The sequence below is a fragment of the Streptomyces corchorusii genome (assembly GCF_001514055.1).
Lineage (GTDB): Bacteria > Actinomycetota > Actinomycetes > Streptomycetales > Streptomycetaceae > Streptomyces > Streptomyces olivaceoviridis.
This window is the reverse complement of record NZ_KQ948353.1, coordinates 408882-524224: the sequence shown is the minus strand read 5'-3', so window position 1 is coordinate 524224 and position 115343 is coordinate 408882. Positions and strand designations below refer to the sequence as shown.

At 74.9% G+C, this 115343-nt stretch carries 64 protein-coding genes (1 of these 64 only partly in view); 35 read left to right on the top strand and 29 right to left on the bottom strand.

Annotated elements, in window-relative coordinates; all coding sequences use genetic code 11:
- Positions 1-1765, top strand: partial view of an RICIN domain-containing protein gene (locus AQJ11_RS09345; protein WP_059262546.1) — the 3' portion only. 248 nt of this gene lie to the left of the window's left edge; the window shows 1765 of its 2013 coding nt (coding positions 249-2013); its start codon lies beyond the left edge, outside the window; its stop codon occupies positions 1763-1765.
- Between the two features lie 36 nt (positions 1766-1801).
- On the opposite strand, the gene AQJ11_RS09340 is transcribed toward AQJ11_RS09345, so the two are convergent.
- The 5 genes from AQJ11_RS09340 to AQJ11_RS09320 all read right to left on the bottom strand — a co-directional run bounded on the left by AQJ11_RS09340 (position 1802) and on the right by AQJ11_RS09320 (position 7343).
- The gene (locus AQJ11_RS09340; protein WP_014676638.1) at positions 1802-2290 is read right to left on the bottom strand and encodes a universal stress protein; all 489 of its coding nucleotides are present in this window, start codon (positions 2288-2290) and stop codon (positions 1802-1804) included.
- A gap of 27 nt (positions 2291-2317) precedes the next feature.
- On the bottom strand, positions 2318-3610 hold the full coding sequence (locus tag AQJ11_RS09335; RefSeq protein ID WP_059262545.1) for an SLC13 family permease: 1293 nt from the start codon (positions 3608-3610) through the stop codon (positions 2318-2320).
- 23 nt (positions 3611-3633) lie between these two features.
- Positions 3634-4875, bottom strand: a complete 1242-nt coding sequence (locus AQJ11_RS09330; protein WP_175252335.1) for a polysaccharide deacetylase family protein — start codon at positions 4873-4875, stop codon at positions 3634-3636.
- Positions 4876-5094: 219 nt separating this feature from the next.
- On the bottom strand, positions 5095-5790 hold the full coding sequence (locus AQJ11_RS09325; protein WP_059262544.1) for a DUF4232 domain-containing protein: 696 nt from the start codon (positions 5788-5790) through the stop codon (positions 5095-5097).
- A 161-nt stretch (positions 5791-5951) separates the two neighbouring features.
- Positions 5952-7343 carry a serine/threonine-protein kinase gene (locus tag AQJ11_RS09320; protein ID WP_059262543.1) on the bottom strand — a complete coding sequence of 464 codons (1392 nt, stop codon included), beginning with the start codon at positions 7341-7343 and terminating at the stop codon, positions 5952-5954.
- Positions 7344-7390: 47 nt separating this feature from the next.
- On the opposite strand from AQJ11_RS09320, the gene AQJ11_RS09315 reads away from it, so the two are divergent.
- Positions 7391-7939: an RNA polymerase sigma factor gene (locus AQJ11_RS09315; RefSeq protein ID WP_014676643.1), complete on the top strand. Its 549-nt coding sequence runs from the start codon at positions 7391-7393 to the stop codon at positions 7937-7939.
- 15 nt (positions 7940-7954) lie between these two features.
- Here the strand turns inward: AQJ11_RS09315 and AQJ11_RS09310 are convergent, their stop codons facing one another.
- A complete protein-coding gene (locus tag AQJ11_RS09310; protein ID WP_059262542.1) occupies positions 7955-10336 on the bottom strand; it encodes a SpoIIE family protein phosphatase in 2382 nt (793 codons plus the stop codon).
- A gap of 276 nt (positions 10337-10612) precedes the next feature.
- Between AQJ11_RS09310 and AQJ11_RS09305 the strand changes: the two genes are divergently transcribed.
- From AQJ11_RS09305 to AQJ11_RS09290, 4 genes are all read left to right on the top strand, one after another.
- Entirely contained in the window at positions 10613-13705 is a 3093-nt protein-coding gene (locus AQJ11_RS09305) for a glycoside hydrolase family 2 TIM barrel-domain containing protein (RefSeq protein WP_059262541.1), read from the top strand.
- A 194-nt stretch (positions 13706-13899) separates the two neighbouring features.
- The gene (locus tag AQJ11_RS09300; protein WP_014676647.1) at positions 13900-14139 is read left to right on the top strand and encodes a hypothetical protein; all 240 of its coding nucleotides are present in this window, start codon (positions 13900-13902) and stop codon (positions 14137-14139) included.
- Positions 14140-14142: 3 nt separating this feature from the next.
- Positions 14143-14520, top strand: coding sequence for a toxin Doc (locus AQJ11_RS09295; protein WP_041666033.1), 378 nt, complete (start codon positions 14143-14145; stop codon positions 14518-14520).
- A 334-nt stretch (positions 14521-14854) separates the two neighbouring features.
- On the top strand, positions 14855-16384 hold the full coding sequence (locus tag AQJ11_RS09290; RefSeq protein WP_059262540.1) for an RICIN domain-containing protein: 1530 nt from the start codon (positions 14855-14857) through the stop codon (positions 16382-16384).
- A 194-nt stretch (positions 16385-16578) separates the two neighbouring features.
- Here the strand turns inward: AQJ11_RS09290 and AQJ11_RS09285 are convergent, their stop codons facing one another.
- Positions 16579-17757 carry a lactate 2-monooxygenase gene (locus AQJ11_RS09285; protein WP_014676650.1) on the bottom strand — a complete coding sequence of 393 codons (1179 nt, stop codon included), beginning with the start codon at positions 17755-17757 and terminating at the stop codon, positions 16579-16581.
- Positions 17758-17838: 81 nt separating this feature from the next.
- Complete coding sequence (locus tag AQJ11_RS09280) at positions 17839-19440, bottom strand: purine-cytosine permease family protein (protein WP_059262539.1); 1602 nt, start codon at positions 19438-19440, stop codon at positions 17839-17841.
- A gap of 453 nt (positions 19441-19893) precedes the next feature.
- Here AQJ11_RS09280 and AQJ11_RS09275 point away from each other — a divergent pair, with 453 nt between their 5' ends.
- Entirely contained in the window at positions 19894-20328 is a 435-nt protein-coding gene (locus AQJ11_RS09275) for a protease inhibitor (RefSeq protein WP_059262538.1), read from the top strand.
- 208 nt (positions 20329-20536) lie between these two features.
- Here AQJ11_RS09275 and AQJ11_RS50305 read toward each other — a convergent pair whose 3' ends face one another.
- From AQJ11_RS50305 to AQJ11_RS09255, 5 genes are all read right to left on the bottom strand, one after another.
- Positions 20537-20701 carry a CDGSH iron-sulfur domain-containing protein gene (locus tag AQJ11_RS50305; protein ID WP_103816469.1) on the bottom strand — a complete coding sequence of 55 codons (165 nt, stop codon included), beginning with the start codon at positions 20699-20701 and terminating at the stop codon, positions 20537-20539.
- Between the two features lie 94 nt (positions 20702-20795).
- A complete protein-coding gene (locus AQJ11_RS09265) occupies positions 20796-21425 on the bottom strand; it encodes a HemK2/MTQ2 family protein methyltransferase (RefSeq protein WP_059262750.1) in 630 nt (209 codons plus the stop codon).
- Positions 21426-21470: 45 nt separating this feature from the next.
- Entirely contained in the window at positions 21471-22532 is a 1062-nt protein-coding gene (locus AQJ11_RS09260; RefSeq protein WP_059262537.1) for an iron-containing redox enzyme family protein, read from the bottom strand.
- Between the two features lie 305 nt (positions 22533-22837).
- Complete coding sequence (locus AQJ11_RS49750) at positions 22838-23014, bottom strand: hypothetical protein (RefSeq protein WP_014676657.1); 177 nt, start codon at positions 23012-23014, stop codon at positions 22838-22840.
- A 136-nt stretch (positions 23015-23150) separates the two neighbouring features.
- Entirely contained in the window at positions 23151-24656 is a 1506-nt protein-coding gene (locus tag AQJ11_RS09255; RefSeq protein ID WP_059262536.1) for an MFS transporter, read from the bottom strand.
- A 250-nt stretch (positions 24657-24906) separates the two neighbouring features.
- Here AQJ11_RS09255 and AQJ11_RS09250 point away from each other — a divergent pair, with 250 nt between their 5' ends.
- Genes AQJ11_RS09250 through AQJ11_RS09240 form a run of 3 tightly spaced genes read left to right on the top strand, consistent with a single transcriptional unit; the run spans position 24907 to position 27454 of the window.
- Positions 24907-25746, top strand: coding sequence for an SDR family NAD(P)-dependent oxidoreductase (locus AQJ11_RS09250; protein ID WP_014676659.1), 840 nt, complete (start codon positions 24907-24909; stop codon positions 25744-25746).
- Between the two features lie 6 nt (positions 25747-25752).
- Entirely contained in the window at positions 25753-26679 is a 927-nt protein-coding gene (locus AQJ11_RS09245) for a DMT family transporter (protein WP_059262535.1), read from the top strand.
- 7 nt (positions 26680-26686) lie between these two features.
- A complete protein-coding gene (locus tag AQJ11_RS09240; protein WP_059262534.1) occupies positions 26687-27454 on the top strand; it encodes a polysaccharide deacetylase family protein in 768 nt (255 codons plus the stop codon).
- Positions 27455-27625: 171 nt separating this feature from the next.
- Here the strand turns inward: AQJ11_RS09240 and AQJ11_RS09235 are convergent, their stop codons facing one another.
- On the bottom strand, positions 27626-28744 hold the full coding sequence (locus tag AQJ11_RS09235; RefSeq protein ID WP_059262533.1) for an MGDG synthase family glycosyltransferase: 1119 nt from the start codon (positions 28742-28744) through the stop codon (positions 27626-27628).
- A gap of 193 nt (positions 28745-28937) precedes the next feature.
- Here AQJ11_RS09235 and AQJ11_RS09230 point away from each other — a divergent pair, with 193 nt between their 5' ends.
- Positions 28938-29762 (top strand): ribonuclease BN, encoded by an 825-nt coding sequence (locus AQJ11_RS09230; RefSeq protein WP_175252336.1) that lies wholly within the window; start codon positions 28938-28940, stop codon positions 29760-29762.
- On the opposite strand, the gene AQJ11_RS09225 is transcribed toward AQJ11_RS09230, so the two are convergent.
- The 5 genes from AQJ11_RS09225 to AQJ11_RS09205 all read right to left on the bottom strand — a co-directional run bounded on the left by AQJ11_RS09225 (position 29759) and on the right by AQJ11_RS09205 (position 36881).
- The gene (locus AQJ11_RS09225; RefSeq protein ID WP_059262532.1) at positions 29759-32575 is read right to left on the bottom strand and encodes an NHLP bacteriocin export ABC transporter permease/ATPase subunit; all 2817 of its coding nucleotides are present in this window, start codon (positions 32573-32575) and stop codon (positions 29759-29761) included. The genes AQJ11_RS09230 and AQJ11_RS09225 overlap by 4 nt on opposite strands.
- 1 nt (position 32576) lies before the next feature.
- Entirely contained in the window at positions 32577-34799 is a 2223-nt protein-coding gene (locus tag AQJ11_RS09220; protein ID WP_041665607.1) for an NHLP family bacteriocin export ABC transporter peptidase/permease/ATPase subunit, read from the bottom strand.
- A complete protein-coding gene (locus tag AQJ11_RS09215) occupies positions 34796-35602 on the bottom strand; it encodes an HlyD family efflux transporter periplasmic adaptor subunit (protein ID WP_014676667.1) in 807 nt (268 codons plus the stop codon). Before AQJ11_RS09215 ends, AQJ11_RS09220 begins: the two co-directional genes overlap by 4 nt.
- 102 nt (positions 35603-35704) lie before the next feature.
- Positions 35705-35923, bottom strand: a complete 219-nt coding sequence (locus tag AQJ11_RS09210) for a hypothetical protein (protein ID WP_014676668.1) — start codon at positions 35921-35923, stop codon at positions 35705-35707.
- Positions 35924-36467: 544 nt separating this feature from the next.
- Positions 36468-36881 carry a PaaI family thioesterase gene (locus tag AQJ11_RS09205; RefSeq protein ID WP_014676669.1) on the bottom strand — a complete coding sequence of 138 codons (414 nt, stop codon included), beginning with the start codon at positions 36879-36881 and terminating at the stop codon, positions 36468-36470.
- A gap of 204 nt (positions 36882-37085) precedes the next feature.
- On the opposite strand from AQJ11_RS09205, the gene AQJ11_RS09200 reads away from it, so the two are divergent.
- Positions 37086-38486 (top strand): S1 family peptidase, encoded by a 1401-nt coding sequence (locus AQJ11_RS09200; RefSeq protein WP_059262531.1) that lies wholly within the window; start codon positions 37086-37088, stop codon positions 38484-38486.
- Positions 38487-38547: 61 nt separating this feature from the next.
- Here the strand turns inward: AQJ11_RS09200 and AQJ11_RS09195 are convergent, their stop codons facing one another.
- On the bottom strand, positions 38548-40689 hold the full coding sequence (locus tag AQJ11_RS09195) for a SpoIIE family protein phosphatase (RefSeq protein WP_059262748.1): 2142 nt from the start codon (positions 40687-40689) through the stop codon (positions 38548-38550).
- Between the two features lie 1304 nt (positions 40690-41993).
- Here AQJ11_RS09195 and AQJ11_RS09190 point away from each other — a divergent pair.
- The 11 genes from AQJ11_RS09190 (at position 41994) to rfbB (ending at position 90277) form a co-directional block, all read left to right on the top strand.
- Positions 41994-43202, top strand: coding sequence for a cytochrome P450 (locus AQJ11_RS09190; RefSeq protein ID WP_059262530.1), 1209 nt, complete (start codon positions 41994-41996; stop codon positions 43200-43202).
- 101 nt (positions 43203-43303) lie between these two features.
- Positions 43304-44656, top strand: coding sequence for a serine hydrolase domain-containing protein (locus AQJ11_RS09185; RefSeq protein ID WP_059262529.1), 1353 nt, complete (start codon positions 43304-43306; stop codon positions 44654-44656).
- A 370-nt stretch (positions 44657-45026) separates the two neighbouring features.
- Positions 45027-63755, top strand: a complete 18729-nt coding sequence (locus tag AQJ11_RS09180; protein ID WP_059262528.1) for a non-ribosomal peptide synthetase — start codon at positions 45027-45029, stop codon at positions 63753-63755.
- Positions 63756-63768: 13 nt separating this feature from the next.
- Entirely contained in the window at positions 63769-83808 is a 20040-nt protein-coding gene (locus tag AQJ11_RS09175; protein ID WP_059262746.1) for a non-ribosomal peptide synthetase, read from the top strand.
- Between the two features lie 128 nt (positions 83809-83936).
- A complete protein-coding gene (locus AQJ11_RS09170) occupies positions 83937-84140 on the top strand; it encodes an MbtH family protein (protein ID WP_014676677.1) in 204 nt (67 codons plus the stop codon).
- Positions 84141-84279: 139 nt separating this feature from the next.
- Positions 84280-84876 (top strand): GNAT family N-acetyltransferase, encoded by a 597-nt coding sequence (locus AQJ11_RS09165; RefSeq protein ID WP_059262527.1) that lies wholly within the window; start codon positions 84280-84282, stop codon positions 84874-84876.
- 581 nt (positions 84877-85457) lie between these two features.
- Positions 85458-87905: a SpoIIE family protein phosphatase gene (locus AQJ11_RS09160; protein WP_059262744.1), complete on the top strand. Its 2448-nt coding sequence runs from the start codon at positions 85458-85460 to the stop codon at positions 87903-87905.
- An 81-nt stretch (positions 87906-87986) separates the two neighbouring features.
- Positions 87987-88259 (top strand): hypothetical protein, encoded by a 273-nt coding sequence (locus tag AQJ11_RS09155; protein WP_014676680.1) that lies wholly within the window; start codon positions 87987-87989, stop codon positions 88257-88259.
- 319 nt (positions 88260-88578) lie between these two features.
- On the top strand, positions 88579-88947 hold the full coding sequence (locus AQJ11_RS09150) for a DUF6479 family protein (protein WP_237281039.1): 369 nt from the start codon (positions 88579-88581) through the stop codon (positions 88945-88947).
- Between the two features lie 122 nt (positions 88948-89069).
- Entirely contained in the window at positions 89070-89255 is a 186-nt protein-coding gene (locus AQJ11_RS09145) for a hypothetical protein (RefSeq protein WP_059262526.1), read from the top strand.
- A 50-nt stretch (positions 89256-89305) separates the two neighbouring features.
- On the top strand, positions 89306-90277 hold the full coding sequence (gene rfbB, locus AQJ11_RS09140) for a dTDP-glucose 4,6-dehydratase (RefSeq protein WP_059262525.1): 972 nt from the start codon (positions 89306-89308) through the stop codon (positions 90275-90277).
- A gap of 8 nt (positions 90278-90285) precedes the next feature.
- On the opposite strand, the gene AQJ11_RS09135 is transcribed toward rfbB, so the two are convergent.
- The 3 genes from AQJ11_RS09135 to AQJ11_RS09125 are packed head-to-tail and all read right to left on the bottom strand — an operon-like array spanning position 90286 to position 92706.
- Entirely contained in the window at positions 90286-90870 is a 585-nt protein-coding gene (locus AQJ11_RS09135; protein WP_014676684.1) for an isochorismatase family protein, read from the bottom strand.
- A gap of 7 nt (positions 90871-90877) precedes the next feature.
- Positions 90878-92272 carry an MFS transporter gene (locus AQJ11_RS09130; protein WP_014676685.1) on the bottom strand — a complete coding sequence of 465 codons (1395 nt, stop codon included), beginning with the start codon at positions 92270-92272 and terminating at the stop codon, positions 90878-90880.
- Complete coding sequence (locus AQJ11_RS09125; RefSeq protein ID WP_014676686.1) at positions 92269-92706, bottom strand: MarR family winged helix-turn-helix transcriptional regulator; 438 nt, start codon at positions 92704-92706, stop codon at positions 92269-92271. Before AQJ11_RS09125 ends, AQJ11_RS09130 begins: the two co-directional genes overlap by 4 nt.
- A gap of 145 nt (positions 92707-92851) precedes the next feature.
- On the opposite strand from AQJ11_RS09125, the gene AQJ11_RS09120 reads away from it, so the two are divergent.
- From AQJ11_RS09120 to AQJ11_RS09105, 4 genes are all read left to right on the top strand, one after another.
- Positions 92852-95887 carry an FAD-binding and (Fe-S)-binding domain-containing protein gene (locus tag AQJ11_RS09120; RefSeq protein WP_059262524.1) on the top strand — a complete coding sequence of 1012 codons (3036 nt, stop codon included), beginning with the start codon at positions 92852-92854 and terminating at the stop codon, positions 95885-95887.
- A gap of 62 nt (positions 95888-95949) precedes the next feature.
- Positions 95950-96960, top strand: coding sequence for an SDR family oxidoreductase (locus AQJ11_RS09115; protein ID WP_203349174.1), 1011 nt, complete (start codon positions 95950-95952; stop codon positions 96958-96960).
- 9 nt (positions 96961-96969) lie between these two features.
- Positions 96970-97470: a metallophosphoesterase family protein gene (locus AQJ11_RS09110; protein WP_059262523.1), complete on the top strand. Its 501-nt coding sequence runs from the start codon at positions 96970-96972 to the stop codon at positions 97468-97470.
- Positions 97471-97529: 59 nt separating this feature from the next.
- Entirely contained in the window at positions 97530-98126 is a 597-nt protein-coding gene (locus AQJ11_RS09105; RefSeq protein ID WP_059262522.1) for a GNAT family N-acetyltransferase, read from the top strand.
- Here the strand turns inward: AQJ11_RS09105 and AQJ11_RS09100 are convergent.
- Positions 98123-100924: a helix-turn-helix transcriptional regulator gene (locus AQJ11_RS09100; RefSeq protein ID WP_059262521.1), complete on the bottom strand. Its 2802-nt coding sequence runs from the start codon at positions 100922-100924 to the stop codon at positions 98123-98125. The genes AQJ11_RS09105 and AQJ11_RS09100 overlap by 4 nt on opposite strands.
- An 883-nt stretch (positions 100925-101807) precedes the next feature.
- Here AQJ11_RS09100 and AQJ11_RS09095 point away from each other — a divergent pair.
- The 5 genes from AQJ11_RS09095 (at position 101808) to AQJ11_RS50300 (ending at position 105889) form a co-directional block, all read left to right on the top strand.
- Positions 101808-102779 (top strand): alpha/beta hydrolase, encoded by a 972-nt coding sequence (locus tag AQJ11_RS09095; protein ID WP_059262520.1) that lies wholly within the window; start codon positions 101808-101810, stop codon positions 102777-102779.
- 173 nt (positions 102780-102952) lie between these two features.
- Positions 102953-104272 carry an epoxide hydrolase family protein gene (locus tag AQJ11_RS09090; RefSeq protein WP_059262519.1) on the top strand — a complete coding sequence of 440 codons (1320 nt, stop codon included), beginning with the start codon at positions 102953-102955 and terminating at the stop codon, positions 104270-104272.
- 116 nt (positions 104273-104388) lie between these two features.
- Entirely contained in the window at positions 104389-105138 is a 750-nt protein-coding gene (locus AQJ11_RS09085; RefSeq protein ID WP_059262518.1) for a glucose 1-dehydrogenase, read from the top strand.
- Between the two features lie 107 nt (positions 105139-105245).
- The gene (locus tag AQJ11_RS49150) at positions 105246-105482 is read left to right on the top strand and encodes a hypothetical protein (protein ID WP_059262517.1); all 237 of its coding nucleotides are present in this window, start codon (positions 105246-105248) and stop codon (positions 105480-105482) included.
- 65 nt (positions 105483-105547) lie between these two features.
- On the top strand, positions 105548-105889 hold the full coding sequence (locus AQJ11_RS50300) for a hypothetical protein (protein WP_059262516.1): 342 nt from the start codon (positions 105548-105550) through the stop codon (positions 105887-105889).
- On the opposite strand, the gene AQJ11_RS09070 is transcribed toward AQJ11_RS50300, so the two are convergent.
- Entirely contained in the window at positions 105870-107093 is a 1224-nt protein-coding gene (locus AQJ11_RS09070) for an XdhC family protein (protein ID WP_107120807.1), read from the bottom strand. The two genes, AQJ11_RS50300 and AQJ11_RS09070, sit on opposite strands and share 20 nt — an antisense overlap.
- A gap of 182 nt (positions 107094-107275) precedes the next feature.
- Here AQJ11_RS09070 and AQJ11_RS09065 point away from each other — a divergent pair, with 182 nt between their 5' ends.
- Positions 107276-109294, top strand: a complete 2019-nt coding sequence (locus tag AQJ11_RS09065; protein WP_059262515.1) for an elongation factor G — start codon at positions 107276-107278, stop codon at positions 109292-109294.
- A gap of 271 nt (positions 109295-109565) precedes the next feature.
- On the opposite strand, the gene AQJ11_RS09060 is transcribed toward AQJ11_RS09065, so the two are convergent.
- Entirely contained in the window at positions 109566-110819 is a 1254-nt protein-coding gene (locus AQJ11_RS09060; RefSeq protein ID WP_059262514.1) for a YncE family protein, read from the bottom strand.
- Positions 110820-110959: 140 nt separating this feature from the next.
- Between AQJ11_RS09060 and AQJ11_RS09055 the strand changes: the two genes are divergently transcribed.
- Both AQJ11_RS09055 and AQJ11_RS09050 read left to right on the top strand, forming a co-directional pair.
- The gene (locus AQJ11_RS09055; RefSeq protein ID WP_014676698.1) at positions 110960-111622 is read left to right on the top strand and encodes a TetR/AcrR family transcriptional regulator; all 663 of its coding nucleotides are present in this window, start codon (positions 110960-110962) and stop codon (positions 111620-111622) included.
- A gap of 123 nt (positions 111623-111745) precedes the next feature.
- Entirely contained in the window at positions 111746-112768 is a 1023-nt protein-coding gene (locus AQJ11_RS09050) for an alcohol dehydrogenase (protein ID WP_059262513.1), read from the top strand.
- Between the two features lie 47 nt (positions 112769-112815).
- Here the strand turns inward: AQJ11_RS09050 and AQJ11_RS09045 are convergent, their stop codons facing one another.
- From AQJ11_RS09045 to AQJ11_RS50845, 3 genes are all read right to left on the bottom strand, one after another.
- Complete coding sequence (locus tag AQJ11_RS09045) at positions 112816-114045, bottom strand: glycosyltransferase (protein WP_014676700.1); 1230 nt, start codon at positions 114043-114045, stop codon at positions 112816-112818.
- A 149-nt stretch (positions 114046-114194) separates the two neighbouring features.
- The gene (locus AQJ11_RS09040) at positions 114195-114533 is read right to left on the bottom strand and encodes a hypothetical protein (RefSeq protein ID WP_059262512.1); all 339 of its coding nucleotides are present in this window, start codon (positions 114531-114533) and stop codon (positions 114195-114197) included.
- Positions 114530-115343, bottom strand: an 814-nt coding sequence (locus tag AQJ11_RS50845) for a cytochrome c oxidase subunit I (protein WP_244218163.1), incomplete at its 5' end; no start/stop codon positions are given. The genes AQJ11_RS50845 and AQJ11_RS09040, both read right to left, overlap by 4 nt.

The window sequence follows — 115343 nt, the reverse complement described above, 5'->3', positions numbered from 1 at the left end:
GGTCGCCGTCCGCCGGATCGCGGCCGAGTGGGACACCGACGGCCGCCGGGAACTCCTCCACCCTGCCCTGCGTTCCGGGGACGGCACCGGCGAGCGGGCCTCGGCCCGGCTGCTGCCACCGCCCGGCCGCAGGCTGCTGTCCCGCGCGTTCCAGCGGGTGCCCGAGACCTCCCGCGTCCTGCTGTGGCACACCGAGGTCGAGGCCGAACCCCTGGCCGTGCCCGCCGCGCTGCTCGGCCTGGACGAGGAGGACGCCCGCGTCGAACTCCGCCGGGCCCGCGAGCGGCTGCGCGAGGAGTGCCTCCAGGCGCACCGCGAACTCGCCCCCGAGGACGACTGCCAGCGCTATCTGCGCATGCTCGACGTGACCTTCCGGCGCGGCGGCACCGACATCGACCCCGACCTGCGCCGGCACCTGGCCGGCTGCTCCCACTGCGCCGGGACCGGCGACCAACTCGCCCGCTTCAACGACGGCCTGGCCCTCGCACTCGCCGAGGCGGTCCTCGGCTGGGGCGCCTGCGGCTACCTGGAGTCCCGGGCGGCGGACACGCGGCAGCCGCCGGCACCGGCCGCCGCCGCCGTCGCACCCGCGGGCCCCCGGGCCGGGGAGGAGTTCGCCCCCGCCGAACCCGCCGAACCCTCCGCACCCGGTGAAGGGCCCGCCCCCGGTCGATCGGCCCACCGACGCCCGTCGTCCGGGGGAGCACGGTCCACCGTTGCCGAGGACACGGACGACGTCGACTCCGGTGTGCCGGGTCTGGGGGGCGCCCGCCGGCCGGCGGGGCGCGGTACATCGCGTGTCCGGCGCGCAGGGGGAGCCTCCTCCGCCGCGACCGACGGCGCCGGGCGCGCTGTGCCCGGTGGGTCCGGTGCGAGGGGTGCACGTCGTGCGGTCGGCCCTGGTGTGTCCTTCGTCCGGCGCCGAGGCGCGGCCTCCTCGGCCGTCGCCGAGGGCATCGAGCGTGCCGGATCCGCCCTGTCGGGTGCGCGGAGCGCCCGGCGCCGCACGCGTGCGAACCCCGTCACCGCCCCGGGCGCGGAAGGCGCCGGGCCGGGGCCCGCCTCCCGCCGTTCCGTCCAGCGCGCCGCCCGCCGGGCCCGGCGCCGGAACCTCGCGCTGGCTGTCCTCACCGTCAGCGGTCTGGTCGTCCTGCCCCTGGCGCTGTGGTCGGCGCTCGGCTCCGACGGCGTGCCGGCGCCCGGCGCCGTCGGGACGCCCTCCCGTACGCCGGGCGGTGACGCCGCCTCCCCGGGTCCCTCCTGGGCCGACCGGAACGCCTCGGGCCACGGCACCCTGCGGGGCCGGCTGCGCAACCTCGCCTCCGGCCTGTGCGTCGGGGTCGTCGGCGACAAGGCCGTCCGGGGCGCCGAGACGGAACTCGCCGACTGCTCCGCCGCCCCGACCCAGCAGTGGACGTACGGGACCGACGGTCTGCTGCGCAGCGGCGCCGCCCCCGGTCTGTGCCTGGACTCCCGCCTCGGCTACTCCGTGCGCCTCGCCCCCTGCACGGCAACCGGCGACGCCGCCCGCGACCTCCACTACGACGTCACCCGCCAGGGCGCCCTTCTGCCGCGCTCCGACCAGGGACTGGCCCTCACCCCGGCCGCCACCGACGGCTCCGGCGCCCTCGTGGTCAAGACCCGCGCCGCGGGCACCGCGCAGCGCTGGGCCGTCGACACCGCCCACCCGGACCTGCGGATGGAGAACGTCGACTGGGACGGCGGTAGGACCCCGGTCCCCCTCTCCGCGCCGCACCGGCCGTGACGTAGGGCGGCCCCCCAGGACGCCGGCGCCGCCGGGTCACGGGTGGTGGTGCGGCGGCGGTGGCGGGATCGTGTCCAGCCGCGGGGCCGGTTCCGGCCAGACCAGCAGGACCGGGCAGGGCGCGTGGTCGACGGCGAAGCGTACGGCCGGTCCCAGGCTCTTCGGGCCCAGCCGGGACCGGTCCCCGTCCCGCGCCAGCACGAGCAGCCCGGCCCCCTCGGCGGCGGCCACGACCTCCCGTTCGACCCGGCCCGACCGCTCCTCGCGCACGCAGGGCCGGCCCAGCCGCTCGGCCGCCGCGTCGAGCAGGGCGGTCGCCGACGTGTCACCGAGCGCTTCGAGGCGGTCACCCGGGTCCTGGCTCCGCCGCCCGAGCAGCCCGGCGAAGGCCCCGTGTGCCACCGCCGGCACGTCCGGCCCGCTCACATGGAGCAGCACCACCTCGGCGTCGCCCGGTGCGTGGGCGCGCACCGCGTCCACGCAGGCGGGCCAGGTGCCTTCCACGAGCCAGGCGATCACACGCATTCCTCGGCCTCCTTCGCCCACTACCCGTCACAGGATTTGCAGCGACCCCCACAGTGCCACCACCGCGATGGCGAGGGAGGAGGGCACGGCGAGCAGCCCCAGCCGGGTGAACTCGCGGAGGTCCACGTCGTGCTCGTGCTGGTGGACGATCCGCCGCCACAGCAGCGTGGCCAGCGACCCGGCGTAGGTGAGGTTGGGGCCGATGTTCACGCCGAGCAGCACCGCCAGGACGGCCCCCGGGCCGACGGGTGCCGCCAGCGGCAGCAGGACCAGGACCGCGGGCAGGTTGTTGATCAGGTTGGCCAGCAGGGCGGCCAGCGCGGCGATCCCGAGCAGCGCGGGCAGCCCGGTGCCGCCCGGCATCACCCGCCCGAGCACGTCCGCGAGCCCGTTGTCGACCACCGCCCGCACCACGATGCCCAGCGCCAGCACGAACGCGAGGAAGGCCGGGGCCGCCGCCCGTACGACGGCCGCCGGACCCGCCTTCCGGCGCACCAGCGCCCGCCCGGCCAGCACCAGCGCGCCCGCCGCGGCCACCCAGGCGGGCTCCACGCCGAACGCCGACGCCACCACGAACCCCGCCAGCGTGCAGCCCACGGTCACCAGCGCGAACAGCGGCAGCTCGGGCGTCTCACCGGTGTCCCGGCCCGCCGGGGCCGCCGCCGCCAGGTCCCGGGCGAAGAACCGTCGGAACACCAGGTACTCGACGCCGATCGCGGCCAGCCACGGCAGCGCCATCAGCGCCGCGAACCGGGTGAAGCTCAGCCCGCTCGCCGCGAACGCCAGCAGGTTCGTCAGGTTGGACACCGGCAGCAGCAGAGACGCCGTGTTCGACAGATGCGTACAGGCGTAGACGTGCGGCTTGGGCCGGACGCCCGTCCGCGCGGCCGTGGCGAAGACCACCGGGGTGAGCAGCACGATCGTCGCGTCCAGGCTGAGGACGGCGGTGATGACCGACGCCAGCGCGAACACCGCCGTCAGCAGCCGCACCGGACGGCCCCCCGCCCATCGCGCCGTCCACGCCCCGCAGGCCTGGAACAGCCCCTCCACGTCACAGAAGTGGGCGAGCACCAGCACCGCCGCCAGGAACCCGACCACCGGGCCGAGCCGCTCCACCTCGGCCCGCGCGTGGTCTAGGGAGATGGCGCCGGTCGCGACGGCGATCCCGGCGGCGGGCACGGCCATGACCGCCTCCGGCCATCCGAAGGGTCGTACGACGGCCCAGGCCAGCACGGCGACCAGCAGTACGGCGGACAGGGCCTCGGCGAGCGGGGTGTTCAGGGCGGGTCCTTCCGAAGTGGATCGAGGGTGCCCGCCCATGAAAACAGACGATCGCGGACGGACTACGACGCCCCGGCGCCCGCCGCGCCCAGGAACTCCGCCCAGCCGCCCGCCGGGGACTGTCCGGGCCCGAGCGTGCGCAGCTTGCGCAGCACCGCCGGATCCTGCGCCTCCAGCCAGGCCACCAGCTGCTTGAAGGACACGAACCGCACGTCGTCGTAGGCGGCCATCTTCCCGATCGCCTCCTCGACGGCGTCCATGTAGATGCCGCCGTTCCAGCGTTCGAAGTGGTTGCCGATGAAGAGGGGCGCGCGGTTGGACTCGTAGGCCCGCCGGAAACCGGCCAGGTAGGTGTCGCGGGCCTGGACGCGCCAGGTGTCGTACTGCGCGCGGTCGCCGAGCGGGTTCCCGCCGGACTGGTTGAACATCATGTTGTAGTCCATCGAGAGGACCTGGAAGGAGTGCCCGGCGAACGGTATGGACTGGAGCGGGAAGTCCCAGAGCCTGCCTCCCTGCACCTTGCCCGGCCAGACCTGGAGGCCGCCGGGGGAACTGGCGTCGTACTTCCAGCCGAGCGCGGCGGCGGTGGGCAGCAGCCGGGCCTGGCCCTCCAGACAGGGGGTACGGCCGCCGATCAGCTCCTTGCGGTAGTCGAAGGGCAACGGGTCGAGGTCGGTGAAGCCGGTGTTGGTCTTCCACTTCGTCACGAAGTCCACCGCCTGGTCGATCTCGCTGCGCCACTCGGCCGGGGACCAGTTGCGCACGCCGGTCGCGCCGCAGAAGTGACCGTTGAAGTGGGTGCCGATCTCGTGGCCCTCCAGCCAGGCCGCGCGCACCTGTTGGAGCGTGGCGTGGATGTGCCGGTCGGCGAGGTAGCCGATCGCGGAGGCGCCGACCGGGTGCTGCGGCGGCCGGTACAGGTGCTTCTTGGACTCGGGCAGCGTGTAGATGCCGCTGAGGAAGAACGTCATCCCGGCGCCGTGGTCGGCGGCCACCTTGCGGAACCGGGAGAACAGCTTGTTGCTCAGCTCGCCCGCGCCGTCCCACGAGAACACCACGAACTGCGGGGGCCGCCGGCCCGGACGCAGCCGCTCCGGCTCCGGCTGGTGCGGCTGGGCGCCGGTGTCGGCGGTGGAGCCGTCGCCGATCGGCTTCACCGGCCGGGCCTGCGCGGTGCCCTTCCCGTCCGCCGGGTCTGGCCCGCCGGTCCTCAGGCCGGTGCCGGAGGAGCAGGCGGCCAGTGTTCCGAGGGCGCCCGCCACCGCCCCGGACGCCAGCATCCGCCTGCGTGAGATCCCGCTCATCTTCTCCCCGATTCCCTGGTCACGGCCCCTGGGGGCCACTTCGCTGTGCGGTCGACCGGGTTCGATGACCGGAGGGCGGGAAAAGATCGCGGCCTGCGGCGGCTGTTGCCGTCCTGTGACAGTTGTGGGCGCCGGCATGCCGAACGCGTCCGGCGCCGGCATGACGGACCCCGCTGCCTCGGGGGAGTGACAGCGGGGTCCGCGCGCGGGGGCGTCGGGTCAGGAGGGCCCGGCGCCGGGGGTGAACACCGTCAGACGGACGGTCGAGGAGTTGCCGGAGACCGGCACGGGGCCGCCCTTCCAGACCACCTTCACCTGGTCCCGCTCGTCCGGCGGAGTCACCAGCAGCGCGGCCGGCGTGGCCGTCTTCGCGCCGCTGACCCCCGGGTTGGAGAAGGTCAGCCCCGCCCAGGCGCTCTGCCCGGGCTTGAGCGTGACGGTCACCGGCGTGCCCGGGGACCGCTTCGGGTCCGGACCGAGCTGGTCACCGGAGGCGCCCACGAAGGCCGCGCCCGGATACCCGTGCAGGGTGCAGGTCCGGGCGGAGGCGTTGGTGAGGACCACGGGGAAGTTCTCCTGGCCGGCGCCCGGGTCGTTGCGGCCCACGGAGGCGCGCAGCTCGGAGGTGTGGCAGCGGGTGCTCGTCGCGGCCGGGGCGGTCGTGGCCGTGGCGCCGCCCGGGGACGTGGTCGTCCGGGGCGCGGCCGGCGAGCCGGTGCCGGTGGCGGAGGAGGCCGTGGCGGGCGGCGCCGGGCTCGTCGTGCCGTCCGTCGCGGGGGCGGCCGTACCCGAGACGGTGGCCGGGGCCTCGCCGTGCTCGCTCGTGCCGTCGCCGCAGGCGGTCAGCAGGCCCAGCACGGCGACCGTGCCCACGAGCAGGGCCCCGTGCCGCGCGGACCGGGGGGTGTACACCATGTCGCTCAACACTCCTGGAGGTCACGGCACGCGACGGGAACGCGTGCCTACGGCGCCGGGTGCGCCGTCCTCTCCGTCCGATGCACGGACCGCCGGAAAAGTTCGGGACGCGCCGGGTTCTGTCGTGTTCTCTTCCCCGCGCCCGCTCCCGGCAGGCGCGTTCAGGCCACCCGCAGCGAACGGAGCACGCCGTCGGCGGCGCCGCCGTCACCCCGCTCGCGCACCTGCACGTACACCTGCGACCGCGCCGCCCCGGCGGCCGGGAGCAGCGCGGACTCGGTGATCGAGCCGCCGTCCGGGCAGTCGTTCCAGGCCCGGACCAGCCCGTGCCAGTCGGTGTCCGTGAAGCCGTGGGCGCCCGTGTAGCGGCAGCCGGGGTGCGCGAGCGCCTTCACCTTCGCGGTGACGTCGCCGCGCCCGCCGACCCCGACGAACACCCCGTCCACGGCGGCCTTCGGATCGGACCAGCCGGACAGGTCGTCGGCCACCACGAGACCCGGTTCGTGCCCCGCCGGCAGCCCGAGCGCGTGCGGGTCCCAGCCGGAGTCGCGCAGCTCGCGGCCCCAGCCGGCGGGCACCCGGAGGGTCACCCGCCCGGTGGCGTCCGCGATCCGCACCCCGTCGTCCGTGCCGCCGTCCCGGTGCAGCGCCACGGTCACCGCCACCGCGGCGGCGGTGGCGGCGAGGACCGCGGCCACGGCCAGCGTCACGGTGTTGAGCCGGCCGCGCACCCCGTCCAGGCGCCGCGCGGGCCGCGCCGACGGACCTGCGGCCAGCCGCTCCAGCTCGTGGGCGAACGCCAGGGCGCCCGGCCAGCGCCGCGCCCGGTCCGGCTCCAGCGCGCGCAGCAGCGCCCGCTCCACGTCCGCGCCGAGCTCCGGCCGCAGCCGCCGGGGCGGTATCACCTTCCCCGGCGGGCCCGGGACGGTCCCGGTGAGCAGTTCGTAGCCGACCGCGCCCAGGCTGTAGACGTCCGCCCGCTCGTCGATGCCCTCGCCCGGCTCGGCCTGCTCCGGCGGCTGGTAGCCCGCCGAACCGGCCGCCAGGGTCAGCACCGACGCCTGTGCGAGGCTCTTGGCCAGCCCCAGGTCGGCCAGCAGCACCCGGCGGGTGCCGTCCGGGGCGGTGTGCAACAGCACATTGGTCGGCTTGATGTCGCGGTGGACTATGCCCGCCTCGTGCAGCGCGGCGGCGCCGCGCGCGGCCTCGGCGGTCAGCGCGAGCGCCTCCCGCACCGGCAGCGGGCCGCCCGCCGGCAGATCGGCGAGGGTCCCGCCGGCGGCGTACTCCATCACGAAGTACGGCCTGCCGTCCGGGAGTTCCCCGATGTCGTAGACCTGCACCACCCGGCTGGACCCGGCCCGGCGCAGCAGCCGCGCCTCGGACAGGAAGCGCTCCCTGATGTCGAGCCGGTGCGACCAGTTCTCGGCGAGGACCTTCACCGCCACGGGGGCCTGGAGCTCGGGGTCGTGCGCGAGCCACACCGTGGCGAAGGCGCCGCTGCCCAGCGGCCGTTCGAGGCGGTGGCGGCCGATCCGCTCCAGGGGGTGCATACGACTATCATGCCTGGCCTGAGATCGACTTGGAGGGGGGCCCGTCCGTGCAGGACCAGGCGCCGACGGAAGACCTCGCCCGGCGCGCCGCCGCCGGCGACAGCGGGGCCCTGGACCGGCTGCTGACCGAGATACGGCCCGAGGTCGTGCGCCGCTGCGCGCGCTTCCTGCCCTGCCGGGAGGACGCCGAGGAAGCCGCGCAGGACGTGCTGCTCCAGGTCGCCCGGCACATCACCGGCTTCCAGGGCCGCAGCCGCTTCGGCACCTGGCTGTACACCGTCGTCGCCAACTGCTGCCGGCAGAAGTACCGCGAGCTGAAACGGCGGGCCGCCGAACAGCCCGCGGCCATCGAGCCCGCACACGCCGTCGACCCGCGCACCACCAGCGTCATCGCCGGCTCCCGGGTGGATCTGCTGGAGGCCCTGGAGCGGCTGGAGCGCGAGCATCCGCATCTGGTGGCGCCGCTGGTCTACCGGGACATCTGCCAGCTGGACTACGCCGAGGCCGCCGAGCGCGCGGGCATCCCGCTCGGCACCCTCAAGTCCCGTCTGCACGAGGCCCGCAAACAGGTGCGGCCCTGGCTGGCCGCCTCCTGAGAGGCGGCCCCGCGGCTACCGGTCCTCCTCGTACAGCGGCAGTTCGGCCCAGATCGTCTTGCCCTCCGGGGTGTGCCGGCTGCCCCAGCGCTGGGTGAGCTGGGCGACCAGCAGCAGGCCCCGGCCGCCCTCGTCGAAGGTCTTCGCCCGGCGCAGGTGCGGCGCGGTGTGGCTGGTGTCGGAGACCTCGCAGATCAGCGTGGTCGCGTCGTGGATCAGCCGGAGCCGGATCGGCCGCGCCCCGTACCGGATGGCGTTGGTGACCAGCTCGCTGACCACGAGCTCCGCCGTGAACGTCGCCTCGCTCAGCGACCAGGCGTCCAGCTGGTCCACGACCTGCTTGCGGATCGGCGCGACCAGCGCCGGGTCGGCGGGGATGTCCCAGGTCGCCACCTGCGAGGCGGGCAGCCCCCGGGTGCGGGCCAGCAGCAGCGCCACGTCGTCCGGTGCGGCCCCGCCCGGGAGCAGGGCGTGCAGGACGAAGTCGCACGCCTCGTCGAGGGAGTCCGTGTCCCGCCCCAGCGCCCGGTGCAGCAGCTCGCGGCTGGCGTCCAGGTCCCGTTCCCGGGACTGCACCAGACCGTCCGTGTACAGGGCGAGGACGGTGCCCTCGGGCAGGTCCACCTCGGTGGACTCGAACGGCAGCCCGCCGAGGCCCAGCGGGGGACCGGCGGGCAGGTCGAGCTGCTGGGGCCGGCCGCCCGGCCGCAGCAGCACGGGCGGCGGATGCCCGGCGCGGGCCAGCGCGCAGCGGCGGGACACCGGGTCGTAGACGGCGTACAGGCAGGTCGCGCCGACCTCGCCCGGACTGCCCTCGGCGCCGGCGTCCTCCGACAGCCGCAGCACCAGGTCGTCCAGGTGGGTGAGCAGCTCGTCCGGGGCCAGGTCGATGTCGGCGAGGGTACGCACGGCGGTGCGGAGCCGGCCCATGGTGGCCGAGGCCTGGATGCCGTGCCCGACGACGTCCCCGACGACCATCGCGACCCGCAGCCCGGACAGCGGGATCACATCGAACCAGTCCCCGCCCACGCCGGCGCGCGCGGCCGGCAGATAGCGGGAGGAGGCGTCCAGCGCGGCCGTGCGCGGCAGCGAGCGGGGGAGCAGGCTGCGCTGGAGCGCGAGCGCCGTCTCCCGTTCGCGCGAGTAGCGGCGGGCGTTGTCGATGCAGACGGCCGCCCGCGCGGTGATCTCCTCGGCCAGCAGCACGTCGTCCGCGGTGAAGGGGTCCGGGCGGCGGTGCCGGGTGAGCACCGCGACCCCGAGGGTGAGTCCGCGGGCCTGGATCGGCACCGACATCGAGGAGTGGATGCCGTACCGCCGCACCCGCTCGCCGCGCACCGGGTGCCAGGCCAGCCACTGGTCCAGGTCACCGGCGGACACGGAGGCGGTGATCGTGCGGCCCGCGGTCATCGAGTCGGCCTGGGGGGAGAGGGCCGGGTACTCCTCCGTCGTCCCGGGCCGGACCACCACCTCCGGCAGGTCCGGCAGCACCGACTGGTGGGCGGCGCGGCGCAGCCGCACCGGCGCGGTGATGCGGGCCGGGGGCTCACCGCCGTACTCCTGCGGGTCCAGCAGGTCGATGGTGACGAAGTCGGCGAGCACGGGCACGCACATGTCGGCCAGCTCCTGCGCGGTACGCGTGACGTCGAGCGTGGTCCCGATGCGCACGCTGGCCTCGTTGAGCAGTTGCAGCCGCTGCCGGGCGCGGTGGTTGTCGGTGATGTCGTGCGCGGCCAGGCACACGCCCCGGACCCGGCCGGCCGGGTCCCGGACCGGCGCCATGCTGGCGAGCCAGGCGTGGGCCCGGTCCTCGCCGCCGGTGCGCATGAAGGTCTGCACGTCCAGGGGCCGGCCCGAGGCCAGCACCCGGAGCATGCTCTCCTCCAGCTCCTCGCTCTGCGGTCTGCCGCCGATCTCCGCGAGCCGCAGCCCGCGTACCCGCTCCTCGGGCAGCCCGACGACGCCGGCCATCGCCTCGTTCATCCGGCGCAGCCGCAGCCGGTCGTCGTAGACGGCGACCGGGCACGGCGACTGGATCAGGCCGGCCTCGGTGAGCGGGTCGTCGGCGGCGGGCGGACCGGTGCCGGTGAGCGGGGTGACCACGAGCCAGTCGCCCGGGTGCTCGTCGTGCGGCGGGCGGTGGTGGGCGAGCAGCCACACGAGGACGGTACGGCCGTCCCGGTGGCGCAATCCGACCGTTCCCGCCCAGCGGGGGCCCGTGGGCGGCACCGGGGTGCCGGCGTCGGCCAGCAGCTCGGCGGCGGGGCGGCCCAGGACGGCGTCGGCCGGGTGGCCGAGCAGGCGGCGGGCGCCCTCGTTCCACTCCACCAGCGTTCCGTCGTGGCCGATGACAGCCCGGGCCGTCGCCGCATCGTCGAACGGATAGACCCGGCTCATCGTCGCCGCTCCCAAGCGCACACTCACAGTGAACAGGTGGCACCACTCGTGTACCAGCCTAGTGCTTCGCGCCCGCCCATGAGCCCCGATTCCCGGCCGCCGGGCCGACCCGTCGAACAGGCCGGGGCGCGGTCAAGGGCCGAATCCGGCCGATGCGCCGCCGACGGTACGCGCAGGGTTCCGGACCCTTGACGATCGTGTGTGGTTGGACGTCAGAATCTGTTTGTTCACGATCAGTTGTGAGTAGTTCTGGGCCCGGACGAGGGAGAGCCGCCCATGTCGGTCACGCGCAGATCGGTTCTGGTCGCAGCCACGGCAGCGCCCGCGGCCGGGACGCTCCTGGACGTCTCCACGGCTCCGGCCGCCCTCGCCGCCGGCGCGTCCGCCGCCGGGGGGCGCCACACCGTGCCCCTGCGCGACGGCTGGCGCTTCGCCCTGGCCGACCCGGACGGCACCGACCCCACCGGCGCCTACGCCCGCGCCGCCGACCCGGGCTACGACGACTCGGCCTGGCGCGAGGTCGCCGTCCCCCACGACTGGAGCATCGAGCAGACCCCCACGACCGACCACGGCACCACCAGCGGCACCGGCTTCTTCCCGGGCGGCCTCGGCTGGTACCGGCTCGCCTTCACCCTCCCGCGCGACTGCGCCGGCAAGCGGATCTCGGTCGAGTTCGACGGCGTCTACATGGACGCCCACGTCTACTGCAACGGCACCGAGGTGGGCCGCCACCCCTACGGCTACACCGGCTTCGCCTTCGACCTCACCGACCTCGTCCACACCGACGGCACCACCGCCGACGTGCTCGCGGTCGAGGTCCGCAACCGGCTGCCCAGCAGCCGCTGGTACTCCGGCAGCGGCATCTACCGCGAGGCCCGTCTGGTGATCACCGAGCCGGTGCACGTGGCCCGCTGGGGCACGTACGTCACCACGCCGGAGGTCTTCGCCGACCGGGCGCTGGTCCGGGTGCGGACCACCGTGCGGAACGCCTCCGGCACCGGCGCGGACGTGGAGGTGCGCTCCCGCGTCGTCGCCCCGGACGGCCGGACCGTCGCCCGTGCGGTCAGCACCGCCGCCGTCGCCGACGAGGCCACCGAGACCCACGAACTGACCGTCCCCGAGCCCCTCCTGTGGGACTTCGCGACCCCGGAGCACCGCTACACCCTGCACACCGAGCTGCGCGTCGGGGGCCGCACCACCGACACCTGCCGCACACCCTTCGGCATCCGCACCTTCCGCTTCGACCCCGAGGAGGGCTTCTCCCTCAACGGCGCGTACACGAAGGTCAAGGGAGTCGACCTCCATCACGACCAGGGCGCGCTCGGCGCCGCGATCAGCATCGACGCCGTGCGCCGGCAGATGCGGATCATGAAGTCGATGGGCGTCAACGCCTTCCGCACCTCCCACAACCCGCCCTCGCCGCAGATGATCCAGGTCTGCGAGGAGCTGGGCATCGTGATGATGGTGGAGGCCTTCGACTGCTGGCGCACCGGCAAGACGACGTACGACTACGGCCGGTTCTTCGACGAGTGGTGCGAACGGGACGCCACCGAGATGGTCCTGGCCGCCCGCAACTCGCCCGCCGTGGTGCTGTGGTCCATCGGCAACGAGATCCCCGACTCCACCTCCACCGCCGGGCTCGCCATGGCGGACCGGATCATCGCCGCCGTCAAGGCCGCCGACGACACCCGGCCGCTCGTCATCGGCTCCGACAAGTACCGGCGCGTACCCGCCAAGGGCTCGGCGGCCGACCTGATGCTCGCCAAACTGGACGGCCTCGGCCTCAACTACAACACGGCCAAGTCGGTGGACGCCCTGCACGCGGCCTACCCGCACCTGTTCCTCTTCGAGTCCGAGTCCTCCTCGGAAACCTCGACCCGCGGCACCTACCAGGAGCCGGAGCACCTCAACACGGGCGAGAACCACACACCCGGCAGGCGGGAGGTCTCCTCCTACGACAACAACCTCGCCTCCTGGACGATGAGCGGCGAGTACGGGCACAAGAAGGACCGGGACCGGAAGTGGTTCGCGGGCCAGTTCCTGTGGTCCGGCATCGACTACATCGGCGAACCGACGCCGTACGACGTCTTCCCGGTCAAGGCGTCCTTCTTCGGCGCCGTCGACACCGCCGGATTCCCCAAGGACATGTACCACCTCTTCCGGAGCCAGTGGACGACCGAGCCGATGGTCCACCTGCTGCCCATGACCTGGAACCACGAGGAGGGCGACACCGTCGAGGTGTGGGCGTACGCCAACGTGCCCACCGTCGAGCTGTTCCTCAACGGAGAGTCCCTGGGAGTGCGGGAGTTCGACGTCAAGCGGACCACCGACGGCCGCGGCTACCTGGAGACCACCGAACCCACCGGCGACGACAAGACCTTCACCGACGGCCCCTACCCGGGCAGTTACACCAGCCCCAACGGCAGCGCGGGCAAGCTGCACCTGACCTGGAAGGTGCCGTACCGGCCGGGTGAGCTGAAGGCGGTGGCCCGGCGGGACGGCAAGGCCGTCGCCACCGACGTGCTGCGTACGGCCGGCGCCCCGCACGCCGTACGGCTCACCGCCGACCGCACGTCCCTCGCCGCCGACGGCCGTTCGCCGGCCTTCGTCACCGCCGAGATCGTCGACGCGCACGGCGTGGTCGTGCCCGACGCGGACCACCTCATCGCCTTCGACGTCACCGGCGGCTCCCTGGCCGGCGTCGACAACGGCCGCCAGGAGAGCGCCGAGCGCTACCAGGCGAGCACCCGCACCGCCTTCCACGGCAAGGCCCTCGCCATCGTCCGCTCCGGCACCCGGCCCGGCACCCTGAAGGTCACCGCCCGGGTGGACGGCCTGCGCGCGGGCACGGCCCGCCTGGCCATGAGCCCGGCCCGCTCGGCCGCCACGACCGAACCCGCCGGCTTCCGGCCCGACCACCCGACGCCGCCCGGCTACCCGTACGCCGACGCCGGTTACTCCGGCCGTCCGGACACCCTGCCCGCCGCGATGCTGGACGGCGACCCGGCCACCGGCTGGTCCAACGCCTTCGTCAAGCAGGCCACCGCGCTGCTGCCGGCGTTCAGTGGGGCCCGGCCGAAGGACTGGGTGTCCGTCGACTTCGGGCGCACCCGGACCGTCGACCGGCTCGCGGTCTCCTTCACCGTCGACGCCGGCCACACCCTGCCCGCGCGGGCCGAGGTGACGGTGTGGGACGGCCGCGCCTGGGTCCCGGTGACCGGGACGAAGGTGGAGTGGGCCACCGCCTCCGACAGCCCGACGGCCATCACCTTCGACGCGGTACGCGGCTCCCGGCTGCGGCTGACGCTCACCAGCGCGTACCCGGGCCAGACGAAGGGGGCGGTGCGGATCAGCCGGCTCGACGTGTGACGGGGCGGGCACGGCCCGGGGGCGGTCAGGCGGCGTCGCTGTTCCACCATGAGGAACTCGCCGGGGGCGTGGCTGAACAGGAGCTGCGCCGACCGTTCCCGCCCGGACATGCTCAGCCCTGGCCGGTACCGCACCGAGCCCCCTTTGACCTGGGCGTATTTACGCGTGAGTACCCGCGCGGTACCGTGAGGGGCATGCCAGCTCTCAACGTGGAGTTCAGCGAACGGGAACTAGAGGACCTGCGGCAGATCGCCAAGGAGCGCGGTACGTCGATGAAGGCCCTCGTGCGCGAGGCCGCCGCCGCCGACATCGCCCGGCACCGGGCCCTCCAGGAGGGCGCGGAGGCGTTCCGCCGCTTCTTCGCCGGCCATGCCGAGGAGTTCGCGGCGGCCTTCCCCGACGACGAGCGCCCCGCCAGGGGCGAGGCCGCCTGAGTGATGCCCTCCGTCATCCACATCGACGTCCCGTGGCTGCTCCAGCGGCACGAGGAGGTCTTGCCCGACCAGCCCGCCGTGGACGACTTCTCCGCGCTGGTCGCCGCCGTCGCCCGGCACCGGGTGGACCCGCCCCGGCTCGGCGTGGACTCCGACGCCGCCTGGCGCGCCGCCGCGCTGCTGCACACCCTCGCCGTGCTCAAGCCGCTGCCCGCGGCCAACGCCCGCTTCGCCTGCGCCACCGCCGTGGCCTACATGTTCGTCAGCGGCGTCGGCATCGACCCGCCCTACGGCGCCCTCGTCGACCTGGCCCGCGACCTGATCTCCGGCAAGACCGACGTGTACGGCGCCGCCGACCGGCTCCGCTCCTGGCAGATCTGAGGCGGCCGGACCCGCCCCGCCCCCGGCCGGCGGGGGAAGCCGCCGGGAGCCGCCGGCCGGGAGCGGGCCTTTCCGAGGAGGACCGGCACCCAGTCCACCACCGGGCCGCCCGCCGTGGGAGCGTGCGCGTCCGGCGGGCGCGTGCGCACGCTTCACACGGGGCGCATGAGGAATCCGGCCGCTTCCGCGACAACCGCAGGCCGTGGCCCCGATTCTGACTTTCTTTCAAACCGGCTGATGTCCTCCGTGCGCCTTGTTGCCCCTGTGGCATTTGTGCAAGGGTGCGAACGCGGTGAATTTCCCGCTCGCACACGCGCCAGAAGGAATCCGCTCCGTGCCCACCCCCCACCCCCCTCGTCCTCCCTATCCGCCGTCCGGCGCCGATCCCGGGGAATCCGACGAGTTCCTCGCCGGCCCGCTGCGGGCCGGCTCCGACGCGGAGGCCTCCCGGTCGGCCGCCCTCCTGATGGCCCGGCACTGGCAGCCGGCCCAGGAGTACGCGGTCATCTGCCTGGCCGCCTCCGGACCCCTCGCCCACATGGTCACCGCGACCGCCTTCCACCAGGTCCTCGGCCGGCTGGCGCTCGGCGAACCCGCCGACGCGCTGCGGCCCCGCCTGCTGGTGGCCGTCCGTGACACGGTCCTGAACTGGTCCGGCACCGACCGGATCACCGCCGTGCTCCCCGGACTCGGCAAACCCGCCGGGGGCCGCGGGATGCGGGCCGCGCAACCGCTCGTACCGGAGAACCGCGCCCTCTCCGACCGTTCCTTCCACGGCCTTTCCCGCCTGGAACGGGCCCTGTTGTGGCACGTCGAGGTCGAGGCCGAACCGCTGGACGTGCCCGCCGGACTGCTCGGCGTGGACATCCGCAACGCCGCCGCCGCGCTCGAACAGGCCCGGGAGAAATTCCGCGAGGGCCTGGTACGCGCCCACCGGGAACTCGCGCCCGGCAAGGACTGCCGTTACTACAACCGCCTGCTCGACGTCCCGATCCGCCGGGGCGGCGCGCTGCTGCCCGACGTCCAGGAGCATCTGGCCGGCTGCGCCTACTGCCGGCACGCGGCCGAGCAACTCGGTCACGCCGACGCGGCATTGGGCGTGCTGCTCGCCGAGGCCGTGCTCGGCTGGGGCGCCCGCCGCTACCTCGACTCGCGCCCCGGCCGCCGCCCCGGCCCCGCCCGCGGCGGCTCCCGGCGGTCCGGCGGACGCCGGCGCGGCACAGAGGAGGGCGGAAGGGGGCTGCCGGCCCGGTTCCTCGCCGGGGTGTCCGCGCACCGGGCACCCGGCACCGCCTGGTCGTCCCGGACGCTGCTGACCGGGGTCGGCGTGGCCTCCGCCGGGCTGCTCGCCACCGTCCTCGCGGTCGGCGTGTGGCCGGACGGCGACGACGGCACCGCCCCCGTCGCCTCCAGTGCCGTCCCCGGCGCGTCGGCTCCGTCGGGCACCCCGGGCCTGCCCGCCGCCGGCCGGCCGGGTCCGCTGCGCAACGCCGCCGGCCGGTGCCTGGACGTCAAGGGCACGCCGGAGGCGGGGGCGAGCGCCGTGCTCGCCGAGTGCTCCGGCTCGGCCACGCAGCGGTGGACGTACGAGACCGACGGGCTGCTGCGCAGTGCCGCCGGCACCGGTCTGTGCCTGGACTCGCACGCCGACGCCGGCGTGGTGCTCCTCGGCCGCTGCGCCGGCGCCGGGTCGGAACGGGGCGACGACGTGCGCTACGACCTCACCGCGGAGGGCGAGTTGCTGCCGCGGTGGGACCGGACGCTCGCGCTCGCCGCCGGCGGCGACCGGGCGGGGGCCGACCTGGTCGTCAAGGTCCGGGACGGGTCCGCCGGCCAGCGCTGGATCTCCGGCGGCTCGGCGTAGGGCTGCGGCAGGTCACCACACCGGCTGCCGGCCCGTCGCGGACCGGCAGCCGGCACCGGCATCGGGGCACGCGAGGGCCCGGCGCTCCGGTGCCCGCCGGGATATCGGACCCGCAGCAGTGGATGGGCGGTCCCGTTGGCGACTTCGCCGCCCGTGTCCCGGCCGGGCCGCACGCCGGTACCGGCCCGCGGCCCTCAGGGGGCCGCGCCGCCGTCGGCTTCCAGGTCCGACCGCGTCACCGTACCCGGGCGCGCGTGGCCCGACAGGGCCAGGGTCAGGTCGAACTCCGCGAGGAGGCAGCGGATGACGTGCTCCACGCCCGCCTGGCCGTCCAGGCCGAGGCCGTAGACGTACGGGCGCCCGAGCAGGACCGCCCGTGCGCCCAGGGCCAGGGCCTTGAAGACGTCGTCGCCGGTGCGCACCCCGCTGTCGAACAGCACCGTCAGCCGGTCGCCCACCGCGTCCGCGACCCGGGGCAGCGCGTCGGCCGCCGCGACCGAACCGGCCACCTGCCGGCCGCCGTGGTTGGAGACCACCACACCGTCCATCCCGGCGTCGGCGGCGAGCCGGGCGTCGTCCGGGTGCAGGACGCCCTTGAGGACGATCGGCCCGTCCCAGTGCTCCCGCAGGAAGGCCAGGTCCGGCCAGGTGTGGCTCGCGTCCCCGAACAGGCCGAGGAAGTGCAGCACCGCCGCGTTCGGGTCCTCGTGCACCGGCTTGGCCAGACCCGCCTGGAACGCCGGGTCGGTGAAGTAGTTGGCGGTGCCCACGCCGTGCACGAACGGCAGGTAGGCCTGGTCCAGATCGCGGGGCCGCCAGCCCAGCAGCGGAGTGTCCAGCGTGACGACCAGCACCGAGAAGCCGGCCGCCCGGGCCCGGGCGAGGAAACTCCGGGTCACCTCGCGATCCTTGCCCCAGTACAGCTGGAACCACCGCTCGGCGTCCCCCATCGCCTCGGCGACCTGCTCCATCGGCGTGCTCGACGCCGACGACAGGACGTACGGCACGCCCTGTGCGGCGGCGGCCCGGGCGGCGGCGGTCTCGGCGTCCGGGTGCATGAGCGACAGCACGCCGACGGGAGCGAGGGCGAGCGGTGCCGGCAGGGTCCGCCCGAGCACCTCGGTGGTGAGGTCGCGCTCGTGCACGTCCCGCAGCACGCGCGGCACGATCCGGCGCCGGGCCAGGGCCGCCCGGTTGGCGCGGGCCGTGCCGCCGTCGCCCGCGCTGCCCGCCACATAGCCCACCGGGCCCGGGCCGAGCCGGTGTTCGGCCAGCTCCTCCAGCCGGGTCAGGTCGGTGGGGAGCCGGGGCACGGCCCCGGTCATCCCGTTCAGGTAGATCTCGTACTGGAAGTCCGCCCAGTGCTGTGCCATCCGTCAACTCCCGCGCGTCGTCGGCCGCGTGCGCCCCCGACGATACCGACCGGTACGTCGGAGGCCCGCCACGGGACCGCGTCAGCCGGCCCCGCCCGCCGGCACGGGCGCGGGGGCCTCGACGGCGGCTCCCGGACCGGTGATCGGCGGCACCGGGACCTCGACCGTGCGGACCAGCCGGGCGCCCTCGGGGCCGTACGCGGCACGGGGTTCGGGGAACAGCCACAGCAGCGCCAGGAAGAGCACCGCGGCCGTCGCCAGCGAGAGCGGCAGGCTGATGTCGACGCCGTGCGCCAGATCGCCCAGCGGACCCACGAACTGGCCCGGGATGTTCGTGAACAGCACACCGATGAGCGCCGACACCCACCACGCGGTCATGCCGCGCCAGTTCCAGCCGTGCGCGAACCAGTAACGGCCGCCGCGCTGACGGCGGTTGAAGACCTGGAGCGCGTCCGGGTCGTACCAGCCGCGGCGGGTCCAGAAGCCCAGCATCATCACGACCATCCAGGGCGTGGTGCAGGTGATGATCATGGTGGCGAAGGTGGAGATCGACTGCACCAGGTCCAGGCCGAACCGGCCGACGAAGATGAACGCGATCGACAACACGCCGACCAGCAGCGTCGCCTGGACCCGCGACAGCCTCGGGAACACCGAGGAGAAGTCGAGACCGGTGCCGTACAGCGAGGTCGTGCCCGTGGACATGCCACCGATCAGCGCCAGCAGACACACCGGCAGGAAGAACCAGCTCGGCGAGATCGCCAGCAGCCCGCCCACGAAGTCCGGCGCGGCCGGGTCGACGTACTTCGGCGCCTTCGTCGCCACGATGCTGGCCGTCGCCAGACCGAACACGAACGGCAGCAGCGTCGCGAGCTGGGACAGGAACGCGGCCCCGACCACCCGGCGGCGCGGGGTGGCGGCCGGGATGTAGCGCGACCAGTCGCCGAGGAACGCGCCGAACGACACCGGGTTGGACAGCACGATCAGCGCCGCGCCGATGAAGGACGGCCAGAACATCGACCGCGTCGCCGCGTCCGCCGAGGCGGTGAACACCCCGGCGTACGACGGGTCGAAGTCACCGGCGAACGCGACGGCGCCGAGCAGGAAGAGCACGCTCGCCGAGGTCACCGCGATCTTGTTGATGAACAGCATGAACCGGAAGCCGTAGACGCACACCGCGAGCACCAGACCGGCGAAGAGCGCGTACGCGACGACGTACGACAGGTTGCCGCGCTCCAGGCCGAACAGCCGGTGCGCGCCGCCGACCAGGGCGTCGCCCGAACTCCACACCGACAGCGAGAAGAACGCGACGGCGGTCAGCAGGGACAGGAACGAACCGACCACCCGGCCGTGCACCCCGAGGTGCGCCGAGGACGACACGGCGTTGTTGGTGCCGTTGACCGGGCCGAACACCGCCATCGGGCACAGGATCAGCGCGCCCGCGAGGACACCGAGCACGGTGGCCGCGAGGCCCTGCCAGAAGGAGAGCCCGAACAGGATCGGGAAGGCGCCGAGGACACAGGTGGAGAAGGTGTTGGCGCCGCCGAAGGCGAGCCGGAACAGGTCCAGCGGGGTCGCGGTGCGGTCGGCGTCGGGGATGCGTTCGACACCGTGGGCCTCGACCTCGGTCAGGGCGGATGCCGACGAGGAGGCGGACGCGGCGGGTGGTGCGGGCTGTGCGGACACGGGCGCTCCAGCGGGGACGGCAGCGGGGTGCGCCGACGGTACGGCGGGCGGAACCGTGCGATCCAGAGGACGGTTCATCCAAATTTCGCGCCGCTCATGGATGAATCGCCCATGGGCCGGGCGACGGGAGCACCGGCGTCTGGTGATCACTTCATGAACACGAGGAGTCATGAAGGGGCGTGACGCGGTCGGAGCCGGAATGTTTCAGGACGATTAACGAAGAGCTGTCTTTCGGCCAACTGGCCGCTTCCACAGCGGGGCAACCGCTTGGTTCCGGGGTCACGGCGTTCGAATTCCGTGACTTCACGCCACTGATTCAACACGAAAGGTTACTGAAACCCATGGGTTCGATGTGAGTTTCCGCCAGGGAGTCGGCAGAGTGGCGCTCGCCGCTCCGGCGCCCGACCGGGCCGGAGCCGGCGACCCGACTGTTCGAGCGGAAGGATGCACACAATGCGGAACACCGCGCGCTGGGCAGCGGCCCTCGGCCTCACCGCCGCCGCCGTCTGCGGACCCCTGACCGGGGCCGCCGTCGCCGCACCGGGCGCCGCCCCGGCGTCGCTCTACGCCCCCTCGGCGCTGGTGCTCACCACCGGCCACGGCGACGACGCGGCCACGGCCACCCCGGAGCGCGCCGTCACCCTCACCTGCGCCCCCACCGCCTCCGGCACCCACCCGGCCGCCGCCCAGGCCTGCGCCGAACTGCGCGGCGTCGGCGGCGAACCGGACGCGCTGAAGCCGGCCGACGACGTGATGTGCGCCAAGGTCTACGACCCCGTCGTCGTCACCGTCCAGGGTGTCTGGCAGGGCAAGCGCGTCTCCTACGAGCGCAGCTTCGACAACGCGTGCATGAGGGATGCCGTCGGCGGCGGTCTGTTCGCCTTCTAGGACCGGGATCGCACGGGTACCCGTGACGTCGGATCAGGCCCGCAACTGGGGAGTGCGGCCCCCTGGAGCGGGGAACCTGCGATCTCGCGCCGGGGCCGGCGGGCGGAGTGGGGCCGCCCGCCGGGCCCGGGCACACAGCCGCTCCCCGGGCCGGTCCGTGGGGGACCGCCCGGGGAGCGGCGAGAAACAATCGGTTTCAACGAGCTGTTCAGGCCTTGCGCCGGTGACTCGTGTCGCACCAGGGGTAGCGGCGACTGCGCCGGCAGGTACACAGAGCGACGCGGAAGCGGTCCGAGGAGACCGTGGTCCCGTCCTCCAGCTCGATCTCCACGGGCCCTTCCACGAGGAGGGGCCCGCGCCGCTGCACGGTGATCCGCCGCGCCCGGTCGGCCGGAGCGCCGGCCGCCGGGCCGGCGGGGGCGGTGTCCGCCGTGGAGCCGGCGGAGGCTGCCGCGCGGTCCGCGGCGTCAGCAGGGTCGTTCGGCACGGATGACCACCAGTTCTTCCCTGTCCTCGGCCGGCGCGAGCAGCCCGCTCCGGCGCAGCCAGTCCTCCCGGGAGCGCAGCACCGGGCCGAAGGCGATCCAGCGGCGCCGGACCACCGAGGCCTTCAGGCCCGCCGCCCGCAGCAGCTCCAGGGTGCGGTCGGAGCCGCTCAGCGCCGAGTGCACGATCAGCAGCACCCCTCCCGGGCGCAGCAGCGCCGGCGCGTCCCGGCAGATCCGGTCCAGCAGCAGCCGCCCGTCGCGCCCGGCGTCCCAGGCCCGGGCCCGCCCGTGCGGCCCTCGCCCGGCGTCGGGCGCCGGCACGTAGGGCGGGTTCGCCAGGATGAGGTCGTACGTCCGGTCCCGCACCGGTGCGAAGAGGTTGCCGCGCCGGATGCGTACCGGCAGCCGGGTCAGCCACGCGTTCAGCCGGGCCGTCCACACCGCCCGCCGGGACACGTCCACCGCGGTCACCTCGGCGCCCTGCCGGGCCGCCTCCAGGGCGAGCGCACCGCTCCCGGTGCCGACGTCCAGCACCCGGGCGCCGGGCGGCGGCCCCTCCTCGCGGAGGGCCTCGGCCAGCAGCTCCGTATCGTCCTGCGGGGCGTACACACCCGGAAGCACCAAAGCGATCACATCGCGCGGGTACCCCGGTGCTCAGGATGTATGGGAAACCTCCTGTTCCAGGGGTGTCCGCACGGGGGAGTCCGGGGCTGTGCGCCCGGGGGAGTCCAGGGGGGTCCGCAGGGACGACCGTCCCGCGCGCCAGTTGGCCAGCAGCCGCCGGGCCAGCCGGTCCTCCAGATACTCGGTCGCGTCGATCCCGAAGGCGATGTCCGGCGCCAGCTCCGGTTCCTCGGCGAGCAGTCCACCGATCACCTCGTGCCGGACGACCTGCTCGTGCACCGCGTCCGCCTCCACGTGCTCGTCGTAGAAGAACTCCGCGGCCGGGCCGGCGCCGGTGCGGCGCATCGCCTCGGCCAGCCGGCGGGAGCCGGGCGAGGAGGTGATCTCCACCTCGGCGAAGTGGCCCACCAGCGCGCCGCGCAGGTCGCGGTGCAGGCCGAACAGGGACATCAGGTTGACGACGGCCAGCATCTCGGCCGGGGCCGCGTCCAGGTGGCGGCCGTACGCGGTGTCCAGGCCCAGGTCCGTCATCAGGTCGGCGAACAGGCGCGCGTGCACCCGCTCGGCCCGGCCGCCGCCGAACTCGTCGTACTCCACCGCGGCCATCGCCGCCTTCGCCCGGCCCCACAGCCGCGGCAGCACCCAGGCGTGCGGGTCGGCCTCCTTCAGGTGGTACAGCGAGCGCAGCGCCGCGTACTCCCGCAGCTGCCACAGCTCGCCCTCGGCACACAGGAAGTGGGTGACCCCCGTGCCCTCGGCCGGCTCGACCAGCAGGGCGGCGAGCGCGTCGTCCAGGCTGTCGTGGACCGGGGTGTCGGCGCGCAGCGCGGCACCGAAGCGGTGTTCCAGCACGGCCCGGACCCGCAGCAGCTCCGGGTCCCACTCGGTCTCCGGCGGCACACCGGCGAAGCCGCGGTAGTGCAGTTCGTAGCAGAGGTACAGGGCGAGCTGGAGGTCGTCGCCGTACGGATCGGCGGCCCGGGCGCCCGCGGGGTCGGGAAGCGGGCCCGTGCCGCGCAGGTACGCGGTGACCGCGGCGGAGAGCGGGCCTCGGGGCGGGGGCAGCAGGGGTCCTCGCACGTGGTGGTTCATGCGGTCCGGGTACCCGCCGCGCAGGAATGCACTAGTGATCGACTCCGGGTGTGGTCAGCGGGCCGGCCGTGCACCGGAGGGTGCTGGAGCGGATGGACGCGATGCTCTCCGAGACTGGGATCGAGACCGAGACCGACGACGAGGGCCGCCCGGCCGCCTCCGGCCGGGTCGCCGGTGTGGTCGTCACCGACTGCTCGCACCGCACCGAACCGGCCCTGCCGTGGCCGCGAACCCGTACGGGGTGGCGCGGGCGCCGGCGGAGCGCCCCGTGGGCGCGCCGCCCGGCTGACCTCGGTCGCCCTTCCTCAGTCGCCCTTCGCCTGCTCCTGCGCTGTGGGGCTCGGGGTGATGGTGTCTCCGGCCTCGCCCGAGGCGGACTGGTCCTCGTCGCGCCTCTCGGCCTCCTCGACCTCCCGGAGCACCTCCTCCAGGGCCGTCTCCGGCCGGTCCTCGTGGTCGTCGTGCCCGTTCCCGCCAGGCATGGCGTCTCCTTCCGTCGGCGAGGTGATCTCCCCTGCGGGTTACCCGAGGAAGGCGTCCCAAGCGTGCCCCGGACAGGACGGGGGGCCGCCGTCTCCCTGCGGACGGCGGCCCCCCGGGCCTGGATCGCGACGGCTGTCACATGTGGACGACGGGTGCGGCGCCCGCGTCCTGCCGCGGCACCCCGCGCCGGTAGCAGAGGAAGGCGATGACCGTCCCGGCTCCGAAGAGGACCGCCGACCACCAGAAGGCGGTGGTGTAGCTCTCGATCGTGGCCTGCGCCTGCACCAGCTTGCTGGTGGCGTCCCGGCCGGCCAGGTAGTCGGTGGCCGCGCTCGCCGCGAGGGTGTTCAGCAGGGCCGTGCCGATCGAGCCGCCCACCTGCTGCATGGCGTTGACGGTCGCGGAGGCCACGCCCGCGTCCTCGGCCGCGACCCCGCCGGTGGCGAGCTGCATGGCCGTCGGCATGACGAGGCCGAGGCCCACGCCGATCACGATCAGCTGCGGGAGCACCGCGCCGAGGTAGTGCGAGCCGAGGCCGATGCCGGTCAGCCAGGCCATGCCGGCCGTGGCGACCGCGAAGCCCAGCGGGATGACCACCTTGGGGCCGGTCCGCGGCAGCAGGACGGTGGTGCCCACCTGCGCGGTCACCATCAGCGCGCCGACCATCGGCAGGAACGCCACACCGGTCTTCGTGGGGCTGAAGCCGAGGTTGAGCTGGAGGTAGTAGGTCAGGAAGAGGAACACGCCGAACATGCCGCCGGCGGCGATCAGCACCGCGAGGAAGGAGGCCGCGCGGTCGCGGTCGAGCAGGATGCGCAGCGGCAGCAGCGGGTGCGCGGTCCGGGTCTGCCACCAGGCGAAGGCGGCCAGCAGTATCCCGCCCGCGATCAGGAAGCCCCAGGTCAGCGGCGAGCCCCAGTCGTGGGTCTCGGCGTTGGAGAAGCCGTAGACCAGGGAGAACAGACCGGCGGCGACCAGGATGGTGCCCGGGACGTCGAGCTTGGCGTTCGCCGCGTCGCGGTGGTTGCTCAGCAGCAGCCAGCCGCCCGCGAAGGCGACGACCGCGATGGCCACGTTCACGTACAGCGTCCAGCGCCAGTCCAGCGCGTCGGTCAGCACACCGCCGAGCAGCAGACCGAACGCGCCGCCCGCGCCGGCGATCGCGCCGTACACGCTGAACGCGCGCGCCCGCTCCCGGGCGTCGGTGAACGTGGTGTTGAGCAGCGACAGCGCGGCGGGCGCGAGCAGCGCGCCGAAGACGCCCTGGAGGGCGCGGGCCACGACCAGCATGGTGAAGCCGTTCGCGGCGCCGCCGAGCGCGGAGACCGCGGCGAAGCCGACGACGCCGACGAGGAAGGCGGTCTTGCGGCCGAACATGTCGGCGATCCGGCCGCCGAGCAGCAGCAGGGAGGCGAAGGCCAGCGCGTAGGCCGTGACGATCCACTGCCGGTTGCCGTCGGAGAAACCGAGGTCGGTCTGGGCGGACGGCAGGGCGATGTTCACGATCGTGGCGTCGAGCACCACCATCAGCTGGGCTGTCGCGATGACCGCGAGGATCCACCACCGCTTGGGCGAGGCCTCGGCGTGCTCTGGCGCCGCGGCTCCCGCACGGGAGCTCTCGGCCAGGGTCTTCTCGGGCATGCGGAACCACTCCAGGGAAGTCGTTCGGGTACGGAAAGGCAGAGGGGTACGAGAAGGCGAACAGCCCGTAAACGAAACTGTTTCGTACACCTGGAGCGTAATCCACCGCGAGCGAAACGGCAACGTTTCTCTATTGCGGCCCACTTCGCCGTGCGCGGTGTTTCAGTGTGTGGCGCCCTGGATACACCGCGAAGGTTCGGCCCCGACAGTTCGCGAACCCGTGCAACGCCGTCGCAGTGAGGTCGTCACCATGTCCCATGCCCCGTCCCCCGCAGGACCGTCGAACGACACCCGGCCGCTGCCGGCCCCGGCCGGAACGGCGGACACCGCCCCCCGCCCCGGCCGGGGCGGGGCCGCCCTGGTGACGGGCGCCTCCTCGGGCATCGGCGCGGCCGTGGCCCGCCGGCTGGCCGCCGAGGGCGGCTGGCGGCTGGCCCTGAACGGACGCGACGTCACCCGACTGGAGCAGGTGGCCGCACAGGCCGGTGCGGTCGCGCTGCCCGCCGACCTGACCCGGCCCGGCGCCGACCGCCGGCTCGCCGGCCTCGCGCTGGACCACCTCGGACGGCTGGACCTGCTCGTCGCGGGCGCCGGCGTCGGCTGGGCCGGGGACTTCGCCGGCATGCCGGCCGCGCGGATCGACGAGATCGTGGGGGTCGACCTGCTCGCCACCGTGCACCTGGTGCGGACCGTGCTGCCGCACATGGTCGCCGCCGGATCCGGACGCGTCGTGCTCATCGGATCCCTCGCCGGCAGCGTGGGCGTGCGCGGCGAGGCCGTCTACTCCGCGGCGAAGGCCGCGCTGGCCGCCTTCGCCGACAGCCTGCGGTACGAACTGCGCGGCACCGGGGTGGGCGTCAGCCACGTCGTCCCCGGCGTGGTCGCCACCCCCTTCTTCGACCGGCGGGGCACCCCCTACACCCGGGCCTGGCCGAGGCCCGTGTCCGCCGAACGCGTGGCCGACGCGGTCTGCGCCGCCGTCCTGCACGGCCGGGACGAGGTGTACGTCCCCGGGTGGCTCCGGCTGCCCGCCCGGGTGCGCGGCGCCGCGCCCGGACTCTACCGGCGGCTCGCCGCCCGCTTCGGGTGAGCGGCCATGATGGCGCTGACGGTGCTGCTCGCCCTCCTCGCGGCCCTGTCCAACGCGTCCGCGTCGGTCCTCCAGCGCCGGGCCGCCGTGCAGGAGGAGCCGGACCGGGACGGTGGGGCGGGGTCCGCGCTGCGCCGGTTCGCCCATCTGCTGCGCAGACCCTACTGGCTGGCGGGCGCCGGACTGCTGGGGCTGTCTAGCCTGTTGCAGGCCGGGGCACTGGCCGTGGGCAGCCTGTCCCTGGTCCAGCCCCTGCTCACCGCCGAACTGCTGTTCACGCTGGCCGTGGGCAGTGTCGTCTTCCGGCGCCGCCCGGAAGCCCGCACCTGGCTGGCGTTCGTCGCCCTCGCCGGCGGACTGGCCCTGTTCCTCCTGGCGGCGGCGCCGTCCGCCGGCCGGCCCACCGCGCGGCCGGGGGACTGGCTGCTGGGCGGCGGCGGGGCGCTCGGCGTCGTCGTCCTGCTGTTGGTGGTCGCGCGCCCGACCCGGGGCGCGTCGCGGGCCGCGCTGCTCGGCCTCGCCTCCGCCGTGTCCTTCGCCACGACCGCCGCGCTGCTGAAGGAGGCCGTGGGGCGGCTCGGGCAGGGGCCCGCCGAGATGTTCGGACACTGGTCGCTGTACGCCACGGGGGCCGCCGGACTCGTCGCGTTCCTGCTGCTCCAGGGTGCGCTCGGGGCCGGCTCGCTGACGGCCTCCCAGCCCGCCCTCACCCTCGGCGACGCGCTCACCAGCGTCGTGCTCGGCTGGGTGCTGTTCGGCGAGACCATCCACCTGGGCCTCAGCCTGCTGCCGGAGGCGATCGGCGTCGCCCTCATCGGCGCGGGCAGCATCGGCCTGGTCCACTCACCGTCCGTCGGCGGGGAGTGGGACGCCACCGACCCGGAGGAGTCCTCCGGCTCCACCGCCGCGGTCCCGCGCACCCCGAGGAGGTAGGTCACCCATGTCCCTCGTGTCCGGCCGCGCCGTGCGGACGGCCGCCGTGCTGCTGCCCGCCGCGGTCGCCGCGGCCCACATCGGCCCGGCGGCCACCTGGCTGCCGGGCGTACGGCTGCCGCTCTTCCCCGGGCTCGCCGGCACCGGGCCCCGCCGGCACATCGCGCTCACCTTCGACGACGGACCGGACCCGGTCTCGACCCCGCGCTTCCTCGACGCGCTGGACGAGCTCGGGGTGCGGGCCACGTTCTTCGTCCTCGGCGAGCAGGCGGTGCGCCACCCCGCGCTGGTCCGGGAGACGGTACGGCGCGGGCACGAGCTCGGGGTGCACGGCTGGACCCACGACCGGCCCTGGTGGCCGGCGTTCGCCCGCGACGCCGAGGAGGTCGCCCGGACCGTCCGCGCGGTGCACGACCTCACCGGCCACCGCCCGCGGTGGTACCGCCCGCCGTACGGCATCCTCACCACGAGCCGCTGGCTGGCCGCCCGGCGCGCCGGACTGCGGACGGTGCTGTGGTCGGCGTGGGGCAGGGACTGGACCGCCGACGCGACGCCCGCGTCCGTACGGGCCCGGGTCGCCGCGGACCTGCGCGGCGGCGGCACCGTCCTGCTCCACGACTCCGACCGCCACTCGGCCCCCGGCTGCTGGCGCGCGACCCTGACGGCCCTGCCGACGGTGGTCCGGGACTGCCGGGAGGCGGGGCTGGTGGTGGGGCCCCTGCGTGACCATGGGCCGGTTCCGGTTCCGGTTCCGGGCGGGGCGGTGGGGGAGTGACGGGTGGCGCTCGGGCTCGGCTGGTCCGGTGAGCCGAACAGGGGCCGGTGATGCCGGTCGGCGCGGTGCTGTACGCCGACCCGACCCGACCCGCCTTGACCTGCACGTCCCGCCCCGTTCTGGCCACGGCTCCCGGCCCTCCGGCCCTCCGGCCCTCCGGCCCCGGCCGGGTTACCGGTTCGTCGCCAGCTCCGTCACGTGGTCCAGGGCCTCCCCTCGGAACACGGTGCGCCCGCGGGCCACCCGGTCGGCGCGTTCCCGGGTGTGCTCCCCGAGCCGCCCGAGCGCCGCCAGCAGGGCGGGGGCGTCCGGGGCCGGCTTGGACAGGCCCAGCTCGGTCATGCGGCGCACGCCGTCCGTGCCGTGGCCGGGGAGCGGGCGGTGGGCGATCACGGGCAGGCCCGCGGCGAGGGCCTGGACGGCGGTCTGACCGGCGGCGTTGTCCACCAGCGCGTAGCAGGCGGCCAGCAGGCCCGGCATGTCGTCGACCCAGCCCAGGGCCAGCGCCGCCGGCTCCCGGCGGACACGCTCGCGCAGCCGCTCGTTGCGGCCGCACAGCACCACCGGCAGATAGCCGGCCGCCGCCAGCAGCCGGGCGGTGGCGGCCGGGCGGGACGCCGCGCCCCAGGCACCGGCGGACAGCAGCACCGGGGGCCGGCCGGGCGCCCGCCGGGCGAACCGCTCCCGCCAGCGGGCGGCTCCGGGGGCCGGCGCGCGGAAGGCGGGCGCGACCACCGGGCCGGTCGTGACCACCGGCACGGCCAGGGACCGGCGCACCTGTGCCGCCGCCGCGTCCGTGAGGCACAGATAGCGGTCGTTGCCCGGATGCAGCCACTGCCGGTGCACCGCGAAGTCGAGCAGGAACACGGCGCTCGGCACCCGCAGCCCGCCCCGCTCCCGCAGATGCCCGGTCAGCTGCGCGGCCAGGTGGAAGACGGACACCACCACGTCGGCGCCCATCCGGTCCACGAGTTCCGTCAGCCGGTCCCCGGCCAGCCGGGCGAGCGGGACCCCGCTGGGCCGCCGGCCGGGCCCAGCGCGCAGGAACGCGCCGTAGACGCCGCCGTACAGCCAGGGCAGGTGCCGTACCGACGCCTGGTAGCCGCGGCGCAGCCCCGTACCCAGCCCGTACGGCAGCAGCGCCAGTACGTCGGCCACCCGGGCCTCGTGGCCTCGGTCGGCGGCCCGCCGCGCCAGTTCGGCGGCCACGGTGTCGTGACCGGCTCCCATGCTCGCGCTCAGGATCAGCATGCGCAGCCGGCCGCCCGGCGCGTCCTCGGTGGTAGGCACGGAGTCCGATTCTCCGCCGCCGCGACGCGCAAACCGCGCACCCGCCGGCCGTGTCGCCGGCCGGACGGTCACCCGTCCGCAGCAGCGCCCCGGGCCGGTGCCCGCCCTCCGGCTGCGAGTCGCGCGGCGCGTGCCAGGCTGGATGAATCGGCACAGGAGAGCGTGTGGTGGGCGGCGAGCGGCGGGAGGAGCCGTGAGGCGGTTGCGGCGCGGCCTGCACCGCGCGTGGCGGTGGCTGCGGGTCCAGAGCTTGTTCGAGCACGGCCGGGAGCTGGAGCTGATGCACCGGGCCATGGGCTTCGCCACCCTGGCGCTGGTCACGCTGGCCCCGCTGCTGATCGTGGTCGCCGCGGCCGACCCGCTGGTACGCGGCGGCTTCGCCTCCTGGCTCACCGACGGCATGGGCCTGTCCGGGCGGTCCGCCCACGTCATCACCGACGTCATCAGCCCCCCGCGCAAGGTCATCGGCACCACCAGCGTGTGGAGTGGCGTCCTGCTCGCCGTGTTCGGCGTGTCCTTCGGCGGCAGCGTGCAGAACGCCTACGAGCGGATCTGGGGCCTGGCCTCCGGCCCCTGGCACCGGGTGTGGCGGCAGGCGACCTGGCTGGTGGTGCTGACCGGGTACCTCTACCAGGAGGTCGCGACGAAGTCGACGCTGCAGGGGGTGCAGCGGATCGTGTTCTCCGCGCTGAGCGGAGTGCTCTTCTTCTGGTGGGGGCAGCGTTTCCTGCTCGGCGGGCAGGTCCACTGGCGCTCACTGCTGCCCGGCGCGGTGGCCACGGTCATCGGCCTGGCCGGCCTCCGCGCCTTCTCCTACCTCGTCTTCACCCCGCTCATCGTCACCAACGCCCTGAGCTACGGCGCCGTCGGCACCGTGCTCGTCGTCGAGTCCTGGCTCATCGGCGTCGGCTTCGTCATCTACGGCGGCGCCCTGTTCGGCCGCTGGTTCACCGAGCACCACTGGGTGCCGTCCCACCACGAGGACGAGCCGGCCCGGCCGGACGAGCACAGGCGCTAAGCCAGCTGCCGGCGCACCAGCTCGTGCAGTCGGCCGCCGGTGTCCGCGAGGAGTTCGGCCGGGGTGCCCTGCTGGACGACCTTGCCGTCCTCCATCACGATCACCCGGTCGGCGTCCATGACGGTCGACAACCGGTGGGCGATGACGATCCGGGTGGCGTTCAGCTTGCGGGTGCTGTCGATGACGATGCGCTGGGTGTCGTTGTCCAGGGCGCTGGTCGCCTCGTCGAAGAACAGGATGCGCGGGCGCCGGATGAGGGCCTGGGCGATCATCAGGCGCTGCCGCTGGCCACCGGAGATCGCTCCGCCCGCCGCGACGATCGTGTGCAGCCCCATCGGCATCCGCTGGATGTCCTCCGCGAGCCCCGCCAGCTCGGCCGCCGCCATCGCCTCCTCGGGCGTGTACGGCTCGGTGCCGCAGATGACGTCCATGATCGAGCCGGTGAACGGCTGGGCGTGCTGGAGGACGACCCCGCACTGGCGGCGCACCGCGGACTGGTCGAGCGCCGCCAGGTCCTGGCCGTCGTACAGGACGCTGCCGGAGACCGGCCGGTCGAAGCCGATGAGCAGGCGCAGCAGCGTGGACTTGCCGCAGCCGCTCGGGCCGACGACCGCCACGAACTCGCCCGGCCGTACGGCGAAGGACACGTCGTCCAGCACGAGCGGGCCGTCGTCGGCGTACCGGAAGGACAGCCGGCGGGCCTCGACGGCGCCGGACAGCGGGCCGGGGCGGGTGCTCGCCGTGCGCACCTCGGGCGTGGCCTCCAGCACCGGCTTGATCTCCTCGAACAGCGGCAGCGCCGCCACCGCCGACACGAAGGCGCCGGTCAGCTGGGTGACCGAGGTCAGCACCATGGTCACCGAGGTGTTGAAGGCGAGGAAGTCCGCCGCCGACATCGTCCCCCTGGCCGGGCCCGCCAGCAGTATGAACATCAGCAGGGTGCACACCGGCAGGTAGACCGCGCCGAGGACCGTGGTGAGGTTCTTGATCCGGCCGGCCTTCTGCTGGAGCTCCCGGCTGTGCGCGAACTGGCGCGCCCAGGCCGCGTAGGCGTAGTTCTCCGCCGCCGCCACCCGCAGCTTCGGCAGCCCGCGCAGGGTCTGGAACGCCTGGTTGTTCAGCTTGTTCCCGAGCACCACCAGGCGCCGCTGCCAGCGCACCTGCCACAGTCCGAGCCCGCCGAACACCGCCGCGATGACGACGAGCATCCCGATCGCGGCCGTCGCCATCGCCGGGCTGTACCAGAACAGCAGGGCGAGGTTCATCGCGCCGACGGTCACCGACTGGACGACGACCGGGCCGACGCCCGCCAGCAGCCGCCGGATCGTGCTGATGCCCATCGCGGCGCTGGCCAGCTCGCCCGTGGAGCGCTGGGTGAAGAAGCGGGTGGGCAGCCGCAGCAGCCGGTCCCAGACGGCGGGTTGCAGCGCCGCCTCGATCCGGCCCTCCAGGCGCAGGATGGACAGGTTCTCCAGCAGCGTGAACGCCGCCGCGACCACCCCGCTCACCATGACCGCCAGACACACCTGGACGATCAGGTCCTCCTGCGCCCTCGGCACGTACTCGCCGAGCACCTTGCCGGTGGCGATGGGCACCAGCGCGCCGATCGCCACCGTCACCAGCCCCGCGAGGAGCAGGTTCACCAGGTCGGCGCGGGTGCCGCGCAGGCTGAACCGCAGCAGCCCGAGCGGCCCGAGCCGCTTGTCGGGCAGCGGCCGGTAGAACATCACCGCGCGCGGCTCGAACTCCTCCGCGTTCGCCTTCTCGACGGGGGTCTCGCGCCCCGTCCCCGGGTGGACGGCGACATAGCCGCCGCGCCGCCACAGCAGTGCGACCGGCGCCCCGGACAGCGCCCGGTGGCCGACCAGCGGGCCCAGGTTCTCCCGCCACCAGCGCCCGGTCAGCCGGACGGCCCGCGTCCGTACCCGGGAGGCCAGCGCCACCCGCTCCACCGGGTCCAGCCGGTCGCTCTCCGTGCCGCTCTGCACGGGTTCGGCGAGCCGGATGCCGGCCGCCTCGGCGACCAGCTTGCAGGCCGCGTACGTGGCGTCGGCGTCGGCGCCCGTCGTACGGCGCGAGGAGCGCTTGCCGATGGAGGCCAGCAGGGTCCGGTCGGCCTGGACGCGGACCGCCTCACCGGCCTTGATCCCGGCGGCCGTCCGGGTCTCGTGGGTGCGCTCCAGCTGCTCGATCCACCGGTCCAGCGCGGTCAGCAGCCGGTACTGCTGGTCCACCATGCTCTGCCACAGCGCCGGGTCCACCAGCAGATCGGCGGCGGCCTCCGCGCCGTACAGCGAGCCGTACTGCACGCTGCCCGGCGGCACCTGCATCCAGAACACCTCGTCGTCCGCCGGGGCCGTCGCCCGCTCCTCGGCCAGCGGGGCCTGGAACAGCACGGACAGGCCGCGGCCGACACCGAGGGCGAGCGCGTACTCCAGCGGGCTCGACGTCGGCGGCACGTACTGCGGGTTGCCGTACTCGTCGTACGACCAGGTCTGGGTCTGTGCCGGCTGGTACAGCTCGCGCAGGTTGACGCGGTGCACCACGCAGTCCCGGACCGGCCGGGCCACCAGGGTGTGCTGGGGGCCGGCGACCGGGCCGAGCAGCAGCGTGCCCGCCTCCAGCCGGCCGAGGTGGTGCCAGTGGCCCTGCTGGGCGGCGTCCACCGCGTACAGGTCCAGGGCGCCGGCCGCGACCAGCCACAGCACCTGCGGACCCTCCAGGTCCAGGCGGCTCAGACCGGCGCAGTCGAACCGGGTGCCGAGCGAGCCGAGCGCGCCCAGGACGAGGTCCCCTTCGTCTACGGACGTCATCTCACCGCTCCCTGACCAGCGCCGCGTACGCGCCGCCGCGCGCCACCAGCTCCTCGTGCCGCCCGCGCTCCACGACCGTGCCGTGCTGGAGGACGACGATCTCGTCGCTGTCGCGGACCGTGCTCAGCCGGTGCGCGATCACCACGCAGGCACAGCCGCGCCGCCGCAGGTTGTCCATCACGACCAGCTCGGTCTCCGCGTCCAGCGCGCTGGTCACCTCGTCCAGCACCAGGATGCTCGGCCGGCGCACCAGCGCCCGCGCGATCTCCAGGCGCTGGCGCTGCCCGCCGGAGAAGTTGCGGCCGTCCTGCTCGACCCGGCTGTGGATGCCGCCGGGCCGGCGCATCACCACGTCGTACAGCGCCGCGTCCTTCAGCGCCTCCACCACGGCCTCGTCCGGGATCGACGGGTCCCACAGGGCCACGTTGTCGCGGACCGTGCCCTCGAAGAGGAAGACGTCCTGGTCGACGAAGGAGACGGAGGCGGCGAGCGCACCGCGTGGGATGTCCTCCAGCCGGCGGCCGTCGATGCGGATCACCCCGTCCCACGGCGTGTACAGCCCCGAGATCAGCCGGGAGACCGTGGACTTGCCGCTGCCCGAGCCGCCCACCAGCGCCACCTGCTGCCCGGGGCCGACGGTCAGGTCGAAGCCGGTCAGCAGCGGCTTGTCCAGCGGGCTGTAGCCGAAGGTGATGTTCTCCAGCTCGACGTGCCCGTGCAGCCGCCGGGTCGAGTCGCCCCCGCCGGGGCGGGCGTAGAGCGGGTCGGCCTGGAAGTTCTCCACGTCCTTCAGCCGGGCCACGTCGGCGGCGAAGTCCTGGATGCGGCCCGCCACGCCGTTGAGCCGGGTCAGCGGCGCGGTGAAGCGGGTGACCAGCGCCTGGAAGGCGACCAGCAGACCGACCGAGATGTGCCCCTCCACCGCGCGCATCCCGCCGATCCACAGGATGAGCGCGCTGTTGAAGGTGGCGAGCGTCGGCGCGACCACGCCGAGCCACGCGCTCGGCACGCCGAGCCGCTGCTGCTCCTCCAGCGTGCTGGCGTGCTGCCCGGCCCACTTGCGGAAGTAGCCGTCCTCGCCGCCGGTCGCCTTCAGCGTCTCGATCAGCTGGAGGCCGGTGTACGACGTGTTGGTGAGCCGTGCGGTGTCGGCCCGCAGCTTCGCCGTGCGTGTCGCGCGCAGCCGTACGACGAACCGCATGGCCACCACGTTCAGCAGGGCCACGGCGATGCCGACGAACGTCAGCTGCGGGTCGTAGGTGTAGAGCAGGACCGCGTACAGGACGACCACGATCGCGTCGACGCCGGCCGCCGCGAGGTCGCGGGCCAGGGTCTCGGCGACCTGGTCGTTGGACTGGAGGCGCTGCACCAGGTCGGCGGGGGAGCGCTGGGCGAAGAACGTCACCGGCAGCCGCAGCAGATGGCGCAGGAAGCGGGCGCTGGAGAGGGTGGAGGAGATGATCCGGCCGTGCAGCAGGTTGGCCTGCTGGAGCCAGGTCAGCACCAGCGTGAGCAGCACGCAGGCGGCCATCGCGGCGAACAGCACGCCCAGCAGCGAGGTCTGCCCGCCGATGAGGAACATGTCGATGTAGGTGCGGCTGAGCGCGGGTACGGCCGCGCCGACCGCCACCAGCAGCAGGCTGGCCAGGACGGCGGCGGGCAGCGTGCCCGCGGTGCCGCGCAGCCGGGCCGGCATCGCGCCGAGCACACCGGGCTTGCGCCCGCCCTTGGTGAAGCCCTCGCCGGGCTCCAGCACCAGCACCACACCGGTGAAGCTGCCGTCGAACTCCTCCATGGGCACGAAACGGCGGCCCTTGGCGGGGTCGTTGACGTACACCCCGCGCCGGCCGAAGCGGCGGCCCATGCCGTCGAAGACGACGTAGTGGTTGAACTCCCAGAAGAGGATGGCCGGGGACCGCACCTCGGCGAGGGCGGCCAGGTCCATCTGCATGCCCTTGGCCGTCAGGCCGTAACCGCGGGCCGCCTTCAGCAGGTTGGAGGCGCGGGAGCCGTCGCGGGAGACACCGCAGGCGATGCGCAGTTCCTCCAGCGGGACGTGCCGGCCGTAGTGGCCGAGGACCATGGCGAGCGAGGCGGCGCCGCACTCGACGGCCTCCATCTGGAGCACGGTGGGCGTACGGACCGTGCCGGTACGGGACTTGGGGACCGGCCGCTTCGCGGGGGCGGCGCGTCTGCGACCGCGGGTTTCCTGGGCGGTGGTCACGGGAGCAGCCAATCGACGGGATGCTGGTCGGCGAGCCGGACGGAGCCGGTGGCGAGCGTCATGGAGTCGAGCCGGAACGGCGGTCCGTCCGAGGTGGACCAGCGGTAGCCGCTCCTGGTCGACGAGGACGTGGCGAGTTCCACCAGGACGGCCACCGGGCGGCCCTTGCGGGTGAACTGCTCGCCGAGCTGGCTGTCGCCGAGGAACGCGGCGACGGACTGGGCGGACTGCGCGGTGCGGTCCACCGACTTCACCTCGCCGCGCAGCACGCCGTACCGCTGCGCCGGTACGGAGGACACGGTCAGGTCGACCGAGGCGTGCGCCGGGATGGCGGCGGCGTTCTCGGCCGGCACGTACACGGTCGCGTACAGCGGGTCGGAGGCGTGGGCGACCTTCTCGACCGCGGCGACGTCGGTGCCGGTCTGGATGATCTGGCCGATGGTGGCGGCGAGCGTGGTGACGCGTCCGGCGGCGACCGTCCGGACCACGGTCTCGCCCTTGCCGTCACGGACCTTCAGGACGGGGGCGTTCGCGGGCAGCCGCTCGCCCTGCCGGGCCAGGACGGCCGTCACCTGTCCGGCCACCGGGCTCTGGAGCAGATAACTGCCCTGCCCGTGGGTGAGGATGGCGGGCGCGCTCACGGTGGAGGCGACCGAGCCGGTCACCGCCCAGACGGAGGCGGCGGCCATGACGACAACGGTGACGCCGAGCGCGAGCCAGCCCTGCGGGCGTGCGAGGCGCACCGGGAGGTCCAGCTCCTCCGTTGACTGGAGCTTGGCGAGGGCCTGTTGGCGGAACTGCACGGGGACTTCCCTCACCTGTGGGAGAGACGCGGGTGTTTCAGGGCACCGATGAGTCCCGGAGCCGTGGGACGGCTCCGGGACGTCGGTCACACCGAGGTGCGATCAGAGACCGGCGACCAGGCCGTTGACCGGGGCGACGTTCAGGCCGGAGACGCCCTCGACGGTGCCGACGACCGTGTTGACCAGGCCGGTCACGCCCGGGGCCACCGCGTTGACGGTGCCCAGGGTGCTGTTGAGGGTGTTCACGGACAGACCGCCGGAGACGTTGTCCAGCTCGGCGTCCGAGATCTCGACGGTCTCAACCTGGGGGGTGGAGTTCATGGTGGAACTTCCCTTCATATGGATATCTCACAAGGGGGGAGCGGCCCCCTCTGGGGACAGACGGACGGCCGCGACCACGGGCGCCGGGCCCCCGTTCCCGGAGGCCCGCCGGACCCCCGCGGTGCGATGGATCAAAGCACGCACGCGGGTCGCGCTTCCAATCAACCAGGGCTCTCACCTGGGAACTTGGCGCGTGAGAGGGGTCCAACCGTGCAGGTCCGCGCACGGCATGTCGGCGACTCCTTCACATGGCGCACGGCATCGCCGCACCGGGTGTCTTGCCCTGCGGATCGCGAATCCGGCACTCCTCGCCAAAGACATGCCAGGGGGCGCGCGGATGTGCAGATCCCTGGGCGGCCGTGACCCGCCTGGGCATTCGATGTGCAGATTCCCTGAAGGGTGGATTCCGCTTCGTGTTCTCAGCTGACCGTTACCGGCCGGTTGCTGAGCGTGTCAGTGCGGAGTCGCGTCGGCCGGTGTGGCGTCAGCCCACATCGCGTCAGTCGAGTCCACGTCAGCCGACTTCCTGTCAGCCGGCATCGCGTCAGCCGAGAAGCGCGTAGACCGTGCTCGCCCGGGCCGCGAGCGCACCCGAGGCGGCGTCGCTCAACGTGACGTCCGCGAACGCCATCCGGCGGCCCAGCTTGGTGAGCACCGCGTCGATCAGGACATCCGCGCCGGTCACCGCCCGCTGGAACGAGGTCGACTGCTGCACCGTCGTCATCGGCACGAACCCGCCCCGGGCGGCCGAGACGGCGATCACCGTCGCCGTGTCGGCCGCTGCCATCAGCGCCTGGCCCGACAGCCCGCCGCCCTCCCGGGCCAGCCGGCCGGACCAGGGCAGACGCAGCACGGCCCGGTCCTCGCCCACCGCTTCGACGGTCAAGCCCAGATCGAGCACCCAGGGGGCGAAGTTGGCGGAGAGGATCTTGTCGGCTTCGGCGGTGGTCATCGTCATATGGGGGATTGTTCCCGGACGCCCACCGCGACACGCGGAGCATGGCCGATTCCCCGCGCCGGTACGGCAGTACGGAAGCGGAATTGAACACACCACGCGGCCGGCGCGTACGTACGGCCATCCAGGCGCCCCGGTACGAACCCGATACGCACTGCCCGTGAGCGGCAGACCCCGTGGAGGTCGAGAAGTTTGAGTCACAAGCGAATGCCCAAGCGCAAGGCCGCGATAGCGGTGGGCGGTGTCGCGGCGCTCGGGGCGGCGGCCCTCCTGCTGCCCAACGCCAACGCCTCCCAGGACCCGGACCAGGCGACCGCGGGCGGCACGGCGGGCGCGCGGACCCTGAAGGCCACGGACGCCTCCGGCCTCGCCGGCCGGCTCCGGAAGATCCTCGGCGACGCCTTCGCCGGGTCCTACTACGACAGCGGCAAGCAGCAGCTCGTCGTCAACGTGGTCAGCGGCGACAGCAACGTCGTCGTGCAGGCGAAGAAGGCCGGCGCGGTGGTCCGCCAGGTCGATAACAGCATGGCTGAACTCAAGGCCGCGGCACGGACGTTGAAGACCAGGGCGACCATCCCCGGCACCTCCTGGGCCGTCGACCCGCGCACCGACAAGGTCCTGGTCACCGCCGACTCCACCGTGACCGGCGCCAACTGGAACAGACTGCGGTCGACCGTGCGCGGCCTCGGGTCCGGCATGGCGACCCTGAAGAAGTCCTCCGGCACCTTCAAGACCTTCGTCTCCGGCGGCGACGCCATCTTCTCCCAGGTGCAGGGCGGCAGCGTCCGCTGTTCCCTCGGTTTCAACGTCACCGCCTCCGACGGCAGCCCCGCCTTCCTGACGGCCGGTCACTGCGGGGTCGCCGCCAAGAAGTGGTCCGACTCCGAGACCGGGCAGCCCATCGCCACCGTCGACCAGGCCACCTTCCCCGGCGCGGGCGACTTCTCCCTCGTCAAGTACGACGACCCGAACACCCAGGCGCCCAGCGAGGTCAACGCCGGCAACGGCCAGAGTGTCCAGATCAACCAGGCCGCCGACGCCACCGTCGGCGAGACCGTGTTCCGGATGGGCTCCACCACCGGGCTGCACGACGGCCAGGTCACCGGCCTCGACGCCACCGTCAACTTCCAGAGCGAGACCGACCCGAACGGCGTCGACACCGTCACCGGCCTCATCCAGACCGACGTCTGCGCCGAGCCCGGCGACAGCGGTGGCTCGCTGTTCACCCAGGACGGCAGCGCCCTCGGCCTCACCTCCGGCGGCAGCGGCGACTGCACCAGCGGCGGCGAGACCTTCTTCCAGCCGGTCACCACCGCCCTCCAGGCCACCGGCGCGACGCTCGGCGGCGGTGGTGGCGGTGACAACGGAGCGGGCGACCAGGCGGGTGCCGGTGATCAGGCGGGTGCCGGCGACGAAGCCGGGGCCGGCGCCGGTGACCAGGCGGGCGCGGGCGATCAGTCCGGCGCCGGTGACCAGGCGGGTGCGGGCGACCAGGCCGGCGCCGGTCACCAGGCCGGGGCCGGCGGTGACCGGATCGGGGGCGGCGCCGATCCGTCCGGCACCGGCGCGGCGGACGACGGGTCGTCGTCCCTCACGGATTCCCGCTGACCGGTCCCCCCACCGACCGGGCCCGGCCCTCCGGCGGGAGGGCCGGGCCCGGCCGCGCGCGTCATCCGTCGCCGCGTGCCCGCAGCAGCAGCACCGCCACGTCGTCCACCCGCCCCCGGGCCCCCGCACTGTGCCGGACCACCTCGTCCGCCAGGCTCTCCAGCGGCTGGTCGCCGATCTCCGCGAGCAGTCCGCCGAGGTCGACCAGCGCGTCCTCGATGTCGATGCCCGGGGACTCCACCAGGCCGTCGGTGTACAGGACGAGCACCGAGCCGGGGAGCAGGGAGACCTCGGTCGTCGGATACCGGGCCGAGGCGTCGATCCCGAGGAGCGGGCCCCCGGCCAGGTCCAGCACCCGCACCCGCCCGTCCGGCCGGCGCAGCAGCGGCGGGGGATGACCCGCCCGCGCCATGACGGCCCGCCCGCGCGCCGGATCCAGCCGCAGGTAGAGACAGCTGGCGAACAGCTCGGTACCGAGATCGATCAGCAGCCTGTTGGTGCTGCTCATCACCTCGTGCGGTGCCTGCCCCACCGCGGTGTACGCGCGGACCCCGGTGCGGATCTGGCCCATCAGGCCGGCCGCGGTCACGTTGTGCCCCTGGACGTCCCCGATCACCGCCGCCGCCAGCGGCCGGCTCGGCACCAGGTCGTAGAAGTCGCCGCCGATCTCCATGCCGTGGGTGGCGGGCAGATATCGGGCCGCCGCCTCGATGCCGGGCGGGGGCGTCAGCGAGTGCGGCAGCAGCGCCTGTTGCAGGCCGTGCGCGAGGCGGTGCTTGGCGTCGTAGAGCAGGGCCCGCTCCAGGGCCTGCGCGATCAGCCCGCCGAGCGAGGTCAGCACCGCCCGCTCGTCGGCGGGGAAGACGTGCGGCTCCGTGTAGGCCAGCACACAGGTGCCGACCGGCCGCCCGGACGCGATCAGCGGCAGGTACGCCCAGGCCGCGAAGCCGTCCGGGCTGTCGTGCCGGGTCGGATACAGCCGTTCGAGCTGCTCCTGGGAGTCGAAGAACGCGGGCACCCCGCTGCTCAGGACATGCGTGCCCGGCGTGCGCTCGGACAGCGGCAGCCCGTTGAACCGCTCCACGATGTGCGGCTCGCGGTAGCCCCGGTGCCCCAGCACGTGCATCCGCCCGCCCTGTGCCCGCAGCAGCGCCAGCGCCTGGCTGCCGACGGCCGGGGCCACCTCGTCCCACACCAGCTGCACCACGTCCCGCACCCCGACCGCCTCGGTCAGCGCGCCCGCCAGGCTCAGCAGCTGGGAGATGGTCACGAGCCGGGACGGAGCCGGGCCCGCCCGCGGGGTCCCGCCGGCCATCTCCGCCACCGCGCGGGCCCGGGTGACGCGCACGCTCAGTCCGGTCGTGCTCGGATACATCCGGAACGACAGCCACTCGCCCGGCGGACGCAGCGCCACGAACGACGTCACCTGCTGGCTCATCAGCGCCGCCCGGTAACGGTCCTCGTACATCGGGTCGTTCAGCCAGGGCACCGACACCCAGGGCACCGTGCCCATCAGCTCCCCGGCGGGCCGGCCGAGCAGTTCGGCGGCGGAGGCGTTCACGAAGCCGATACGGCCGTGCAGATCCAGGGACATCAGTCCGTACGGCAGCCGGGACACCATCCGCACCGCCTCGGCCGAGCCCAGCGTTTCCGCCACGAACGACACCGGCGCCGCGAGCACGTCCGGCTCGTGCCCGAGCGGGCGGTCCTCCCGCGCGGCCCGCTCCAGCCGCCGCGCCAGCCGCGCGCAGGCCGCCGTCAGATGCTCCCGCTCCCGGTCCGCCAGCTCCCGCGGGTGCGTGCCCGGCCAGGTCACGAACACCGCGCCGTACACCGCGCGCTCCGTCGCCACGGGCGCGGCGGCCAGCGCGAACGGGTACGGCAGCACCACCGAGATCCTGGGATAGCGGCGGGCCATCTCCGCCTCGCCGCCCACCCACACGAGCCGCCTCTCGCGCGCCGCGTCCGCGACCGGGATCGGCGCGCTCAGCCCGATCCGCTCCCACGGTGCCGCGAAGGCGCGGGGCATGCCCGCCATGACCGCCATCTCCAGGACCGTCTCGTCGGGTCTGAGCAGATAGACCGCGCCGGCGTGCGCCTGCACCTCCTCCATCAGGGTGGCCAGCGCCAGCGACAGCACCGGCTGTCCGGCCGGCGCCGTGCCGGCCGCCGGTGCCCGTCCAGGCTCCGGCCCCTCGGACACGCCGACCACCTCCTCGTACGGCCGCGCGTCGCATCCCGGCCACAAGACTCCCTCGCGGCGGCGCCCCGCGCACGGCGAACGCTCAGGGGGCTCCCTTCGCGCCCGCGCGTGCCGGATGGCTCCGCATACCCCGCACGGCCGTCTCCATGCGCCGGCGCGGAAGGGGAGGGCGGGCCGCGGACGAGGACGCCGTCCCCCGAGGGGCCGGCCGCCGTCCCGGGCGGCGCCCGGCGGTGGGCGGGAAGCACGGGTGGTGTACGGGCTTCTCGTGTGCGCCCCCGCCGCGCCCGGATGGCCGAAACCATGCGCATCGGCCGACATTCTCGGCCCCGCGCGGAGCCGAAGCCGGCGAGTGCGGGCCGGGGTACGCGTGACCGCCGGGCGTGTCGGCGGTGGGCCGGTGCGGCGCGCCGCGCGTGTCGCGACCGGCCCCGGCCGCGGGTCAGGGCTGTCCGCTGGCCGAATCATCACCCCTGATCAGGGGCAGTCCGGCCAGCGGGCCGCACCGCGGCGCGGCGCACCGGCCCGCGTGCGGCCGCGGAGCGGACGACTGCCGTCCGGGAATCGGCGACAGGCATTCCCCGCGCGCTCGGTTTGCGGCTGGGATGCCGGGGCACACGCGGGGGCGACGATCCGGCCGGGGGTCTCGTGCGCGCGCAGGCCCGGAGATTGGCCGGACAGTGACGCAAAAGCACCGGCAGAGTACTCTCCGTTCAACTTCAGGGGGTTGCTTGTGTGTGACTCGCCGTGAAGACTGTGGCCGAGTTCCATCGAAACAAAGGTGTCTCGGGGTACGCATCATGCCAATCGTGGGGCGGCACGCGCTGCGACTGCGTATTCTCACACCTCACGAGCCGGGAGGGTCCTGCGTGAGCCGTGCGCGGGAGCTATCGCCGAGGGGGATGGGTTATGTCGGATCGGCGCGCCGCACGACAGGGGTCGCCACGGGTGCCGTGGCCGGCCGCGCGGCGGCCACGGCCTTCATCGCATGGGCTGAGTCCCGCCACGTGCATCGCAGGGGCTGATTCCCCCCACATGCATCGCATGGGCTGAGTCCCGCTCACGGGCTGAGACCGCATCGCCTGTGCGGAGGGTCTCCGGCCCGTCCGGACACCAGTCCGACGGCGGCCGACGTCGCCGCGCCGGAGGAGGACACGGGGGTCACGTTCTTCCCGTCCGGATGTCCCGGCAGCGGGGGCGCAGCCGTGCCCGGAACCCGCCCGGCCTCCTGGCCGGCGCCGGTCCACGGCCTTCCCCCGCGCGCATGACTCCTCCATGCCCGCACGCGCCAGCAAGGAGACAAGGTGATCAGCAAGCAACCGACGGGCGAACGGCTCCTCCTGGAGGAGTTACCCGACCGCTGGCGTGGCTTACGCGAGGCCGGGCCCGTGCGGTACGACGAGACGCAGGGCGTCTGGCAGGTGCTGGACCACGAGACCGTCGCCGCCGTGCTCGCCGACCCGGCGACGTACTCCTCCGACATGTCCGCCCTCGCGCCCACCCAGTCCGACTTCGAGACCTTCCGGCAGGGCAACTTCGTCGGCATGGACCCGCCGGAGCACCGCAAGCTCCGCACCCTGGTCAGCCAGGCGTTCACCCCCCGGGTGGTCCAGGGGCTCGGCCCCCGCATCGAGGCCGTCTGCGCCCGGTTGCTGGACGCCGTCGCCGACCGCGACCGGTTCGACCTGGTCGACGCGCTGGCCTATCCGCTGCCGATCATCGTCATCGCCGAGCTGCTCGGCATCCCGGCGGAGGAACACCGCCTCTTCCAGGAGTGGGCGAGCGTCCTGTTCGGCGGCGACCAGCTCGGCGAGGCGCCCGACATGGCCGATCTGGAACGCGCCCTGGAGGCCATCGCGCCCACGGTGCGCGAGATGAACGGCTACATGCTCGACCACATCCGCGCCCGCCGCGCCGACCCCGGTGACGACCTCACCAGCAGACTCATCGCCGCCGAGGTGGACGGCGTCCGCCTCGCGGACCAGGAGATGGTCGGATTCGTGGCCCTGCTGCTGGTCGCCGGGCACATCACCACCACCGCGCTGCTGGGCAACGCCGTCGTCACCTTCGACCGGCACCCCGGCACGAACGCCGCGCTGCGCGCCGAGCCCGCGCGCATACCGGCCGCCGTCGAGGAGGTGCTGCGCTGGCTGCCCCCGTTCCCGGAACTGGGCCGCCGCGTCACCCGGCCCGTGGTCCTCGGCGGCCACGAGATCGCGCCCGACAGCCTGCTCATGGCACATCTGGGCGTCGCCAACCGGGACCCCGCCCGCTTCGCGGCGCCCGACGTGTTCGACGTGACCCGGCACCCCAACCCGCACCTGACCTTCGGGCACGGCATCCACTTCTGTTTCGGCGCGCCCCTGGCCCGGCTGGAGGCACGGATCGCCCTGCGGATGTTGCATGAACGATTCCGCATGCTGGCGATCCCCTCCTACGAGGACATCGCCTACCAGAATCCGGCCGTGATCATCGGCGTACGGCACCTGCCCGTCGAGGTCCGCAGACCGTAGCCCGAGCGCGCCCAGCGCACCGGCCGGCCCCGACACCGCTCGCACCCGGGCCGGACCGGAACACCCGCACATGAGACCCACCCAACGGGAGTCCCCTTCTCATGCCGTACACCATCCCCACCGCTCCGGCCGCCTCCCGGACGCCGTCCCTGTTACGCCGGGAGATACAGGACCGCCTCGACGCCCTCGCCCGGACCCACCGGGTGCCCGGCGCCCAACTGGTGCTGGACACCGGCACGGACCTCATCGCCGTGCACACCGGTACGGCCGACGTCACGACCGGCAGCCCGTTCACCGAGGACACGGCGGTCCCGCTGGGCTCGCTCACCAAGCCCTGCACCGCCGCGCTCGTCATGCTCCTGGCCGACGACGGCGACCTGGACCTGGACGAACCCGCCGCCGCACACCTCCCCGAACTCGGCGAAGTCCCCGACGTGACGATCCGTCACCTGCTCAGCCACACCGGGGGGTTGCCGACCGGACCGGACTCGGACACCGCCGCCACGACCACCGCCCCCCGCTACCTCGCCGCCGTGTGCACCGCCCGCGACGCGCTGTTCCCGCCCGGCACCGACTTCTCCTACTCCAACGCCGGCTACGTCGCCGCCGGACGGCTGGTGGAGACCGTCACCGGCATGTCGTGGCACGAGGCGGTGCGGGCGCTGCTCCTCGAACCCCTCGGTGTCACAGCCGCGTTCACCGGTGACCTGGCGCCCGCTCGTCCCACGGCCACCGGACACGCCGTCAACTCCGCGACCGGACTGACCCGTCCGGCCCGGCAGAACCTGGCGCCGCTGGAGGCGCCGGCCGGAGCGCTGCTCGCGAGCGCCCGGGACCTCGCCGCGTTCGGCAACGCGCTGATCGGCCGCGCGGACCTGCTGCCGCCCGCCGTAGCCAAGGAGATGCGCCGCCCCGAGACCGCCGCCCGGCCGGGCACCCTGGCCGACGGCTGGGGCCCCGGGCTCGCCCTCTACGAGCGGGACGAACGCGTGTGGTGCGGGCACGACGGCAACGCCCAGGGCACGTCCTGCCATCTGCGGGCCGACGCGGAGAGCGGAGTGGTGGTCGCCTTCACGGGCAACGCCGGGGGCGCCACCGCGCTGTGGCGCGACCTCGCGGAGGAACTGGACCGGCTGACCGGCGTACGGGTGCCCGCCGGCGTGCCGGCCGTGGACCGGGGACGTCCCGTCGCCCTGCCCGAGTGCGCGGGCACCTACCGCAACGGCACCACGGCCTACCGCATCGCGCCCGGACCGGACGGCTCGCCGGCCCTGTCGGTGGACGGCGACCTGCCCCTGCCGCTGGTCTGCTACGCCGACCTCTCCTGCGACCTGGTCGATCCGGGCACCGGGCGCCTCGAACCGGGGGGCCGCTTCCACCGCGATCCGGCCACCGGGCGGCTCGACCGGGTGCAGATCTCCGGCCGCACGGCCCGCCGCACCGACCCTGACTGAACACGGCTGCCCGCTGGTCCGGGGCCGTGGTGCCGGCGCCGGTGCATCGCGCCGGTGTCCCGGCCGACTCACGCCTCGCTCCGTGACGCGACGGTGCCGGTCCAGCCGCTGATCCGGTGGCCGGCTCGGGCCTGGTTCCGTCCCGTTCGGGTTGCCCCGCGTGGCGTCGGCGCCGGTCGCCGGGACCGGCAGTCGCCACCGGCCGGGTGGCACCCCTGAGCGCGCCCTCCGGCCGCCCCGGCACCGGGCACCCAGTCGCCCCCGCCCCGCCCCGCACACCCGGTGTGTCACCCCGAGCCCGCGCACCGCCCCCCAGGCGGGCCCGGGACCGTCCGCGCCGCATCGTCCCGCTCTCCAAAGGACTTCACCCATGACGGACCTGCACGACAAGCCCGCACCGGCGTCCTCCCTGCCGGCACAGGCCGGCCCCGCCGCCGGCGCGTCGCAGAGCGCGGCGGCACCGGCGCATCCGACGCTCGGCGAGCTGTTCACCGCGTGGGTGACCCGCACCCCGGACGCACCGGCGCTCACCGACGGCCGGCGGACCTGGAGCTACCGCGAACTCGCGGCCCGCGCCGACCGGTTGGCCGTACACCTGACCCGGCGAGGAGCCGGGCCCGACCAGATCGTCGCCCTGGTCCTGCCGCGCTCCATGGAGCTGATCGCGGCGGAGCTGGCCGTCGCCCGGACAGGTGCCGCCTTCCTGCCCGTGGACCCGGCCTATCCCGCCGAGCGCCGCGCGCTGATGCTCGCCGACGCCGCGCCCGCCGTCACCCTCGACGATCCGCGCCGGGTCCGCGCGTTGCTGGACACCGACGACAGCGCAGGACACGCGGCCGACGCGGACGCCCCTGCGGACGCCGAGCACGCCGCCTACGTCATCTACACCTCCGGTTCCACCGGTACCCCCAAGGGCGTGACCGTCACCCACCGCGGCATCGGCGGCTTCACCGCCGCCGCCGCCGAACGGTACGCGGTGGGCCCCGGCGACCGCGTGCTCCAGTTCTCCTCGCCGAGCTTCGACGCCTCCGTGCTGGAGCTGTGCGCCTCCGTCCTGTCCGGCGCCACCCTCGTCGTACCGCCGCACGGTCCCTGGCTCGGCGACGAACTCGCCGCGGTCCTCGACGAGCACCGCATCACCCATGCCCTCATCCCGCCGGCCGCGCTGGCCACCCTGCCGGACCCCGCGCAGGGCACCGCCCGCCATCTGCGCACCCTGATCGTCGGTGCCGAGGCCTGCCCCGCCTCCCTGGTCGACCTCTGGGCACCCGGCCGCCGCATGATCAACTCGTACGGTCCGACCGAGGCCACCATCGTCGCCACCTGGACCGGACCGCTCACCGCCGGTCAGGGCACGCCGACGATCGGCGGCGCCCTGCCGCACACCCGGGTGTACGTCCTCGACGCCGCGCGGCGGCCCGTACCGGCCGGCGCGGACGGCGAGTTGTTCATCGGCGGCGACGCGGTGGCCCGCGGTTACCTGGGCCGCCCCGGACTGACCGCCGCCCGGTTCGTCGCCGACCCCTTCGGCCCGCCCGGTGCCCGTCTGTACCGCACCGGGGACCGGGCGCGCTGGACCGCCGACGGGGAACTGGAATTCCTGGGCCGGCTGGACCGGCAGGTGAAGATCCGCGGCTTCCGCGTCGAACCCGGCGAGATCGAGGCCGCGTTGCGCCGCGCCGGCGCCGGGAGCGTCGGCGAGGCGGTGGTCGTGGTCCGGGAGGACGAGCCGGGCCGCCAACGCCTCGTCGGCTACGTCACCCCGGCCGCAGGGGGTTCCGGCGACCCCACCGCCCCCACCCCCGCCGACCCCCCGCACCCACTCGACCCGGCGGCTCTCCGCTCGGCCGTGGCCGCCGTACTGCCCGCCCACATGGTGCCGTCCGCCGTCGTGGTGCTCGACCGGATGCCGCTCACCCCGCAGCACAAGATCGACCGGCGGGCCCTGCCCGCGCCGGAGCGGACCCTCCCGCAGGGGCATGTCGCGCCGCGTTCGGCGGGCGAGCGGGCCCTCGCCCGGATCTGGGCCGAGGTGCTGGGCGTCGACACGGTCGGTGTGACGGACGACTTCTTCGACCTGGGCGGCGAATCGATCCTCGCCGCCCGCGCGCTGGCCCGGATCCGGGACGAGCTGGGGGTCCGGCTGACCGTCCGGGACGTGTTCACCGCGCGGACGGTCGCCGCCCTGGCCCCCCTGCTGGGCGATCCGTCGGCCGCCGCACCGCCGGAGCCGATACCCCCGGCGCCCCGCGGCGGCGCCCTGCCGCTGTCCAGCGCGCAGCGGCGGCTCTGGTACCTCGACGACCTCACCGAGGGCGGCACCGAGTACAACACCGGAGTCTCCCTGCGGCTGCGCGGCCCTCTGGACCCGGACGCGCTGCGCCGCTCCCTGCACCGCCTCGCCGCCCGCCACGCCTCCCTGCGCACCACCTTCACCACGGCCGACGGGCAGGGCGCCCAGCGTGTCGCGCCGGAGCCGGACCTGCCCCTGCGCACGGCCGACCTCACCGCCGTACCCGGCGCGCGCCGCCCGGACGCGGCGGAGGCGCTGCTCACCGAGGAGCTGGGCCGCCCCTTCGACCTGGCGGCCGGCCCGCTCACCCGGGCGCTGCTCGTCCGGCTCGGCGCCGAGGACCACCTGCTGCTCCTGGCCCAGCACCACATCGTCACCGACGGCTGGTCGGTGGGCATCCTCACCCGCGAACTCGCCGCCCTCTACCACGCGGAGACCACCGGCGAACCCGACGGTCTCGCCCGGCCCGCCGTGCAGTACCCGGACTTCGCCGTGTGGGAGCGGCGGCAGCGGGCCACCGAGGCCGACGCGGCGGATCTGGCCTACTGGAGACGGCACCTGGCGGGCACCCAGCAGCTGGAGCTGCCCACGGACCGGCCGCGTCCCGCCGTGCGCACCACCGCCGGAGCGGCCCACCGGCACCCGCTCCCCGAGGAGTTGGTGACCCGGCTGCGGCAGCTCGCCGCAGGACGCGGCACCACGCTGTTCACGCTCTTCGCGGGGGCCTGCGCGCTGCTGTTCTCCCGCTACTCGGGGCAGCGGGACGTCGCGTTCGGCACCGTCACCACCGGGCGCGGCCGACGCGACCTGGAGGACGTGCCGGGGTTCTTCGCCAACACGGTGGTGCTGCGGGGCGAGGTCGACGAACGGGCCACCGTGGACCGGTTCGTGGAGAGCGTGCGGACGACCGTACTGGACGCCTTCGCCCACGACGGGGTGCCGTTCGACCGGGTGGTCGAGGAGCTGGCCCCGCCCCGCGACCCGAGCCGCACCCCGCTGGTGCAGGCCCTCGTCGTGCAGCAGACCGCCCTGCCGCTGCCGCCCCGGTCCGGCGGGCTGCGGCTCACCGAGCACCCGCTGCCCCGCCCCGCCGCCCGCTTCGACCTGGTGCTGGAGTTCTCACCGGACCAGGACGGCGGCTGCGTGCTGACCGCCGAGTTCAACACGGACCTGTTCGACGCCGCCACCGTGGCCCGGCTGACCACCCATCTGCACCGCCTGCTGGAAGGCATGGCGGACGGACCGGGCCGCACGCTCGCCGAGCTGCCCATGCTCTCGGCCGGGGAACAGCGCACCCTGGTCGACACCTGGAACCCGCCCGCCCGCCGCTCCCGGGACACCCGCCACGGCACGCTGCCCGACCTGTTCCGCGCCCAGGCGGCCCGGACCCCCGGCCGTACCGCCGTGATCTGCGGCCCGGACCGGCTGGACTACGCCGAGGTCGCCCGGCGCGCCAACCGGCTGGCTCGGCAGCTCCTCGCGCGCGGCGCGGGTCCGGAGACCCTGGTCGCGCTGTGCCTGCCGCGCACCGCCGACCTCGTGCCCGTGCTGTGGGCGGTGCTCGCCTCGGGCGCGGGCTACCTCCCCGTCGACCCCGGATACCCGGCCGAGCGCGTCCGCCTCATGCTCGACGACGCCCGGCCCGCCCTCGTCCTCGCCACCCGCGAGACCGCCGCCGCCCTGCCCGCCGACCGCGCCCCCCTGCTGCTGGAGGACTGCGCCGACCCGGCCGTGCCCGACACGGACCTCACCGACGCCGACCGGCCCCGGCCGCTGCTGCCGGACCATCCCGCGTACGTCATCTACACCTCCGGTTCCACCGGCCGTCCCAAGGGGGTCGTGGTCACCCACCGCACGGTCGCCGCGCTGGCCGCGTGGACGAAGGAGCGGTTCGGCGCCGCCGGCCTGGACCATGTGATCGCCTCCACCTCCCTCAACTTCGACGTCTCCGTCTTCGAGCTGCTGTGCCCGCTGACGGCCGGCGGCACCGTCGAGGTGGTCCCCGACCTGCCGGCCCTCGCCGACGGCACCGGCCCCCGGCGCGCCGGGCTGCTCAGCGCAGTGCCGTCCGTCGTCTCCCGTCTGATCGCGGGCGGTACGGCACCCGTCACCGCCGGCACCGTCGTGCTGGCCGGTGAGGCCCTGCCCGAGCAGACGCTGCGAGACCTGCGCGCCGCCCTTCCCGAGTGCCGTGTCGCCAACGTCTACGGGCCCACCGAGGCCACCGTCTACGCCACCGCCTGGTTCGCCGGCGACCGGCTGCCCGAGCAGGCCCCGCCCATCGGCGGACCCGTGGCGCTCACCCGGGCCTACGTCCTCGACGGCTCCCTGCGGCCCCAACCGGTCGGGGTCACCGGCGAGTTGTACCTCGGTGGCGGCGGCCTGGCCCGCGGCTACCTGCACCGGCCCGGCCTGACCGCCGCCCGGTTCGTCGCCGATCCCTTCGGCGCGCCGGGGGAGCGCATGTACCGCACCGGCGACCTGGTGCGCCGCCGTGCCGACGGCGCCCTGGAGTACGTCGGCCGGATCGACCAGCAGGTCAAGGTGCGCGGCTTCCGGATCGAACTGGGCGAGGTGGAGGAGGCGCTGCGCCGCTGCGCGGGCGTCGCCGAGGCGGCGGCCACCGTCACCACCGACGCCGACGGCCACCGCCGGCTGGCCGGATACGTCGTCCCGGCCGCCGGGCAGCGGGTCGAACCCGAGACCGTACGCCGGGAACTCGGCCGCACCCTGCCCGCCTCCATGGTGCCGTCGGCCCTCGTCGTGCTCGACGCCCTGCCGCTCAACCCCAACGGCAAGCTCGACCGCGCCCGGCTCCCCGACCCGGGCCCCGCCGTGCGCGCGGTGCGGCACGTCGCGCCCCGCACGCCCACCGAGCGCGCGCTCGCCGCGATCTGGGCCGGGGTGCTGCGCGTGGAACGCGTCGGCGTCGACGACAACTTCTTCGAACTCGGCGGCGACTCGATCCTCAGCATCCAGGTGGTGGCCCGCGCCCGGCAGGAGGGGCTGTCGCTGACCTCCCGGGACGTCTACCGGCACCAGACGGTCGCCGCCCTCGCCCGCTGCGCCGACGCCGCCCGGGGCCCCCGCGAGGCCGCCCCCGCCCCGGAGGCGGCCACTGGCCCGGCCCCCCTGACACCCATCCAGCACTGGCTGTTCCACGCCGCCGCCGAGCGCGCCGGCCACTACGCCCAGGCGCTGTCCGTCCGCGTGCCGGACGACCTGGACCCGGCGGCGCTGGAAGAGGCGCTGAACGACCTGGCCGCCCACCACGACGCCCTGCGCTCCCGCTTCGTCACCGACGACAGCGGCCCGGGCGTCCGCTGGCACATCGAGGACCGGGCGCCCCGCCTCCGCCTGGCCCACCACACCGGCCCGGACACGGACACCCCCCACTTCGGCCCCTTCGACCTCGCCCGGGGCCCGCTGCTGCGGGCCGTGCTGCACGCCGACGGAACCGGCCGCCCCCGTGTGCTGCACCTCGCCGTCCACCACCTGGTGGTCGACGGGGTGTCCTGGCGGGTGCTGCTGGAGGACCTGGAGACCGCCTACCGGGCCCGCCGGGCCGGCGACGACGGCGCGGCGGCGCTGCCCGCGAAGTCCTCGGCCCTGCGGGAGTGGGCCCGCCGGCTGGCCGCGCACGCGGCGGACGGCGGCTTCGACGACGAACGGGAGTACTGGACCCGGGCCGTTCCGGCAACCGACCCCCTGGTGCCGGCGACAGACCCCGACGGGGACGCCGCACAGCGCGCCGACACCTACGCCGCACAGCGCGCCGTCACCGTGCGCCTGAGCCCCGAGGACAGCTCCGCCCTGCTGCGCACCCTGCCCGACACCTACCGCACCCAGGCCAACGACGTCCTGCTCAGCGCCCTCGGCCGGGCGCTGTGCGCCTGGAGCGGCCGGGACCGGGTGGTGGTCGATGTCGAGGGGCACGGCCGCGAGGAGCTCTTCCCCGAGCTGGACATCAGCCGCACGGTCGGCTGGTTCACCACCCGGTACCCCGTCGCGCTCGCCGTCCCCGAGGACGCCGGCTGGGACACCGTCCTCAAGCGGGTCAAGGAACAGCTGCGCGCCGTACCCCGGCACGGCCTGGGCCATGACGCGCTGCGCCACCTGGCGGACCCCGGCGCGGCGCCGCACACCCCCGAGGCGCAGGTCAGCTTCAACTACCTGGGCCGCATGGGACTGCCGGAGAACCCCGACGGCCTCTGCCAGGGCACCGTCCGGCCGCTGGAGCTGGACGCCGACCCGGCGGCCGAGCGCCCCCACGCCCTGGAGGTCGTCGGCCGACTCGACGGCGACAGCCTGGAGTTCACCTGGTTCTACTCCGACCGGCTGCACCGTGAGGACACGGTCGCCGATCTGGCGGGCCGCTTCGCCGACGCGCTCGCCGACCTGGCCCGGTACGCCGTCCGGCCGGGAGCCGCCGGGCGCACCCCGTCCGACTTCCCGCTGGCCCGGCTCGACCAGGCCGCCGTGGACCGGATCACCGGCCCGGACCCGGCCGCGGTCACGGACGTGTACCCGCTCACGCCCACCCAGGCGGGCATGCTCTTCCACGGCCTGTCCCAGGACGACCGCGGTGTCTACTTCCAGCAGCTGACCTTCGTCCTGGACGGCGTGCCCGACCCGCGGGCCCTCGCCGCCGCCTGGCAGCACGTCACCGACCGCACCGAGGTGCTGCGCGCCGGGGTCGTCTGGCAGGACGTGCCCGAGCCGCTGCTGGTGGTGCGGCGCCACGCGATCGTACCGGTCACCCACCTGGACTGGCGCGACCTGACCGCCGACGAGCGCCGCGCCCGGCTGGACGACGTACTGGCCCGCGACCGCGCCGACGGCATCGACCTCGGCCGCGCCCCGCTCCAGCGGCTGCTCCTCGCCCGCCTCTCCGACACCGAGGTGCGCGTGGTGTGGTCCTTCCACCACCTGCTCCTGGACGGCTGGAGCCTGTTCCAGGTGCTCTCGGACGTCTTCGCCCACCACGCCGGCGGCGACCCCGGCAGCCTCCCGGACCGCCCGCCCCACCGCGACTACGTCGGCTGGCTGCGCCGGCGCGACCCGGACGCCGCCGAACGGCACTGGCAGCGCCGCCTGTCCGGGCTGACCGAGCCGACCCCGCTGCCGTACGACCGTGAGCCGCGCGAGGCCCACCGCGCCGAGTCCACGCACGCCGTCCGGGCGACGCTGCCCCCGGCTGCCGTCCGGGCGCTGGAGGAACTGGCCCGGACCTCCGGCCTGACCCTGAACACCCTGGTGCAGGGCGCCTGGGCGCTGCTGCTGGCCCGGCAGGCGGGCCGGAACGAGGTGGTGTTCGGCACCACCGTGTCCGGACGGCCGCCCGAGCTGCCCGGCGCCGAGGCCATGACCGGCCTGTTCATCACCACCCTGCCCACCCGCGTCACCGTCCCGGACCACGGCACCCTGCTCGACTGGCTGCGCGCGCTCCAGCACGACCAGAGCGAGGACCGGCGCTTCGACCACCTGCCGCTCACCCGGCTGCGGGCGTTGACCGGACTCCCCGAGCGGGTCGGCCTGTTCGACAGCATCGTCGTCTTCGAGAACTACCCGGTGGACGACGACCTCGCCGCCGCCCACGGACTGCGCCTGAGCGGTCTGGAGGGCATCGAGACCACCAACTACCCGCTGAGCCTCACCGCCTACCCGGGCACCGGGCTGACCCTGCGCCTCGGCTACGACCCCGAGCTCTTCGACGCGGGAACCGCCGAGCGGATGGCCGAGTACCTGACCGTCCTGCTCGCCGGGATGCCCGCCCACTCCGCGCGCCCGCCCGCCCGGCTGCCGCTGCTCACCCCCGAGCGCCGCGAACAGGTGCTGCGCGCCTGGAACGACACCGCCACCGATCTGCCCGACACCACCGTCGCGGACCTCTTCGCCGCGCAGGTGCGCCGTACGCCCGACGCGGTCGCCCTGGAGGCCGGTGCGGAGCACGTGACGTACCGCGAACTCGACGTGCGGGCAGAGCGGTTGGCGGCGCGGCTGGCGGGGCTCGGGGTACGGCCGGAACGCCCGGTCGGGGTGCTCATGGACCGCCGCGTGGAGCTGATCGTCACCCAGCTGGCGCTCGTCCGCACCGGCGGGGTGTACGTGCCGCTGGACGGCCGGGCGCCCGTCGAGCGGCTGCGCCGGACACTCGCCGAGGCCGGGGCCGGCCTGCTGCTCACCGACGCCGGGTGGGAGCAGACGGCCCGGGAGGTGCTGCCCGGCGACGGCGTCGTGCGCGTGGACGGCACCGCCGGCGGGGACGCCCCCGCGGGTCCGGCCCGTTCCGGCACGGGCGGTTTCGCGACCCCTGGCCACCGCGGCACCGACGGCCCCGCGACCCCTGCCCACGCCGTCCACCCCGACAACGTCCAGTACCTGATGTTCACTTCGGGCTCCACCGGTACCCCCAAGGGCGTCGCGGTGCGTCAGCGGGACGTCGTCGCGCTCGCCCTGGACCGGGCGTTCGCCGGGCACGACCGGGTCCTCGTGCACTCCCCGCACGCCTTCGACGCCGCGACCTACGAGGTGTGGGTGCCGCTGCTGCGCGGCGGTACGGCCGTGCTCGCCCCGCCCGCCGACCTGGACACCGCCCTGGTCCGCCGCGCCGTCACGGAGCAGGGCGTGACCTGCCTGTGGCTGACGGCGGGGCTGTTCCGGCTGCTGGCCCAGGAGGACCCCGGCTGCCTGCGCGGCGCCCGTGAGGTGTGGACGGGCGGCGAGGCCGTGCCGGGCGCGGTCGTGCGCCGGGTGCTGGACGCCTGCCCCGGACTGACCGTCGTGGACGGCTACGGCCCCACCGAGACCACCACCTTCGCCACCCGCCGCGCCTTCCGCTCCGGCGACCCGCTGCCCGCCGTCCTGCCCATCGGACGCCCGCTGGACAACACCCGCGTGTACGTCCTGGACGCCGCTCTCCGGCCCCAACCGCCGGGCGTACCCGGTGAGTTGTACGTCGCGGGCGCCGGCCTGGCGCGGGGGTACGCGGGCCGGCCCGGGGCGACCGCCGCCCGCTATGTCGCCGACCCCTTCGGCCCGCCCGGCGCGCGGATGTACCGCACCGGCGACATCGTGCGCTGGAGCGCCGACGGCGAGCTGCACTTCGTCGGCCGCGCGGACGACCAGATCAAGATCCGCGGTTTCCGTGTCGAACCCGCCGAGATCGAGGCCCGGCTCACCGCCCACCCCGGCGTCGCCGAGGCCGTCGTCTCCCTGTACGAGGACGCCGGGCGCAAGCGGCTGGCCGCCCACCTCGTGCCGGCCGGGGGCGCCGAGGCGCCGTCCGCCGCCGAGCTGCGCGCCCACCTCGCGGACGGGCTGCCCGACTACATGCTGCCCGCCGCGTTCGTCACCGTCGCGGAGCTGCCGCTGACGGCGAACGGCAAGGTCGACCGGCGGCGGCTGCCCGCCCCCGACTGGTCGGCGGGCGGCGAGCGGGCCCACCGCGCCCCGCGCACCGAGACCGAGCGCGTCCTCGCCGCGATCTGGGCCGAGCTGCTCGGTGTGGAACAGGTCGGCGTCGACGACAACTTCTTCATGCTGGGCGGCGACTCCATCCTCAGCATCCAGGTGGTCTCCCGGGCCCGCGCTGCGGGGCTCACGCTCACCCCGCGCGATCTCTTCCGGCACCCCACGGTGGCCGAACTGGCCGCCGCCGGCGGCGGTGCCGGGCCCGCCGTCGCCGGCACCGCACCGGTCGCCGGACCGGTGGACCTCACCCCGATCCAGCACTGGTTCCTGGACCCGCGCCCCGCCCACCCCGACTTCTTCAACCAGTCCGTCGTCATCGAGACGGCCGGCCCGGTGGACGCGGACGCCCTGCGCCGCGCCCTGACCGCGCTGTGGACCCACCACGACGCCCTGCGCGCCAGGTTCGTCCCCGATGGTGACGCCTGGTGCCAGGACGTCGCCGCCGCCGACAGCCCCGTCCCCGACCTGCTCCAGGTCCACGACCCCCGCGCCGAGGAGCTCGTCACGGCCGCGGCCCACGCCGGACTCCGCCTGGACACGGGCCCGTTGTTCACCGCCCGCCTCTTCACCGCCGACGGCGCCCGGCCCGCCCGGCTGCTGCTGGTCGCCCACCACCTGGTGGTCGACGGAGTCTCCTGGCGGATCCTGCTGGAGGACCTGGAGACCGCCTACCGGCAGGCCGTGTCCGGACAGCCCGTACGGCTGCCCGCCCGCACCACCTCCGTGCGGGAGTGGGCCCGCCGGCTGCGCGACCACGCCGACGTCTTCGCCGCCGGCCGCGCCCACTGGGCGCGGGCCGCCCGGGCCTGCGCCGAACCCCTGCCCGTGGACGGCGACGGGGGCACCACCACGGCCGGCACCCGGGAGGTGACCGTACGGCTGGACCGCGACAGCACCGACGGCCTGCTGCGCCGCGTGCCCGGCGCCTACCGCACCCGCGTCGACGACGTCCTGCTCACCGCGCTGGGCCGGGTCCTCGCCGACTGGACCGGACGCGACACCGTCGCCGTCGGCCTGGAAGGGCACGGCCGCGAGGACCAGCTCTTCGAGGACGTCGACCTGTCCCGCACGGTCGGCTGGTTCACCTCGCTGCACCCGGTCGCCCTCACCGTCCCCGCCGGGGACTGGGGCACCGCCCTGAAGTCCGTGAAGGAGCAGCTGCGGGCCGTACCCGACCGGGGGCTCGGCTACGGCGTCCTGCGCCACCTGGCCCGCGACGCGTCGCTCACCGGCACGCCCGCGCCCGGCGTCAGCTTCAACTACCTGGGCCGCTTCGACTGGTCCGCCGAGGGCGGCACCCTGATCGGGGCCGTGCCCGGCGGCCTCGGCGGCGCGGAGGCGCCCGGCACCGAGCGACCGCACCTGCTGGACGTCGTGGCCCGGGTCGAGGACGACCGGCTGGAGATCACCTGGTACTACAGCGCCGGACGGCACCGCGAGGAGACCGTCACCGCGCTCGCCGAGGGCATGCTGCGGGCCCTCACCGGCATCGTCGCCCACTGCGCCCGCCCGGACGCGGGCGGCCGTACCCCCTCGGACTTCCCGCTGGCCCGCCTCGACCAGGCCGCCGTGGACCGGATCGCCGGGGACGGCCGGGACGTCGCCGACATCTACCCGCTGACGCCGACGCAGGCGGGCATGCTCTTCCACAGCCTGCTGGACCCCGACGGCCGCACCTACGTCAACCAGGTGCAGCTGGTGCTGTCCGGCGTCACCGACCCGTACGCGCTCGCCGAGGCGTGGCAGCACACCGCCGACGCCAACCCGGCGCTGCGCACCCGCCTGGTGTGGCAGGAGACCCCGGAACCGCTCCAGGTCGTGCGGCACCGGGCCACCGTGCCCGTCACCCACCTCGACTGGTCCGGACGGTCCGCCGACCGCGAGGCGCGCGAGCTGGACCGGCTGCTCGCCGAGGACCGGCGGGCCGGCATCGACCTGGGCACCGCCCCCCTGATGCGGCTGACGCTGATCCGGCTGGCACCGGACCGGGTCCGCCTGCTGTGGACGTTCCACCACGTCCTGCTCGACGGCTGGAGCGCGGCCCAGGTCTTCGACGAGGTGTGCGAGCGGTACGCGGCCCTCATTTCCGGGCGCCGCCCGCACGTGCCCGAGCGCCGGCCGTTCGCCGACCACCTGCGCCGGCTGGCCGGACGGGACACCGGCCAGGCCGAACGGTACTGGCGCGAGGCCCTCGCCGGTTTCCAGGCCCCCACCGCACTGCCCCGCGACCGGCGGCCCGCCGAGGCACACCGCGCCTCCTCCTCCGGGTCGGTGCGGACGACCCTCTCCCCGGACGTGTCGGCGCGCCTGCGGGAGACCGCCCAGCGGGCCGGGCTGACCCTCAACACGGTCCTCCAGGGCGCCTGGGCGCTGCTGCTGTCCCGCTACGGCGGCGGCGAGGACGTGGTGTTCGGTACGACCGTCTCCGGGCGGCCCGCCGACCTGCCGGGCGTCACCACGATGGTCGGCCTGTTCATCAACACCCTGCCCACCCGGGCCCGCGTCGACGGGCGGCGCCCGCTGCTGGACTGGCTGCGCGACCTCCAGGCCGCGCAGTCCGAGGCCAGGCGCCACGACTCCGTCTCGCTGGCCCAGGTGCAGTCGTGGAGCGAGGTACCCGGCGGCACCGGCCTGTTCGACTCCATCGTCGTCTTCGAGAACTACCCCTTCGACGAGGGCGCCCTGGCCCGGCACGGCCTGGCGATGGAGCAGGAGCGGGACCTGGAGCCGACCAACTACCCGCTCAGCGTGGTCGTCGCGCCCGGGGACACCCTGACCGTGCACCTGGACTACGACCCGGCCGCGTTCGACGCCGCGACGGTGGAAGGGCTCGGCGAGAGCCTGCGCACCCTGCTGACCGGCATGGCCACCGACCCCGACCGCCGCCTGGCCGACCTGCCGCTGCTGGACCCGGCCGCGGGGCGGGCGCTGGTCGACCGGTTCGGCGGACGGGTCGCCGAGGCACCGCGCGACACGCTGCCCGAGGCGTTCCGGCGCCAGGCCGAGCGCACCCCGCACGCCCCGGCCGTCCGGCACGGCGGCACCTGCCTCACCTATCGGGAACTCGACGCGCGCTCCAACCGGTTGGCGCGGCTGCTCATCGCCGCCGGTGCCGGACCCGAGCGCTTCGTCGCCCTGTGCCTGCCCCGCACCGCCGACCTGGTCGTGGCGCTCCTCGCGGTGCTGAAGAGCGGCGCCGCCTATCTCCCGGTCGACCCCCAGTACCCGGCCGAGCGCGTCGCGTTCCTCTTCGAGGACGTACGCCCCGACGCCGTGATCACGGCCGCGGAGACCGCCGGACGGCTGCCCGAGGGCCGGTTCGCCCGGATCCTGCTGGACGGCGAACCGGACGCCGGGGTGCCGGACACGCCGGTCGGCGACGGCGAACGGCGCGGCCCGCTGCTGCCCGGACACCCCGCCTACGTCATCCACACCTCCGGCTCGACCGGCCGCCCCAAGGGCGTGCTCGTCAGCCACGGGTCCGTGCTGGCCCTGACCGACTGGGCGGCGGCCGAGTTCACCGGCCGGGGCCTGGCGCACGTGGTGGCCTCGACCTCGCTCAACTTCGACGTGTCGGTGTTCGAGATCTTCTCGCCCCTGCTGTCCGGGGGCTGCGTGGAGGTCGTCCGCGACCTGCTGGCCCTCGCCGAGCGCCCCGGACCCTGGCGGGCCGGACTGCTCAGCGCGGTGCCGTCGGCCCTGGACCGGCTGCTCGCGGAGGACGCCGTGCGGATCAGCGCGGACACCGTCGTCCTCGCGGGGGAGGGGCTGCCCGCCCGGACCGTGCGCCGGGTCCGCGACGCCGTCCCCGGCAGCCAGGTGCGCAACATCTACGGACCCACCGAGGCCACCGTCTACGCCACCGCCTTCACCTGCGACCCGGCCGACCCCGACCGCGACCCGCCGATCGGCCGGCCGCTCGGCGGCGCCCGCGCCTACGTCCTGGACGAGCGGATGCGCCCGGTGCCCGTCGGGGCGCCCGGCGAACTGTTCCTGGCCGGAACCGGCGTCGCCCGCGGATATCTGCGCCGGCCGGGCCTGACCGCGAGCCGCTTCCTGCCCGACCCGTTCGGGCCGCCCGGCAGCCGGATGTACCGCACCGGCGACCTGGTCCGCTGGACGGCCGACGGCGACCTCGTCTACCTCGGCCGCGGCGACGACCAGGTCAAGGTGCGCGGCTTCCGCATCGAACTCGGCGAGGTGGAGGCCGCGCTGGCCCGCCACCCGGCCGTGGCGGCGGCAGCGGCCCGGGTGGTGGAGGACGCGGGCCACCGCCGACTGGTCGGTTACGCGGTGCCCCGCGAGGCGGCCCTGCCGGACCCCGCCGAGCTGCGCGCCTTCCTCGCCCGCAGCCTCCCCGACCACCTGGTGCCCGCCCTCGTCGTCCCGCTGGAGCGGCTGCCGCTCGGGGCCACCGGGAAACTCGACCGGCGGGCGCTGCCCGCGCCCGAGTGGGCCGCCACGGCCACCGGTGAGACGGGCCGGCCGCCGCGCACCGACGCCGAGCGCGTCCTCGCGGGCATCTGGTCGGAGGTGCTCGGCGTGCCCGAAGTCGGCGCCGACGACAACTACTTCACGCTCGGCGGCGACTCCGTCCTCGGTATCCGGATCGTCTCGGCCGCCCGCCGGGCCGGGCTGGCCCTGACCCCCCGGCACCTGTTCACCCACCAGACCCTCGCCGAACTGGCCGCCGTCGCCGAGCGGTCGCCGCACGGCGAGGGACCCGGCGCCGGGACCGCCGTCGCCGAGCAGGGCCCGGTGACCGGCGACGCCCCGCTCACCCCCGTACAGCACTGGCTCCTCGACACCCTCACCGGCGACCCGGCCCACTTCGGCCAGACGGTCGCCTACGAGCTGGCCACGGACCCCGACGAGGATCTGCTGCGAGCCGCCCTGGCCGCCGTACTGGAGCACCACGACGCGCTGCGGCTGCGCTTCGAGCCGGGCGGGGACGGGCGGTGGCGGCAGTACGGCAGCGCGCCGGGGGATCAGGCCCCGCACCTGGAGGTGCACCGGGGGGCCGCGCCGCAGGAGGTGGCCGACGCGCTCGGCGCCGGGTTCGACCTGGCCGGCGGGCCGCTGCTGCGGGCCGCGCTGTGCCGGCCGGACGACGGCGGCCGGCCGGTGCTGCTGCTGGCCGCCCACCACCTGGTCGTGGACGCCGTGTCCTGGCGGCTGATCCTGGAGGACCTGGACCTCGCCCACCGCGCCCTGCGGGACGGCGAGCGGCCCGCCCTCGGCGCCAAGAGCACCTCGTTCCGGGACTGGTCCCGCCGGCTCGCCGCGCACACCGAGGCGGGCGGCTTCGACGCCGAACTCGTCCACTGGCAGGGCCTGGACACCACCGCCGCGCTGCCCGCCGACCACCCCGGCGGCGGGAACACCGTCGCCGACGAGGACAGCGTGACCGCCGGACTGGACGCCGAGGAGACACGACGGCTGCTCCAGGACGTGCCGGACGTGTACCGCACCCGCGTCAACGACGTCCTGCTGTGCGCGCTGGGCCGGGTCCTGGCCCGCTGGACCGGCCGGGACCGGGTGGCGGTGACCCTGGAGGGCCACGGCCGCGAGGAGCTGTTCGAGGACGTCGACCTCGCGCGCACCGTCGGCTGGTTCACCGCGATGCACCCGGTCGCCCTGGACGTGCCCCGGGACGCCGGCACCGGCACCGCGCTGAAGACCGTCAAGGAGAACCTGCGGGCCGTACCGCACGGCGGACTCGGCTACGGAGCCCTGCGCTTCCTCCACCCCACGGCCGGCCCCGGGCTGCCCGCCCTGCCGCTGGTTTGCTTCAACTACCTGGGCCGGCAGGACGGCACGCCCGCCCCCGGCGGTCTGCTGCACGCGCCCCACGGCGGTCTCACCGGCGGCATGGACCGCTCGGCGGACCGGCCGTACCTCCTCGACGTCCTCGGCCGGGTCGCCGACGACAGGCTGGAGTTCACCTGGTCGTACTCCCGCGAGGTGCACCGGCGGGAGACCGTCGCCCGGCTGGCGGCCGAACTGGCCGACGAACTGCGTGCGATCGTCCGCCACTGCGCCGAACCCGGCGCCGGCGGCCGCACCCCCTCCGACTTCCCGCTCGCACCGCTGGACCAGACGGCGGTCGACCGGCTCGTGGGCAGCGGAGCGGACGTCACGGACGTGTACCCGCTCACGCCCACCCAGACCGGGATGGTGATGCACGGCCTCGACGACGCCGAACACGGCCTGTACGTCGAGCAGATCACCTTCGTGGCGGACGGCGCCCGCGACCCGGGCACCCTGGCCGCGGCCTGGCGGCACGTCGTCGACCGCACCCCCGTACTGCGCACGTCCGTCGCCCTGCACGGCGTCCCCGTACCGCTCCAGGTCGTCCACCGCAGCGCGCACCTGCCGGTCACCGAACTCGACTGGAGCGGGGTGCCGGCGGACCGGCGGGACGCGGAGCTGGAGCGCCTGCTCGCCGACGAGCGGGCGCGGGGCGTCGCCCTGGACCGGGCCCCGCTGCTGCGGCTCGCCCTGGTCCGGCTCGGCCCCGACGCGGTGCGCGTGGTGTGGACCTTCCACCACGTCCTGCTGGACGGCTGGAGCGTCTTCCACGTCCTGTCCGACGTCATGAACGCGCACGCCGCCCTCAGCCGGGGCGAGCCGCCCCGGCTGCCCGAGCGCAGGCCGTTCGCGGACTACGCCGGCTGGCTGGCCGCCCGCGACACCGCGGCGGCGGAGGACCACTGGCGCGCCGTCCTGGCCGGGTTCGGCACGCCGACCCCGCTGCCCTACGACCGCAGGCCCGCGCCGGACACCACGGCCCGCTCCGGCACCTGGCTGTCGCGGCGGCTCGACGCCGAACGCACCAGGCTCCTCCAGGAGTTCGCCCGCCGGCACCGGCTCACCCTCAACACCGTGGTGCAGGGCGCCTGGGCGCTGCTGCTGGCCCGGTGGAGCGGGGAGGAGGAGGTGTGCTTCGGCACGACCGTCTCCGGGCGGCCCGCCGACCTGCCGGACGCCGACGGCATCACCGGCCTGTTCATCACCACGCTGCCCGCCCGGACCGCCGTCGACGGCGCCGCCGCCTGCGCCGACTGGCTGCGCGCGGTGCAGGAGGCACGGGCCGAGGACCGCCGCCACGACCACCTGCCCCTGAACGCGCTGCACTCCCTCAGCGAACTGCCGCCCGGGACTGCGCTCTTCGACAGCCTGGTGGTCTTCGAGAACTACCCGGTCGGCGACGCGACCGCCGGCGCGCACGGCCTCGCCCTGCGGGACCTGGACGCCCGGGAGGCCACCAACTACCCGCTCACCGTGGTCGTCTCGCCCGGCGACCGGCTCGCCGTCGAACTCGGCTACGACCCCCGGTACTTCGACACCGCCACCGCCAAGTCCCTGGCCGGACAGCTGCTGCACACCCTGCGCGCCCTGGCCGCCTCGGACGGCGCCGCCCGCCTGGACGACATCGACGTACTGCCGCCCGAGCAGCGCGACCGGCTGCTGCGCGGCCCGGCCCGCCCGGCGCTCGCCCCGGTGCCCGCCGCCACCCTGCCCGCGCTCGTGGAAGCCGCCGTCGACCGGTGGCCCACCGCGCCCGCGCTCGACGCGCCGGGCACGCTCCTGACGTTCGCGGAGGCCGAGACACGGGCCAACCGGCTCGCCCACCGGCTCATCGCCCGGGGCGCCGGCCCCGGCGACCTCGTCGCGCTGCTGCTGCCCCGCTCGGCGGACATGGTGCTGGCCCAGCTCGCGGTGGCCAAGGCGGGCGCCGCGTTCCTGCCCGTCGACCCCGCCTACCCCGAGGAGCGGATCGCCCTGATGCTGCGCGACGCGGCACCCGCCCTCACCCTCGACGCCAAGGAGGTCGCGGACCTGCTCGCCGCCCCGCCGGACGACGTGCCCGGACACCGGCCCGGCGACGCCGACCGGACCCGCCCGCTCGACCTGGACGACCCGGCCTACGTCATCTACACCTCCGGTTCCACCGGCACCCCCAAGGGCGTCGTCGTCACCCACCGCGGGCTCGCCGCGTTCTCCGCCGCCGAGGCCGCCCACTACGAAGTCACCGCGGGGGACCGGGTCCTGGCCTTCGCCACGCCCAGCTTCGACGCCTCCGTGCTGGAGCTGTGCATGTCCCTGCCGCACGGCGCCCGGCTCGTCGTCCCCCCGCCCGGGCCGCTGCTCGGCGCCCAACTGGCCGACGTCCTGCGGGCCGGACGCGTCACGCACACCCTGCTGCCGCCGGCCGCGCTCGCCACCCTGCCCGACGGCACCCCCGGCACCCTGCCCGACCTGAAGACGCTGATCGTCGGCGCCGACGTGTGCGGGGCCGAACTCGTCGCCCGCTGGGCCCCGCACCACCGCATGGTCAACTCCTACGGCCCCACCGAGGCCACCGTCGTCGCCACCTGGTCCGCGCCGCTGGAAGCGGACGGAGCGGCACCGCCCATCGGCCGCCCGCTGCCCGCCACCCGCGCCCACGTCCTCGACGCCCGGCTGCGGCCCGTCCCCGACGGCGTCCCCGGCGAGCTCTGGCTGTCCGGGCCGGGGCTGGCCCGCGGCTACCTCGGCCGCCCCGGGCTGACCGCCGACCGGTTCCGCGCCGACCCGTTCGGGCCGCCCGGCACCCGCATGTACCGCACCGGCGACCTCGTGCGCCGCGACAGCGCGGGCGAACTGCACTACCTGGGCCGCACCGACCACCAGGTGAAGCTGCGCGGCCACCGCATCGAGGCGGGCGAGGTCGAGGCGACCCTGGTGCGCCATCCGGGCGTACTGGACGCCGTGGTGACCGTACGCGAGGACGAGCCGGGCCTGCCCCGGCTGGTCGCCCACCTGCTCACGGCCCCGGGCGCCGAACCGCCCACCGCCACCGCGCTGCGTGAGCTGGCCGCCCGCTCCCTGCCCGCCCCCATGGTGCCCTCGGCGTTCGTGGTGCTGGACCGCTTCCCGCTCACCGAGAACGGCAAGACGGACCGGGCCGCCCTGCCCGCCCCGGCACCGGCCGAGGAGCGGGCACCGTCCGGGTACGTCGCACCGCGCACACCCACCGAGGAGGCGCTCGCGGCCCTCTGGGAGGAGACCCTGGGGACGACCGTGGGCGCCGAGGACGACTGGTTCCTGCTCGGCGGCGACTCCCTGCGCGCCCTGCTCGTCGCCTCCCGCGCCAACGACACGTTCGGCGTCACGCTCACCCCCCGCGACGTCCTGGTCTCCCGCACCGTCGCCGCCCTGGCGGACCTCGTGGAGGAACAGGTGCTGAGTGAGCTGGAGGGCGCCGCGTACGCCGACGACCCCGCACACCGCTCCCACGAAGCCGACGCCGAAGACGCCGCTGCCGGCGGCCACGACCACGAACGGTGAGGACCCGACGACCATGACGTCTTCGACCCCTTCGAACCCCTCCGGCTCCGCACGGCCCTCCAGGCGGGACCGTGCCGAGGCGCTGCCCGAGGAGCTGCGGGAGGCACTGCGGCGGCGGCTCGCCGGACGGGCCGGCGGCGCGGCCCCGGCCGCCCGGCAGGGCATCCCGCGCGCCGACCGGGACCGCCCGCTGCCGCTGTCGTCCGCGCAGCAGCGGCTGTGGTTCCTGGACCGGCTGCGCCCCGGCGACGCCCGCTACAACAGCGCGGTCGCCGTCCGGCTCACCGGCGCGCTGGACCACACGGCGCTCGGCGAGGCGCTCGCCGCCGTCGTCGCCCGGCACGAGGCCCTGCGCACCACGTTCGAGGAGACCGACGGCCGGCCGGTGCAGCGCGTCCGTCCGGCGGGCCCGGTGCCGCTGCCGGTGCGGGACACCGGCGACCTGGACGCGGACCTGCTCGCGGAGTACTCCCGCCCCTTCGACCTGCGGCACGGGCCGCTGCTGCGCGCCCTGCTGCTGCGCGAGACGGCGACCTCGCACGTCCTGCTGCTGACGGCCCATCACATCGTCACGGACGGCTGGTCGATGGGTGTGGTCCTGGACGAACTGTGCACCGCCTACGACGCCCTCGCGCGGGGTGCCCGACCGGAGCTGCCCCCGGTGGCCACGCAGTACCCGGACTTCGCGGTGTGGCAGCGCGAGCAGCTCTCCGGGCCCCGCCTCGAACGCCATCTCGCCCACTGGAAGCGGCAGTTGGCGGGTGCGGTGGCACCCGAGCTGCCCCTGGACCGGCCCCGGCGGGGCGAGGAGGCGGGCGCGGGCGCCGTCCACACGTTCACCGTCCCCGCCCCCCTCACCGCACGGCTGCGCGACCTCGCCAGAGAACAGCACAGCACCCTCCACACCGCCCTGGTCGCCGCCACCCAGGCCCTGCTGGCCCGCTGGTCCGGCCAGGACGACATCACGGTCGGCTCCCTCACCCCCGGCCGGTCCCGCACCGACCTCGAACGGACCGTCGGCTTCTTCGTGAACACCGTCGTCCTGCGCACCCCGGTGGACACGTCCGGCTCCTTCCGCGACCTGCTCGCCACGACGGCCGGCACGGTCAACGACGCCTTCGCGCACGGCGACACACCGTTCGAGCGGATCGTGGAGGCGGTCGGCGCACCCCGCGAGGCGGGCCGCAACCCGCTGTTCGACGTGATGGTCCTGCTGCACCCCGACCCGCCCGCCGCGAGCGCCCCGCACGGCCTCGCCACCACCCCGGTCACCGTGCCCCGGCAGGCGGCCACCTTCGACCTGAGCATCGAGTTCGTGCCGGACGGCGCGGGCCTGACCGGTCTGCTGGAGTACCGCACCGACCTGTTCGACCCGGCCACGGCCGAGCGGCTCGCCGGGCAACTCCTGCGCCTGCTGGAGGGCGCGGCCGAGGCACCGGACCGCCCGCTGGGCAGCCTGCCCCTGCTGTCCGGGGACGAGATACGGCGTGTCGTCCACGAATGGAGCACCGGCCCGCACCACCCCGTGGACGACCTCACCCACCCGGAGATCTTCGAGCGCCGCGCGGCCCGCACCCCCGACGCCCTCGCCCTCGTCGCGGGCGGCGAACGGCTGGACTACGCCACCCTCAACGCCCGCGCCAACCGGCTCGCCCACCACCTCATCGCGCTCGGCGCCGGCCCCGAACGGCTGGTCGCGCTGCGGCTGCCGCGCACCGCCGACATGATCACCGCGATCCTCGCCGTCTGGAAGTCCGGCGCCGGCTACCTGCCGCTGGACCCGGCCCTGCCCGAGGAGCGCGTCCGGTACCTGCTGGACGACACCCGCCCGGCCCTGGTTCTGGACGAGGCCGCCCTGCGCGCCGTGCCCGCGGGCCTCCCCGACACCGACCCCACCGACGCCGACCGGCGCGCCCCGCTGGACCCCGGGAACCTCGCGTACGTCATCCACACCTCCGGCTCCACCGGCCGCCCCAAGGGCGTCGCCGTGTCCCACCGCTCGGCGGCGCACCTGCTGGCCGCGCACCGGGCCGGGTTCGTCGCCGAGGCGGGCGGCGGCCCGCTGCGGGTCGCGCTCACCGCGTCCTTCTCCTTCGACACCTCCCTCGAAGGCGTGCTGCTGCTGGCCGACGGCCACCCGCTGCACCTGGTCGACGAGACGACCCGGATGGACCCGGCCGCCCTGGTCGCGTACGTCGTCGAGCACCGCGTCGACTTCCTCGACGTCACCCCGTCCTACCTGCGCCAGCTCCTGCCCGCCGGGCTGCTCACCGACCCCCGGCACCGCCCCCGGGTGCTCATGCTCGGCGGCGAGGCGGTCGGGCCCGCGCTCTGGCGTGAGCTGGCCGCCCACCCCGGTGTGACCGCCCACAACTTCTACGGTCCCACCGAGTGCACGGTCGACGCGCTGTCCTGCCGCATCGACGGCGGCGACCGCCCCCTGGTCGGCCGCCCCCTGCCCGGGGTGCGGGCCTATGTGCTGGACGACCGGCTCCAGCCGGTGCCGCCCGGTGTCGGCGGCGAACTGCACCTCGCGGGCGCCCAGCTGGCCCGGGGCTACACCGGCCGCCCCGGCCTGACCGCCGCCCGCTTCCTCGCCGACCCCTACGGCCCGCCCGGCACCCGCATGTACCGCACCGGCGACCTGGCCCGCTGGACCCCCGACGGCCGCCTGGACTACCTCGGACGCGCCGACGACCAGGTCAAGGTGCGCGGCCACCGCATCGAGCCCGGCGAGATCGAGGCCGCCCTGCTCGCGCTGCCCGGCCTCGCCGCCGCCGCGGTCGTCGCCGTACCCGACGCGCACGGCCACACCCGCCTCGCCGCCTACGTCGTCCCCGCGCCCGGCGCGCCCCGGCCCGCCCCCGCCGACCTGCGCGCGGCCCTGCGCCGGGTGCTGCCCGACGCACTGGTGCCGTCCTCCTTCACCCCGCTGGACGCGCTGCCGCTGACCACCAGCGGCAAACTGGACCGCCGCGCCCTGCCCGCGCCCGACACCACCGCCGGCGAGCGGGAGTTCGTCGCTCCCCGCACCCCCGACGAGGAGACCCTGTCCGCCATCTGGGCCGAGGTGCTCGGCGTGGACCGGGTCGGCGTCACGGACAACTTCTTCGAACTGGGCGGCGACTCGATCCTGAGCATCCAGGCCGTCTCCCGGGCCCGCGCGGCGGGCCTCCGGATCGGCTCGCAGGACGTCTTCCGGCACCAGACGGTCGCCGACCTGGCCGCAGCCGCGGCCCGCCGCACCGCCGGCCTGCCCGCGCCCCGGCGCCCGCACGAGGACGGGCCCGCCCCGCTCACCCCGGTCCAGGAGTGGTTCTTCGCCACCCACGGCCCGCTGCGGCACTTCAGCATGTCGATGCTGCTCGACCTGCCCCGGGACCTCGACGAACGGGCACTGGAACGGGCCCTGGACGCCGTGGTGGACGCACACCCTTCCCTGCGGGCCCGCTTCACCCGCACCGGGGACACCTGGCGGCAGCACCCCGCCACCGGCCCGGCCACCGGACCGCTGACCCGGTACGGCCCCGGCACCCCGCCCGACGAGGCCGCCGACGCCGCCCGCGCCGCCCTGGACCCGGCCGGCGGAACCCTGCTGCGCGCGGCCCTGCTCACCGGCGGGGAACGTCCGCGCCTGTTCCTCACCGCCCACCACCTGGCCGTCGACAGCGTCTCCTGGCGGGTGCTGCTCGCCGACCTGGCACAGGCCTACCGGCAGGCCGCGGCCGGGCAGGAACCCCGGCCCGAGCCCGAGCACACCCCGTTCGCCGACTGGGCGCGCGAGCTGGCCGACCGGGTACGGGCCGGCGACCTGGACGACGACCTGCCCCACTGGACGCGGGAGACCGCGCCGCCGCGCACCCCGCTCCCCGTCGACCTCCCCGGCACCCCGCTCGCCGGAACCGTGCGCACCGTGCGCACCCGGGTGGACCGCGCCACCACCGAGGCACTGCTGCGGCGGGTGCCGGGCGTCTACCGCACCCAGGTCAACGACGTGCTGCTGAGCGCGCTGGCCCGGGTGCTGGCCGACTGGACGGGCGAGGAGCGGGTGACCGTCGCCCTGGAGGGCCACGGCCGGGAGGAGGAGCTGGCCGAGGGCGCCGACCTGTCCCGCACGGTCGGCTGGTTCACCACCCAGTACCCGGTCACCCTCACCCCGGCGGGACCGGGCGACTGGGGGGCCACGCTCAAGTCCGTCAAGGAGCGGCTGCGCGCCGTGCCCCGGCGCGGTCTGGGCTACCAGGCCCTGGGCCACCTCGGCTCGCCCCGGCCCGAAGCGAGAGCCCTCGGGGAACTCCCGCTGCCCCAGGTGTGCTTCACCTACCACGGCCAGTGGGAGGCGCCCGCCGGAGGGGACTTCGCACCCGTCGCCGACGTGCCCGGCCGGGACATGGACCCCGGCGCGCCGCTGGACCACCTCCTGGACGTCTCCGCCCTGGTGGCCGACGGCGAGCTGGAGATCACCTGGCACTACAGCGACCAGGTGCACCGGGCGGACACCGTACGGCGGCTGGCCGACGGCATGGTGCGCGCGCTCGCCGCCGTCGCCGAGCACTGCGCCCGGCCCGGCGCGGGCGGCCGTACCCCCTCCGACTTCCCGCTGGCCCGCCTGGACCAGGCCGGCGTGGACCGTCTGGCCGGGGACGGCCGGGACGTGGAGGACCTGCTGCCGCTCACCCCGCTCCAGGAGGGCATGCTCTTCCACCGGCTGGTCGGCGGACCGGACGACGTGTACGTCGACCAGGCCGCACTGCTGCTCGACGGGGTGACCGACCCCGACGCCCTCGTCCTGGCCTGGCAGCGCGTGACCGACCGCACCCCCGCCCTGCGCACCTCGGTGGTGTGGGAGGACGTGCCGGTGCCGCTCCAGGTCGTGCACCGCCGGGTCACCGTGCCCGTGGAGCAGGTGGACTGGCGGGACGTGGACGCGGGGGAGCGGGCCGAACGGCTGGACCGGCTGCGCGCCGACGACCTCGCGCGCGGCCTGGACCTCGGCACGGCCCCCCTGATGCGGCTCACCCTCGTCCGGCTGCCCGAGGCCCGGCTCCAGTTGCTGTGGACCTCCCACCATCTGATCCTGGACGGCTGGAGCCTGGCCCAGGTGCTCACCGACGTCTTCGAGGAGTACACGGCGCTCACCACCGGCGCCGGGCCCCGGCCCCCGGTGCGGCGGCCGTTCGCCGACTACGTGCGCTGGCTGGCCGGCCAGGACACCGAGGCCGCGCGCACGCACTGGCGGACCGTCCTCGCCGGGTTCGCCACCCCCACCCCGCTGCCCGTCGACCGCGTCCGCCGCCCGGGCCACGAGACCCGCTCCGCGGGCGTGCACACGGCCGGGCTCTCCGAGGAGGTCTCGGCCCGGCTGGCGCGCACCGCCCGCGCGGCCGGACTCACCCTCGGCACGGTGGTGCAGGGCGCCTGGGCGCTGCTGCTGTCCCGCTACAGCGCCGAGCGGGACGTGCTGTTCGGGACCACCGTCTCCGGACGCCCCGACGACCTGCCCGGCGTCGAGTCGATGGTCGGCATGTTCATCAACACCCTGCCCACCCGCGTCCGCGTGGAGGATTCCCGCAGCGCCGCCGCCTGGCTCCGGGAACTCCAGGAGGCGCAGGCCGAGGCACGGCGGTACGCGGCGGTGTCCCTCGCCGAGCTGACCTCGCTGAGCGACGTGCCCGCCGGCAGCCCCCTGTTCGACAGCATGGTGGCCTTCGAGAACTACCCCTTCGACCAGGCCCGTTCGGCCGCCTCCGGGATACGCCTGGCGGACGTCTCCGCCCGCGACGCCACCAACTACGCCCTCGTGCTGCGCGCCTACCAGGGCGAGCGGTTCGGCTTCGACCTCGCCTACGACCCCGCTCTGTTCGACGCCACGACCGTGCGCGCCCTCGCCGACCGGCTGTGCCTGCTGCTCACCGAACTCGCCGACGACCCCGGCCGGCCCGTGCGCGCGCTCGCCTGGACGACCGCCGAGGAGCGGCACCGGATGCTGGCCGGCTGGAACGGCACCGAGGAGGGCCGGCCCGCCGACACCCTGGATGCCCTCTTCGCCGCCCAGGCCGCCCGCACCCCCCACGCCGAGGCCGTCACCTGCGGCGCCGACCGGCTCGACTACGCCACCCTCGACGAGCGCTCCGGCCGGCTCGCCCACCGGCTCGCCGAACTCGGCGCCGGACCGGAGACGTTCGTGGCGCTCGCGCTGCCCCGCTCCACCGATCTCGTCGTGGCCGTCCTCGCCGTCCTCAGGACCGGCGCCGCCTACCTGCCCGTCGACCCCGCGCTGCCCGCCGAACGCGTCCGGGACCTGCTCGCCGACGCCGCCCCCGTGACGCTGGTGACCACCACGGGGACCGCCGTCGAGACGCCCGTGCCGGTCCTGCGGCTGGACGACCCCGGCGTCCGCGCCGACCTGGCCCGCCGCCCGGCCGCCGGCCCGGTCCGCCGCGCGCTGCCCGAGAGCCCCGCGTACGCCATCTACACCTCCGGCTCCACCGGCCGGCCCAAGGGTGTCGTCGTCCCGCACGCCAACGTGGTCCGGCTGTTCACCCGCACCCGGCCCTGGTTCGGCTTCGGCCCCGACGACGTGTGGACCCTCTTCCACTCCTACGCCTTCGACTTCTCGGTGTGGGAGCTGTGGGGCCCGCTGCTGCACGGCGGCCGGCTCGTCATCGTCCCCGAGGACACCGCCCGCTCCCCGGAGGACTTCCTGCGCCTGCTCGCCGACGAACAGGTCACCGTCCTCAACCAGACCCCCTCCGCCTTCTACCCGCTGATCCGCGCCGACGCCGAACTGCCCGACGTCAGTGCCCGGCTGGCGCTGCGCACGGTGATCTTCGGCGGTGAGGCGCTGGACGTGGCCCGGCTCGGCGACTGGTACGCCCGCCACCCGGACACCGCGCCCCGCCTGGTGAACATGTACGGCATCACCGAGACCACCGTGCACGTCACCTACGCCGCCCTGGACCGCCGGGCGGTCCGCGCCGGCACCGCGAGCCCCATCGGAACGGGCATCCCCGACCTGCGGCTCTACGTCCTCGACGACACCCTCCAGCCGGTGCCGCCCGGCGCCGTCGGCGAGCTGTTCGTCGCCGGCGAGGGCCTGGCCCGCGGCTACCTCAACCGGCCCGGCCTCACCGCGACCCGCTTCCCCGCCGACCCGTTCGGCCGGCCCGGCACGCGCATGTACCGCACCGGCGACCGGGCCCGCCGGCGAGCCGACGGCACCCTGGAGTACCTGGGCCGCGCCGACCAGCAGGTGAAGATCCGCGGCTACCGCATCGAGCCGGGGGAGATCGAGGCCGCCCTGCACCGCCACCCGGGCGTGGGCGCCGCCACCGTCGGCGTGTACGAGGACTCCGCCGGGACCCGCAGGCTGGTCGCCCACGTCGTCGGCACCGGCAGCGGCGACCGCGCCCTGCCGCCGCCGCCCGCCGCCGAACTCCGTGCCCATCTTGAGGGGTTGCTGCCCGCGCACATGGTCCCGGCCGCGTACGTGCCGATGGCCGCGCTGCCGCTCACCGTCAACGGCAAGCTCGACCGGCGCGCCCTGCCCGCGCCCGGCCCCGACGGCTTCGCCGCCGACGGCACGCGGACCCCGCCGCGCACCCCGGCCGAGCGGCTGGTCGCCGCCGCGTGGGCGGACGTCCTGGACACCGGGGAGGTCGGCGCCGACGACGACTTCTTCGCCCTCGGCGGCGACTCCATCCTCGCCGTCCGCGTCACCTCCCGGCTGCGCGCCGCCTTCGGCACGGACGTCTCACCCCGGCTGCTGTTCACCCACTCCAGGCTGTCCGCCCTCGCGGCGGCGCTGGGCGAGCCCCGGCACGGCGGCACCGCCGACAGCATCCCGGCCACCGACCCGGACACCCCGGCGCCCCTGTCGTACGCCCAGCAACGCCTGTGGTTCCTCGACCGGTTCGAGCCGGGCAGCACCGAGTACACGACCCTGTCCGTGCTGCGGCTGCGCGGCCCGCTCGACACCGCCGCCCTGCGCACCGCCCTGGACGGCCTGGTCGCCCGGCACGACGCCCTGCGCACCACCTTCACCGAACAGGACGGCCAAGCCCGGCAGTCGGTCAACCCGGCACACCCCGTGGACCTGCGGGTGGACGACCTCGCGGACACCGCCGAGGGCGCCGGTGCCCATAGCGCCCTGGACGCCCTCCTGGAGGGCGAGGCCGCCACCCCCTTCGACCTGGCCACCGGGCCGCTGTTCCGGGTCCGCCTGGTCCGGTGCGCCGCCGACGAGCACGTCCTCGTCCTCGCCCTGCACCACATCGTCACGGACGGCTGGTCCGCCGGTGTGCTGGCCCGGGACCTGGGCGAGCTGTACGCGGCGGCCCTGGAGGACCGCCGCCCCGGCCTGCCCGCCCTGCCGGTCCGCTACGCCGACTACGCCTCCTGGCAGCGCGCCCGCGCCGAGCGGACCGAAGCCGAACTGGGCTACTGGCGCGGCGCGCTGGACGGTGTGACCCCGCTGGAGCTGCCCACCGACCGGCCGCGCCCGGCCGTCCGCACCCGCGACGGCGCCCTGGTGACCTTCACCCTGCCCGCCGCGCTGACCGAGCGGCTGCGCGAGCGGGGCCGGGAGGCCGACGCCACCCTCTACATGACACTCGTGGCCGCCTGCCAGGTCCTGCTCGCCCGCTGGGCCGGCCAGGAGGACGTCACCGTCGGCACGGTCACCGCGGGCCGGGAACGGCCCGAACTGCACGACGTGGTCGGCATGTTCGTCAACACGCTGGTGCTGCGCGCCCGGGTCCGCCCCGAACTGCCCTTCCGGGAACTGCTGGCCGAGGTACGCGACACCGTCCTGGAGGCGTTCGCCCACCAGGAGGTGCCCTTCGAGCGCGTGGTGGACGCCCTCCAGCCCGAGCGGGACACCAGCCGCACCCCGCTGTTCCAGGTCATGGTCGCCCTGCACAACCTCGGCGCCGAACCGCCCCGGCTCCCCGGCCTGGCGGTGGAGCCGGTGACCCCGCCCGTCCGCAACGCCACCTTCGACCTCGCCTTCGACTTCACGGAGACCGACGGCGGACTCACCGGCTACCTGGAGTACAACACCGGGCTCTTCGACACCGGCACCGCCGAACGCCTGGCCGCCCGGCTGCGCGTCCTGCTGGAGGCCGCCGCCGAGGACCCGGAGCGGGCCGTGAGCCGCCTGCCGCTGATGACCGACGACGAACGGCGCCAGGTGCTGCGGTACGGGCAGGGCGCCCGGCTGCCCGAGCCGGACACCACCTTCCCCGCCCTGTTCGAGGACCGGGCCGCCCGCACCCCGCACCACACCGCGCTGGTGGCCCGCGACACCACCCTGGACTTCGCCGCGCTGAACGAGCGCGCCAACCGGCTGGCCCACCACCTCGCCGCCCGGGGCGCCGGCCCCGAGGACGTGGTCGCCGTACGGCTCCCGCGCACCTCCGACCTGGTGGTGGCGGTGCTCGCGGTCCTCAAGGCGGGCGCGACCCTGCTCTGCCTGGACCCCGCACTACCCGAGGAGCGAACCGACCTCCTCCTCTCCGACGCCCGGCCGCACACCGTACTGACCGGCCTCGACGAGGTGCCCTGGGGGCGGCTCCCCGCGCACGACCCGACCGACGCCGACCGGGTCCGGCCCCTGCTGCCCGAGCACACCGCGTACATCGTCTACACCTCCGGCTCCACCGGCCGCCCCAAGGGCGTCGCCGTCGAGCACCGGCAGCTCGTCAACCTCTGCCACGACCACCGGGCGGGCCTGCTCGCCCCGCACACCGACGGCGGGCGGCGGCTGCGGGCCGCGCTCAGCGCCTCCTTCTCCTTCGACACCTCCTGGGAAGGGCCGCTGCTCCTCGCCCTCGGCCACGAGGTGCACCTGGTGGACGAGGACGTACGCCTGGACCCGCAGGCCTTCTGCGCCCAGGTCGCCGGCCACCGCCTCGACCTGGTGAACGTCACCCCGTCCTTCCTGCGCGAACTGACCGCCGCCGGGCTGCTCGCCCCCGGCCGCCACCACCCCCGCCTGCTGCTCGTCGGCGGCGAGGCCGTCACCCCGGCCGACTGGCGCGAACTCGTCCAGGCCGAACGACGGTCGGGCGTGAGCGTGTACAACATGTACGGCCCCACCGAGTGCACCGTCGACGCCGTCTACGGCCGCTTCGCCGACCGGCCCGACCGCCCGGTCATCGGCCGCCCCGGCGGCAACCTCCGCTCCTACGTCCTCGACGGCGCCCTGCGCCCGGTGCCGCCCGGCGTGCCCGGCGAGCTGTACCTGGCCGGGGCCCAGGTGGCCCGCGGCTATCTGAACCGGCCCGGCCTCACCGCCGCCCGCTTCCTCGCCGACCCGTTCGGGGCGCCGGGGGAGCGGATGTACCGCACCGGGGACCGGGTCCGCTGGGACCGGGACGGGCTGCTGGAGTTCCTGGGCCGGGTGGACGAACAGGTCAAGATCCGCGGGTTCCGCATCGAGCCCGGCGAGGTGGAGGCCGCCCTCCTGGACCACCCGGACGTCGCCGACGCCGCGGTCGCCGCACGCGAACACGCCGGCCGCCCCATGCTCGTCGGCTATGTGGTGCCGACCGCCGGCCGGATGCCGTCCGCCGACGACCTGCGGCTCGCCCTGCGCCGCACCCTGCCCGACCACATGGTGCCCGCCGCGTTCGTCCCGCTGGCCCGCATCCCCCGCACCACCAGCGGCAAGACCGACCGGCGCGCACTGCCCGCCCCGCCCGCGCGGCCCGACAGCACCACCCCGTACGTCACCCCCCGGCCCGGCACGGAGGAGCGCCTGGCCGCGATCTGGGCGGACGTGCTCGGCGTCGAACGGGTCGGCGCCCGCGACAACTTCTTCGCGCTCGGCGGCGACTCCATCCTGAGCATCCAGATCGTCTCCCGCGCCCGGCAGTGCGGACTCGCCCTCACCACCAAGGATGTCTTCCGCCACCAGACGGTCGCCGAACTCGCCCTGCGGGTACGGGAGTCCGCTCCGAACCCCACCCCCACGGAGGAGAGCGGCGAGGCGCCGCTGACGCCGATCCAGCACTGGTACCTGGACGGCCGCGACCCCGGACAGCGGCTCCGGTTCACCATGACCCAGCGTCTGGAACTCGCCGCCGGCACGGACGGGCCGGCGCTCCGGGCCGCTGTCGACGCCCTCGTCCACCACCACGCCGCCCTGCGCACCCGCTTTTGCCGCACCGCCGACGGCTGGCGCCAGGAGGTGCTGCCCGAGGCCCCGGACGCCGTCTTCACCCGGCACGACGTCGCCGCGCTGGACGACGCCGCGCTGGAGCGCGAGGTCCAGCGGATCACGCAGGAGGCGCAGTGCGCGCTCGACCCCGTCGCGGGCCGGGTCGTCCGCGTCCTGTTCTTCGACCGGGGCCCACGGCGGGACGGCCAACTCGTGATCACCGCCCACCACCTGGTGATCGACGGTGTGTCGTGGCGCATCCTGCTCGCCGACCTGGAGACCGCCCACGGAGCGGCGGCGGCCGGCCGGCCCGTCGAACTGCCCGCCACCGGCACCTCCTACGGCACCTGGGCCGCCCGGCTCGACCGGCACACCCGCTCCGGCGCCCTGGACGCGGACCTGCCGTACTGGACCCGCACCGGCGCGGCCCCGGCCGAGCTGCCCGCCGGACGGCCCGGACCCAACACCCACGGCACTGCCGCCACCCTCACCGTCACGCTGGACGCGGCCACGACCGACGCCCTGCTGCGGCAGGTCCCGGAGGTCTACCGCACCCAGGTCAACGACGTCCTGCTCAGCGCCCTCGGCCGCACCCTGGCCCGCTGGTGCGGGCGCGACACCGTCCTGCTCGGCGTGGAGGGACACGGCCGGGAGGACCTGTTCGCGGACCTCGACCTGGCGCGGACCGTCGGCTGGTTCACCGCCGAGTTCCCGCTCGCCCTGCGCGTCGACCCGGACGCCGGCTGGCACGACACCCTCCGCGCGGTCAAGGAACAGCTGCGCGCGGTGCCGCTGCGCGGCCTGAGCCACGGCGCCCTGCGCCACCTCCTGCCCGACAGCCCCCTCGCCGGCGCCCCCACCCCGCGCATCGGCTTCAACTACCACGGCCAGTGGGACGCGGACGGCACCGACGGGCTGCTGCGCGGCTCCCTGCCCCCGGCCGGCCGGGACACCGACCCGGACGAACCCCGCCCCTACCTGCTGGACGTCACCGGAGTGGTCCAGCGGGGCCGCCTCGAACTCGGCTGGACCTACCCGTCGGCGGTCTACGACGAGGCCACCGTCCGCCGGCTCGCCGACGAGACGCTCGGAGCCCTGCGGGACATCGTGGCGCACTGCGCCCGTCCCGGAGCGGGCGGCCGTACCCCCTCCGACTTCCCGCTCGCCGGTCTCCGCCAGGACCGGCTGGACCGGCTCGTCGGCACCGGCCGGCACGTCGAGGACGTCCTGCCGCTCTCCCCGCTCCAGTCCGGCATGCTCTTCCACGGCCTGATGGACACCGAGCACGCCTACTTCGACCGTACGGCCGTACGCCTGTCCGGCGTGGCGGACCCGCACGCGTTCGCCGCCGCCTGGCAGCAGGTCGCCGACCGCACCCCGGCCCTGCGCAGCAGCGTGCACTGGCAGGGGCTGCCCCACCCGGTCCAGGTGGTCCACCGGCGCGCCGAGCTGCCGGTCACCCACCTCGACTGGCGGGCGCTGACCCCGCAGCGGCGCGCGCAGGCCACCGAGCGGCTGCTCGCCGAGGACCGCGCGGCGGGCATGGACCTCACCACCGCGCCGCTGACCCGCCTCACCCTGGCCGCCCTGCCCGGCGACGAGGTGCTGCTGCTCTGGTCGACCCACCACATCGTCCTCGACGGCTGGAGCACCGGGCAGCTCCTCACCGAGGTGTGCGAACGCTACGCCGCCCTCACCGGCGGCCCCGACCCGGCACCCCCGGTACGGCGGCCCTTCGCGGACTTCCTGCACTGGCTGCGCGAGCAGGACGAGCAGGCCGCCGAACGGTACTGGGCCGACGCCCTGGCCGGATTCACCGCCCGCACCCCGCTGCCGTACGACCGCACGCCCGCCGAGGCCCACCGCGCCCGCTCCGCCGCCGCCGTCCACCACGAACTGGACGCGCGGGTCTCGCACCGGCTGCGGGAGAGCGCCGCCCGCGCCGGACTCACCGTCAACACCGTCGTGGAGGGCGCCTGGGCGCTGCTGCTGGCCCGCTCCAGCGGACAGGACGACGTGGTGTTCGGCACCACGGTGTCCGGCCGCCCGGCCGAACTGCCCGGCGTCGAGAGCATGATCGGCATGTTCATCAACACCGTGCCGACCCGCGTCCGCGTCCCGGCCGGGCCGGTCCTGCCGTGGCTGCGCGACCTCCAGGAACGGCAGAGCGACGCCCGCCGTTTCGACTTCCTCGCCCTGCCCCGCATCCAGGCCGCCGGCGAAGTCCCCTCCGGCGAGCCCCTGTTCGACAGCATGGTGGTGTTCGAGAACTACCCCGTGGACGAGTCGGCCACGGCCCGCACCGGCGTCCGCGTCGAGGAGGTGCGCGCCGACGACGCCACCACCTTCCCCTGGTGCCTCCGCGCCCACCTGGCCGAACGGCTCGCCTTCGACCTGGCCTACGACCCCGCCCTGTTCGACCCCGCGACCGCCGAGCGCGCCGCCGACCGGCTGGCCGCGCTGCTCACCTCCCTCGCCGACGGGTTCGACACCGACCTGGCCGGCCTGGACCTGCTCACCCCGGCCGACCGCGACCTGCTGGCCGCCTGGAACACCCCCGCCCGCCGGGCCGCCCCGCGCAGCCCCGTGGACCTGTTCGCCGAGCAGGCCCGCCGCACCCCGGACGCGCTCGCGGTCCGCGACGGCGAGCGCCGGCTGACGTACCGCCAACTGGCCGACTGGGCCGCCGCATTGGCGGCTCGGCTGGTGGCCGGCGGCCTGGCGGCCGAGGACCGGGTGGCGCTGCTGATGGACCGCTCCGCCGAACTCGTCGTCGCCCAGCTTGCGGTGCTCATGGCCGGCGGCGCCTACGTCCCCGTCGACACCCGCGCGCCCGAGGAGCGCCGCCGCACCCTGCTCGCCCAGGCGGGTGCGACCGTCCGGCTCACCCCGGCCGAGGTGACCGCCGCCCGCACCAGCGCCGGGCAGGGGCGCACACCGGCCGCCGACCCCGACCGGCTGGCGTACGTGATGTTCACCTCCGGCTCCACCGGCCTGCCCAAGGCGGTCGCCGTACGGCACCGGGACGTGGCGGCCCTCGCCACCGACAGCCGGTTCGCCGACGGGGTGTGCGCGCGGGTGCTGCTGCACTCGCCGGTGGCGTTCGACGCGGCCACCTTCGAGGTGTGGGCGCCGCTGTTGAACGGCGGCTGCGTGGTCGTGGCCCCGGCCGGCGGCGTGGACGCGGCCCTGGTGCGCCGGCTGGCCGCCGACGGGGAGCTGACGGCGCTGTGGCTGACCGCCGGACTGTTCCGGCTGCTGGCCCAGGACGCCCCCGACTGCTTCCGGGGCCTGAAGCAGGTGTGGACCGGCGGTGACGTCGTCCCCGCCCAGGCCGTGCGCCGGGTGCTGGCCGCCTGCCCCGGCCTGACCGTCGTCGACGGCTACGGCCCCACCGAGACCACCACCTTCGCGACCTCCTGCGCCCTCACCGACCCGGCGGCCGTGCCCGGCACCGTCCCCATCGGCCGCCCGCTCGACGACATGCGGGTGCACGTCCTCGACGCCCGGCTGCGACCCGTACCGCCGGGCTGCCCCGGTGAGCTGTACGTCGCCGGCGAGGGCGTCGCCCGCGGCTATCTGGGCCGCCCCGGCGAGACCGCGGCCCGCTTCCTCGCCGACCCCTACGGCCCGCCCGGCGCCCGGATGTACCGCACCGGCGACCTGGCCCGGCGGCGGCCGGACGGCACCGTCGAGTTCCTGGGCCGCGCCGACGACCAGGTGAAGATCCGGGGCTTCCGGGTGGAGCCCGGCGAGGTCGAGGCCGCCCTCGCCGCCCATCCGGGCGTCGTGGACGTGGCCGTGCTGGCCCGCGAGGACCGGCCCGGCGCCAAACGGCTCGTCGCCTACGTCGTCGGACCGGCCGGACAGGACGGCGAGGAGCTGCGGGACTTCGCCGCCCGCACCCTGCCCGACTACCTCGTCCCCGGTGCCGTCGTCCCGCTCACCGCCCTCCCGCTCAGCCGCAACGGCAAGGTCGACCGCGCGGCCCTGCCCGCCCCGGAAGCCCTGCCGGGCCGCGCCCGCGTCGAGCCCCGCACCGAGGCCGAGCGCCGCACGGCGGCCGTCTTCGGCGAGGTGCTGGGCAGCGAACCGCCCGGCGCGGAGGACGACTTCTTCCAGCTCGGCGGCGACTCCATCCTCAGCATCCGGCTCGCCTCCCGCCTCGCCGAGACCTTCGACACCGACGTCACCCCGCGCGCGGTGTTCACCCACCCCACCCCGGCGGGACTGGCCCGGCTGCTCGACCCCCGGCAGGGCACCGGCCGGTCGGCGATCGCCCCGGCCGGCCGGGACGGGGCCGCGCCGATGTCGTACGCCCAGCAACGCCTGTGGTTCCTGGAGGAGTTCGCGCCCGGCGGCGCCGAGTACGTGACCGCGCTCGCCCTCCGGCTGCGCGGCACCCTGGACACCGGTGCTCTCCGCGCGGCCCTGACCGCCCTGGTGGCCCGGCACGAGTCGCTGCGCACCACCTTCGACAGCGTCGACGGGCACGGCGTACAGCGCGTCCACCCGCCCCAGGACGTGCCGCTGCCCGTGCGCGACCTGTCACGCACCGCCGACCCCGAATCCGCCCTGCGCGGACTGCTCGCCGAAGAACGCTCCCGCCCCTTCGACCTGCGTCAGGGCCCGCTGCTGCGCACCGGTCTGATCCGGCTCGCCGAGAACGACCACGTGTTCACGCTCACCCTGCACCACATCGTCACCGACGGCTGGTCCACCTCCGTCCTGCTCGGCGACCTCGCCCACCTCTACCGCGCCGAACTCGGCTGCGAACAAACCGAGTTGCCGACGCTGCCGGTGCAGTACGCCGACTACGCGCGCTGGCAGCGCGGCACCGGGGACACCGGCGCCGGCGAGCACCTCGCCTACTGGAAGCGGCAGTTGGCCGACACGGCGCCGCTGGAGCTGCCCACCGACCGGCCCCGGCCGCCGGTGCGGACCAGCGCCGGCGCCACCACCCGGCTGGTGGTGCCCGCCCGCACCGTCCGGCGGCTGACCCGGCTCGCCCGCGACCACGGCACCACCCTGTTCACCGCGCTCGTCGCCGCCGCCCAGGCCTACCTCGCCCGCCTCTCCGGCGCCGAGGACATCGCCGTCGGCACCGTCACCTCCGGCCGCGACCGGCCCGAGACGCAGCGCCTCGTCGGGTTCTTCGTCAACACCCTCGTACTGCGCTCCCGCGCCGGGGCCGAGGAGCCCTTCACCGGGTTCCTCACCGCCGTACGGCAGACCGTCCTCGACGCCTTCGCCCACCAGGACGTGCCGTTCGAACGGATCGTGGACGAGGTGGACCCGGTCCGCGACACCAGCCGCAGCCCCCTCTTCCAGGTCATGGTCGTCCTCCAGAACACCCCGGCCGCCGGTCTCGACCTGCCCGGCCTGGACGTCACCGACGTCGAACCGGAGTCCGAGCAGGCCGCGTTCGACCTCACCCTGGAGTTCGCCGAGACCGACGACGGAGCCCTGCACGGCCTGCTCACCTACAACACCGACCTGTTCGACCCGGCCACCGCCGACCGGATGGCCGGACAGCTCGGCACCCTGCTGCACGCCGTCGCCGAGGACCCCGACCGTCGGCTCGGCACCCTGCCGCTCACCTCCGACGACGAGCTGAAGACCCTGCTGGACCAGGGGCACGGCAGCTTCCGCCCGGTACCCGAGACGACCCTGCCCGCCCTGTTCGAGCGGCAGGCGGCCCGTACCCCGGACGCGGTCGCGCTGGTCGACGGCGACCGGGAGCTGACCTACGCGGAGGTGGACCGGGCGGCCAACCGGCTGGCCCACCGGCTCGTCCGGGACGGCGTCGGACCGGAGCGCGTGGTCGCCCTGGCGCTGCCCCGCTCGGCGGCGACGGTCGTGGCCCAGCTCGCCGTCACCAAGGCCGGGGGCGCCTTCCTGCCCGTGGACCCCGACTACCCGCCGCAGCGCAGGGAGTTCATGATCCGGGACGCCGGCGCCCACCTGGTCCTCGCCGACCCGGCCGAGGTGTGGGCCGCCGACGGGCCGGACACGGCACCCACGGACACCGACCGCACCGCGCCGCTCACCCCCGCCCACCCCGCCTACGTCATCTACACCTCCGGCTCCACCGGCACCCCCAAGGGCGTGGTGGTCACCCACCGCGGCCTCGCCTCCTTCGCCGCGGCGGCCACCGAGCAGTACGCGGCGGGCCCCGGCGACCGGGTCCTCCAGTTCGCCTCGCCCAGCTTCGACGCCTCCGTGCTGGAGCTGTGCGTCTCCCTGCTCAGCGGGGCCGCGCTGGTCACCGGCGAGGAGGGGCCGCTGGTCGGCGAGCGGCTGGCGGAGGTGCTCGCCGAACGGCGCGTCAGCCACACCCTGATCCCCCCGGCCGCGCTGGCCACCGTCCCGCCGCAGACCGCCGCCGCCCTGCCCGACCTGCGCACGCTCATCGTGGGCGCCGAGGCCTGCCCGGCCGACCTGGTCGACACCTGGGCCCCCGGCCGCCGGATGATCAACTCCTACGGGCCGACCGAGGCCACCGTCGTCGCCACCTGGACCGGTCCGCTCACCCCCGGCACCGGCGCCCCGCCCATCGGCCGCCCCGCCGGCGGCATCCGCGTCCGCGTGCTCGACGCCGCCCTGCGTCCCGTACCGCCCGGCGTGACCGGGGAGCTGTACCTCGCCGGGCCCGGAATCGCCCGGGGCTACCTGGGCCGGCCGGGACTCACCGCCCAGCGGTTCGTGGCCGACCCGTTCGGCGCGCCGGGGGAGCGGATGTACCGCACCGGGGACCTGGTCCGCTGGACCGCCGACGGCCGGCTCCGGTTCGCCGGACGCGCCGACGACCAGGTCAAGCTGCGCGGCTTCCGCATCGAGCCCGGCGAGATCGAGAGCGCGCTGCGGCGCAGCCCGCTGGTGCGGGACGCGGTCGTCGTCGTACGCGCGGGGGAGACACCGGACGCGCCGGCCCGGCTGGTCGCCTACGTCGTTCCGGCGGAGGGGCGGCCCGCAGCCGACGCCTCGGCCGGCGATCCGTCCGCCGCCGATTCGCCGTCCGCCGATTCGTCGGCCGCCGCTCCAACCGCCGCCGATCGGTCCGCTGTCGATCCGTCCGTTGCCGGTCGGTCCGCCGCTGATCCTGCCACCGCCGGCCGGGCCGGTGGTGAGGTGCGGCTGCCCGTCGGGGAGTTGCGGCTGCACCTGGCCGGGCTGCTGCCCCCGCACATGGTGCCGTCCGTCTTCGTACCGCTCGACCGGCTGCCGCTCACCCCGAACGGCAAGACGGACCGGCGGGCCCTGCCCGCACCCGGGCCCGGACAGTACGCGGACGGCCCGAAGACCGCGCCGCGCACCGACACCGAACGCCGGATCGCCCGGATCTGGGCCGATGTGCTGGGCATCGAGGAGGTCGGCGCCGACGACAACTTCTTCGCGCTCGGCGGCGACTCCATCCTGAGCATGCAGGTCGTCTCCCGGCTGCGCCGCGACGGCCTGCACATGGCCACGCGCGACCTGTTCACGCACCAGACCGTGGCCGAACTCGCCACCGTGGTCCGCGCCGCGCCCCGGCGGTCCGGGGACGGCCCGGTCACCGGCGACGTACCGCTCACCCCGATCCAGGACTGGTTCCTGACCACCCCGCGCGCCGCCCACCACCACTTCAACCAGTCGGCGCTGCTGGAACTCCACGGCACCCCCGACCCACGGGCGCTGCGCGCCGCCCTGGACGCGCTGCTGGAGCACCACGACGCGCTGCGCATGCGGTTCACCCGGGACGCGGACGGCTGGCACCAGTTCAACCCACCGCCCGCCGCCGGCCCCGGCATCCTCGTGCGGCACGACCTGACCGGACTGTCCGCCGAGGAGGCCGACGCGGCCATGGCCAAGGCCGCCGACGAACTGCACGCGAGCTTCGACCTGGCGCGGGGCCCGCAACTGCGCGCGGCCCTGTTCACCGGGGAGCCGGAGCGGCCCGCGTTCCTCCTCTTGGTCGCCCACCACCTGGTCGTGGACGCCGTCTCCTGGCGCATCCTGCGCGACGACCTGGAAACCGCCTACCAGCAGGCCCTTGAGGGCCGACCGGTCACGCTGGGGGAGCGCGGCACCAGCTTCCGCGCGTGGTCGCGGGGACTCGCCGCGTACGTCGCCGAGGGCGGCCTCGATCACGAACTGCCGTACTGGGAACAGGCGGTGGACACCGACCCCGTGCCACCCGCGCCCACCGCCGCCGGACCGGCCGCCACCGTGAGCGTGGAGCTCGGCGAGGAGGACACCACGGCCCTGCTGCGCTCGGCACCCACCGCCTACCGCACCCGGGTCAACGACGTGCTGCTCGCCGCCCTCACCCTGGCGCTCGCCCGCTGGACCGGACACGACCGGGTCCGCCTGGACCTGGAGGGCCACGGCCGCGAGGACCTGCTCGACGGGGTCGACCTGTCCCGCACCGTCGGCTGGTTCACCACCGTCTACCCGGTCGCCGTGCAGGTGCCCGACCCCGGCGACCTCGGCCCGGACCGCGACTGGCGGTCCCTGGTGAAGTCGGTGCGCCGCCAGCTGCGCGCCGTACCCGGCAACGGCATCGGCTTCGGCGCGCTGCGCACCTTCGGCCCGTCCGAGGTCCGCGAACGCCTCGGCGGCAGCGCGCACAGCCAGGTGGTGTTCAACTACCTCGGCCAGTGGGACGCCCGCCCCGAGACCGCGTCGGACGGCCTGGTCCGTGCCGAACACGGCTCCCTCGGGCAGGACCACGACCCCCGGGACCCCGGCTCACACCTGCTGGAGGTGGTGGGCGCGGTCCAGCACGGCCGGCTCGCCTTCACCTGGCACCACCGCCCCGGCGTGCACGACACCGCGACCGTGCGCCGGGTGGCCGAGGAGTTCGCCGAGGCCCTGCGCCACCTGGCCCGGCACGCCAGGGGAGGCCGGTGACGAACTTCCGGCCCCGCGAGGCCCCGTGCCGGCGTGCCACCCGGTACGGGCCGCGCGCCCCCCGCGCCCCGACCGCCCGCCCCCGCCCCACCCCAGCTCACCCGAACCGAACCCCCGAGGAGACCGGCATGGACGAGAACACCCGCTACCAGGTGCTGCGCAACGACGAGGAGCAGTACTCCCTCTGGCCCGTCGACATCGAGGTGCCCGCCGGCTGGCAGCCCGTCGGCAAGGAGGGCACCGAGGCCGAGTGCTCCGCGTACGTCGACGAGGTCTGGACCGACATGCGGCCCAAGAGCCTGCGCGAGCGCATGGAGAACGCCGGCGCCTGACGCCCCGCGCGTCCACCACGACCCACACGCCGGGCCGCCCGCACCGGGCCGGCCCGGCGTCTCCCCCCACTCCTCCCCCCCCCACGCGTCGCCGGTCACCCGGCACCCGCCGCACCGCATCACTCCCGAGGAGTCCGCCTTGACGTCCGTCACGACCCCCGTCCTGCGCACCGAACGCCTGGAGTTCCTCCCCTACCGCCCCGAACACGAGGACGCCTTCGTCGCCCTGCTGCGCGACGAGGAGGTGTGCCGCTGGATGGGCCAGGAACGCGTGCCCGAACCGCAGATCCGCGAGCTGTTCCGCGCCATCCTCACCGACATCTACCCCCAGCGCCGCTTCGACGTGTGGGGCCTGTGGCACGAGGGCGTCTACGTCGGCCACGCGGAGGTGAAGCCGACCGGCAACGTCGACGGCCACGAACTCGTCACCGCGCTCGCCCCCGGACACTGGGGGCGCGGACTGGGCGGCGAGGCGGTGCGCGGCCTCCTGCGTCACGCCGCCGACGATCTCGGGCTCACCGAGGCGTACGGCATGGTCGGCGCCGACAACACCGCGAGCCTGGCCATGTGCCGCCGCCTGGGCTTCCGCCACGTCCGGGACGTCGTCGCGGACGACGGCACGGTGACCAAGCTGGTGGTCGTCTCGACCGGGAAGCCCGGGAACTCTGGGAAGCCCGGGGAAGGGGCAGACACCGAGGGCGCGGGCGCGGCGCCGGCGGTGGAGGATCCCGTGTGAGCCCCGGGGCCGTCTGACACGGCCGACGCCGCTTCCGACGAACCGCGGCCGGGAGGCGGCCCCGCGTGGCTGTCCATCTCGGCCGGCGCCCGTCCGACAGGGCAGACGGCGGGAGGCGGTCCCGCCTGGCCGCCTGCCGTAGCCGACACCCTGTCCGGCGGGCCCGGCTGGGGCGTTCCCGCTGGGTATGTCGCGGCCGGTGCCTGCGCGGCAGGTTCGGTGGGAGCCGACGGTTTCCCTCAGCAGGCTGGCCGCAGGTGGCCCCGCCAGGCGTGGTGCCGGCGCGCCCGTCGCGGGTGTCCGGCCCGACGCGTCGCGCTGTCCACCGCCCGCGTCGCGGTGTCCGCCCCGCCGGTTCCGCCCGTCGTCGTGCCCGCCGCGCCCCGCTCTTCGCGACTCCCGCCTCGCCCGTCGCGTCGCCCGTTCCACCCGTCGCGACCCCCGTCTCACCCGCGCGTCGCCCGCCCCACCCGCGTCCGCCCGCCCGTGGTCACCCTCGGCCAGGGCAGCCGGACGGCGTCCGTTCAGCGCGCTTCACAGGGGCTGCGCAGGCGGCTGATACGCGCTGTAATGGCGACGTGGTGAGTGAGGGCGCTGCGATCAGCGGGACGCGGACGGCGCCGGAGCGTGCCGAAGCCGCCCTCGCGTCGCTGATGGCGTCCCCGGCCACCCCCGACCGGCTCCGCCGGGTGCTGGAACAGGCGCTCGTGTTCGCCGGTGCGTCCTTCGCCGGGGTGTACACGCCCGGCCACGACGCCACGCAGCTCTGCCTCGCCGAGTCGGCCGGTCTGCCCCGCACGCTGTACGGCCTCAGGGACTGCTATCCGGTCGCCGGCGCCTCCCCGGTCGCCGAGGCGCACCGCACCGGACGCCCGCGCTGGCTCGGCCCCGCCGAACTGGCCGCCGCCCCGGACTCCCGCCGTACCCCGTCCCCGGACTTCTCCGTGGCCGTCCTGCCGCTCGGTCCCGCCGGCGGCGGCTGTCTGCTGGCCGTGGGCGAGCACCCGGGCGGCTTCGGCACCGACGACCGGACCAGCCTGGAGCTGATCGCCCGCGCCGTGGCCGTACCCGCCCCGGTCGTCGCCGGGGACACCGGCGAGCTGCCCGAGGACGCCTTCAGCCTGACCATGGACACCGGCCGGGTGGAGGTCGGCGAGGCGATCCTGCGGCTGTTCGGGGTCGACCGGGAGAGCTTCGACGGTCGCGTGGAGACCCTGCTCGGCCGCGCGGTGCCGGAGGATGTGCCCGCGCTGATGTCGGTGGTCGAGGCCGACCACATGTCCATCGGCGACCGCGAGCTGGAGTTCCGCATCCTTCAGCCCGCCGGCCCGCCCAGGTGGCTGCGGCTGCGCGGCCGGCTGCTGCCCGGCGGCGAGGGCCGCTCCGCCCGGCTCGTCGGCACCGTCGCCGACGCCTCCAGCCTGCGCTCCGACGTCACCGACGTCGCCCGCGTGCAGCGCCTGGCCGCCGCCCTCGCCACCGCCGGCACCGTCAAGGACGTGGGGCAGGCCGTCGTGGCCGCCCTGCGCAAGCCGCTGCGGGCCGACCGGATCGCGCTGGCCGAACTGGAGAACGACCGGCTGGTCGTCACCGTCCTCGACCCGCCCGAGCCCGAGGCCTGGCCCGAGGTGTGGCGCAGCGAGTGGCGCACCGAATGGCCCGACGCGCCGGTGCGCGCCATGCCCACCCTGGCCGCCGCGCTGCGCGAGGGCCGCGCCAGGATCTGGCCCGCCGGCTCGGCGCTGGAGCCCGCGCTCGCCGAGGTCGGCCCGGGCGGCCTCGCCGTGCTGCCGCTGCCCGCCGGCAGCCGCATGGCCGGCGCCTGCCTGGTCGGCTGGGACCGCCCGCACGACTTCGCCCCCGACGAACGCGCCCTGCTCACCGCCTGCGCCGGCCTGACCGGCCAGGCCCTGCTGCGTGCCCACGCCTTCGACGCCGAGCACGAACTCGTCGGCATGCTCCAGCGCACCCTGCTGCCCCGCCGGCTGCCCCGGCTGCCCGGCGCGGTCGCCGTCGCCCGCTACCTGCCCACCACGGCCGGTCTGGAGGTGGGCGGCGACTGGTACGACGTGATCCCGCTGGCCGACAACCACGTCGCCCTGGTGATCGGCGACGTCCAGGGCCACAACGCGGGCGCCGCCACCCTGATGGGCCAGATGCGCACCGCGCTGCGCGCCTACGCGGCCGAGGGACACGCCCCGGACGTGGTCGTGGCACACGCCAACCGGCTGCTGCTGGACATGGAGACCGACCTCTTCGCCACCTGCGCCTACGTCGACGTCGACGTGGAGCAGGGCACCGCCTGGTGCGTCCGCGCCGGGCACGTGCAACCGGTGCTGCGCCACCCGGACGGCACCGCCGAGATCGTGCGGGCGGAGGGCGGCCCACCGCTCGGGGTCCTCGCCCAGGGCGAGTTCCCGATGACCCCGCTGCGGCTCCAGCCCGGTACGGTGATCGCGCTGACCACCGACGGCCTGGTGGAGTCCCCGGACACCGACCTCGACGACGGCATGGACCGGCTGGCCCGCGCACTGTCCGCCGCCGACCCCGCCCACCTCGGCCAGGTCGCCGACGCCCTGCTCACCGGCGCGCACCGCGGCGACGACGTGGCGCTGCTGCTGATGCGCTACGACGGACTGGCCGTACGCCCGCGCCGGGAGAGCTGGACGGTGTGGCGGGTGCCGGAGGCGGTCCGGCACGCCCGCCGCTTCACCCGGCGCACGCTGCGCGCCTGGGGACTGTCCCGGGACACGATCGACGTGGCCCTGCTGGTCGTCTCCGAACTCGTCACCAACGCCCTGGTGCACACCGGCGGCCAGGTCCGGCTCGACCTCAGCCTGGTCAACCACCGGCTGCGGCTCGCCGTCGCCGACTCCTCCCCGCGCAGCCCCGTCAAGCCCACCAGCATCGGCTGGGAGGCCACCGGCGGGCGGGGCATCCTGCTGGTGGAGGCGGTGTCGGCGGCCTGGGGCACGGTCCCGGTCAGCGGCGGCAAACAGGTCTGGGCGGACCTCGTACCCGACCCCTGACCCGCCACTCGGGTACGGGTGGCGGTGATCCCGGCAGGTCGCGGCGGGCCCGCGTCCCGGACCTGCCTAGGGTCGGTTGGCGTGTCGCACACCTTCGAAGAACTGGTCGCCAAGCAGCGCGCGGCCACCGCCGCCCACGCCCAGGTGCAGGAACTGCGGGACGCCTACGGCCCGCCGGCCGAGCGGCGGATGACCGGCGCCCAGTCGGGCACCTACGAGACCGCCCTGCGCGCCTGGCGGGACCTCGCCCGCGATGTGCAGACGGCGGTGAGCGAGTACGCCCGGCAGACCGGCCGGCCACGGGCCGAGGTCGAGGCCGAGGTGGAACGCGCGGCGGCGGAGGAGACGGACTGATCCACGGGCGGGCCCGGTCGTGACCCGCGGCGGCCTCGGCCATGTCCCAGGGACGCACCTGGCCATGACCGGCCAGGGACGCACCTGGCCATGACCCGCCCAGACCGCACTTGGCCATGACCCACGGCCGCACCCGGCCACGACCCACGGCCGCACCCGGCCACGACCCGCGGCCGGACTCGCCAAGATCCACGCCGGGGCTTTGCCAGTGCCCACGCCCGCGCCTCGCGGGGGCCGGTCCGAGGGGCTGCCGGGCCGCCGGCCTGCCGGTTCGTGCGGGGTCGCGCATCCGTCGCGCCGCGCCGGGTACCCGGCGCTCATGGACACTGCCATGTACGAAGCGGCCACGGGCGCCCAGGTCTTCGGTTACGCCCTGATCCTGATCGCCGGTGTGGCCTGCGTCGCGGGACTCATGTGGGCCTTCCGGCTGGGCTTCAAGGTGCGCGAGCGGGAACCGGCGCCGCCGCGGCCCGACGAACAGCCGAAGATGCCGCCGTCGGGGCCGGTCCACGAGACCCGCGAGGTCCGTGAGCCCGACGAGGTGCCCCGGGCCACCGACGAGAGCGAGCGCCTCACCCCCCACCAGCTCGGCAACGTCGGCACCAAGCGCGCCGACGACCAGCGCCGCCCCCGCTGGTCGCCCGGGTCGAGCGGGTCCTTCGGCGGTGGCGGCGGCGGTCGCACCTGACCCGGTGCGGCACCGCCGCGTTTGCGGGCCGCCCGGCCCGGGGACCCGGCCGGGCACACAGCACACCCCGGGCCGGGCGGTCCGGCGAACGGCGCCCGCGGCGAGCGGGACGCAGAAGGAAGATGAACGACGTGACCGCGCATGCCAGCGAGAAACCGGCCGTACCCCACGCGGAGACGGGCTGGGCCCAGGCCCGCCGTCGGCGGAACCGGGGAGTGCGCACCTGCGTGCCCGCCGTCCTGGACCGCGCCCGCGCGCAGCGGCAGGGCCCGGACCTTGAGGACAACATCGTGCGCGGCGAGGACTGACCGCCGGGGCGGGGCCGCACGCCGGCACGCTCGGCGGTCATACTCCGATCATGAACCTGCTCGTCACCGGCGCCGCCGGCTTCATCGGCTCCCACTACGTCCGCGGACTCCTCGCCGACGACGCGCCGGACGCACCGCACGTGACCGTGCTGGACAGACTCACCTACGCCGGCACGCTCACCAACCTCCCCGTCGGCCACCCCCGGCTGGACTTCGTCCACGGGGACGTCTGTGACGCCGACCTGGTCGGCGAACTGATGGCGGACGCCGACCAGGTGGTGCACTTCGCCGCCGAGTCGCACGTCGACCGGTCGATCGAGGGGGCCGGGGAGTTCGTCCGCACCAATGTGCTGGGCACCCAGACCCTGCTGGACGCGGCCCTGCGGCACGGCACCGGCCCGTTCGTGCACGTCTCCACCGACGAGGTCTACGGCTCCATCCGGGCCGGCTCGTGGTCCGAGACGCATCCGCTCGCGCCGAATTCGCCGTACGCCGCGTCGAAGGCCGCCGCCGACCTCATGGCCCTCGCCCACCACCGCACCCACGGCCTGGACGTCCGGATCACCCGCTGCTCCAACAACTACGGCCCGCGCCAGTTCCCCGAGAAGGTGATCCCGCTCTTCGTGACCAACCTGCTCGACGGACTGCCCGTCCCGCTGTACGGCGACGGGCGCCACGTCCGCGACTGGCTGCACGTCGACGACCACTGCCACGGCATCGACCTGGTCCGCACCCAGGGCCGCCCCGGCGAGGTGTACCACCTCGGGGGCGGCACGGAGCTGACCAACAAGGAACTGACCGGCCTGCTGCTTGAGGCGTGCGGCGCGGGCTGGGAGCACGTGGTGCACGTGCCCGACCGCAAGGGCCACGACCTGCGCTACTCGCTCGACTGGAGCAAGGCCCGCGACGAACTCGGCTACCGGCCGCGCCGTGACTTCACCACGGGCCTCGCCGAGACGGTCGCCTGGTACCGCGCCCACCGGTCCTGGTGGGAGCCGCTCAAGGCGCGCGCCGCGCGCTGAGCCGACGGTCAGGCGTGGGTCTTGGCCAGCAGTTCCAGGACCTCGGCCGTCGTGCCGGTCTCGCCGAGCCGCGGGAAGATGCGCTCGACGCTGTTCGCGTGCGCCTCGCCGTCGGCGTCGGCCATGGCGTCCGTGGCGAGGGTGACGTGGTAGCCGTGCGCGTAGGCGTCACGGGCGGTGGACTCGACGCCGATGCTGGTGGCGATGCCGGTCAGCACGATCTGCGTGATGCCGCGGCGGCGCAGCTGGACGTCCAGGTCGGTGCCGTGGAAGGCGCTCCAGTTGTGCTTGGTGACGCGGATGTCGCCGGGGTGTCCGGACAGGTCGTCGACGACGACGTCCCAGCCCTCCGGGAAGGCGAGACCGCGCGGCTGGCGCTCGGTGCGGCCGGGGACGGCGTCCGCCCCGTCCGGCGCGAAGGAGACCCGGACCAGGACCACGGGCAGCCCGTGGGAGCGGAAGGCGTCGGCGAGCGCGGCCGTGCGGGAGACGACCTCGGCGCCCGTGCCGGGCTGGGTCGGCATGGCCACGATGCCGTTCTGGAGGTCGATCGCGACGAGGGCGGTGCGGGGGTCGAGCGTGGTGAGCGACATGGGTCGGTCAGGCCTTTCGGGTGTCTCGGGGGGTCAGCCGGCCGAGGGATCGGTCGGGCAGGGTCGTCGCCAGCAGCAGTGCGGAGCCGGCGAGCATGAACAGGGCCAGGCCGTGCAGCCCGGTCGTGTCGGCGCGGTGCGGGTAGAACGCCGCGGTGGCGGCGGACGCGCCCAGCGCGCCGAGGTACATGAAGGTCCGCAGCAGCCCGGCGGCGGAGGCGATCCGCTCCGGCTCGGCCTGCCGGTACAGCGCGGTCTGCGTGGCCAGGCCGATCAGCCCCTGCGGGACGCCGAGCAGCACACCGACCCCGAGCAGCAGCCAGAACGGGCTGCGGTCGCCGATCAGGAGCAGCACCGCGCAGCCCGCGAGCTGGAGGACGGAACCGCAGACGAGCTTGGCGCGCACCGCCTCGCGGCGCCCCGTCAGCGCGGAGGCGGTGAGCGCCGCCGCCGACAGCGGCAGCAGCGCGAGCCCGGCCGTGGAGGCGCCGAGCCCGCGGCCCTGCTCCAGCCACTGCGTGTAGCCGTACATGAAGGCGTAGGCCGTGGTGTAGCCGAGCAACTGGCGCAGGTACGTGGCGAGCAGCGGGCCGTTGCCGCCGAGGACGCGCAGGTCGATGAACGGGTCCGGCACCCTCAGCTCCCGCAGCGCGAAGCCCGCGGCGGCCACGGCGGACAGCACCGGCAGGTACCAGCGGCCGGCCCGCGGCTCCATCAGGAACAGCATCAGCGCGACCAGCAGGACGGCGAACAGCGCCATCCCGGGCACGTCCAGGCCGCGCCGCCGGGTCGCGGACCGGGGCAGCCGCAGCGCGCCGAGCACCAGACAGGCCGCCGACAGCGGCACGTTCACGGTGAAGACGGCCCGCCAGCCGCCCAGTTGGATCAGCAGCCCGCCGAGCGCGGGCCCGACGACGGCCACCGTCTGGTTGGCGACGGCGAGGGCGGTCAGCACGCCCGCCGGGCTGTCCTGCCCGGTGCGTTCGGCCTCGGCGCGGGTCAGCCGCATCGCCGCCGGGTACGCCGCCGACGTGCCGAGGCCCAGCAGCACCCGGGCCGCGATCAGCGCGCCGAGCGAGGGGGCGAGCGCGCCGAGCAGACCGGCGACGCCGACCAGGGCCGTACCGGCGAGGTAGAGCCTGCGCGGGCCGTACATGTCCACCAGGCGGCCGATGACGGGCTGGCCGACGGCGGTGGCCACGTAGAGCGCCGAGACCAGCCACACCGTCTCGGCGGGCGGGGCGCCGAACGCCACGCCGATCGGCACGAGCGCCACGGCGATCATCGAGGAGTTGACCGGGTTCAGGACCGAGCCGAGCACCATCGGCGGGATGAGCCGGCGGTCGAATCCGGCGGGGGAGGGGCCGGCGGTCCGGGCCCGCGCGGTGAGCCTCGGTATCACGACCGGGACAGCCGTTCCATCAGCTCCAGGGCCGCGAGGACGGTCTGCCGCTCCTCCTCGGTGTAGCGGTCCTGGAAGGCGCGGGCCAGCCACTCCTCACGCACCTGCCTGTTCCCCTCGACACGGGCCCGGCCGCCGTCGGTCAGGGTGACGAGCTGGCGGCGCCCGTCGTCGGGGTCGGGGGCACGGCGGATCAGGCCGTGCTGCTCCAGGGCGGCCAGCGTGGTGGCCATGGACTGCGGGCGCACCCCCTCCGCGGCGGCGAGGGCGCTCGCGGTGGCCGCGCCGTGCTTGCCGACCAGGGTGAGCGCCGACTCCTGTGAGGGGCTGAGGTCGGCGTCCTGCGCCACCTCGCGGATGCGGCGCCGCAGCCTGCTGAACACGACGCGCAGATCGCGCGCGGCACGGGCGGCGGAGTCGGAGATGTCAGCCATGCCGCCAGGCTAGGGCCGACAGCACGGACTGTCCAGTTGGAACTGTTCAGTTTTGACTGTCTATTTGCCGGGGTACCCGCCGGACCTCGGAGAGCGCGGCAGGCCCCCAGGCCGATGCCCGCACGGAGCGAATCGAGGAGCGCAGATGACCCCTCCGGACAGGTCCGGCCTGGAGGCGGCCCTGAGCGCCGAGGTGGACGGCGAGGTCCGCTTCGACGCGGGCAGCCGCGGCGCCTACGCCACGGACGGTTCGAACTACCGGCAGGTCCCGCTGGGCGTCGTCGTCCCCCGCACCGTCGAGGCGGGCGCCCGGGCGGTCTCGGTCTGCGCGCGTTTCGACGCCCCCGTCCTCTCCCGCGGCGGCGGCACCAGCCTGGCCGGACAGTCCACCAACACCGCCGTGGTGATCGACTGGAGCAAGTACTGCACCGGGGTGCTCTCCGTCGACCCGGAGCGGCGCACCTGCGTGGTGGAGCCCGGCATCGTCCTGGACGAACTCAACCGGCACCTCGCCCGCCACAAGCTCCAGTTCGGCCCCAAACCGTCCACCCACACCCACTGCGCGCTCGGCGGCATGATCGGCAACAACTCCTGCGGCGCCTCCGCCCAGGCCTACGGCAAGACCGTCGACAACGTCCGGCGCCTGGAGATCCTCACCTACGACGGACAGCGCGCCTGGGTCGGCCCCACCCCGCCCGACGAGCGCGCCCGGATCATCGCCGGCGGCGGCCGGCTCGCCGAGATCTACACCGGCCTCGACCGCATCGCCACCGAGTACCTGGCCGACATCCGCCGCGGCTACCCCAAGATCCCCCGCCGTGTCTCCGGCTACAACCTGGACTCCCTGCTGCCCGAGAACGGCTTCGACGTCGCCAAGGCGCTCGTCGGCAGCGAGGGCACCCTGGTGACCGTCCTGCGCGCCGAACTCGACCTCGTGCCCGTGCCGCCGTACCAGTCGCTGCTCGTCCTCGGCTACGACGACATCTGCGCCGCCGCCGACGACGTCCCCCACCTGCTGGAGCACTGCTCGCCCAGCCAACTGGAGGCCCTGGACGGGCGCATGGCCCAGCTGATGCGCGAGGAAGGCGCCTACCTGGACTCCCTCGGCAACCTGCCCGAGGGCGACAGCTGGCTGATGGTGCTGTACAGCGGCGACAGCCAGGAGGACGTCGACGCACAGGCGCACGCGCTGCTGCGGGCCATCGGCCGCGGCGAGAAGGACGCGAACGTCGCCTTCTCCGACGACATCGCACGCGAGCAGAAGATGCTCAAGGCCCGCGAGGCCGGCCTCGGTGTGACCGCACGCCCGCCGGACGACCGGGAGACCTGGGAGGGCTGGGAGGACTCCGCCGTACCCCCCGAACGGCTCGGCGACTACCTGCGCGACCTGAAGGACCTGTTCGCCGAGTTCGACTACGACCACCCGTCCCTGTACGGGCACTTCGGGCAGGGCTGCGTGCACACCCGCATCCCCTTCGGGCTGAAGACCGCCGAGGGCGTGGCCGGCTTCCGGCGGTTCGTGGAGCGGGCCGCCGACCTCGTCGCCTCCTACGGCGGCTCGCTCTCCGGCGAGCACGGCGACGGCCAGTCCCGGGGCGAACTGCTCACCCGGATGTTCGGGGAACGGCTCGTCACCGCGTTCGGCGAACTGAAGGCCCTCTTCGACCCCGGCAACCGGATGAACCCCGGCAAGGTCGTCCACCCCAACCCCGTCGACGGACAGCTGCGGCTCGGCCCCACCTGGCGGCCCGCCACCCCGAAGACCCACTTCGGCTACCCCGAGGACGACCACTCCTTCAACCGCGCCGTGATGCGCTGCGTCGGCATCGGCAACTGCCGCGGCCACTCCGGCGGCGTCATGTGCCCCTCCTACCGGGCCACCATGGAGGAGGAGCACTCCACCCGCGGCCGGGCCCGGCTGCTGTTCGAGATGCTCGACGGGCACGCCGACTCCGCCGTCAAGGACGGCTGGCGCTCCACCGCCGTACGCGACGCCCTCGACCTCTGCCTGGCCTGCAAGGGCTGCAAGTCCGACTGCCCCACCGGCGTCGACATGGCCACCCTCAAGGCCGAGTTCATGTCCCACCACTACGCGGGACGGCCGCGCCCCATGGCCCACTACTCCATGGGCTGGCTGCCCCTGTGGGCCCGGCTCTCCCGGACCGCTCCGTCCCTGGTCAACTCCGCGCTGCACGCGCCCGGCCTCGCGTCCCTGGGCAAGCGGCTCGCCGGGATCGACGAGGCCCGCCCGGCACCGGTGTTCGCCGCGCAATCCTTCCTCCAGTGGTGGCGGGCCCGCGACCGGGAGGAGCCCGACCCGGCCGACCCGCGCACCGTCGTACTGTGGCCCGACACCTTCAGCACCTACTTCCACCCCTCCCTCGCGATCTCGGCCGTACGGGTCCTGGAGGACGCCGGCTTCCGGATCGCCGTCCCGTCCAAACCCGTGTGCTGCGGCCTCACCTGGATCTCCACCGGCCAACTGCCCACCGCCAAGCGGGTGCTGCGCCACACCCTCGACATGCTGCGCCCCTATCTGGACGCCGGCACCCCGGTGATCGGCCTGGAACCCTCCTGCACCGCCGTCTTCCGCGCCGACGCCCCCGAGCTGATGCCCGGCGACCAGGACGTGGAACGGCTCGCCGCCCAGACCCGCACCTTCGCCGAACAGCTCGTCCACCACGCCCCCGACGGCTGGCGGCCCCCGCAGCTCGCCCGGCAGGCCACCGTGCAGACCCACTGCCACCAGCACGCCGTCATGAAGTTCGACGCCGACCGCGAACTGATGCGCCGCGCCCACCTCGACGCCGAGGTGCTCGACGAGGGCTGCTGCGGCCTGGCCGGCAACTTCGGCTTCGAACGCGGCCACCACGAGGTGTCCATGGCCGTCGCGGAACTGGGCGTCCTGCCCGCCGTGCGCGGGGCCGCCCCGGACAGCCTCGTCCTCGCCGACGGCTTCAGCTGCCGCACCCAGATCGAACAGGGCGGCACCGGGCGCCGCGCCCTGCACCTCGCCGAGGTCCTCGCGCTCGCCCTCGACGGCAACCTGCCCAGCGACCACCCGGAGCGGCTCGCCGACCGTCCCGCCGAACCGTCCCGCACGGCCCGCTGGGCGACCACCGCCTCCCTGGCCGCCCTCTCCCTGGGCGCCGTGGCCGGACTGCGGCAACTGAGGAGGTGACCATGAGCGACCCGCCGGCCGTCGAGGCCGTGGACACACCGCGTACGCAGGAGGAGAGGAACATGCCCCCCACCGTCGTCATCACCGGCGCCAGCGCCGGCATCGGCCGCGCCACCGCCCGCCTGTACGCCCGGCGCGGCGCCGACGTCGTCCTGGTCGCACGCGGCGAGGGCGGCCTGGAGGCCGCGGCCGACGAGGTCGCGGCGCTCGGCGGACGGCCCCTGGTACGCCCCGCCGACGTGGCCGACCCGGCCCAGACGGAGGCCGTCGCCGAGGCCGCGGAGAAGGAGTTCGGTCCCATCGACACCTGGATCAACTGCGCCTTCGCCAGCGTCTTCGCGCCGTTCGAGGAGATCACCCCCGAGGAGTACCGGCGGATCACCGAGGTGACCTACCTCGGCTTCGTCAACGGCACCCGCTCCGCCCTGAAGCGCATGCTCCCCCGCGACCAGGGCACGATCGTGCAGGTCGGCTCCGCGCTCGGGGAACGGTCGATCCCGCTCCAGTCGGCGTACTGCGGAGCCAAGCACGCCATCAACGGCTTCACCTCCTCCCTGCGCACGGAACTGCTGCACCGCGGCAGCAACGTCCGCGTCACCGTCGCCCAGATGCCCGCCGTCAACACCCCCCAGTTCGAATGGGTCCGCTCCCGCCTCGCCAAGCACCCCATGCCGGTCCCGCCGATCTACCAGCCCGAGGTGGCCGCGCGGGGCGTGCTGTACGCCGCCGACCACCCGGGCCGCAAGCAGTACTACGTCGGCGCGTCCACCGTCGCCACCATCTGGGCCAACCGGTTCGCCCCGGCGCTGCTCGACCGCTACCTGGCCCGCACCGGCTACGACGCCCAGCAGACCGACCGCGTCCCGCCCGCCGGCCTGGACAACCTCTTCGAACCGGTCGACCGCGAGCCCGCCGACGACCAGGGCGCCCACGGTTCCTTCGACGACACCGCCCACGCCCGCTCCTGGCAGGAGACCCTGCTCCGGCACCCCGCCGCCACCGCCCTCGGCGCGGGCGCCGCGCTGCTCGGCACCGTACGCGGCATCCGCCGCCTGACCTCCTCCTCCGCATAGGCTGGCGAGGTGCGCCTGCTGCTCATGTCCGACACGCACCTGCCCAAGCGCGCCAAGGCGCTCCCGGAGCAGCTGCTCGACGAACTCCCGCGCGCGGACGTCGTGTTCCACGCCGGGGACTGGGTCGACACCGCCACCCTCGACCTGCTGGAGAGCCGCAGCCGCCGGCTGGTCGGTGTGTACGGCAACAACGACGGCCCCGAGCTGCGCGCCCGGCTCCCCGAAGTGGCCCGCGCCGACCTGGGCGGCCTGCGCTTCGGGGTCGTCCACGAGACCGGCCCCGCCCAGGGCCGCGAGGCCCGCTGCGCCGCCCGCTTCCCCGACCTGGACGTCCTGGTCTTCGGGCACAGCCACATCCCCTGGGACACCACCGCCCCCGGCGGCCTGCGCCTGCTCAACCCCGGCTCCCCGACGGACCGCCGCCGCCAGCCCCACTGCACGTACCTCACGGCCACGGTCGCCGACGGAGCCCTCACCGACGTCACCCTGCACCGGCTGCCGCGACGGTAGCCGGTGCGGAGCGCCGGTCAGCCCCAGCCGACGCTCTCCAGCTGTGGCAGGATGCGCCGGTGATCTCCAGCTCCGGCATACCCGCCGTCGTCCCCCCGGGCCGCCTCGCCGAACCCGGCCAGCCCGTACTGCCGCTGGCCGATGGCCTGGAACTGCGGCCCTGGCAGCTGACCGACGCCGACGCGGACGCCCTGCTCGCCGCAGGGCAGGACCCGGACATCAGCAGGTGGAACCTCTTCTCCGTCGCCGACCGCGCGGAGGCCAGGGCGCGGATCGAGCGCCTGCACGCGCGCCGGCGGGCCGAGACCGGTGCCATCTGGGCCATCGCCCCCCACGGCGGCGCGGCCGTGGGCCTCGCCGGGCTCAACGCCGTCGACCTCGCCGCCGGCACCGCCGAAGTCCTCTACTGGGTGCTGCCCCCGGCGCGCGGAACGGGTCTCGCCGTCCGGGCGGCGCGCCGGCTGAGCCGGTGGGCCCTGGACGACCTCGGTCTGCACCGCCTGGTCCTGTGCCACTCCGTCGCCAATCCGGCGTCCTGCCGGGTCGCCGAGAAGGCCGGATTCCGCTACGAGGGCACCCAGCGCAGCGCCCTGCTGCACGCCGACGGCTGGCACGACCAGCACCTGCACGCGCGCGTGGCCGGAGACCCCGACTAGGGCGCGTGTCGAGCAGGGTCCGCGGTGAGTGCGTCCCTGAGGGCCGCCCGGGAGGCGACCCCCAGCTTGGGATAGATCTGGTACAGGTGGGCGCCGACGGTGCGGGGCGAGATGAAGAACCTCTCGGCGATCTGCTTGTTCGTCAGCCCGGACGCGGCCAGCTCCGCGATCTCGCGTTCCCGCGGGGTGAGTTCCGTCCCCCGCAGGTCGTTCGTGTCCGCCACCTTCGAACCGACGGCGCGCAACTCCCGCACCGCCCGCGCGGTCCAGGGGCGGGCACCCAGCCGCCGGAAGGTGCCGTGCGCGGACCTGAGCGGGCCCTCGGCCTCCGACACGGCCCCGGCACGGCGCAGCCGCTCTCCCCGGGCGAGCTGCACGCGTGCCCGGTCGAAGGGCCACTCGTCTGCACCCGGAGCGGACAGCGCCTCGTTGAAGAATCGTTCCGCCACCTCGTCATCCTCCGCCACGAGGCCCGCTGCGCCGCCCGCCAGCAGCGCCAGCCGGGGAGACAGCGCCTCGACGGTGGACGCGCGCACGGCGCGCACGTGTGCCCTCGCCTCCGCCTGACGACCGGTGCGCAGGGCCGACTCCACGAGGTCGAAGAACACCCACACCGAGGGCTGCGCGTACGGCTCCAGGCTGCCCGCCGGACTGATCGCGTCGGCGTGACGGAAGACCGCTTCGAAATCCCCGGTCGCGCCGTGCGTGAGGACGCGGACGTGATGGGCGTACTGGACGATCGACCGCAAGCCGCGCGGGGACGCCCAGTCCGTCATCCGGTCGGCGAGCATGAGGGCGGTGTCGATGTCGCCGCGGGACGCCGACACCAGCCCCTTGCTGAAGTGGAAGTACCAGGAGAAGAAGCTGTACCCGGAGTCCGTGCACAGCGCCAGCCCCTCGTCGGCCAGCTCGATGGCCTCGTCCCAGCTGCCCGTGTGGTAGCCGTCGAGGCCGAGGTGGAGCAGGACGCCCAGGTGCCGGCGTACCGGACCGCCGTTGCGGCCCTGCCGGACGACACGCCAGGACGGTGCGCGCAGGGCGGACAGGCGGTCCGTGTAGACCGCCGCGGTTCCGACGCGCACGATCCGGGCGGGATCGGTTTCGTCCGTGATGCCGTCGATGATGCGGTCGAACCGCCGCAGCGTCGCCGGCCCGGTGCGAGCGGGGTCCGAGTAGAGCTGCCCGAGGACGGACAGCAGCGCCGGTGGTGCGGGACGCAGCCGGGCGAGCGCGGCGTGGAAGGGGGCCCACAGTTCCGCCCTGGCCCCGTAGATGCACAGCAGCGAGAGGAGGTGCAGCGCGTCGATGAGGGCGGCGTTGCCGGCGTCGTAGCCGTGCGTGCCCTCTTCGATGGCACCGACGAGGAGACGGTGAGCCGTGGTCACGTCACCGTCGCCGTTCAACAGGAGCTGGACCGTGGCGGCGGCGGAGTGCAGCGACCTGCCGTGGTCCGGGTCGGCCCGTCGCGCGTTCTCCAGCAGTTCCGAGGCGCTGCGCAGCGCTCCGGTCGCCTCGGCACCGATGTACGCGGCTTCCGCGAGCCGGCGGGCGCGGTCCGCGCCCAGCGGGCTGAGGTCCGCGGCCCGGGTGAGCGCCGCGATCGCGGCCACGGCGTCTCCGCGGCCGAGGATGCGGTGTGCCGCCTCTTCCAGCCGGGCGGCCACCTGCTCGTCGGGTTCGATCGTCGCCTCTCCCAGGTGCCAGGCCCGGGATTCGGGCCGGCCGCTCAGCACCTGCGCCAGGGCGCGGTGGGCCGCGCGCCGGCTGCTGCTGGTGGCGGCCTCGACCACGGCCGACCGGATCAGCGGATGGCGGAACACCAGCCGGCGGCTGTCCTCGTCCACGCGCACGAGCTGGTCGTGCTCGGCGGGCGCGAGGTCTTCCAGGCCGGTGCTGCCGTCCCACTCCCGCGCCGCACCGCACAGGACACCGATCTCACCGCTGCCTTCCAGGGCGGCCAGCAGCAGCAGCTTCCGCGTGGCGGTGGGCAGGCCGCGGACACGGGACATGAACAGGGACTGGAGGCGTTGGCCGAGCGGCAGGACGGCCGGCAGGGTTTCGAGCGCCGCGCGCTGGCTCGCCCGCAGGGCACGGGGGAGTTCGAGCAGGGCCAGGGGATTGCCCTGCGCGGTGTGCAGCACGCGCCGGCGGACCTGGCGGGCCAGGTGGGGGAAGCGCGCGTCGATCAGACGGGTCGCCGATTCCGTGTCCAGCGGCGGCAGCTCGTACGTCGGCAAGCCGCCGCTCTCGAAGAAGCTGTCGGCGCCGGGGCGCATCGCGGCCAGGAACCTGATGCGGGTACCGGAGAGCCGCCGGGCGACGAAGCCGAACACCGCGGCGCTGGCCCGGTCGACCCAGGGCAGATCGTCGACGATGATCAGCACCGGGCTCCTGGTGGCCGCGGCCTGCAACAGGGCCAGTGCGGCGTTGAGGACGACCAGGCGTTCCGGAGGCTGACCGGCGCCGAATCCGAGGGCGACCCGGAGGGCTTCCCGGTGGGTGCCGTCGAGGGTGTCGAGGACGTCCCGCAGCGGAAGGAACGCCTGGTTGAGTGCCGCGTAGCTGACGTCCGCCTCGAACTGGACGCCGGCGATGCGCAGGACGCAGGTGCCGGTGTCCGCCGCGGACCGCGCGAGGGCGTCCAGGACCACGGTCTTGCCCACGCCCGGGTCCCCGCGCAGCAGCAGGGCCCCGCTGAAACCCGTGTGCGCCAGGAAGCCCGAGACGAGTTCCAGGTCCCGGTCCCGTCCCACCAAGGGCCCGACGGCACCCATCAGCGGCAGGTCATCGAAGCTCACCGAGTGCCCTCCCCGTCGACCGGGGCGCGTCCTTCAGAGCCCGGAACCTCCCGGGCAGAGCCCGGAACCTCGCGGCGAGCGCCATCCGCTTCCCCCGTTTGATGACGTCCAGCAATATGCATACGTGCTGGTGGATCAGGGTCGAGGGTAACAAATCCGACGCGCCCGTTCCGCTGGTGCTGCTCCCTTCCGCCCCCACCCCGCGCCGGGGCCCGCCCGCCGGCTAAGTCGACTTAGAAGCCGACTCCCGGGCCGGTTCCTGGTCGGATGACTCATATCAGGGCGGCGCCGGATGCCTAGGGTGATCACTGCCCCGGCCACCACACTGCCGGGGCGGCCGTACCGCCTCGTCCGACACCTCGCGTCCCACGTACTGGTGCCGCGCCCCGGGAACGCGGCGCACCTCCCGCCGCCACCAGCGCGGGGGCCGGCACATCGCAGTACCCGGAGAAGCCACAGATGATCACCACTTCCCGCACTCCGACGGAGGCGTTCGGCCGTGCCCGACGGCACGGCGGTTCCGCGGCGCTCGTGCGAGGAGAGGCGGGTTTAGGAAGGACCGCCCGTCCGGCCCGCGCCGGTCGGTAGGTACGAGCGGCAGGGACGCCTGCCGGGCGGCGGAGGTGCAGGACCGGCGCGGGTGGGCCGCCTGCCCTGGTGCGTCCCGCGCAGGCGCGGTTCGACGACGACGTCACCGCGCACGCAGACGTCCGTCCGGCACGGTCCTCCTCGGACGGCCCGGCGTCCAGAACGGCCTGGAAGCCGCCTTCGCACAGTGACGGGCTCGTCCCGAGGCGACCGCGATCGCCGACGGTGACGGCTTCGTGAGTCCGGCGCACTCGTCACAGCGCCCACGATCACCCAGACGACTAGGAGAACGACCATGGCCGGCAATCCACGCCGCATCGCTCTGGAGCCTGCCGCGCAGGCCTTCGTCGATGCCACGTCCGAGCCGCCGTTCCTGTACCAGCTCCCGCCGGAGGAGGGCCGCAAGGCGGTGGACCAGGTGCAGGACGCGGAGATCTTCAAGCCGGAGGTCGACGAGGAGTGGCTGGAGGTGGCGGGCGGTCCGACGGGCACCGTCAAGGTGCGCGTCGTGCGCCCCGCGGGTTCGGCCGGGACGACGTTGCCGGTCATCCTCTACGTGCACGGTGCCGGCTGGGTCTTCGGCAACGCCCACACCCATGACCGGCTGGTGCGCGACCTGGCCGTCGGCGTCGGTGCCGCGGTCGTCTTCCCCGAGTACGACCACGCGCCGGAAGCGGGGTACCCCGTCGCGCTGGAGCAGAGCTGGGCGGTGGCGCAGTGGGTGACGGCCGAGGGCTCGGGCCGGGGTCTGGACGCCGCGCGGATGGCGGTGGCGGGCGACTCCGTGGGCGGCAACATGGCGATCGCGCTGACGTTGCTGGCCAAGCAGCGCGGTGGTGTGCGGTTCGTCAGGCAGGTGGAGTTCTACCCGGTCACCGACGCCGCCTTCGACACCGCCTCCTACGAGGAGTTCGCCGAGGGCTACTTCCTGGCCCGGGACGGGATGAAGTGGTTCTGGGACCAGTACACCACCAGTGAGGAGGAGCGCGGCCGTATCACCGTCTCTCCGCTGCGGGCGAGCCTGGAGGACCTCGCGGGTCTTCCGCCGGCGCTGATCATCACCGCGGAGGCGGACGTGCTGCGCGACGAGGGCGAGGCGTTCGCGGCGAAGCTGCGCCAGGCGGGCGTGCCGGCCACGAACGTCCGGTTCGGCGGCATCGTCCACGACTTCGTGATGGTCAACTCGCTGCACGACACCGAAGCGGCCAAGCACGCGGTCCTGCTCGCGGTCGCCAGCCTCAAGGAAGCGCTGGGCACCACGGCCTGACGCACGCCCGGATCGTCACACCGCCGCGTGCCGTGGCTACCCGGCACAGGAAACGCGGCACCCGGCGAACCGGCCGAGGCAAGTCGTCGGCACGCGCTCGCACACGCACGCAGATCATCCGCGCCGCCCGCCTGCCCGCGGGCGGCGCGCCCCGCCCACCCTGGAGCCCCTTCATGCGTTCATCCCCTCTTCCGGCCCCGGCGACCGACACGGCGCCCGCCCGGCCGTCCCGGCGGAACCTGCTCAGGACCGCCGGCATCGCGGGCCTGGCCTCCGCCGTGCCCGCCTTCTCGGGCGCGGACCTCGCGTCGGCCGACACCGGTACCGTCGGCCCGCTGTCCCTGCCCCCGGCCACCGGTGAGATCACGCCCCTCCACCTGCACGTTCCCGAAGCGCTGCTGAAGGACCTGCGGCAGCGGCTGGCCCATGTCCGGCTGCCGGAACGGGAGACCGTCGCCGACAACTCCCAGGGCGTCCAGCTCGACCGGCTGACCGGTCTGCTGGAGTACTGGCGCACCCGGTACGACTGGCGCCGTCTGGAGCGGCGGATCAACGCGCTGGGCCAGTACCGCACGCTGATCGACGGCCTGGGCATCCACTTCCTGCACGTCCGCTCCCGGCACGCCGACGCCACGCCGCTGATCCTCACCCACGGCTGGCCGGGCTCGTTCGTGGAGTTCCTCAAGGCGATCGGCCCGCTGACCGACCCGACGGCCCACGGCGGCACCGCGCAGGACGCCTTCCACGTCGTCATCCCCTCCGTTCCCGGCTTCGGCTTCTCCGACCGGCCCGCCGGCACCGGCTGGACCACCGCACGCATCGCCGCGGCCTGGGCCGAACTCATGGAGCGCCTGGGCTACCGCCACTACATCGCCCAGGGCGGCGACTGGGGCGGCGGCATCACGACCCAGCTGGGCAAGCTGCGCCCCAAGGGGCTGATCGGGGTGGAGCTGAACTTCCCCGAGTACACCTTCAGCCCGCCCGTGTCGGACGACCCCACGGCAGCGGAGAAGACCGCGCTGGCCCAGATCCAGACGTTCTCCACCCAGTACTCCGGGTACTTCCAGGAACAGTCCACGCGCCCCCAGACCCTCGGCTACGCCCTCGCCGACTCCCCCTCGGGACAGGCCGCCTGGATCTACGAGAAGTTCCTCGACTGGACCGACAACACCGGCCGGCCGCAGGGCGTCCTGTCACGGGACGACATGCTGGACAACATCACCCTGTACTGGCTCACCGACACCGCCGCCTCCTCCGCCCGCCTGTACTGGCAGAACTACGGCGCGTCCGAACTGACCAGGCTCGACCTGCCGGTCGGCCTGAGCGTGTTCCCCCACGAACTGGTCCGCGGCCCGAAGATCTGGGCCGAGCGCGCCTACAGCGACCTGGTCTACTTCAACGACCGGATCCCCTACGGCGGCCACTTCGCGGCCTTCGAACAACCCCTGCTCTTCACGCAGGAGGTCAGGAACTTCGCCCGCATCGTGAAGTGACACGTGGCGGTCGCACAGCCCCCACCCCTCAATGGTTGAAACATCATCCAGCTGAGGATCGAACGTTGGAACAAGGCGTGGCTCCGCACAGGCCGCCTCGTCAAGAGAGGGCAATCATGGGACAGCTCGACGGCAAGACCGTTGTGGTGACGGGGGCGACCAGCGGGATCGGGTTGGCCGCGGCCCGCCGGTTCGCCCAGGAGGGTGCGCACGTCTATGTCACCGGGCGACGCAAGGAGGTGCTGGAGGAGGCCGCCGCGTCGATCGGCGGGGCGGTGACCCCGGTGCGGGCCGACAGCGCCGATCCGGCGGACCTCGACCGGCTCTACGCCACGGTGGCGGAACAGGGACACCGCGTCGATGTGCTGTTCGCCAATGCCGGCGGGGGCGAGTTCGCCCCCCTGGAGCACGTCACCGAGGAACACTTCGACGCGACGTTCGCCATCAACGTGCGGGGCGTGCTGTTCACCGTGCAGAAGGCGCTGCCGCTGCTGAACGACGGCGCCTCGGTGATCCTGACCGGTTCCACCGCGGCTGGTGCGGGCAACGAGGCGTTCGGGGTCTACGGCGCCTCCAAGGCGGCCGTCCGCGCCCTGGCGCGCACCTGGGCCAACGAGCTGAGTCGCCGCGGTATCCGGGTGAACACCGTGGTGCCCGGCCCGATCGCCACGCCTGGGCTGGACGAACTGGCGTCCGGCGAGGAGCAGGCCGCCGAGCTGCGGCGGCAGCTGGCGGCCACCGTGCCGCTGGGCCGGATGGGCCGGCCGGAGGAGGTGGCGTCCGCCGTGCTGTTCCTGGCCACCGCCGAGAGCAGCTTCGTCACCGGCACCGAGCTGTACGTCGACGGCGGCGCCAACCAGGTCTGACCCGGCCCGGCCGCGACCCGCTGACGCGGCCCGGCCGCCCCCGCCGGACGCGACCGGCGACCCGCCTCCGGCTCCTTCCGGGGCCGGACCGGTCCCGGAAGGGGAGAGTGGTCAGCGGATCCCCTGGGCTCGGCGGCGACATCCCCGGCAACGCCGAGCGGCTGCTCACGGCCGCCCGGACCGCCACCGTGGCCACCGGCGTGTTCCGCATCCGGCGGCATCCGGCCGACGGGATGGCGGCCGGTCACGCCCGCCCGCGGAAGGCGTACGGCCGTCGGCTGCTGCCGGGCCTCGCGTCAGTGGCGCCGCCGCACAGCGGGCGGGCGGCGTCTACCGGCCGCTGACCCCGGTCGACGCCTGCCTGGACCGCCTCGACCAGGCCCCCGACCCGGTACCGGCCGGCGAACGCGTGCCGGCGGCCCTGGGCCCCAGACTCACCGGCTCCCTGGCGCAGCAGGCGGCCGACGTGGTGGCCCATGCCGATGAACGGGGCGAGGAAGCGGCGCGCGGTGGCGCGGGCCCGGTCGGTCCGGTGGTCCGGTACGACGGCCTGGTAGGGCGTGTCACCGAATCCGGCCTCGCCGACGGGGGCAGTGACCGGCTGGTCGACGCGATCGTGGCCCGCGGCGACACCGAGGCCGTCGGCGAACGCGTCCGCGTCCACCGCGACGCCGGTGCCTCCGAACAGCCCCGGATCGTCGTGGGGGCGCTGCGGGCCTGCGCCCGTCTCGTCAGGTGGGTCGGGCGGTAGGCCACCTCGCGGCGCCGCGGTCGGTCGTCGGGCGGCAGACGGCGGCCCGGCCGCACGGCGAGCGGCCTGCCGAGGGCGTGCCCCCGACCGGAACGGTCACCCCACTGACCGGGGATGGATCGCCCCCCCTCGTCCCGCTCAGCGGTGACCCGGTGCCGCCCCACCTCAGGGCCACGATCTCCGCCGCCACCGACACCGCCACCTCCTCCGGCGTGCGGGCGCCGAGGTCGAGGCCGAGCGGGGAGCGCAGGCGGGACAGTTCCCGGTCGGTGAGGCCGGACTCGATCAGGCGGCGGAGCCGGTCGTCGTGGGTGCGCCGGCTGCCCATCGCCCCGATGTAGGCTGCCGGCCGCCGCAGCGCCTCCCGCAGCACCGGCACGTCGAACTTCGGGTCGTGGGTCAGGACGCAGATCACCGTCCGCCCGTCGGTGTGCGTGCCGCGCAGGTACCGGTGCGGCCAGTCCACGACGACCTCCGCCCCTTCCGGGAACCGGCGGGGCGTGGCGAACACCGGCCGGGCGTCGCACACGGTGACCCGGTAACCGAGGAAGTCCCCGATCCGGGCCACGGCGGCGGCGTAGTCGATGGCCCCGAACACCAGCATGCGCGGCGGCGGCGCGAAGGACTGGAGGAACACCGTGACCGTGTCCTCCCGGCGCTCCCCGTGCGGGCCGTAGTGCCGCAGGCCGGTCACGCCGAGGGCGAGTTCGCCGCGCGCGTCGGCGGCGACGGCCGCGTCGAGCCCCCGGGTCCCCAGGCTTCCGGCGGCGGTCCGCGGCCACACCGCGAGGGTGGCCCCGCACGGCGCCGGCCCGTCGACCACGGTGGCCACGGTGACCGGCTCACCGCCCGCGACGGACGCGGCGACCGCGCCGAACGCCGGATCCCGGGCCGGGGTCACCGGCCGTACCAGCACGGTGATCTCACCCCCGCAGGTGAGCCCGACCGCGAAGGCGTCCTCGTCGCTGTAGCCGAACGTCTCCAGCCGTGCCGCGCCGTTCTCGACGGCCTCCTGGGCCAGCTCGAACACCGCGCCCTCCACACAGCCGCCGGACACACTGCCGACCACCTCGCCGTCCGGGCCGACCGCCATGGCGGCGCCGGGCCCGCGCGGCGCGCTGCGGCTGACCGCGACGACCGTGGCCAGCCCGAACGGCACCCGGGCGGCGTACCACCGGTCCAGCACCGCGAGAATCTCACGCATCGTCCGCTCCTCGGCCCGCACCTGGCACGGCATCTGGTTGAACGTTAATCCGTTGGCGGCGCGGTGGCCGTTCTGCTGCACTGCACCGGTCGAGTTCCCGAGAGAACCAGGAGCGATCATGCGCGCACCGTTCATGTCCGGCCCGGAAGGAATCGCCCACTCTCTCAAGGACATGACGCTTCGTGCCATTGCTCAATCTGGGAATCCTCGCCCACGTCGACGCGGGTAAGACGAGCCTGACCGAACGGCTCCTGCACACCGCCGGGGTGATCGACGAGATCGGCAGCGTCGACGCCGGCAGTACCACCACCGACACCCTTGCGCTGGAGCGGCAGCGCGGCATCACCATCAAGTCCGCCGTCGTCTCCTTCCCGCTCGACGGCGTCACCGTCAACCTCATCGACACCCCAGGTCATCCGGACTTCATCGCCGAGGTGGAGCGGGTGCTCGGCGTGCTGGACGGAGCCGTCCTGGTCGTCTCCGCCGTCGAAGGCGTCCAGGCGCAGACCCGTGTGCTGATGCGCACCCTGCGCCGGCTGCGCATCCCGACCCTGGTCTTCGTCAACAAGATCGACCGGAGCGGCGCCCGGGACACGGCCGTGCTCCGCCAGATGGCCGAACGGCTCGCCGTACCGCTCGTCCCCATGGGGACCGCCGCCGGTCTCGGCACGCCTGCCGCCCGCTTCCGGCCCGGCCTCGGCCCGGCCGCGCTGGAGGTGCTGGCGTACCAGGACGACGACCTGCTCGCCGCCTGTCTCGACGGCGAGGTCCCCAAGGCCCGGCTGCGCCGCGTCCTCGCGGCACGGACCCGGGACGCCTGCGTCCACCCGGTGTACTTCGGCTCTGCGATCACCGGCGCGGGCGTGTCCGAGCTGACCGGCGGCATCCGGCGCCTGCTGCCCACCGCCGCCGGCGATCCGGACGGCCCGCTGTCGGGCACCGTCTTCAAGGTGGAGCGGGGCCCGGCGGGGGAGAAGGTGGCCTATGCCCGCCTCTTCTCCGGCACCCTGCGCGTCCGCGACCGCGTCCCGTTCGGCGACGGCGGAAAGGACACCGGCACCGGTGGGAACGCCCACCGGGACACCGGCACCGACCGCGAAGCCCGCGTCACCGCCCTCGCCGTCTTCGACCACGGCACGGACGTCCGCGCGGACCGCGCCGGCGCGGGACGGATCGTGAAGGTGTGGGGCCTCGGCGGCATCCGGATCGGTGACGCGCTGGGCACGCCGGGACGGTCGTACGAGCACCACTTCGCGCCGCCCACGCTGGAGACGGTCGTCGTGCCCGGCCCCGGCACCGACCGCCGCTCCCTGCACCTCGCGCTCACCCAGCTCGCCGAACAGGACCCGCTCATCGGGGTCCGCCACGACGAGCAGCGGGGGGAGACCTCGGTGTCCCTCTACGGCGAGGTGCAGAAGGAGGTCGTCCAGGCCACCCTCGCCGACGAGTACGGCCTGGACGTCACCTTCCGCGAGACGACGACCCTGTGCGTCGAACGGCCGGTCGGCACCGGTCACGCCGTCGAGTTCAACAAGAAGGACTCCAACCCCTTCCTCGCCACGGTGGGCCTGCGCGTCGACCCCGCCCCGCCCGGCACGGGCGTGGCGTTCCGGCTGGAGGTGGAGCTGGGCTCGATGCCGTACGCCTTCTTCAAGGCGGTCGAGGACACCGTCCGCGAGACGCTCGGCCAGGGGCTGCACGGCTGGCAGGTCACCGACTGCGCGGTCGCCATGACCCACTCCGGCTACTCGCCCCGGCAGAGCCACGCGCACCAGGGCTTCGACAAGAGCATGTCGAGCACGGGCTACGACTTCCGTGGCCTGACCCCGCTGGTCCTGGCCGAGGCGCTGCGCCGGGCCGGCACCAAGGTGTACGAGCCGATGCACCGGTTCCGCCTGGAGGCGCCGGCGGACACCCTCGGCGCGCTGCTGCCGGTGCTGGCCCGGCTCGGCGCCGTACCCGAGACCGCCGGCACGCACGGGACCGCCTGCGTCCTGGAGGGGACCGTGCCGGCCGCCCGGGTGCACGCGCTGGAGCAACGGCTGCCGGGGCTGACCCGGGGCGAGGGCGAGCTGGAGACGGCCTTCGACCACTACGCGCCCGTCACCCGCGGCACGGTCCCCGAGCGTCCGCGCACCGACCACAATCCGCTGAACCGGAAGGAGTACCTGCTGAACGTGACGCGCCGCGTCGGCGAGTGAGCCGCAGCCGACTCGCAGTCGGCTGACCCGGGAACGGCGGCCCGTCCTCCGCCTCGGTCGCCGACGCCCGCACGTCCGCGACCGCGCCGCGCGCCCTGGGCGGCGGCTACGCGGTCCGCGTTGGCCTGGAGGTCACCAACGGCACCACGGCACCGTCCTCGGCCCTGCCGAGCGCGGCGAAGGCCGAGCCGGCCGCGTGGGCGGCGGCACGGCAGGGGTGTGGCCTCCGGCGTGAGTGGGGGCACCCCGGAGGCCACGGCTCGGTGGGGCGTCAACCGCCGCTCGGGCCCGTCCAGTCGGCCTGGACGTGTCCCAGGCGGACGCGCTGCGGGTGGTCGCCGACGGGGACCGACGTCACCTTCCTGCCGGTGGCGAAGTCGATCGCCGTCACCTGGTCGGCGCCGCTCTCGGAGACGATGCAGTCCTTGCCGTCCCCGCTGACCGTCGCCCAGTACGGCTTGGACGCCGTGACGAGCGGGCCCTCCTGGAGCGAGGCGCGGTCGACCACGGTCGCGTAGTCGTCCATGGTGCCCGCGACGCACAGCTTGGTGCCCTCGGGGTTCATCGAGATGCCGTGGTGACGCGAGTCGTTGACCCAGGTGGTGCGGTCCTCGCTGGTCGCCGGGTTCTTCGGCAGCGTCTTCATCCGGGTGATCTTGTCGGTGGCGACGTCGTACTCCAGGAAGCCGTTGAAGAACGACACCTGGAAGTACAGCTTGGACTCGTCGGCGGAGAACACGGCCGGGCGGACCGCGTCGGAGAAGTCCTTCAGCCCGAACGCGTCCAGCCGCTGCCGCATGTCGATGACCTTGACCTGCTTGTACGTCGTCGCGTCCACCACGGTGATGTGCCGGTCGCCCTTGGTCCAGTCCCAGCCCGGGGTGTCCAGGTCGGTGTTGACGTCACCGATGGACATGTTCCAGATGTACTTGCCGTCCTTGGTGAAGATGTTCTCGTGCGGCTTGTCACCGGTCGCGAACGACCCGAGCTGCTTGCCGGTGCCGATGTCGAGGACGTGCACGGTGTTCGCGGTCGAGGCGGAGACCGCGACCCGGGTGCCGTCCGGGGAGACCGCCATGTGGTCGGCGCGGTAACCGGCCACCGGGAAACGCCAGTTGACCTTGCCGGTGGCGAGGTCCAGGGAGACGACGTCCGCGAAACTCGGCCGGGACACCACCACCGACCTGCCGTCGGGCGTGGAGTACATGTCGTCGGCGAACTGGTCGTGGCCCTCGCCGACGCTGTTGCGGATCGCCTGGAAGTAGATCCACTTGATCGGGTCCGCGTTGATCTCGGCCATCCGCGCGTCCTTGTCCGGGATGACGTTGATCCGGCCGATCTTCGCGAAGTCGCCGGAGGATCGGATCACATCGGCGGTGCCGTCCCAGTTGTTGCCGACGAACAGCACCTCACGCAGCCCGGTGGGGGCGGCGGAGTGTGCGGAGGCGGCGGTCGCCGGGGCGGCGACGGTCAGGACGAGGGCGGCGGCCACGGAGCACAGGTGCCTGGTTCTGGAGGCAGCCATGACGGCTCTCTTTCCTCGGGGGAATCTGAACACGGGTGCTTTCACAGTGAACTTACTGAAAAGTAAGGAAGGGCCGGCCTTCTCGACAAGATGTGTGCACGACAAGATTGGGGGAGTGGCCGGATGACGGAGGGGGACGCGTGGAGGGCAGGCTCAGGGCGCCGACGGGACGCTACGGCGGACGGTCCGCCGAGGAACGGCAGGCCGAGCGCCGCCGCCGCTTCCTGGACGCGGCACTGGGGCTGTTCGGCGACACCCCCGGCTACCGGGGCACCACGGTCGCCGCGCTGAGCCAGGCCGCCGGCCTGTCCACGCGCCAGTTCTACGAGGAGTTCCGCACCCTGGAGGACGTCCTCGCGGCACTGCACCTCCAGGTCAACGGCTGGGCCGAACAGGCCGTCCTGGACGCCCTCGCCGACGCGGACGGGCTGCCGCTGGCCGAGCGCGCCACCGTGCTCTTCCGGGCCTACGCCCACGGCGTCACCCGCGACCCGCGCCGCATCCGCATCGCCTTCGTGGAGATCGTCGGCGTCAGCCCCCGGCTGGAGGAGCAGCGCCTCGCCCGCCGCGCCCGCTGGATCGACCTCATCCGCGCCGAGGCGGACGCGGCCGTCGCCCGCGGGGAGGCGGCGCCGCGCGACTACCGCCTCGCGGCCACGGCCTTCATCGGCAGCGTCAACGGTCTGCTGCACGACTGGAGCGCCGGCTGGGTGGACGCCACACTGGACGAGGTGGTGGACGAACTGGTCCGGCTGCTGCTGGGCATGCTCCGGCCGGAGGGCTGGCGCCCAGGGAGCCCCTGAGGCACGGGCGCGCGCAGCCGGGCGGCCGAGGCCGGCGCGGGTACGGTCCGTTCGGCGCGCGGGATCGGGCCCGAGCTGCTCTGCTGGTGTGGGGGGCCGCCGTACCCGTTCCCGGAGAGAGCCATGAGTACCTATCGAGCCGCGCAGGTCACCGCTCCGAACGGCACCTTCGAGCTGGTCGAACGCGAGGTCCGGCAGCCCGGACCCGGCCATGTGCGGATCGCCGTGGAGGCGTGCGGGGTCTGCCACAGCGACGCTCTCTTCGTGAGCGGCGGGCTACCGGGCGTGTCGTTCCCGGAGGTGCCCGGACACGAGATCGCCGGACGCCTGGAGGAACTGGGCGAGGGCGTGCGCGAGCGGGGCTGGCAGGAGGGTGACCGGGTGGCCGTCGGCTGGTTCGGCGGCAGCTGCGGCCACTGCCGGCCCTGCCGCGAGGGCGACTTCATCGTGTGCCGGAACCTGAAGGTCCCCGGATGGGCCTACGACGGCGGCTTCGGCGAGAAGGTGATCGCACCCGTCGACGCCCTGGCCCGCATCCCCGAAGCGCTCTCCCCGAGCGACGCCGGGCCGATGGCCTGCGCGGGCGTGACCACGTACGACGGACTGCGGCGCAGCTCCGCCCGGCCGGGCGACCTGGTCGCGGTGCTCGGGATCGGCGGCCTCGGTCACCTCGGCGTGCAGTACGCGGTGGCCATGGGCTTCGAGACGGTGGCGATCGCCCGGGGCGCCGCGAAGGCCGACTTCGCCAAGCAACTGGGGGCCCACCACTACGTCGACAGCACCTCCGGCACCCCGGTCGCCGAGGCGCTCCAGTCCCTCGGCGGTGCCAAGGTCGTCCTGGCCACCGCGGGGAACTCCGAGGCCATCACGGCCACCGTGGACGGCCTGGCCCACCGCGGCGAACTGGTGGTCATCGGCGCGGACACCGCGCCCCTCGGCATCAACCCGACCCAGTTGCTCATGGCCGGCCGCGTCGTGCGCGGCCACCCGTCCGGCACCTCGCAGGACGTGGAGGACACCATGGCCTTCAGCGCCCTGCACGGCATCCGCCCCACGACCGAGAACGTGCCGCTGGACGACGCGGACGCGGCGTACCAGAAGATGCTGTCCGGCAAAGCCCGCTTCCGGATGGTGCTCACCGGCTGACCGGACGGCATCGCGTCGGCCGGTGAACCGGTCGGCCGGTCAGGTGATCAGCCGGTCAGCCGTGCCAGCGCGGCCAGCACCGGCGCGGCGCCGTCCTCGCCGCGGACCCGCGCGCCCAGGGCGGCGGCGCGCCGCCGGTACGCCGGGTCCCGGGTGGCCCGCAGCAGCGCCGCGGACAGTGCGTCCACGGTCAGGCGGCGCAGCGGTACGACGGCCGGGGCGACACCCAGGGCGACCAGCCGGGCGGACCAGAAACCCGCGTCGAACTGGACCGGGACCGGCACCGCCGGAACCCCGGCACGCAGCCCCGCCGCGGTGGTGCCCGCGCCCGCGTGATGGACCACGGCGGCCATGCGGGGGAAGAGCAGAGCGTGCGGCACCTCGCCGACGGTCAGCATGTCGTCCCCGTCGGCCGCGAGCCCGCCCCAGCCGCGCTGGATCACCCCGCGCAGCCCGGCCCGCCGCAGCGCCGCCACCACCTGGGCGCTGAGCCGCCCGGCGTCCGGCACGGTGGCGCTGCCCAGCCCGACGAACACCGGCGGCGGCCCGGCGTCGATGAACTCCAGCACCGCGTCCGGGAGTTGCTCCTGGGTGTCGTACGGCCACCAGTAACCGCCCACCTCCAGGCCCGCCCGCCAGTCGCCGGGCCGGGGCACGACCAGGGGGCTGAAACCGTGGTGCACCGGCCAGAGCCGCCGCTCCCGGGCCCGCCGCGCGGCACCGGTCCGCAGCGGGGGCAGGCCGAGCCGCTTCCGCAGGGCCGGCACGGCGCCGGCGAACACATGCTCCACGGCCAGGGCGACCCCGTGCCCGGCGAGCAGGTTGACGGGCCCGCCCCAGGAGTCGCCGCCGAGCACCGGCGGGGCGAACTCCCGTGTGGCGGCGAGGGGTTGCAGATAGACACCGAGACTCGGCACGCGCAGTCCTTCCGCGATCGTGTGCCCGAGCGGGGCCAGGGAGGAGGACAGCAGCAGGACGTCGCTGTCCCGCGCCGCGCCGAGCAGGTCCTCGGTGAGCCGGCCGACCAGGCGCCGCGCCAGGTCCACCACCCGCAGCAGCTTCCCCGGACCGCTGGCGCTGCGGTGCAGACCCCGGCCGCGCGGGGACTCCAGTTCCGCCCGGGGATCCACCGGCAGCGCGTGGAACCGCACCCCGGAGCCGGCCACCAGCGGGGCGAACCGGCCGTGCGTGACCAGGGTGACCTCGTGCCCGGCCAGCGCGAGCCGGTGCCCGAGCCCGGTGTAGGGCGCGGCATCGCCCCGGGATCCCGCCGTCATGATGGCAACGCGCACGGGGGCCAGTATGGCCGGTCCCGACGGCCGACGGGCTCGACGCGACAAGACCGACACCGGCAACGGCACCACCGGTGCTGTGGACCTGGGACGGCCGCGCCGACCGGAGGTGGTCCCGCACCTGGCAGCCGGCCCTACACCGCGGCGCACACCACCAGCAGGGCCGCCGCCGCGAGCACCGCGCAGGCCAGCACAGAGCAGGCCAGCAGACGGCGACGGAGCGCCCGGTAGCGCGACTCGTACGCCCGCCGCAGCTCCTGCGCCCGCTCGGCCGTGCGGTGCCACGAGAGCCGGGCCAGCGCGAGGTAGGCGGTCTCGAACTGCTGCTCCACGTCCTCCCGTTGACTGTCCGTGAGCCAGCCCAGCCGGGAGCTGAGGCGTACGGCGGCGGTACGGCCCTCCTCCCGTGCGGCGACCAGCAGCAGATGGCCCTCGATCTGCCGGACCAGGTCCCGCTCGTCGTGGGCCGTCACCGCGCGGTCAGCTCCGGTTCCGGGGACGACACGTCCGGGTGGTGCAGGTCGAACGCCGGGGATTCGCTGCGGATCCGGGGCAGGGTGAGGAAGTTGTGCCGGGGCGGCGGGCAGGAGGTCGCCCACTCCAGCGAGCGGCCGTAGCCCCAGGGATCGTCCACGCCGACCGGCTTGCCGTACCTGGCCGTCTTCCAGACGTTGTAGAAGAACGGCAGCAGCGAGGAGCCGAGCAGGAACGAGAAGACCGAGGACACCGTGTTCAGCGTGGTGAGCCCCTCGGCCGCGAGGTAGTCCGGAATCCGCCGCTGCATGCCCTGGGCGCCCAGCCAGTGCTGGACCAGGAAGGTGCCGTGGAAGCCGATGAACAGCGTCCAGAAGGTGATCTTGCCGAGGCGTTCGTCGAGCATCTTGCCGGTCCACTTCGGCCACCAGAAGTGGAAGCCGGAGAACATCGCGAAGACGACGGTGCCGAAGACCACGTAGTGGAAATGGGCCACCACGAAGTACGAGTCGGAGACGTGGAAGTCGATCGGCGGCGAGGCGAGCATGACGCCGGTCAGCCCGCCGAAGACGAAGGTGATGAGAAATCCCGTCACCCAGAGCATCGGTGTCTCGAAGGACAGCGAGCCCTTCCACATCGTGCCGATCCAGTTGAAGAACTTCACACCGGTCGGCACGGCGATCAGGAAGGTCATGAAGGAGAAGAACGGCAGCAGCACACCGCCGGTGACGTACATGTGGTGGGCCCACACGGTCACGGACAGGCCGGCGATGGCGATGGTCGCGGCGATCAGGCCCATGTAGCCGAAC

Coding starts and splice junctions, on each gene's coding strand:
- AQJ11_RS09340 (WP_014676638.1), bottom strand. CDS start 2,290: ATGCGTGTGATCGCCTGGCTCGTGGAAGGCACCTGGCCCGCCTGCGTG.
- AQJ11_RS09335 (WP_059262545.1), bottom strand. CDS start 3,610: ATGGGCGGGCACCCTCGATCCACTTCGGAAGGACCCGCCCTGAACACC.
- AQJ11_RS09330 (WP_175252335.1), bottom strand. CDS start 4,875: ATGAGCGGGATCTCACGCAGGCGGATGCTGGCGTCCGGGGCGGTGGCG.
- AQJ11_RS09325 (WP_059262544.1), bottom strand. CDS start 5,790: ATGGTGTACACCCCCCGGTCCGCGCGGCACGGGGCCCTGCTCGTGGGC.
- AQJ11_RS09320 (WP_059262543.1), bottom strand. CDS start 7,343: ATGCACCCCCTGGAGCGGATCGGCCGCCACCGCCTCGAACGGCCGCTG.
- AQJ11_RS09310 (WP_059262542.1), bottom strand. CDS start 10,336: ATGAGCCGGGTCTATCCGTTCGACGATGCGGCGACGGCCCGGGCTGTC.
- AQJ11_RS09305 (WP_059262541.1), top strand. CDS start 10,613: ATGTCGGTCACGCGCAGATCGGTTCTGGTCGCAGCCACGGCAGCGCCC.
- AQJ11_RS09300 (WP_014676647.1), top strand. CDS start 13,900: ATGCCAGCTCTCAACGTGGAGTTCAGCGAACGGGAACTAGAGGACCTG.
- AQJ11_RS09295 (WP_041666033.1), top strand. CDS start 14,143: ATGCCCTCCGTCATCCACATCGACGTCCCGTGGCTGCTCCAGCGGCAC.
- AQJ11_RS09285 (WP_014676650.1), bottom strand. CDS start 17,757: ATGGCACAGCACTGGGCGGACTTCCAGTACGAGATCTACCTGAACGGG.
- AQJ11_RS09275 (WP_059262538.1), top strand. CDS start 19,894: ATGCGGAACACCGCGCGCTGGGCAGCGGCCCTCGGCCTCACCGCCGCC.
- AQJ11_RS09260 (WP_059262537.1), bottom strand. CDS start 22,532: ATGAACCACCACGTGCGAGGACCCCTGCTGCCCCCGCCCCGAGGCCCG.
- AQJ11_RS49750 (WP_014676657.1), bottom strand. CDS start 23,014: ATGCCTGGCGGGAACGGGCACGACGACCACGAGGACCGGCCGGAGACG.
- AQJ11_RS09255 (WP_059262536.1), bottom strand. CDS start 24,656: ATGCCCGAGAAGACCCTGGCCGAGAGCTCCCGTGCGGGAGCCGCGGCG.
- AQJ11_RS09250 (WP_014676659.1), top strand. CDS start 24,907: ATGTCCCATGCCCCGTCCCCCGCAGGACCGTCGAACGACACCCGGCCG.
- AQJ11_RS09245 (WP_059262535.1), top strand. CDS start 25,753: ATGATGGCGCTGACGGTGCTGCTCGCCCTCCTCGCGGCCCTGTCCAAC.
- AQJ11_RS09240 (WP_059262534.1), top strand. CDS start 26,687: ATGTCCCTCGTGTCCGGCCGCGCCGTGCGGACGGCCGCCGTGCTGCTG.
- AQJ11_RS09225 (WP_059262532.1), bottom strand. CDS start 32,575: ATGACGTCCGTAGACGAAGGGGACCTCGTCCTGGGCGCGCTCGGCTCG.
- AQJ11_RS09210 (WP_014676668.1), bottom strand. CDS start 35,923: ATGAACTCCACCCCCCAGGTTGAGACCGTCGAGATCTCGGACGCCGAG.
- AQJ11_RS09205 (WP_014676669.1), bottom strand. CDS start 36,881: ATGACGATGACCACCGCCGAAGCCGACAAGATCCTCTCCGCCAACTTC.
- AQJ11_RS09200 (WP_059262531.1), top strand. CDS start 37,086: ATGCCCAAGCGCAAGGCCGCGATAGCGGTGGGCGGTGTCGCGGCGCTC.
- AQJ11_RS09185 (WP_059262529.1), top strand. CDS start 43,304: ATGCCGTACACCATCCCCACCGCTCCGGCCGCCTCCCGGACGCCGTCC.
- AQJ11_RS09180 (WP_059262528.1), top strand. CDS start 45,027: ATGACGGACCTGCACGACAAGCCCGCACCGGCGTCCTCCCTGCCGGCA.
- AQJ11_RS09175 (WP_059262746.1), top strand. CDS start 63,769: ATGACGTCTTCGACCCCTTCGAACCCCTCCGGCTCCGCACGGCCCTCC.
- AQJ11_RS09170 (WP_014676677.1), top strand. CDS start 83,937: ATGGACGAGAACACCCGCTACCAGGTGCTGCGCAACGACGAGGAGCAG.
- AQJ11_RS09150 (WP_237281039.1), top strand. CDS start 88,579: ATGGACACTGCCATGTACGAAGCGGCCACGGGCGCCCAGGTCTTCGGT.
- AQJ11_RS09145 (WP_059262526.1), top strand. CDS start 89,070: ATGAACGACGTGACCGCGCATGCCAGCGAGAAACCGGCCGTACCCCAC.
- rfbB (WP_059262525.1), top strand. CDS start 89,306: ATGAACCTGCTCGTCACCGGCGCCGCCGGCTTCATCGGCTCCCACTAC.
- AQJ11_RS09135 (WP_014676684.1), bottom strand. CDS start 90,870: ATGTCGCTCACCACGCTCGACCCCCGCACCGCCCTCGTCGCGATCGAC.
- AQJ11_RS09125 (WP_014676686.1), bottom strand. CDS start 92,706: ATGGCTGACATCTCCGACTCCGCCGCCCGTGCCGCGCGCGATCTGCGC.
- AQJ11_RS09120 (WP_059262524.1), top strand. CDS start 92,852: ATGACCCCTCCGGACAGGTCCGGCCTGGAGGCGGCCCTGAGCGCCGAG.
- AQJ11_RS09115 (WP_203349174.1), top strand. CDS start 95,950: ATGCCCCCCACCGTCGTCATCACCGGCGCCAGCGCCGGCATCGGCCGC.
- AQJ11_RS09095 (WP_059262520.1), top strand. CDS start 101,808: ATGGCCGGCAATCCACGCCGCATCGCTCTGGAGCCTGCCGCGCAGGCC.
- AQJ11_RS09090 (WP_059262519.1), top strand. CDS start 102,953: ATGCGTTCATCCCCTCTTCCGGCCCCGGCGACCGACACGGCGCCCGCC.
- AQJ11_RS09085 (WP_059262518.1), top strand. CDS start 104,389: ATGGGACAGCTCGACGGCAAGACCGTTGTGGTGACGGGGGCGACCAGC.
- AQJ11_RS09070 (WP_107120807.1), bottom strand. CDS start 107,093: ATGCGTGAGATTCTCGCGGTGCTGGACCGGTGGTACGCCGCCCGGGTG.
- AQJ11_RS09060 (WP_059262514.1), bottom strand. CDS start 110,819: ATGGCTGCCTCCAGAACCAGGCACCTGTGCTCCGTGGCCGCCGCCCTC.
- AQJ11_RS09050 (WP_059262513.1), top strand. CDS start 111,746: ATGAGTACCTATCGAGCCGCGCAGGTCACCGCTCCGAACGGCACCTTC.
- AQJ11_RS09045 (WP_014676700.1), bottom strand. CDS start 114,045: ATGACGGCGGGATCCCGGGGCGATGCCGCGCCCTACACCGGGCTCGGG.